113 protein-coding genes and 2 riboswitches (2 of these 115 only partly in view) are annotated in these 115343 nt (G+C 28.9%); of the genes, 101 read left to right on the top strand and 12 right to left on the bottom strand.

Annotated elements, in window-relative coordinates; genetic code table 11:
* The 3 genes from tnpC to tnpA form a co-directional block, all read right to left on the bottom strand.
* Window positions 1-576, bottom strand: the 5' portion of a protein-coding gene (gene tnpC / locus KEC93_RS21660) for an IS66 family transposase (RefSeq protein ID WP_420022551.1). 975 nt of this gene lie to the left of the window's left edge; only the first 576 of its 1551 coding nucleotides appear in the window; its start codon is at window positions 574-576; its stop codon lies off the left edge, out of view.
* 159 nt (window positions 577-735) lie between these two features.
* The gene (gene tnpB, locus KEC93_RS21655; RefSeq protein ID WP_077868943.1) at window positions 736-1086 is read right to left on the bottom strand and encodes an IS66 family insertion sequence element accessory protein TnpB; all 351 of its coding nucleotides are present in this window, start codon (window positions 1084-1086) and stop codon (window positions 736-738) included.
* Window positions 1073-1402: an IS66 family insertion sequence element accessory protein TnpA gene (tnpA, locus tag KEC93_RS21650; RefSeq protein WP_077868942.1), complete on the bottom strand. Its 330-nt coding sequence runs from the start codon at window positions 1400-1402 to the stop codon at window positions 1073-1075. The genes tnpB and tnpA overlap by 14 nt, the downstream gene beginning before the upstream one ends.
* A 406-nt stretch (window positions 1403-1808) precedes the next feature.
* Here tnpA and KEC93_RS21645 point away from each other — a divergent pair, with 406 nt between their 5' ends.
* From KEC93_RS21645 to KEC93_RS21500, 30 genes are all read left to right on the top strand, one after another.
* Window positions 1809-2645, top strand: a complete 837-nt coding sequence (locus tag KEC93_RS21645; RefSeq protein ID WP_077868941.1) for a flagellin — start codon at window positions 1809-1811, stop codon at window positions 2643-2645.
* Window positions 2646-2920: 275 nt separating this feature from the next.
* Window positions 2921-3010, top strand: a riboswitch (cyclic di-GMP riboswitch).
* Between the two features lie 722 nt (window positions 3011-3732).
* Window positions 3733-4137, top strand: coding sequence for a flagellar basal body rod protein FlgB (gene flgB / locus KEC93_RS21640; protein WP_077868940.1), 405 nt, complete (start codon window positions 3733-3735; stop codon window positions 4135-4137).
* Window positions 4138-4219: 82 nt separating this feature from the next.
* Window positions 4220-4627: a flagellar basal body rod protein FlgC gene (flgC, locus tag KEC93_RS21635; RefSeq protein WP_023973285.1), complete on the top strand. Its 408-nt coding sequence runs from the start codon at window positions 4220-4222 to the stop codon at window positions 4625-4627.
* Between the two features lie 11 nt (window positions 4628-4638).
* A complete protein-coding gene (gene fliE, locus KEC93_RS21630; protein ID WP_023973284.1) occupies window positions 4639-4956 on the top strand; it encodes a flagellar hook-basal body complex protein FliE in 318 nt (105 codons plus the stop codon).
* A gap of 21 nt (window positions 4957-4977) precedes the next feature.
* Window positions 4978-6549, top strand: a complete 1572-nt coding sequence (gene fliF / locus KEC93_RS21625; protein ID WP_077868938.1) for a flagellar basal-body MS-ring/collar protein FliF — start codon at window positions 4978-4980, stop codon at window positions 6547-6549.
* Window positions 6550-6554: 5 nt separating this feature from the next.
* On the top strand, window positions 6555-7571 hold the full coding sequence (fliG, locus tag KEC93_RS21620; protein WP_017211330.1) for a flagellar motor switch protein FliG: 1017 nt from the start codon (window positions 6555-6557) through the stop codon (window positions 7569-7571).
* The gene (locus KEC93_RS21615; RefSeq protein ID WP_023973282.1) at window positions 7555-8340 is read left to right on the top strand and encodes a FliH/SctL family protein; all 786 of its coding nucleotides are present in this window, start codon (window positions 7555-7557) and stop codon (window positions 8338-8340) included. The genes fliG and KEC93_RS21615 overlap by 17 nt, the downstream gene beginning before the upstream one ends.
* 144 nt (window positions 8341-8484) lie before the next feature.
* Entirely contained in the window at window positions 8485-9801 is a 1317-nt protein-coding gene (gene fliI, locus KEC93_RS21610) for a flagellar protein export ATPase FliI (protein WP_077868937.1), read from the top strand.
* A gap of 13 nt (window positions 9802-9814) precedes the next feature.
* Window positions 9815-10252 carry a flagellar export protein FliJ gene (gene fliJ, locus KEC93_RS21605; protein WP_039770235.1) on the top strand — a complete coding sequence of 146 codons (438 nt, stop codon included), beginning with the start codon at window positions 9815-9817 and terminating at the stop codon, window positions 10250-10252.
* 95 nt (window positions 10253-10347) lie between these two features.
* Window positions 10348-11694, top strand: a complete 1347-nt coding sequence (locus tag KEC93_RS21600; protein WP_077868936.1) for a flagellar hook-length control protein FliK — start codon at window positions 10348-10350, stop codon at window positions 11692-11694.
* An 11-nt stretch (window positions 11695-11705) separates the two neighbouring features.
* Window positions 11706-12683, top strand: coding sequence for a flagellar hook capping FlgD N-terminal domain-containing protein (locus tag KEC93_RS21595; RefSeq protein ID WP_039770239.1), 978 nt, complete (start codon window positions 11706-11708; stop codon window positions 12681-12683).
* Window positions 12684-13082 carry a flagellar biosynthesis protein gene (locus KEC93_RS21590; protein ID WP_023973277.1) on the top strand — a complete coding sequence of 133 codons (399 nt, stop codon included), beginning with the start codon at window positions 12684-12686 and terminating at the stop codon, window positions 13080-13082.
* Between the two features lie 159 nt (window positions 13083-13241).
* Window positions 13242-14333 (top strand): flagellar hook-basal body complex protein, encoded by a 1092-nt coding sequence (locus KEC93_RS21585; RefSeq protein ID WP_023973276.1) that lies wholly within the window; start codon window positions 13242-13244, stop codon window positions 14331-14333.
* Window positions 14334-14578: 245 nt separating this feature from the next.
* A complete protein-coding gene (locus tag KEC93_RS21580) occupies window positions 14579-14770 on the top strand; it encodes a flagellar FlbD family protein (RefSeq protein WP_017211338.1) in 192 nt (63 codons plus the stop codon).
* A gap of 80 nt (window positions 14771-14850) precedes the next feature.
* Window positions 14851-15342 carry a flagellar basal body-associated FliL family protein gene (locus KEC93_RS21575; RefSeq protein WP_017211339.1) on the top strand — a complete coding sequence of 164 codons (492 nt, stop codon included), beginning with the start codon at window positions 14851-14853 and terminating at the stop codon, window positions 15340-15342.
* Window positions 15343-15351: 9 nt separating this feature from the next.
* Complete coding sequence (locus KEC93_RS21570) at window positions 15352-15750, top strand: FliO/MopB family protein (RefSeq protein ID WP_023973274.1); 399 nt, start codon at window positions 15352-15354, stop codon at window positions 15748-15750.
* Window positions 15740-16519 carry a flagellar type III secretion system pore protein FliP gene (gene fliP / locus KEC93_RS21565; protein ID WP_017211341.1) on the top strand — a complete coding sequence of 260 codons (780 nt, stop codon included), beginning with the start codon at window positions 15740-15742 and terminating at the stop codon, window positions 16517-16519. The genes KEC93_RS21570 and fliP overlap by 11 nt, the downstream gene beginning before the upstream one ends.
* An 11-nt stretch (window positions 16520-16530) precedes the next feature.
* On the top strand, window positions 16531-16800 hold the full coding sequence (locus tag KEC93_RS21560) for a flagellar biosynthetic protein FliQ (protein ID WP_012060412.1): 270 nt from the start codon (window positions 16531-16533) through the stop codon (window positions 16798-16800).
* A gap of 13 nt (window positions 16801-16813) precedes the next feature.
* On the top strand, window positions 16814-18655 hold the full coding sequence (locus KEC93_RS21555; protein ID WP_023973273.1) for a fused FliR family export protein/FlhB family type III secretion system protein: 1842 nt from the start codon (window positions 16814-16816) through the stop codon (window positions 18653-18655).
* A gap of 175 nt (window positions 18656-18830) precedes the next feature.
* Window positions 18831-20897: a flagellar biosynthesis protein FlhA gene (flhA, locus tag KEC93_RS21550; protein ID WP_077868935.1), complete on the top strand. Its 2067-nt coding sequence runs from the start codon at window positions 18831-18833 to the stop codon at window positions 20895-20897.
* Entirely contained in the window at window positions 20898-22244 is a 1347-nt protein-coding gene (gene flhF / locus KEC93_RS21545; protein ID WP_077868934.1) for a flagellar biosynthesis GTPase FlhF, read from the top strand. It abuts the gene before it with no gap.
* Entirely contained in the window at window positions 22238-23098 is an 861-nt protein-coding gene (locus tag KEC93_RS21540) for a MinD/ParA family protein (protein ID WP_017211345.1), read from the top strand. Before flhF ends, KEC93_RS21540 begins: the two co-directional genes overlap by 7 nt.
* A 12-nt stretch (window positions 23099-23110) precedes the next feature.
* Entirely contained in the window at window positions 23111-23752 is a 642-nt protein-coding gene (locus tag KEC93_RS21535; RefSeq protein ID WP_065418894.1) for a flagellar brake protein, read from the top strand.
* Window positions 23753-23872: 120 nt separating this feature from the next.
* Window positions 23873-24601: a FliA/WhiG family RNA polymerase sigma factor gene (locus KEC93_RS21530; protein WP_017211347.1), complete on the top strand. Its 729-nt coding sequence runs from the start codon at window positions 23873-23875 to the stop codon at window positions 24599-24601.
* Between the two features lie 372 nt (window positions 24602-24973).
* Window positions 24974-25594 carry a hypothetical protein gene (locus KEC93_RS21525; protein ID WP_077868933.1) on the top strand — a complete coding sequence of 207 codons (621 nt, stop codon included), beginning with the start codon at window positions 24974-24976 and terminating at the stop codon, window positions 25592-25594.
* A gap of 38 nt (window positions 25595-25632) precedes the next feature.
* Window positions 25633-25788 carry a hypothetical protein gene (locus tag KEC93_RS21520; RefSeq protein WP_167514399.1) on the top strand — a complete coding sequence of 52 codons (156 nt, stop codon included), beginning with the start codon at window positions 25633-25635 and terminating at the stop codon, window positions 25786-25788.
* A 1-nt stretch (window position 25789) separates the two neighbouring features.
* Window positions 25790-26560: a flagellar basal-body rod protein FlgG gene (locus KEC93_RS21515; protein ID WP_023973267.1), complete on the top strand. Its 771-nt coding sequence runs from the start codon at window positions 25790-25792 to the stop codon at window positions 26558-26560.
* A gap of 86 nt (window positions 26561-26646) precedes the next feature.
* Window positions 26647-27414, top strand: coding sequence for a flagellar basal-body rod protein FlgG (locus tag KEC93_RS21510; protein WP_077868932.1), 768 nt, complete (start codon window positions 26647-26649; stop codon window positions 27412-27414).
* Between the two features lie 613 nt (window positions 27415-28027).
* Window positions 28028-29674, top strand: coding sequence for a putative manganese-dependent inorganic diphosphatase (locus KEC93_RS21505; protein WP_012060402.1), 1647 nt, complete (start codon window positions 28028-28030; stop codon window positions 29672-29674).
* Between the two features lie 681 nt (window positions 29675-30355).
* A complete protein-coding gene (locus KEC93_RS21500; protein ID WP_017211353.1) occupies window positions 30356-32941 on the top strand; it encodes a calcium-translocating P-type ATPase, SERCA-type in 2586 nt (861 codons plus the stop codon).
* A gap of 21 nt (window positions 32942-32962) precedes the next feature.
* Here KEC93_RS21500 and KEC93_RS21495 read toward each other — a convergent pair whose 3' ends face one another.
* On the bottom strand, window positions 32963-33394 hold the full coding sequence (locus tag KEC93_RS21495) for a hypothetical protein (RefSeq protein WP_012060399.1): 432 nt from the start codon (window positions 33392-33394) through the stop codon (window positions 32963-32965).
* An 838-nt stretch (window positions 33395-34232) separates the two neighbouring features.
* On the opposite strand from KEC93_RS21495, the gene KEC93_RS21490 reads away from it, so the two are divergent.
* Entirely contained in the window at window positions 34233-35279 is a 1047-nt protein-coding gene (locus tag KEC93_RS21490) for a DNA polymerase IV (RefSeq protein ID WP_077868931.1), read from the top strand.
* A 426-nt stretch (window positions 35280-35705) separates the two neighbouring features.
* Here KEC93_RS21490 and KEC93_RS21485 read toward each other — a convergent pair whose 3' ends face one another.
* Window positions 35706-36479: an HAD family hydrolase gene (locus KEC93_RS21485; protein ID WP_039769557.1), complete on the bottom strand. Its 774-nt coding sequence runs from the start codon at window positions 36477-36479 to the stop codon at window positions 35706-35708.
* 193 nt (window positions 36480-36672) lie between these two features.
* Between KEC93_RS21485 and wsfD the strand changes: the two genes are divergently transcribed.
* From wsfD to KEC93_RS21450, 7 genes are all read left to right on the top strand, one after another.
* On the top strand, window positions 36673-38151 hold the full coding sequence (wsfD, locus tag KEC93_RS21480; RefSeq protein WP_077868930.1) for a glycan biosynthesis hexose transferase WsfD: 1479 nt from the start codon (window positions 36673-36675) through the stop codon (window positions 38149-38151).
* 97 nt (window positions 38152-38248) lie between these two features.
* Complete coding sequence (locus tag KEC93_RS21475) at window positions 38249-39142, top strand: IS982 family transposase (protein ID WP_023977109.1); 894 nt, start codon at window positions 38249-38251, stop codon at window positions 39140-39142.
* 988 nt (window positions 39143-40130) lie between these two features.
* Complete coding sequence (locus tag KEC93_RS21470; protein ID WP_077868595.1) at window positions 40131-40985, top strand: diguanylate cyclase domain-containing protein; 855 nt, start codon at window positions 40131-40133, stop codon at window positions 40983-40985.
* Window positions 40986-41052: 67 nt separating this feature from the next.
* Window positions 41053-42249 carry a polysaccharide deacetylase family protein gene (locus tag KEC93_RS21465; RefSeq protein ID WP_241394839.1) on the top strand — a complete coding sequence of 399 codons (1197 nt, stop codon included), beginning with the start codon at window positions 41053-41055 and terminating at the stop codon, window positions 42247-42249.
* Between the two features lie 4 nt (window positions 42250-42253).
* Window positions 42254-43507: a glycosyltransferase family 2 protein gene (locus KEC93_RS21460; RefSeq protein WP_065418883.1), complete on the top strand. Its 1254-nt coding sequence runs from the start codon at window positions 42254-42256 to the stop codon at window positions 43505-43507.
* 11 nt (window positions 43508-43518) lie between these two features.
* Complete coding sequence (locus tag KEC93_RS21455; RefSeq protein WP_077868597.1) at window positions 43519-45720, top strand: cellulose biosynthesis cyclic di-GMP-binding regulatory protein BcsB; 2202 nt, start codon at window positions 43519-43521, stop codon at window positions 45718-45720.
* A gap of 321 nt (window positions 45721-46041) precedes the next feature.
* Window positions 46042-46776, top strand: a complete 735-nt coding sequence (locus KEC93_RS21450) for a phosphatase (RefSeq protein WP_077309119.1) — start codon at window positions 46042-46044, stop codon at window positions 46774-46776.
* Window positions 46777-47456: 680 nt separating this feature from the next.
* Here KEC93_RS21450 and KEC93_RS21445 read toward each other — a convergent pair.
* Window positions 47457-47729 (bottom strand): acylphosphatase, encoded by a 273-nt coding sequence (locus tag KEC93_RS21445; RefSeq protein WP_077868598.1) that lies wholly within the window; start codon window positions 47727-47729, stop codon window positions 47457-47459.
* A gap of 437 nt (window positions 47730-48166) precedes the next feature.
* Between KEC93_RS21445 and ndk the strand changes: the two genes are divergently transcribed.
* Both ndk and KEC93_RS21435 read left to right on the top strand, forming a co-directional pair.
* A complete protein-coding gene (gene ndk / locus KEC93_RS21440) occupies window positions 48167-48574 on the top strand; it encodes a nucleoside-diphosphate kinase (RefSeq protein ID WP_012060389.1) in 408 nt (135 codons plus the stop codon).
* A 362-nt stretch (window positions 48575-48936) separates the two neighbouring features.
* Window positions 48937-49797: a YcdB/YcdC domain-containing protein gene (locus KEC93_RS21435; protein WP_077841737.1), complete on the top strand. Its 861-nt coding sequence runs from the start codon at window positions 48937-48939 to the stop codon at window positions 49795-49797.
* Window positions 49798-49891: 94 nt separating this feature from the next.
* Here KEC93_RS21435 and KEC93_RS21430 read toward each other — a convergent pair whose 3' ends face one another.
* On the bottom strand, window positions 49892-52366 hold the full coding sequence (locus tag KEC93_RS21430; RefSeq protein WP_077868599.1) for a transglycosylase domain-containing protein: 2475 nt from the start codon (window positions 52364-52366) through the stop codon (window positions 49892-49894).
* A 106-nt stretch (window positions 52367-52472) separates the two neighbouring features.
* On the opposite strand from KEC93_RS21430, the gene yunB reads away from it, so the two are divergent.
* Window positions 52473-53129, top strand: a complete 657-nt coding sequence (yunB, locus tag KEC93_RS21425; protein WP_077868600.1) for a sporulation protein YunB — start codon at window positions 52473-52475, stop codon at window positions 53127-53129.
* A 68-nt stretch (window positions 53130-53197) separates the two neighbouring features.
* Here the strand turns inward: yunB and KEC93_RS21420 are convergent, their stop codons facing one another.
* Window positions 53198-53542 (bottom strand): four helix bundle protein, encoded by a 345-nt coding sequence (locus tag KEC93_RS21420; protein WP_077868601.1) that lies wholly within the window; start codon window positions 53540-53542, stop codon window positions 53198-53200.
* 411 nt (window positions 53543-53953) lie between these two features.
* The gene (gene hpt, locus KEC93_RS21415; RefSeq protein ID WP_012060385.1) at window positions 53954-54475 is read right to left on the bottom strand and encodes a hypoxanthine phosphoribosyltransferase; all 522 of its coding nucleotides are present in this window, start codon (window positions 54473-54475) and stop codon (window positions 53954-53956) included.
* Window positions 54476-55137: 662 nt separating this feature from the next.
* On the opposite strand from hpt, the gene hflX reads away from it, so the two are divergent.
* From hflX to KEC93_RS21365, 10 genes are all read left to right on the top strand, one after another.
* Window positions 55138-56928 carry a GTPase HflX gene (hflX, locus tag KEC93_RS21410; RefSeq protein WP_039769539.1) on the top strand — a complete coding sequence of 597 codons (1791 nt, stop codon included), beginning with the start codon at window positions 55138-55140 and terminating at the stop codon, window positions 56926-56928.
* A gap of 81 nt (window positions 56929-57009) precedes the next feature.
* Window positions 57010-57552, top strand: coding sequence for a hypothetical protein (locus KEC93_RS21405; protein WP_023973251.1), 543 nt, complete (start codon window positions 57010-57012; stop codon window positions 57550-57552).
* A 560-nt stretch (window positions 57553-58112) separates the two neighbouring features.
* On the top strand, window positions 58113-59033 hold the full coding sequence (locus KEC93_RS21400; RefSeq protein ID WP_077868602.1) for a nucleotidyltransferase domain-containing protein: 921 nt from the start codon (window positions 58113-58115) through the stop codon (window positions 59031-59033).
* A 27-nt stretch (window positions 59034-59060) separates the two neighbouring features.
* The gene (locus tag KEC93_RS21395) at window positions 59061-60503 is read left to right on the top strand and encodes an aminotransferase-like domain-containing protein (protein WP_077868603.1); all 1443 of its coding nucleotides are present in this window, start codon (window positions 59061-59063) and stop codon (window positions 60501-60503) included.
* Between the two features lie 376 nt (window positions 60504-60879).
* Entirely contained in the window at window positions 60880-61527 is a 648-nt protein-coding gene (locus KEC93_RS21390) for a YigZ family protein (protein ID WP_077868604.1), read from the top strand.
* An 888-nt stretch (window positions 61528-62415) separates the two neighbouring features.
* A complete protein-coding gene (locus tag KEC93_RS21385; protein WP_077841199.1) occupies window positions 62416-63153 on the top strand; it encodes a YebC/PmpR family DNA-binding transcriptional regulator in 738 nt (245 codons plus the stop codon).
* A 147-nt stretch (window positions 63154-63300) separates the two neighbouring features.
* On the top strand, window positions 63301-64218 hold the full coding sequence (locus tag KEC93_RS21380) for a tyrosine-type recombinase/integrase (RefSeq protein ID WP_077868605.1): 918 nt from the start codon (window positions 63301-63303) through the stop codon (window positions 64216-64218).
* Between the two features lie 8 nt (window positions 64219-64226).
* On the top strand, window positions 64227-64463 hold the full coding sequence (locus KEC93_RS21375) for a hypothetical protein (protein ID WP_077868606.1): 237 nt from the start codon (window positions 64227-64229) through the stop codon (window positions 64461-64463).
* Between the two features lie 15 nt (window positions 64464-64478).
* Complete coding sequence (locus tag KEC93_RS21370) at window positions 64479-64658, top strand: hypothetical protein (protein WP_077868607.1); 180 nt, start codon at window positions 64479-64481, stop codon at window positions 64656-64658.
* Window positions 64659-64811, top strand: a complete 153-nt coding sequence (locus KEC93_RS21365) for a hypothetical protein (protein ID WP_172462677.1) — start codon at window positions 64659-64661, stop codon at window positions 64809-64811.
* A 720-nt stretch (window positions 64812-65531) separates the two neighbouring features.
* Here the strand turns inward: KEC93_RS21365 and KEC93_RS21360 are convergent.
* Window positions 65532-66866: a hypothetical protein gene (locus tag KEC93_RS21360; protein ID WP_077868608.1), complete on the bottom strand. Its 1335-nt coding sequence runs from the start codon at window positions 66864-66866 to the stop codon at window positions 65532-65534.
* 120 nt (window positions 66867-66986) lie between these two features.
* Between KEC93_RS21360 and KEC93_RS21355 the strand changes: the two genes are divergently transcribed.
* On the top strand, window positions 66987-67136 hold the full coding sequence (locus KEC93_RS21355) for a hypothetical protein (protein WP_172462678.1): 150 nt from the start codon (window positions 66987-66989) through the stop codon (window positions 67134-67136).
* A 244-nt stretch (window positions 67137-67380) separates the two neighbouring features.
* Window positions 67381-68238: a hypothetical protein gene (locus KEC93_RS21350; protein WP_077868609.1), complete on the top strand. Its 858-nt coding sequence runs from the start codon at window positions 67381-67383 to the stop codon at window positions 68236-68238.
* Between the two features lie 50 nt (window positions 68239-68288).
* Here KEC93_RS21350 and KEC93_RS21345 read toward each other — a convergent pair whose 3' ends face one another.
* Window positions 68289-68495: a helix-turn-helix domain-containing protein gene (locus tag KEC93_RS21345; RefSeq protein WP_241394838.1), complete on the bottom strand. Its 207-nt coding sequence runs from the start codon at window positions 68493-68495 to the stop codon at window positions 68289-68291.
* Between the two features lie 170 nt (window positions 68496-68665).
* On the opposite strand from KEC93_RS21345, the gene KEC93_RS21340 reads away from it, so the two are divergent.
* The 15 genes from KEC93_RS21340 (at window position 68666) to KEC93_RS21270 (ending at window position 82225) form a co-directional block, all read left to right on the top strand.
* Window positions 68666-68803, top strand: coding sequence for a hypothetical protein (locus KEC93_RS21340; RefSeq protein ID WP_172462679.1), 138 nt, complete (start codon window positions 68666-68668; stop codon window positions 68801-68803).
* Between the two features lie 71 nt (window positions 68804-68874).
* The gene (locus KEC93_RS21335) at window positions 68875-69192 is read left to right on the top strand and encodes a hypothetical protein (protein ID WP_139357397.1); all 318 of its coding nucleotides are present in this window, start codon (window positions 68875-68877) and stop codon (window positions 69190-69192) included.
* Window positions 69193-69692: 500 nt separating this feature from the next.
* Window positions 69693-72962 carry a hypothetical protein gene (locus KEC93_RS21330; RefSeq protein ID WP_077868611.1) on the top strand — a complete coding sequence of 1090 codons (3270 nt, stop codon included), beginning with the start codon at window positions 69693-69695 and terminating at the stop codon, window positions 72960-72962.
* Between the two features lie 32 nt (window positions 72963-72994).
* Window positions 72995-73207: a hypothetical protein gene (locus tag KEC93_RS21325; RefSeq protein ID WP_077868612.1), complete on the top strand. Its 213-nt coding sequence runs from the start codon at window positions 72995-72997 to the stop codon at window positions 73205-73207.
* Between the two features lie 33 nt (window positions 73208-73240).
* Complete coding sequence (locus tag KEC93_RS21320; RefSeq protein WP_077868613.1) at window positions 73241-75424, top strand: hypothetical protein; 2184 nt, start codon at window positions 73241-73243, stop codon at window positions 75422-75424.
* A 634-nt stretch (window positions 75425-76058) separates the two neighbouring features.
* Complete coding sequence (locus KEC93_RS21315; protein WP_077868614.1) at window positions 76059-76760, top strand: hypothetical protein; 702 nt, start codon at window positions 76059-76061, stop codon at window positions 76758-76760.
* A gap of 2 nt (window positions 76761-76762) precedes the next feature.
* On the top strand, window positions 76763-77245 hold the full coding sequence (locus KEC93_RS21310; RefSeq protein WP_077868615.1) for a hypothetical protein: 483 nt from the start codon (window positions 76763-76765) through the stop codon (window positions 77243-77245).
* A 141-nt stretch (window positions 77246-77386) separates the two neighbouring features.
* On the top strand, window positions 77387-77860 hold the full coding sequence (locus KEC93_RS21305; RefSeq protein WP_077868616.1) for a helix-turn-helix domain-containing protein: 474 nt from the start codon (window positions 77387-77389) through the stop codon (window positions 77858-77860).
* Entirely contained in the window at window positions 77860-78117 is a 258-nt protein-coding gene (locus KEC93_RS21300; protein WP_077868617.1) for a hypothetical protein, read from the top strand. The genes KEC93_RS21305 and KEC93_RS21300 overlap by 1 nt, the downstream gene beginning before the upstream one ends.
* Complete coding sequence (locus tag KEC93_RS21295) at window positions 78117-78494, top strand: DUF1064 domain-containing protein (RefSeq protein WP_077868618.1); 378 nt, start codon at window positions 78117-78119, stop codon at window positions 78492-78494. The genes KEC93_RS21300 and KEC93_RS21295 overlap by 1 nt, the downstream gene beginning before the upstream one ends.
* 120 nt (window positions 78495-78614) lie before the next feature.
* Entirely contained in the window at window positions 78615-79175 is a 561-nt protein-coding gene (locus KEC93_RS21290; RefSeq protein WP_077868619.1) for a DUF4365 domain-containing protein, read from the top strand.
* Window positions 79175-80335 (top strand): hypothetical protein, encoded by a 1161-nt coding sequence (locus KEC93_RS21285; protein ID WP_077868620.1) that lies wholly within the window; start codon window positions 79175-79177, stop codon window positions 80333-80335. Before KEC93_RS21290 ends, KEC93_RS21285 begins: the two co-directional genes overlap by 1 nt.
* A gap of 33 nt (window positions 80336-80368) precedes the next feature.
* Complete coding sequence (locus KEC93_RS21280) at window positions 80369-80611, top strand: hypothetical protein (RefSeq protein WP_077868621.1); 243 nt, start codon at window positions 80369-80371, stop codon at window positions 80609-80611.
* A gap of 84 nt (window positions 80612-80695) precedes the next feature.
* Complete coding sequence (locus KEC93_RS21275; protein ID WP_077868622.1) at window positions 80696-81553, top strand: hypothetical protein; 858 nt, start codon at window positions 80696-80698, stop codon at window positions 81551-81553.
* Window positions 81554-81763: 210 nt separating this feature from the next.
* Entirely contained in the window at window positions 81764-82225 is a 462-nt protein-coding gene (locus KEC93_RS21270) for a phBC6A51 family helix-turn-helix protein (protein ID WP_077868623.1), read from the top strand.
* 384 nt (window positions 82226-82609) lie between these two features.
* On the opposite strand, the gene KEC93_RS21265 is transcribed toward KEC93_RS21270, so the two are convergent.
* Entirely contained in the window at window positions 82610-83203 is a 594-nt protein-coding gene (locus KEC93_RS21265; protein ID WP_077868624.1) for a hypothetical protein, read from the bottom strand.
* A 313-nt stretch (window positions 83204-83516) separates the two neighbouring features.
* Here KEC93_RS21265 and KEC93_RS21260 point away from each other — a divergent pair, with 313 nt between their 5' ends.
* The 33 genes from KEC93_RS21260 to KEC93_RS21100 all read left to right on the top strand — a co-directional run.
* Window positions 83517-84092: a recombinase family protein gene (locus tag KEC93_RS21260; protein WP_077868625.1), complete on the top strand. Its 576-nt coding sequence runs from the start codon at window positions 83517-83519 to the stop codon at window positions 84090-84092.
* Between the two features lie 714 nt (window positions 84093-84806).
* On the top strand, window positions 84807-86528 hold the full coding sequence (locus tag KEC93_RS21255) for a terminase (RefSeq protein ID WP_077868626.1): 1722 nt from the start codon (window positions 84807-84809) through the stop codon (window positions 86526-86528).
* A 31-nt stretch (window positions 86529-86559) separates the two neighbouring features.
* Complete coding sequence (locus KEC93_RS21250) at window positions 86560-87891, top strand: phage portal protein (RefSeq protein ID WP_077868627.1); 1332 nt, start codon at window positions 86560-86562, stop codon at window positions 87889-87891.
* Window positions 87875-88636 carry a structural protein gene (locus tag KEC93_RS21245; RefSeq protein ID WP_077868628.1) on the top strand — a complete coding sequence of 254 codons (762 nt, stop codon included), beginning with the start codon at window positions 87875-87877 and terminating at the stop codon, window positions 88634-88636. Before KEC93_RS21250 ends, KEC93_RS21245 begins: the two co-directional genes overlap by 17 nt.
* Before the next feature lie 99 nt (window positions 88637-88735).
* A complete protein-coding gene (locus KEC93_RS21240; protein WP_077868629.1) occupies window positions 88736-89365 on the top strand; it encodes a DUF4355 domain-containing protein in 630 nt (209 codons plus the stop codon).
* Between the two features lie 124 nt (window positions 89366-89489).
* On the top strand, window positions 89490-90302 hold the full coding sequence (locus tag KEC93_RS21235) for a hypothetical protein (RefSeq protein ID WP_077868630.1): 813 nt from the start codon (window positions 89490-89492) through the stop codon (window positions 90300-90302).
* A 69-nt stretch (window positions 90303-90371) separates the two neighbouring features.
* Window positions 90372-90641 carry a hypothetical protein gene (locus tag KEC93_RS21230; RefSeq protein ID WP_077868631.1) on the top strand — a complete coding sequence of 90 codons (270 nt, stop codon included), beginning with the start codon at window positions 90372-90374 and terminating at the stop codon, window positions 90639-90641.
* Window positions 90642-90671: 30 nt separating this feature from the next.
* Window positions 90672-92840 carry an Ig-like domain-containing protein gene (locus KEC93_RS21225; RefSeq protein WP_077868632.1) on the top strand — a complete coding sequence of 723 codons (2169 nt, stop codon included), beginning with the start codon at window positions 90672-90674 and terminating at the stop codon, window positions 92838-92840.
* A gap of 64 nt (window positions 92841-92904) precedes the next feature.
* Window positions 92905-93633: an N-acetylmuramoyl-L-alanine amidase gene (locus KEC93_RS21220; protein ID WP_172462680.1), complete on the top strand. Its 729-nt coding sequence runs from the start codon at window positions 92905-92907 to the stop codon at window positions 93631-93633.
* 12 nt (window positions 93634-93645) lie between these two features.
* Window positions 93646-93873 carry a hypothetical protein gene (locus KEC93_RS21215; RefSeq protein WP_077868634.1) on the top strand — a complete coding sequence of 76 codons (228 nt, stop codon included), beginning with the start codon at window positions 93646-93648 and terminating at the stop codon, window positions 93871-93873.
* A gap of 10 nt (window positions 93874-93883) precedes the next feature.
* Window positions 93884-94105, top strand: a complete 222-nt coding sequence (locus tag KEC93_RS21210) for a hemolysin XhlA family protein (protein ID WP_077868635.1) — start codon at window positions 93884-93886, stop codon at window positions 94103-94105.
* A gap of 218 nt (window positions 94106-94323) precedes the next feature.
* Complete coding sequence (locus tag KEC93_RS21205; protein ID WP_077870014.1) at window positions 94324-95235, top strand: hypothetical protein; 912 nt, start codon at window positions 94324-94326, stop codon at window positions 95233-95235.
* Window positions 95236-95275: 40 nt separating this feature from the next.
* Window positions 95276-95704 carry a hypothetical protein gene (locus tag KEC93_RS21200; RefSeq protein WP_077870015.1) on the top strand — a complete coding sequence of 143 codons (429 nt, stop codon included), beginning with the start codon at window positions 95276-95278 and terminating at the stop codon, window positions 95702-95704.
* A 91-nt stretch (window positions 95705-95795) separates the two neighbouring features.
* Window positions 95796-95954: a hypothetical protein gene (locus KEC93_RS21195; protein WP_172462681.1), complete on the top strand. Its 159-nt coding sequence runs from the start codon at window positions 95796-95798 to the stop codon at window positions 95952-95954.
* Window positions 95955-96052: 98 nt separating this feature from the next.
* The gene (locus KEC93_RS21190) at window positions 96053-96868 is read left to right on the top strand and encodes a ParM/StbA family protein (RefSeq protein ID WP_077870016.1); all 816 of its coding nucleotides are present in this window, start codon (window positions 96053-96055) and stop codon (window positions 96866-96868) included.
* Window positions 96868-97035, top strand: a complete 168-nt coding sequence (locus KEC93_RS21185; protein ID WP_172462683.1) for a hypothetical protein — start codon at window positions 96868-96870, stop codon at window positions 97033-97035. Before KEC93_RS21190 ends, KEC93_RS21185 begins: the two co-directional genes overlap by 1 nt.
* A gap of 11 nt (window positions 97036-97046) precedes the next feature.
* The gene (locus KEC93_RS21180) at window positions 97047-97208 is read left to right on the top strand and encodes a hypothetical protein (protein WP_172462684.1); all 162 of its coding nucleotides are present in this window, start codon (window positions 97047-97049) and stop codon (window positions 97206-97208) included.
* Window positions 97209-98483: an FtsK/SpoIIIE domain-containing protein gene (locus tag KEC93_RS21175; RefSeq protein ID WP_077870017.1), complete on the top strand. Its 1275-nt coding sequence runs from the start codon at window positions 97209-97211 to the stop codon at window positions 98481-98483.
* A complete protein-coding gene (locus tag KEC93_RS21170) occupies window positions 98461-99057 on the top strand; it encodes a hypothetical protein (RefSeq protein ID WP_077870018.1) in 597 nt (198 codons plus the stop codon). The genes KEC93_RS21175 and KEC93_RS21170 overlap by 23 nt, the downstream gene beginning before the upstream one ends.
* A gap of 208 nt (window positions 99058-99265) precedes the next feature.
* Window positions 99266-99643 carry a hypothetical protein gene (locus KEC93_RS21165; RefSeq protein ID WP_077870019.1) on the top strand — a complete coding sequence of 126 codons (378 nt, stop codon included), beginning with the start codon at window positions 99266-99268 and terminating at the stop codon, window positions 99641-99643.
* Window positions 99644-100245: 602 nt separating this feature from the next.
* Window positions 100246-101640 carry an IS5 family transposase gene (locus KEC93_RS21160; RefSeq protein ID WP_111944660.1) on the top strand — a complete coding sequence of 465 codons (1395 nt, stop codon included), beginning with the start codon at window positions 100246-100248 and terminating at the stop codon, window positions 101638-101640.
* A gap of 198 nt (window positions 101641-101838) precedes the next feature.
* Window positions 101839-102009, top strand: coding sequence for a hypothetical protein (locus KEC93_RS21155; protein WP_171787120.1), 171 nt, complete (start codon window positions 101839-101841; stop codon window positions 102007-102009).
* Between the two features lie 660 nt (window positions 102010-102669).
* Window positions 102670-102752: riboswitch (cyclic di-GMP riboswitch) on the top strand.
* Between the two features lie 238 nt (window positions 102753-102990).
* Entirely contained in the window at window positions 102991-103743 is a 753-nt protein-coding gene (locus tag KEC93_RS21150) for a prepilin peptidase (RefSeq protein WP_077869758.1), read from the top strand.
* Window positions 103744-103857: 114 nt separating this feature from the next.
* Window positions 103858-105552, top strand: coding sequence for a GspE/PulE family protein (locus tag KEC93_RS21145; RefSeq protein WP_077869757.1), 1695 nt, complete (start codon window positions 103858-103860; stop codon window positions 105550-105552).
* A 129-nt stretch (window positions 105553-105681) separates the two neighbouring features.
* The gene (locus KEC93_RS21140; protein WP_077869756.1) at window positions 105682-106884 is read left to right on the top strand and encodes a type II secretion system F family protein; all 1203 of its coding nucleotides are present in this window, start codon (window positions 105682-105684) and stop codon (window positions 106882-106884) included.
* 75 nt (window positions 106885-106959) lie between these two features.
* Window positions 106960-107376 (top strand): prepilin-type N-terminal cleavage/methylation domain-containing protein, encoded by a 417-nt coding sequence (locus tag KEC93_RS21135; RefSeq protein ID WP_077869755.1) that lies wholly within the window; start codon window positions 106960-106962, stop codon window positions 107374-107376.
* Between the two features lie 186 nt (window positions 107377-107562).
* Window positions 107563-108765, top strand: coding sequence for a pilus assembly protein PilM (gene pilM / locus KEC93_RS21130; RefSeq protein ID WP_077869759.1), 1203 nt, complete (start codon window positions 107563-107565; stop codon window positions 108763-108765).
* A 15-nt stretch (window positions 108766-108780) separates the two neighbouring features.
* The gene (locus KEC93_RS21125) at window positions 108781-109338 is read left to right on the top strand and encodes a PilN domain-containing protein (RefSeq protein ID WP_077869754.1); all 558 of its coding nucleotides are present in this window, start codon (window positions 108781-108783) and stop codon (window positions 109336-109338) included.
* 1 nt (window position 109339) lies between these two features.
* Window positions 109340-110638: a pilus assembly protein PilO gene (locus KEC93_RS21120; protein ID WP_077869753.1), complete on the top strand. Its 1299-nt coding sequence runs from the start codon at window positions 109340-109342 to the stop codon at window positions 110636-110638.
* A gap of 49 nt (window positions 110639-110687) precedes the next feature.
* A complete protein-coding gene (locus KEC93_RS21115; protein ID WP_172462685.1) occupies window positions 110688-111134 on the top strand; it encodes a type II secretion system protein in 447 nt (148 codons plus the stop codon).
* Window positions 111135-111150: 16 nt separating this feature from the next.
* Window positions 111151-113511, top strand: coding sequence for a hypothetical protein (locus KEC93_RS21110; protein WP_077869751.1), 2361 nt, complete (start codon window positions 111151-111153; stop codon window positions 113509-113511).
* Between the two features lie 15 nt (window positions 113512-113526).
* The gene (locus KEC93_RS21105; RefSeq protein WP_077869750.1) at window positions 113527-114138 is read left to right on the top strand and encodes a type II secretion system protein; all 612 of its coding nucleotides are present in this window, start codon (window positions 113527-113529) and stop codon (window positions 114136-114138) included.
* A 48-nt stretch (window positions 114139-114186) separates the two neighbouring features.
* On the top strand, window positions 114187-115343 hold the 5' portion of the coding sequence (locus KEC93_RS21100; RefSeq protein WP_172462686.1) for a vWA domain-containing protein. 1690 nt of this gene lie beyond the right edge of the window; 1157 of the gene's 2847 nt are visible here — the first part of the coding sequence; it begins with the start codon at window positions 114187-114189; the stop codon falls past the right edge of the window.

The following is a 115343-nucleotide window of genomic DNA, read 5'->3' as shown; positions in this document are numbered from 1 at the left end:
TGATTCCATTCTATATAATGGCATTGCATATTGATATTTCATACTCACAACGTGAGCTAACAATTCATTTGAAGCCATACTTTTATATAAGAAAGTATTTGGTATTTTTGCAGAAATTATATTGGTTTTATCAGCATCCGCTTCGCAATTTTTGCAAGCATATGTATATGAAATATGTTCTTCTATGTAAAGTTCTGCTGGCTTATATTTTAAAATTTCTTTTGATTTTTTGCCAATTACAACTAAATTATTTCCACATCTATCACAAACTGCTTCTGATTCATCAAGTTTATGCTCAATTGTAACTCTATCTAGGCCGGATAAATTATCTTTCTTTCCTAAATGAGAAGATGATTTTTTTCTTGTATATGTAATTTCTTCAATGAGAGGCTCATTTATTTTAAGATCACTGTTTTTTTCAGCATCATTAAAAAGTGAGATTTGTCTTGAATCAACTTGCTCACTAGATTGTCCAAAAATTTTTCTGTTTTTATTTAGAATTTGTCCTTTAAGAAAAGCTGATTCCTTTTTTAAATTATCAATTTCTTTATCCTTTGATTCAATTTGTTCTTCCATTTTATAAATCAATAATTTTGTTTTTTCATCAAGCTGATCTTCTAAATCTAAAATATCCATTTTCATACCTCACAACAAATGTAGGCATATATTACCACAAAACCCTTAATTCCGAAACTTGTAAAAGTTCAAAATTAAGGGCTTATAGCAATATTTACTTTAAAAGCTGTTTCTTACTTCAATTGGCTTAAATTTAGACTTAGTTCTAACTTCATATCCCATAAGGAGCCATTTCAATTCTTCTTTGTTAATTTTAAGAGCTTCGTCTGGAGTCATCGGCCATTTCAATATACTATTTTCAAGTCGAAAATAGTATAGCCAGAATCCTTCATCAAAGTGGAGAATCTTAATTCTATTCATTTGTCTATTACAAAAAACAAACAAGGCTTTTTCAAACGGATCCAGCTTTAGCTGCGTTTGCACAATCACTACTAGTCCATCAATGCTTTTTCTCAAATCTGTTATTCCACATGCAAGATAAACTGTATTAACTTTATTAAGATTGAACATTTGCAATCAGATCCTTAAGTAAATTACTCAAAACGGCTATTTCATTAGCCGGTACATATATTTTAGCTGTTCCTATTTCTATTATTATATTAGGTCTATCAGCTGGAACCACAGTGATTTCAGTTCTTACTCTTTCTTCTCTCATGGAAATTGCATGAAACTGTAAATTATTATTTTCATCCTTAAATTTCTTTTTATAGTAATAAAATTGACTTTTAGTAATGTGATTTGCATTGCAGAAATTTCCTAACGTTCCTTCGTAAGAAGAAAAGCCAGCAACAATTTCTCTCCACTTTATATTTTCATTATTATTCATATAAGTAAACCTCCATTGTTAAAATCTATGTTAATTTTAACAATGGAGGTTTACATTTATCTATCCGTTAATTTTTTTACGCTTACGTAAAGCTGAAAAAGATGACTGTAGATATTTTTTAATATAATTAGTTATATATAGTTAATAATAAGTTTTAATAAAAATTTTATAGAAGCTTATAAAACCTGTTTTAGTTATAATTAAGTAATGAATAAAAAACTTTAATATGATATGTTTTATGTTAAAACTAAAGATAGTTTTAATCCTTACGATAATAAATACAAGAAAAGAAATTTATATTAAAAATTTTTTCTATTATTTATTTAGTATTGCTGATGTGAATCGCAGTAGTTATATAAAATAATACAAAATGATACAAGTAAAATGAAAAAGGAGGTTATATAAATTGAGACTTTCTCATAATATGTTCTCATTAAGCATATATAAAACATATAAAAATAGAATTGAGGATAATGCTAAGGCGCTAAATAATGTGAGTACTGGAAGCAGGTTAAATTCTGCTAAAGATAATCCGGGAAAGGTAGGGAAAAATGAAACTTTAAAGATACAGGTACTGACTAACGATGCTGCAAGTAAGAATATTCAAGATACTAATTCTATGCTACAAACTTTTGATGGTTCTCTTCAAGAAATAAATGATAATTTATGTAGGTTGAAAGAATTAGCAGTTAGTGCTGGTTCAGATACTCTAACAGATTCAGATAAAAAAATTATTCAAAATGAAATTAACAGTATTAAAGCCGATATAAATGATTTAACGAATAATACAGAGTTTAATGGTATTAAATTATCTGAACCAAGTGCTTCAAGTTTAAATTTAAATCCAACAAAAATCATAAAGAGTGCTATAGGGAATATGGATGATGAAAATGTTGACATACCTATATTTGATGTAAGTGCATCAAATTTAGGGGTTAGTGATTTGGATATAAATAATATTGATGAATCACTTCGATCTATAGATAAAGCAACTCAAATGGTTGCAAAGATAAGAAGTAAATATGGTTCCATACAAAATAGATTGGAAGGAACGTCTGATTATTTAAGCAATAAAGATATTAATGTACAAACTGCTCAAAGTAGAATTGGTGATGCAGATATTGCAGAAGAAATGATGAAATATTCAAAGAGTCAGTTATTAGTTAATTCTTCAATTGGATTAATGGCACAGAGTAATAACTTTCCTAAGGATTGCTTAAATATTTTAGCTAATGTTAAATAATACAGAGATGAGGATTATTTTAAAATAAACTATAATAAATTCTGATTATCAGAGTTTACTATAGTTTATTTTTTTGAAACTAAAATAAATGATTTAAACAATTTTAATGGATAATTTTGTGAAATATTAGATTTATATTTATACAAAATTCTATTATCGAAAATTATTGGATAAATTATAATGAAATTTATAATTTATTAGATGATTTTATCGAAAATTAAAAATAACTGTGGTTAAATAAACCAAAATACATTATAATTTAAAAGGACAAATTATATTGATACTAGCACACTTATTGAAAAATAAGGCCGCAAAGCCATGAGTCTAAGGAGAATTTTATTTTCTAGGATTGTCAGGTTGCCAAAATATAAAGTGAAACTTAGTTCTTAGCTTCATGAAAAAATTTATATTGAAGACTAATTGGACTTATTTAATGTCGTGTTATTGTTATCTCGAATATTAATGAAGAATATTGGAAAGTAAGATCTTTCATTTTGTTTGATTTGTTTTATTATTTGTTAACATGCGAGTATTACAAAACTAGGCATAAGATAATTATATATATGTTGCCAAAATAATTCTTCATGATAATTCTAAAAATATTGCAAGAATTTTAGCTGTAATTATGAATTGAGAAATGTGTATTGTGAATTGCAACATATTAATAAAGTTTATATTTATTTTGCTTTAAATATTTTTGGTGCCTATAATTTATAGACACCTTTTATTTTTTAGATATATGGTAGGCCACAGTACGGATAAATACGGCAGAAAGTCTAAAAATGGCATTTAATTTATTTTAGAAGATTTATTATGTGGGGGAATATTACAATAAAACCAAAAAAAATCGGAATTAGTAAATAAATTGGAAAACATTTTTCAAAAAATTATAGATAAAATTGCATAGTTATTCTATAATTAAATTATTAATTGGTCAAAATAAATTGTAATATTTTACTCAGGTAAAAATTGTGAGGAAAAAAGCATTTTATTTTACATATTTCTAATAATGTGTAAAATAAAATATTTGTACTGAAAGTTTTAGATATTTATGCAAGTAGAAGGCGAAATGTAAGGATGTGAATTTATGGCAATACAATCTATTAGTTCAGATGCTACTTATGATTTGATTAAACAAGGCATTAAAGCATCAAATGTTAGAGCTAAAACAATTGCTAATAATATGGCAAATGTCAATACGAAAGATTATAAGAGATTTAATGTAGTATTTGAGGAAAATTTAAAGAATCAGGGAGATTTTTCAAAATTAGAGTTAAAACGCACTAATCCACGTCACTTTTCAAGTAGTGGTTCAAATAGCGGTGATAATATATCAATTGAACAGGATAAGAGTACTAGCATGAGAAGTGATGGAAATAATGTTGATTTAGATATAGAAAAGGTAAATCAAGCAGCAAATACTCTTAAATATAATGCGTTAATAACTGACATAAATAATAAATTTAATAATTTAAAAACTGTTATTAAATAGTGATAAACAATACATAATTAGGAATTATATTTAGACAAGCTATGAAATTTGGAATTATTGATTAGATAAAGGAGGATTATAAATGAATGCATTTACTTCCATGCAAATAAGTGCAACGGGTCTTTCAGCAGAAAGATTAAGAATGGATACTATAACTTCTAATATGGCGAATGCAAGTACAACAAGAAGTGCAGATGGCAAAGGCCCATATGTAAGAAAAGTAGCTGTATTTCAAGAGGCTCTTGATGCTAATAAGGATATGGCAGGAGTTAAAGCAGTTAAAATTGAAAATGATCCATCACCTTTAAGAAAGGTATATGACCCAACGCATCCAGATGCAGATAGCAATGGATACGTTACAATGCCAAATGTGAATGTATTAAATGAAATGGCAGATATGATGGTAGCAACTAGATCTTACGAGGCAAATGTTGATACTTTTAATGCTTTAAAGAGCATGTTTTCAAAGGCTTTAGAAATTGGTAAGTAGGGGGATGAAAAATGAGAATAGAAGATAAGTTTGCACAAAATGAAATTATATTTAATAATAAATTTAAAGATATCAATAGTGATAAGAGCAATAATGAAAGCAATAACTCAGTTAATTTTGGAGATGTCTTAAAAAAGGCAGTAGATGATACCAACGGTAAGATGACACAAGCTGATGAAACTGCAACAAAGTTTATTAAAGGTGATGATGTTAATATTGATGAAGTTATGGTTAAGAATCAGGAGGCTAGTTTGAGTCTTCAGTTTTTAGCACAAACTAGAGACAAGTTATTGGACGGATATAATCAATTATCGAGGTTGCAATTGTAGTAAGGTGAGGAGAGCTTAATAATGAAAAAACTTTTAGAAAAAGTTAAGGGGCTTTTGGAAAAGTTTAAATCCAAGAATAAGAAGATAAAAGCTGCTATAATAGTAGCAATCGTGGCAGTTATTATTGCAATTATAAGTGGGATTTTTTACTCATCTTCTAACAAATATCAAGTACTATTTTCTGATCTTGATGCAGCTGATGCTCAAACTGTCGTTAATAGTTTAAATGAAAAAAAAGTTGATACTAAAATAGATAGTAACACAAATACGATTTGGGTTCCTAAGGATCAAGTGGATAAATTAAGGTTGGAGCTAGCACCAACTTTGACATCTGGAAGTAAAGGCTATGAATTAATGGATAGTGGAAGTTCCTTTGGAATGACGGATGAAGAATTTAAAATAAAAAAAGTTAGAATGCAGCAAGGTGAGTTGGAAAAGACAATAAAAAGTTTTCCACAAGTAGAAGAAGCGAGAGTACATATAACTGAGGCTAAGGATTCTGTTTTTGTGAAGGATAAAGAACCTGGAAAGGCAGCAGTTTATCTGAAATTAAAAAAAGGGACAACTATTAGTGAGGATCAGGTTAAATCAATAGTAGCATTAGTATCTGGGGCAACTGAAAACATACCTAGAGAAAACATAGATGTTATAGATGATAATATGAATTTACTTACTAAGGATATAAATTCAGATCAAAATAATTCAGTAAGTTCTGAAACAATATCAAAGCAACAAGATGCTGAAAAGGCATATGAAGATAGGATGCAAAAGGCAATTGTTAGTTTATTAGAGCCAATCGTTGGTAAAGGGAAAGTTAAGGCTACTGTTAATGTAAACTTGGATTTTGATTCAAAACAAAAGACACAAACAGTAGTAGATCCGAATAAAGTAATTGTAAGTCAAGAAAATTCAAAGGAATCGAATAACTCAGGATCAACAACTACAAGTCAAAGTCCTGTTGATAATAATATGAGTAATACAACTACAGCTACAAATAATAACCCTTCGACTTCAAGTAAGGAAGATCAGAAGACAAATTATGAAGTGGGCAAAAGTGAATCTAAAGTTATTAGTGCACCAGGAGAAGTTAAAAGACTTACAGCATCAGTTGTGATTGATGGAAATTTAGATGCTGCGACGCAACAGACACTTGAAAATACAGTTGGAAATGCAATTGGATTGGATACACTTAGAGGAGATAAAGTTTCGGTGCTTGGAATGGCATTTGACACAACAGCTCAGGATCAAGCTAAGGCAGAAATTGATGCTATGAATGCAGAGACAGCTACAGCTAGCAAGAATAAGATGATGATTGTTGCAGGAATTTTGGGAGCATTGCTTTTAGGTATTATTATTTACTTCGTCGCAAAGAGAAGAAAGAAGAAGAAAGAAGAAAATGAACAATTATTAAATACTTTAATTGATGATACTATATTACCTAAAGAACCAACAGATGATGTTTTTGAACCAATAGAATTTGAGGCTAAAACTAAAAAATCACACTTAGAAGAAGAGATAAAGAAATATGCAACAGAAAAACCAGAGCAAGTAGTAGAAATAATCAAGTCATGGTTGACTGAAAATGAGAGGTGATGGCTATGTCAAAAGAACCAAATCAATTGACAGGGGTGCATAAGGCAGCAATATTATTTATAACTCTTGGACCTGAAGCCTCATCGGGGATATTGAAAAAACTACCAGAGGCAGATATACAAAAAATAACTTATGAAATTGCTAATATTACGTCTGTTACACCAGAACAAAGAGAAGAAATATTAAATGAGTTTTATCAGATGAATAAAGCCCGAGATTATATAATTGAGGGCGGTATGGATTATGCTAAAACATTATTATCAAAAGCGTTAGGAACTCAAAGAGCTAGTGAAATATTAGATAAGGTATCAGAAGCTACAGCTCAATATAGACCTTTTTCAATTGCAAGAAAGGCAGATTCTCATCAATTGTTAAATGTAATTATATCAGAGCAGCCTCAAACTATAGCTTTAATTTTATGTTACTTGCAGCCAGATAAAGCTGCACAAGTTATGGCTGAATTACCAGAAGAAACTCAAAGCGAGGTTGCTTATAGAATAGCAACTATGAGCAATACGTCACCAATGGTAATTAAAGAAATTGAAGCTGTACTTGAGAGCAAGTTGTCTTCTGTAGTAAGAACTGAAATGACGACTTTAGGTGGCGTAGAAACTTTAGTTAGCATATTAAATGCAGTTGATAGAACAACAGAAAAGAATATTACAGAAGGCCTAGAAAGAGAAGATGCAGAACTTGCAGATAAAGTTAAGAGTTCAATGTTTGTATTTGAAGATATTATATCTCTTGATGATGTATCTATCCAAAGAATTCTTCGAGAAGTGGAAGTTGGAGATCTTGCACTTGCACTTAAGGGATGTTCTGATGAAGTTGCAAATTCTATATACAGGAATCAATCTAAGAGAGCCGCTGCTTCATTAAAGGAAGATATGGAATTCTTAGGACCAGTAAGGCTTATGGATGTTGAAAAGGCACAACAAAAGATTGTTTCTGTTATTAGAAGGTTAGATGATGCTAATGAAATCATCATTGCAAGAGGTGGAGAAGATGCAATCATCGTATAGATTAATAAAAAAGGACTTTGCAAAGTCAGGAACAAGTAAAGTTATTTCAACAGAGTATGTTAGTAAAAAGGCAGCATCTGAAGAAATAGAAGAGGAAAAAGAGGAAGAAGAAATTGTAGTAAAAGCTCCACAGATTGATCCTGAAGAACTTTTAAAAAGGTATGAAGATATTGGACAAAGGATAATACAGGATGCTAAAAACGAAAAGCAGATTATTGTTTTGAGAGCACAAATGGATGCCAATGCTTCAGAGAAAAAAGCATATGAAAAAGGATATGCTCAAGGATTAGAAAATGGATATGATGATGGATATAGGAAAGCTTATGATGAAACAATTGAAAGTGCAAGAGCAGAGGCGGCAGAGATTGTTAATAAAGCAGAATTGATGCTGAAATCTGCGCATGAGAACTATGAAAGATATCTAGAAAGTAAGAAAAGCGAGATAGTACAATTAGCGTTAGAAATTGCGGAAAATATTACAAAGAAAACACTGAGTACCAATGAAGCGATGAATAATATTATTGAAGAAGCTTTTAAGATCTCAAAAGGAGAAGAAAATGTTATTTTAAAGGTGAATTCAGCCCATATTGAAGAATTAAAATCGCAGGTGGAAAGATGGAAGGTATCATACAATATAAAAAATGAAATTTTTGTGCTTGCAGATGATTTTATGGAACCGGGAAATGCAGTTTTGGAAAAAAACAGTGGCATAGTAAAAGTGGGCGTGGATATTGGAATGGAACAAATACGAAAAGCAATATTTGGATAAATAATTCACAATTCATAATTCACGATTCACAATTGAGAGCAAGTTTCTATAGAGTTTGAAAAATTTTTAAAAACAATTTCAGTGGGTTATCAATAATTGTGAATTGTGCACTGTGCATTGGAAACTGTAAAGGAGTAGTTATAAGTGCTGGATTTAGACTTGGATTTCGATAAACTTATTAAAAAAGCAAGTGATACTTCGACAATATATAGTGAAGGCGTTGTTAAGAAAGTAATAGGACTTACTATTGAAGTACAAGGTATTAAGGCTTTTGTAGGTGAACTTTGCATAATATATAATGAGAAAAATGTTCCTGTAAATTGTGAAGTTGTTGGCTTTAGAGATGAATTTGTAATATTAATGCCTCTTGATGAGCTTATAGGAATTTCACCTGGATGCAGAGTTGTACCGCAACGTAAGCCGCTGAGTGTAAAATGTTCAGATAAGCTACTTGGACATATAATAGATGGACTTGGAAATCCTTTAGACTGCGACAGTATATCTATGGATGGAGAAGAGTATCCATTAGAAAATGATGCACCAGATCCATTAAAGAGAAAAAGAATAAAAGAAATAATGCCTACTGGAGTTAGAGCAATAGATGGTTTCTTAACTTGTGGAGATGGGCAGAGAATTGGCATCTTTGCAGGTAGTGGAGTTGGAAAAAGTACTACACTAGGAATGATAGCGAGAGAGGCAAAAGCTGATGTTAATGTTATTTCACTAATAGGTGAAAGAGGTAGAGAGGTTCTAGAATTTATAGAAAAAGATCTAGGACCAGAAGGTATGAAAAAATCTGTTGTAGTGTGTGCTACATCAGATAAACCGGCATTAATAAGACTCAAAGGAGCATTAACAGCTACAGCTATTGCTGAATATTTCAGAGATAAAGGTAAAAAAGTAATTCTTATGATGGATTCAGTTACAAGATTTGCAATGGCACAAAGAGAAGTTGGACTTGCTATAGGGGAGCCACCAGCTACTAAAGGATATACGCCTTCAGTATTTGCTAAATTACCTAAACTTATGGAGAGATCTGGAACATCTATCGATGGTTCAATAACTGCCTTTTATACAGTGCTTGTTGATGGAGATGATTTTAATGAGCCTATAGCAGATGCTGTTAGAGGAATATTAGATGGTCATATAGTTTTATCAAGATCTTTAGCTCATAAAAATCATTACCCAGCCATTGATATTTTAAATAGTGTCAGCAGACTTATGAACACAATAGCACCTAAAGAACATAAAGAAGCTGCATCTATGGCAAGAGATCTTTTAGCAACTTATAAGGACTCTGAGGATTTAATAAATATAGGGGCTTATGTTAAAGGAAGCAATAAAAAGATTGATATGGCAATTAACTATAATGAATCATTAAATGATTTTCTATGTCAGGGAATTGATGAAAAAACTTCTTTTGAAGGTACACAAAATTCTTTAATATCAATGTTTAAATAAAGGAGGTTTTATTTTGGCTGAGAGATTTAAGTTTGGCTTAGAAAAGCTCCTTGAAATGAGAATGGAAAAAGAAGAAGAAAGTAAAAGATTATTTACTGAAAGTCAGAGAGAGAAAAAGAAGATTGAAGAAAAGTTAGAAGAACTTAAGGCAAATTATCAAAAATATAACGGTATATCTCCTAATGAGGATGTTGTATATCAGAAATTAAAAAGATATTACATTCAAGGTGTTCAAAGTGGAATAAAATCTACGGAGAAGGATTTAGCGGTCAAAAATCAAGAGATTGAAAATAGAAGAAAAGATTTAACGGCTAAACAGATGGAAAGAAAGACGGTTCAGACCTTAAAAGAAAAGAAGTATTCTGAATATGTAAAAGAGCAGGATAGAATAGAACAAATCAATATTGATGAGTTAGCTCTTTATGCATATGTAAGAAATCAAAAAAATTAAAAAATATTAATCTATGATTTGGAGGTTGAGATGCAGTTAATCTTAATTGAATTTCATCTAAATAGAATTAAACTGCTTGAAGGGAGGTGAAAATAATGGTTACAGCTACAAAAGATTCAAATAGTTCGTCAAACAGCTTAGATAGTATGGTGAAGTCATTTACTTCTAATACAAATTTTGCAAGCAAATCTACTTCAGAAGTTACTAAGACGCTGAATAATTCATACACTTCTAGGAAAGATGATTTTAAAAATGTATTAAAATCAAAAAGTGATTATAAGGATCATGAGGATAATGGATATGTATCTTCTGCAAATCAAAAACAAAATTCAACTGAAGTTAAAGATACTGATAAGGATACAAAAGAATTAAATGAAAAGCTTGAGGAACTAGAAAAGGAAAGTAAGACAGCATCTAAGGATAAACTGAAGGACATATTATCAGAATTGTTAAGCTTACTTGCTAAATTGGGAATAAAACAAGATAGCATAAATGCCAATGGAGCAATTAATTCTAAAGTTGGAATTGATGGAGCTAACAGTACACTATCTAATAGTAGTTTAAATGGTATTATGGAAAAAATAATGGAATTACTAAAAAATGATTCTGTAAAAAGTAAGTTAGATTCTAATTCACTAAACTTAATGGAAAAGCTTTTAGGAAATTTAAATGGTACTATTAAAGAAAATGCTACAGAATCTACTAAAAGTAGTTTAAAAGGAATAATGTCTGAAATATCTGATTTGCTAGAAAATAATCAGAATGCAGGTAATAAAGTTTTAACACTTGAAGATATGTTAAGTAAAAGTTATTCTCAAGATAATAGTGAAAGTGATAATTCTTCAGCATCAAAAAATAATACTCCGACAGCTTCAAAAGAGGAGAAGTTCTTAAATTCTTTAGTTGATGATAATAAAGATGACTCATTAAATAAAATCAATTTGTTTGCATCTAGAACTTCAACAATACAGAATCAAGGCGTAAATAATACTAGAGGACTTACAATCAATAAGGCTACTTTTGTTGATGATTTAATAAAAGACGTTAAGTTTATGAACACTAATTCACTTAAGGAATTAACAGTAAAAGTCAATCCTGGAAATTTAGGTGAGATAACTATAAAGCTGGTTCAAGAGGATGGAGTAATAAAAGCGAATTTAAAAGCTAATTCAAAAGATACAACTGCTTTAATTTCTCAAAATTTATCTGATATTAAAAAGCAGCTTGGAGAGCAAAATTTAAAAATAGCAGATGTAAATATTGAACTTTATCAAGATGATACTACATTTTTTAGTGAACAAAGTTTTGGCGGACAGCTTTCAGAAGAGCAAAGAAGAAACAATACTAGAAATAGTAATGCAGCAAATAATTTAGCATCTAGTGAAGAAGATTTAGTGGAGAATATTGAAGCTAATGATAATAATATAGAATTTTTTGCATAGGAGGTATAAGTATGAGTACTACATTAAGTCCATTAAATGATTCGACAGTAAATGTTGCAAGTTCAGGTACAACTGCGAATGGAACTAAGATCTTAAAGAAAAATGATAATACTATGGATAAAAATTCATTTTTAAAGATATTATCTGCTCAATTAAGTAATTTAGATCCAACCCAAAATCAAGATTCAAGTGCATATGTAAGTCAGATGGCTCAATTCGCATCAATGGAACAAATGCAGAATTTAAATACTACTATGTCAGACTCAGCATACCAGCAAATGATTGGTAGAACAGTAATAACCAATGAAAAAGACGACAATGGCTCTTATATACAGGGGTATGTAACTCAGGTATTGAAAGAATCTGGTGGAACATATTTAGGAATGTTAATTAATGGGAAAGAAGCAAAAATTGCAGTTGAAAATATAATTGGAACTGTACAAACAACTGATTCTAATACTAATGCAAATAGTAGAACTGCTCTTAATTCTGATTTCTTAGCCGCCTCAGCTTTAGCAGATAAACAAGAAAAAGTTGTGATTGCGACTTTAGATGATAAAAAGAAGACTGTTTTAATAAAAGGAAAGATTACTGGTGCTTATATTGATACTGTCAGTGGTGCTACTGTAAAGATAAAAGTTGATGTTTTGGATGATAACGGTAAGCCAACAGGAGAAAATAAGACTTACGATTATGGAGATATAGTAAGAGCTGGAGATCTGGCAGATGATGATATGAAAGTGAATTTAAATAACAATACTGCTAATGAAAGTACAAGTGAAACAGGTACAAATGGTTCAAGTAACAGTAATTCTAGTGGCAGCGGAACAACTTCTGATTCTGGTTCTACAGACACTAATACTAATACAGGAACAGCAGGTGATACTACGAATGCATCTTCAAATGGAACAATAAATACAATTTCAAGTGCAACTAATGATTCGACAGATGCAGAAAATGCAATTCTAGCTAAAATAGCAGGTGTATAAATGAGTTATAGAATTATTAATGGACAAGCTTATTCTGTAGGGAATATTGGGCAATTTGCAAATTCTCAAAAGGCTATAGGTGATAGTCCTAATAGCAAGCAGAAGGAAGCAAAATTTCAGGATGTACTAGATGGTGTTAAAAATAGAGATCAGAGTTTTACTGTATCAAAGCATGCTGCTTCAAGATTAAATGAGATTAATTTTACTAAAGAAGATATGGAACAAATACAAAAGGGTTTTAAAATAGCTCAGGATAAAAATTCTAAAAATACAGTTATGTTATATAAAGATATTGCATTAATTGCTAGTGTTGAAAACAAGACTCTAATAACAGCTGTAGAAAAGGATAGAGCGAAAGATAATATATTTACGAACGTAGATAGCGTAGTAATTTTATAGGCTGGACCTTTAGACAATGCATAATTCACAATGCACAATTCACAATGTACAATCATTGTGGATTAGGAATTGATAATTGTGAATTGGTTACGGAAGCCTGAACTTGTGGATCGACAGAAGCAAGTTATATAAATTGAAAAAAGATTGGGAGGTATGTTTATGTTAAGATGTATGTATTCTGGGATAAGCGGAATGAAGGTTAACCAAACTAAATTGGATGTTATAGGTAATAATATAGCAAACGTAGGAACAACAGCTTTTAAATCTTCAAGTGCAAGATTTAAGGATATGCTTTATCAAAATTCTTCTGAGGCAACAGCACCTACTTCAGTACTTGGAGGTACAAATGCTAAGCAGATAGGGTTAGGAGCACAACTTTCAAGTATTAACAAAGTTATGGGACAAGGTAATGCATTATCAACAGGTAGAAGCCTTGATGTATGTATTGATGGTGATGGATACCTAGTAGTATCTAAAGGCGATTTGAATTCTGGAATTGGTGCTGATCAAGCTACAGGTGCACCAAATGCGGCAGCCTCTGATGCCACTGGACAAATTTCAGAAACTTTGTTTACAAGGGATGGAAATCTTACATTGGATTATCAAGGAAATTTATTAACATCTGATGGGCATAGAATTATGGGATATTATTTAACTAGCGCTACAAATGATGGTGGAACTGCTAGTGCTAAAAGTTTAGCTTATGATTCAACAAATAATGTTATAGGTGCTAACTATGTAAATGCAGATTCTAAAGATTTAAAAGTATCTGATAATACAATGAGACCTTTAGTAATACCAGATAGTGTCACTATTTCAGGAACTCCAGGTGCATCAGGTGCTGTAACACAGCCTGTTAAGAAATTTGAAATCGGAAAAGATGGTATTATTACTGCTGTATTAGGAGATGGTAAGAGAGCTGCAATTGGTCAAATTGCTATGGCAAGTTTTAAAAATCCAGAAGGATTGACTGATCTTGGTGGTAATATGTGCATAAATTCTTCTAACTCAGGGCCTATAGTTTATAAAACTGGAAAGATAGATACTAGTACATCATCTTCAACAACTACTGCAACAGGGAATCAAGGCGGTTTCGGATCATTAATTCAAGGAGCTCTTGAAGGTTCAAATGTAGATTTAACAGAACAATTTACAGATATGATCACAGCAACTAGAAGTTTCCAAGCTGCATCAAAGATGGTAACTACAGGAGATGAAATTCTACAAACAATTACTGGGCTTATGAGATAACCTAGATAATAAAGATAGTTAATATTACATTAAAGCAGGTTGGGTGAAAGCCCAGCTTGCAACTAAATGCTATTAGGGGATTTTATTTATAAGTAATATTTTTCTATAGTGCACAATTCACAATGCACAATTGGTAAGTTATTGTATTATAAAAAACCTATATACTTTAAATAATATAGTGAATATAATAATAATTAAGTGTGTATTGTGAACTGTACAGTTTATTATTAAAGGGGGAGAATTTTATGATAGATGTAACTGGAATGAACCATGAGCACTTCATATTAAATGCAGATCATATAGAAAAGATAGAAGAAGTGCCTGAAACAATAATTACATTAACCAATGGAAGAAAATATATAGTACTTGAAAGCGTAGAAGAAGTTAGGCAGGCGGTTATAAAATACAAAAACAAAATTTTTACTTATAAAATATAATTATAGGGACTTTATTAAAATAAAGCTAATAATAAAAAGGTTAATACTTTAATTGTTGCAAGTGGTGAGGAGTGGTAATAGTGGCTTTAGGAAAAGGTAAGGACAAGGAAAAAGAAAAAGGTGAAAAGTCAGGTAAAAGTGGAAAAGGTCTTATGATAGTTTTATTTATTTTAGGATTATTAGTATTAGGATCAGCAGCTTTCGGTGGAGTGTATTTATTTATGAAAACTAAAAATACAGTAGATGCTCAAGAAGTTGTTGTTGAAAATGAGTATATGGATTTAGCTGAATTCACAGTAAATTTAGGTGATGAAGGTGGTAAAAGATTTTTTAAGGGAGAACTTGCTTTAGGCTATGATAAGACTAAGACTAAACTAAAGGAAGAATTGACAGCTAATCAAGTGGTTGTAAGAGATGATATTATATTTTTCTTTAAGAGCCAAAAGGCTGATTATTTAAATAATGTAGCGAATAGGGATGCTATAAAAAGACAATTAATTGATTCTATTAATAAGGATTTAACAAAAGGCAAGATTACTGATGTTAGATTTAAAAGTATGATAATTCAGTAGGTAAGAGATATGAATTTTGGATTTTTAGGAATGATTGTACAGCTTATTTTGGCCTTGGGAGTTACTTTAGGATTAATATTTTTAAGTTTTAAGTTAGCAAATTCAAAATTTAATGTTATTAATAATAATAAATATATTAAGGTTATTGAAAGAGTACAAGTAACAAAAGATAATTCTATATTAATAGTTAAAATCGGAGAAAAAGGATATATAATGACTAGTACTGCAGGGCATATGGAAAAATTATCAGAGTTATCAAGAGAAGAAATTGATAATATTGAAGAAGATAAGAAGAAAGCATCGCAGGAAATGGCAGAATATTATACTAATTTAGTATTAAAATCGAAAAAGAACTTTTCTAAGATTACAAAGAATATAAAATCAAAGGAAGAGAAGCATGAAAAATAATAAGAAGAGAATTGCATTTACCTTCATGATGGCTCTTGGAATTATGATGTTTTGCACTATAAGTGCATATGCAGCTCCAAGTAGTACAAGCGTGCCGCAACTAAATGTATCTTTTGGAGACGGAAATAGCACACCGCAGGATTATGTATCGAGTATTAAAATATTAATATTTTTTACGATTCTAGCATTATTGCCATCAATAGTGATAATGATGACATCTTTTACCAGAATAGTGGTGGTGTTTTCATTTCTTAAGAGTGCAATGGGAGTACAACAAGCTGTTCCAAATCAAATATTGACAGGACTTGCTATATTTTTAACTTTGTTTATTATGAATCCTGTTTATAATGAGGTAAATACTAAAGCAATACAGCCATATTTAGAAAATAAAATAACTCAGGATCAAGCTTTTGAAGAGGCATCTAAACCTCTAAAATCATTTATGCTCAAACAAACGAGGGAAAAGGATTTAGAGTTATTTGTTGAAATAGGTGGAGTAGATAAAGAGAATTTAACAAAAGAGAATGTTTCATTTACAACGTTAATCCCAGCCTTTGCGATAAGTGAATTAAAGACAGCCTTTCAAATAGGATTTTTAATATATTTACCATTTTTAGTTATAGACATGGTAGTATCTAGTGTTCTGATGTCTATGGGTATGTTCATGCTACCTCCTACAATGGTATCATTGCCTTTTAAATTGATATTATTTGTAATGGTAGATGGATGGTATTTACTGGTGAAATCTTTGATACAGAGTTTTATGTGAGGTGAAATAAGATGACGCAGACAATGCTTAATGCTGTAGTTAAGGATACAATAATAACAGCGGCGAAAGTATCAGCTCCTATATTAATAGTAGTTCTAGTATTGGGGTTAGCAATAAGTATTATACAAGCTACAACTCAAATACAAGAGCAGACATTAACTTTTGTTCCTAAATTAATAGCAGCAGCAATTGTTGGAATATTTTTGGGGAGTTGGATGCTTGAAACAATTATGTCTTTCACAAATAGGATTTTTGATTTGATTTCAAAAGTTATTACATAGGGGGGAGGACAGTATGGTGGATATATCCTACTTTCTTGCATTGTTTCTAATTTTTTTGAGGATAACCTCATATTTTATATCTGTTCAAATATTTTTTCCAACTGGAACACCACAAATTATGCAAGGAGTATTTTCACTTATATTATCATTTGGAATTGTAGCAGGGATAGATCATTCTACATTGAGTGCTTTAAATAGTGGCTACATGCTGGTGTTTTATGCCATAAGTGAGATAATGTCTGGCTTAATATTAGGATATATAACTAATTTAATTTTCCAAGTGGTAAAGCTTGCGGGAGAATGGATGGATATCCATGCAGGTTTCTCAATGGTATCAGTGCTAGATCCAACAACTCAGACTACATCGACTTTACTTGGAAATTTATCATATTTTGTTTCTTTAGCATTCTTTTTTATAGTTGATGGACATCATGTTGTTATAAATATGCTGGTGGAAAGCACAAAGATAGTACCTATTGGTAAAACTATAGTCTATCAAGAAACCTTAATGGGGGTTATGAAGACTATTTTTGACTATTTTGCTTTAGGTGTGAAAATAGCAATACCAATAGTTTTGATAATTGTTATAACTGACGTGTGTTTGGGATTGATTTCTAGAACAGTACCAACAATTCCAATCATGATTTTTGGAATGCCTATAAAAAATTTATTAGGACTTATTACATATATTATATTGCTTCCATTAATGTTGAAGTTAATTGGAACAGCTATATACAATCTACCAAGTATTTTCCGGGAAATAGTTAATTTGATACCTGCGGTACCTTTAGTTCTAATTTTTGCTGGTGATGATAAGACTGAAGAAGCAACACCTAAGAAAAAGTCAGAATCTAGAAATAAAGGACAAATAGCAAGAAGTAAGGATGTATCTGTAGCAATTACAATGGTTATTTGTACGTTATTAATATCATCTTTATGGGGGATGTTAACAAGTGGATTTAAAGATGTTTTAATCTATTTTTTGAATTTTCCCATGATAAAAGATTTTGATAATGCAACTATTTCTAATTTAGCAATTACTACTGTTATAAAGATAGGAAGTTATTTATTACCCTTTGCATTACCTATAATGGTTGGAGGAATTATTGCAAGTTTGCTGCAAACAGGTTTTATAATAACTGCTGAACCTTTAAAACCATCATTTGGAAAGTTAAATCCTTTAAATGGCCTAAAGAATATGATATCAAAAAGAAGCATGGTAGACTTATCTAAAAATTTAATTATAATAACTATAATATCAATTATTTGTTATAAATACATATCAGGAAATTACCAAAGTATACTGGGAATTTCAAATTTATATCTACCTTCCCTAAGCGACGAAGTTAAAAATTTAGTTGTGGGAATATTTAAGCAGATATGCATTGTATTGGTAATCATTGCAGCTATTGATTACTTTTTACAAGTTAGAATGCATAATAAAGAGATGAGAATGACTAAGCAGGAAATTAAAGATGAGTACAAACAATCTGAAGGAGATCCTAAGCTAAAAGGGAAAATTAAGCAAAGACAAAGAGAATTAGGAATGAAGAGAATGATGCAATCTGTTGCAGATGCTACGGTTGTAATAACAAATCCTACTCACTTAGCAATTGCTATAAAATATGAAGAAGGAAAAGATATGGAGGCACCTAAAATTGTAGCGAAGGGTGCTGATTATGTGGCATTTAAAATAAAAAGTATTGCGAAAGAAAATGAAGTCCCGGTTATCGAAAATAAGCCTCTTGCAAGGCTGATGTACGATAGGGTGGAAATAGATGAAGACATACCACAAGATTTATATCAAGCTGTAGCGGAAATATTGGTAGTAGTAATGAAGCTCAAGAAGAAATAAAATTTAAATACGCAATGCACAATGCACAATGTACAATTCACAATTTGAGTTGAAATTCTTACAGAATTTCTAATATATATTGGAAAAATAATTCTTCATAATATTTCTAAAAATATTGCAAGAATTTTAGTCGTAATTGTGCATTGTGAATTGATCAAAAAGGGAGGTTTGATTTTTGGAGTTTGGCAATAGAAAATTAAAGGTAAAAGATAATCTAGATGTATTAATTGCATTTGGTGTTATAGCGATAGTTCTTATGATAATAATACCTTTACCTAAACAGGTAATAGATTTACTTTTAGCTTTAAATATAACAATTTCAATAATCATAATTTTAATTACAATGTTCACAACTAATGTATTGCAGCTTTCAGTCTTCCCTACATTATTGCTGGTTACAACATTATTTAGATTGGCACTTAACATATCATCAACAAGACTAATACTTACAGAAGCAGATGCAGGAACTATTATAACGGCATTTGGAAACTTTGTTATACGTGGTAATTATGTAGTTGGTATTATAATATTTTTGATTATAGTAGTAATTCAATTTATGGTTATTACTAACGGTGCAGGAAGAGTTGCAGAAGTATCTGCAAGATTTACACTTGATGCAATGCCAGGTAAGCAAATGAGTATTGATGCTGATTTAAACTCTGGAATAATAGATGAAGCTATGGCAAAAAAGAAAAGAAAAGACTTGCAATCAGAAGCTGATTTTTATGGGGCTATGGATGGTGCATCTAAGTTCGTTAAAGGTGATGCAATAGCTGGTATTGTAATTACTATTATAAATATAATAGGTGGAATTATCATTGGAGTACTTCAAAAAAATATGACGGCTGCGACTGCCGCTCAAACATATACCATTTTATCTGTTGGAGACGGTCTTGTGAGCCAAGTTCCAGCGCTACTAGTATCTACGGCTTCAGGTATTTTGGTAACACGTTCAGGAAGTGAAGAGAATTTAGGAAATACATTGTCTGCTCAATTGACAGCTTTTCCAGTAGCTACAGGAATTGCCAGCGCTATAATGTTGTTTTTAGGCATTATACCTAGCATGCCTAAAATTCCATTTTTTACAGCATCTTTAGCAATGGGGACGTTAACATACCTACTTTATAAAGATGCAGCTGCCAAAGAGATACAAGAATTTGTATCGGAAGAAGAAGAAATCATCCAAGCAGAGCGTAAAGAGCCAGAAAATGTTATGAATTTAATTTCAGTAGAGCCAATGGAGGTTGAAATTGGATATGGACTTATACCACTTGCAGATGAGGCATCTGGCGGAGATTTACTTCAAAGAATTGCATCTGTTAGAAGACAATGTGCTATAGAAATGGGTATCGTTGTTCAACCTATAAGAATCAGAGATAATCTTCAATTAAAGACAAATGAGTACATAGTAAAAATTAGAGGAACCATGGTTGTTTCTTCAGAATTAATGCCGAGTATGCTTCTTTGCATGGATCCAACAGGAGAAAATTCAGAGATGCCAGGTATAAAAACAATTGAGCCGACTTTTGGACTTCCAGCAGTATGGATAAATAAAGATCAAAGGGAAGAGGCCGAAATTAAGGGATTAACTGTAGTTGATCCAACAACGGTAATGGTAACTCACTTAACTGAAACTATAAAGAGCCATTCATATGAATTGCTTGGAAGACAAGAGGTTAAACTTATTGTTGATAATGCGAAAGAAAAATATAGCGCAGTTGTTGAAGAACTTATTCCAGACCTACTAAGTATCGGAGAACTTCAAAAAGTACTACAAAATTTACTTAGAGAAAAAGTTCCAATTAAGGATATTGTTACGATAATGGAATCTCTAGCAGATAACGCTAAAAATACTAGAGATTTAGAGGTTCTAACAGAATATGTTAGATTCTCATTAGCTAGAACGATTTGTAATCAAGTGGTTGATGAAAATAGAACAATTACTGTAGTAACTTTGGATACAAGTATAGAAGAGATAATAGCAAATAATACTCAGAAATCAGTGCAAGGGTCATTCCCAACAGTAGATCCGGATACAACTACCAAAATACTTACAGGAATAAAGAATACTATAGAATCAGTTTATTTTTACAACAATCAACCTCTTATACTTGTTTCACCAAATATAAGACCTGTATTTAGAAAGTTAATCGAAATGGTATTTCCTCACATTATGGTAATTTCTTTAAATGAAGTACCTAATGATGTTCAAATTAATAGTGAAGGAGTCGTAAGAATATAGATGATTATAAAAAAATATCTTGTAGCAAATATGAACGAAGGTTTGACTCGGATTAGATATGAACTAGGAAAAGATGCTATTATAATAAGTCAGAGAAAGGTTAGAAAACCAGGACTAAAAGGCTTATTTTCTAAGAAAGTGATAGAGGTTACAGCTGCTATTGAAAATTCACAAAGTGATGACAATAGTAGTTCTAATAAGTACAGCAGTAAGTACAACAAAATGGATGAAGAGTTTCAAAATTCATTAGAAAGTATTAAAAAGTTAATGCAGGATGAAGTATCAGTTTCAAAAGATTTGAGAGAAATTCCTAAGGCTGATACCATAAGAGATAAGATATTAGAACATAATGCTAATCTTGAAAAGGAAGCGTCTAGTAATAATATATACGAAGAAAATATTAATAAACAGGAAATTAAAAGTAGTTCTACAAAAATGGAAAATAGCAGTAAAGAACAAAAGGGAATGGATTATATAGATAAGGCCATAAATAATGAGGCGAATATAGAATCAATACATAAAGAAGTTAATGAATTAAAGAGTTTATTAAGCAAGGTTATAAAAAATACGTCCAACGAAGATGTATCAGTAAGCTTTATAAAAGAAAGATTAAAAAGTTTGGATATTGATGAAGAATTGCAGGATGGAGTTATAGAGTCAGTAGAGAATATAAATTCTGGAGAGGCTTTAAATGAAGTAGAAGTTTTAAGAGAAGTTTTTGAGAGAGATATCTTAGTATCCACTAAGAGCTTGAATGGGCGCGTTGTATTAGTAGGGCCAACTGGTGTAGGGAAAACAACCACAATAGCAAAGCTTGCTGGAAGACTTGCACTTATCGAAAAAAAGAAGGTAGGATTAATTACAGTAGATACATATAGAATTGGAGCTATTGAGCAACTTAAAACATATGCAGAAATAATGAATATACCTTTTAAAGTTGTAATTACAATGAAGGAAATGGAAGATGCTATTGAAGCAATGAGTAACTGTGACGTTGTTCTTATAGATACTACAGGAAGAAGCAGCAAAAATGCGATGCAAATTTCAGAGCTTAGAGCATTTGTACAAAAAGCAAACCCTGACCATGTAAATATGGTAATAAGTGCAACTACTAAAAATAGTGATATAAAATCCATACTTACAGGCTATTCAGGGCTTGAATATGATAATATTATTATTACTAAACTTGATGAGACTACTGTGTATGGTTCTTTATATAATATTGCTAAAATTGCTAACAAGCCAGTTAGCTTTGTAACTATAGGGCAAAATGTTCCAGATGATATAATGGTACCTACAAAGGAAGAAATTGCTAATTTTATCCTAGGGGAGGAGATTCTATGCTAGATCAGGCTGAATCATTACGAAAATTGATTAACAATGAAGAACAAGAAATAAATAAGACAACTACAAAAATAATAACAGTAACGTCTGGAAAAGGCGGAGTTGGAAAAAGTAATTTTGTTGTGAACCTAGCAATATTACTTCAAAATAAAGGAAAGAAAGTTTTGATTTTTGATGCTGATTTGGGTATGGGAAATGATGATGTATTAATGGGATTATATCCCAAGCACAATATATTTGATATTATATTTACTGGATTGGAAATAAAAGATATAATTATAACAGGAACCAATGGCGTTGATTTAATTCCAGCAGGGTCTGCTTTAAGTAAAGCTCAAGAATTAGAAGAAGATCAAAAGAAATTATTTATAGAAAAACTCGAGACATTGGATGAGTATGATTATATATTAATGGATACAGGAGCTGGAGTTAATAAAGATGTCTTATCTTTTATAGCAGCTTCAGAAGAATTAATTATTGTAACTACTCCTGAGCCTACGTCGTTAACAGACGGATATAGTTTAATTAAAGCAACAGATCACTATAATCTTAAGACTAAGGCAAAAATAATTGTAAATAAAGCCTTTACTAAAGAAGAAGGTGAAGAAACTTATAATAAATTTAATAGGGCAGTTACTAAATTTTTAAAGATAGATGTTGAATATTTGGGATGCATATTAGAAGATAAAAAATTAGTGCAAAGTGTTAGGCAGCAAAAACCTTTTGTTATATTATATCCTAATTGTGATGCATCTAAAGATATAGAAAAAATAGCTTCGAAACTTTTGGGACAAGAAGTGGATTCATCAGATGGAGCAAAAGGAATGTTTAAGAGATTATTTAATATATTTTCATAGGAGGATTTTAAGGTGCTTAATTTTAACTTAAAAGTTAATGATAGAGTGGAAGTAATAATAGGAGAAAAAGCATATAAAGCTCTAATAATGGATGTAGAGGATGACTTTTTAAAAATGAATGTTCCTGTTTGTGATGGTGATTATTTAATGCTTCACGCAGGAGAAAAGATCGAAATGAATACTTACTTAAGTGAAAATGGATGTTTTAATTTTTCATGCGAAGTAATTTCAAGAGGTAAAGAAGGAAGCATAATATATTATAAAATCTCAACACCATTTAATATTGTAAAAATACAAAGAAGGAATTTTTTCAGAGTCGGGTTATTGAATCCAGTTCAATATAAAAAAATTACTGGGATCGATGAGGAAGATATTCCTAAGATACCTTATAAAGATGGATTAATGGTTGATTTGAGTGCTGGTGGATTAAAATTTAAAATAAATGAAGAAATTACTAAAGAAGATTTGATATTGGTTAGCTTAAAATTAAGCAAAATTGAAGTCGAAATTAAGTGTGATATTGTAAGAATTGAAAACACTCCAGATAAAGAAAAATTGTGTGGATTAAGATTTATTGATATTACTCCAGCTCAAAGTGAAAAAATGATTCAAGAGCTTTTCGAAATAATGAGAAGGCAAAGAGCTAATATGTAAATTTAGTGAATTAAATTTTGGATTTTTAAGGCGAGTTTTGCTCCAATAGCTTAAAAGTAAAAATTGAAAGAGTTTGTGAATATAAATTGAGAAATGAGTTTATGGGGAGGTAATAAGGATATGCACGCATTAAAAGACGTTGATGGAAAAGAGCAGATCATACAAGAATATATCCCGTTAGTAAAGTATATTGCCTCGAGGGTTATGTTTGGAAAGAACAAATATATGGAATATGAGGACTTAGTTAGTTATGGTATGGTTGGGCTTATGGATGCGTTAAATAAGTTTGACAATACGAAAGGAATGAAATTTTCATCATATGCGTCTATAAGAATAAAAGGTGCTATGATAGATGAGCTGAGGAAAAATAGACCTATATCTAAAGGGGCAATGGACAAACTAAATAGATACAATAAAGCTATAGACACATTGCAGCTAGAACTATTAAGGGAACCTACTAATGATGAGATTGCAAAATATCTTGGGATATCTATAAGTGAAGTAGGAGAAATTGAAAATTACATAAATTATATTTCAATGGTATCACTGGAAAATGTAATTTTTTCGGATGATGAAGATGTAAACCTTATTGGAATTATAGAAGATAAAAATAGTCCAAGTCCTGATGCTTACTTACAAGATAAGGAGCAATTAGAGATTTTAACAAAGGCAATTGATCTCCTTAAGGAAAAAGATAGAATAGTATTAAATCTTTATTATTATGAGGGATTAACTTTAAAAGAGATAGGAACAGTATTAAGCGTTTCCGAATCTAGAGTTTGCCAATTACATAGTAGAGCTATTAGTAGCTTGAGAGAGTGCATGAGAAAATTGCATTATATTGATTAATATATAATTCACAGTGTACAATTCACAATTCAAATTACATAATTAAGATTAGACAGAGATATATGTGTTGATTAGGTTAAAAGAGATTGTGAGTTGTAGATAATCGTTAAAAATTTAAGCACTGGAATATAAAAAGTTGGAATTACATTTTGCTATGGCTTAAAAAATTAAATATATTTTCGAAGTGTGAAAATATAACATGAAGTGTGGCATAATAAATTGTGGACTGAAAACTGCAAATGAATAAATGTGTATTATGCATTCAATAAATAACTATGCATTGTGAACTGAGCAGTGTGAATTTAACAAATAATTGTGCATTGTGAAATGTGAATTGAGCATTAAGCATTGTGCATTGAACAGAGGTGTTTTATGCCATTAATATTACTGATAATAGGATTCAGTTTAATAGTTTATAATTATCGTGTTATCAAGAGAGAAAATAATATAAATAAAGAAAATGATGCATTAAATATATCATTTCAAAGTGTGTTACAAGATAGTAAAGAGGAATTAAATGATTATAAAATGGAAATAGGACTTTTAAGAAGAGATATTGCAGAAAGTCTAACTGAATTACAGGAAGAAATTATTAAAATAAAAAGTGATTTAAAAGAGCTTAAGAATGGCGAAGAAGGATACGAAAATAAAGAAGATCTAGAAATTGAAGATTTTCTAGATAAATATGATATAGATGACAGTATAAATTATGGCGAAGATAGAGAAGATCATAAAAAATCTAAAAGACTGTACATTGTGGATGATAGTATAATGGATCTGGATGATGAATATACTGAATCTTTAACAGATACTGATATAGACGAAGAAATTGGAGTGATATCTGAAATTAATTTTTCAGAAAGTGCGGATAGTAACAAGACTCAGAGCATAAAAAGACTTTTAAATGCAGGGTTAACAGAAGATGAAATATGTCGCGAATTATCTGTGAGTAAGGGGGAAGTATTATTAGTAAAAGGCTTATTCAAAAAATAAAAAATAAATTTATATTTCTCATGGATAGGAAGATCTTATTGGGTATAGGAATAGGATTGGTTTTAGGAGTTATATTTATGTTTGGATATAAATATACTGCTAGTCTTTCGGATAGCCAGATAGAGGAAAAGGCTAGAGCTTTAGGTATGATTTATGAAAGCGAACGTAAATCTATTTTGAAAGGGGACAATTAAAGTGATAAGAGGATTCTATACTTCTGTTTCAGGATTAATAGCGCTTCAAAATGATCAGGAAGTAGTAACTAATAATATAGCTAATGTTAATAATACAGGATATAAAAAACGTGAGCTTACAAAAAGTAGCTTTGAAGACGTGATGATATCTAACAGACAAAAGCTTGTAGGAGATAAATACGTTAAAAATGACATTGGAAATTTAAATATGGGCGTAAAAGTTAATGATGTTGAAACAGTTTTTACACAAGGAGCATTTAAATCAACAGATAGTATGACGGATTTTGCTATAGATGGTAGAGGATTTTTTGTAGCTCAAAATGGAAATAAAGAAGTTTATACAAGAGACGGAAATTTCAAAATCAATAATGAAGGCTATCTAATAACAAATGATGGATCACAAGTATTGGGAATAAATAACTCTACAGGTGCAAGAGAACCAATATATGTTGGCGATTCAAAGTTTTCAATAGACGGTGACAACAATATTAATATAGATGGAGTTGGAGCTGCAGATAAGTTATTAACAGCAGATTTTCAAAACTATAATACTTTGGAACCAATTGGTGATAACTATAGTACTATGGACAATCCTATTTATAATGCAAAAGTAAATGTAAGACAGAACTTTCTTGAAAGCTCAAATGTTGATCCATCAACAGAACTAGTAAAACTTATGGAAATAAAAAGACAATTTGAAACAAACCAAAAATTTGTAAAAATGCAGGATGAAACAGTACAAAAGGCGGCAAGTGAATTAGGTCGAGTATAATAGTATAAGGCAAATTAGAGAAAATAAAATGTTTAAAGTGGTTAAGAGAAATTTATTGATTTTGCCTAATGTAAAGGAGGAAAATTATGTTTAATATTTTTGCTACAGCAAAGAGTGGAATGAATGCGTATCAAGAGAAGCTAGATTATCTTTCTAATGACCTAGTTAATATTTCAACAACAGGTTATAAGAGTACAGATGTTAACTTTAAAGATTTGTTAACTGAATCACTTGATAGAAGAGGAACACCACTTGTGGAAAAAAAGGCGATTACTGGAACTGGAGTTAAATTAGGAGTAAATTATGCTAATAACAAACAAGGGAATCTCTTAACAACAGGTCAAAAAACAGATCTTGCTATAGATGGAAAAGGATATTTTGCACTTTCAAAGGAAGATGGAAGCATAGTATATACTAGAGATGGTAATTTTAAAATAGATTCGAATGGAGCTTTAGTAGACTCAAATGGAACTAAAGTTTATGTTCAATATGAGAATGGATTTTCAGAGGGAAATCCAGCTTTAGATAGGGAGAAGATGTCTATAGATAAAGATGGAGGAATATCTATGGAAGTTGATGGACAAACAACTAAAATAGGTACAATTCCTGTCTTTACAGCTATAGGTGATAAGAGCTTTATACCTATTGGAAACAGTTATTTTGTTCCAAGCTCAGATGCACAGGTTGCACTAAGTAGTAACTATAATATAGAACAAGGTATGTTAGAAGGTTCAAATGTAGATGCAGGAGAAACATTTTCAGATATAGTACTTACACAAAGAGCTTTTCAACTTAGTTCAAAGGCTGTAACTACAGCGGATGATCTTTGGAGTATGATAAATAATATGAGATAATTAAAATAATAATAATATGAGTTTTAGATAAATTAGATATATGTTTGCTGAAGAGGAAGAGTATAATTTCCAATATATTCAACAAGTATATCTAATTTTTTTAATTTGCAGAAAGTTATTCACAGAGTATTTTTTTGTAAATAATATTGTAAATACAATTAACGCTTTACAATAATTAACTTTATAAGTAAAATAAATATGTGTGAATTAAGTAATATACTTGTTCTAATATGTCAATTTATATATAAGCCAATTATAAGTTAGATTTATACTATGAAATATATCCCAACTAGAAATGGGTAATATATTTTTGTGGAATGTTTCATTGGTAATTTTGATGGATGTGATTCTTTGGCTATAAGTTGTTCCAAATGTGCTAGTTCACAGCTTGTTCTTTGAGGCTAGCACTTTGAGTGCAACTTTATAGCCTTAGAATCACCCATCATAATTACCTAGAAACTGGAACAAAAGTATGTTATTCATTTCGGTGAGTTATATGCATAAGTTCAGGTCTTAGTTGGTTATCTATATATAAGGCACATGAAAATAGCAAATTCATTATTTTATGTGCCTAATGTACTAAAGTAAAACAAAAAATTTAGGAGGAATTATTTTGGAAAATGTAGTTTACGTAACTGGACATAAAAATCCTGATTCAGACTCTATTTGTGCTGCATATGGTTACGCAGAGTTTAAAAATAAGACTGGTAATATTCCGGCTATACCTGTGAGATTAGGAAATGTAAATGCAGAAACACAATTTATATTAGATCATTTTGGTGTTAAGGCTCCAAGACTTTTAGAAACAGTTAGATTAAAAGTAGAAGATTTAGATATTGATACAATTGGACCTATAACTTCTAATATTTCTTTAAAAGCAGCATGGAATATAATGAGAGACAATCATTTGAAATCACTACCTGTAGTTGGAAATGATAGTAGATTAGTGGGAATTCTTTCGATTTCAAACTTAACTTCATCATTTATGGATATATGGGATAATAATATATTAGGAAAAAGTAATACATCAATTGAAAATATATTAGATACGCTTTCTGCTACTAGTGTATATATAAATGAAAATTGCAAAACATTCCCTGGAAAAATTGCAGTTACAGCAATGCAGCCAGATAGTTTAAAAGAAATTGTAGATAAAGATGATATTGCTATTGTAGGAGATAGACCAGATGTACAAGAAGCTTTAATTGATATTAATACATCATTAATAATAATTACAGGAGCACATAAGCTTGCTGAGAATTTACTTTCTAAAGCTAGAGAAAAAGGAGTTACTATAATAAGTACACCTCATGATTCTTTCACAGCTTCAAGATTATTAATTCAAAGTATACCTGTAAGTCATGTTATGGCTACTAAAGATTTAATATCATTTTCTAAAGACGATTTAGTTGATGATATCAAAGATGTTATGGCTGAAACTAGATATCACAGTTATCCTGTAACTGATGAAGATGGAAGAGTAATAGGAACAGTCTCAAGATATCACCTTATTTCAAAGCATAAGAAAAAAGTTATTCAAGTAGATCATAATGAAAGAGGCCAATCAGTTGATGGATTAGAAGATGCTGAAGTACTTGAAATTATAGATCACCATAGAGTTGCTGATATACAAACAAGTAACCCTATATTCTTTAGAAATGAACCACTAGGAAGCTCTTCAACTATAGTTGGAAAAAGCTTTTTTGAACGTAATATAACACCACCTAAAGAAGTTGCTGGATTATTATGTGGTGCAATAATTTCAGATACTTTATTATTCAAGAGTCCAACTTGTACAGAACAAGATAAAGACATATGTCATAAGTTGGCTGAAATAGCTGGTATTTCAAGTTTAGAAGAATTTGCAAAAGAGATGTTTAAAGCTGGAACTTCCTTAAAAGGAAAGACTGTATCTCAAATATTTAATCAAGACTTTAAGCCTTTTAATATGGGAGAATCAAGAGTTGGAGTAGCTCAAGTAAACACAATGGACATCGATGGATTTATGCCATTAAAAGATGAAATGTTAAGTTACATGAAGAGCGAAGCAGATAGCAAAGGTTATGCTGTAGTAATGTTACTTTTAACAGATATATTAAAAGAAGGTTCACAAGTTCTAGTTGCTGGTGAAAGACATGATTATGTTGAAAAGACATTTAATATTCAATTAGTAGATTCAATGGCATTTTTACCAGGGGTTCTATCAAGAAAGAAACAGGTAATACCACCACTTACAAATGTAGTTAACTCAATGAAATAGATAATTTTTAAAAAGAAAAAATCCTTTAGGGGATTTTTTCTTTTTTTTAAACAATAAAGGTATTATGAGCTAGATACCTAAAGTAAGCTTAAAGTTACATATGTAAATACCGAAATGAAGGTCATGCATTTGTTCGCGTTACTGAGGATTTAGCTGTGAATTTCTAACAGTAGAAGTTGTACCCATTTCTGCATGTTCCCGAGGCAAGCTCGTGACAAGCAATAAACGGAACAACTTCTACTAAGGAAATATCTACAGCTAAATACTCAATGCAACACTTCCACAAAAGCAAGACCTTCCTTTCTGGTGAATACAATAATTAAAAATATATGTTTTACTTTTGATTCGGTATCTAGGTGTGAAATACTTAGGAATCAATATGGTGGATTGAGGTTCTGATATTTATTTGTATATTTAGTATGCTCCAGAATATTTTTATTTAATGTGAAAAGGATTAGTAAGAACCACAGTACTTTTCTTTTTTGTGTGGAAAGACTTTATAAGTGCTTACGCACTTTTTTTTTTTTAGGTGATAGGAATTTATAAGTGCATTAGCACTTTTATTTTTAAATGTGAAAAGAATTTATAAGTGCTTACGCACTTTTCTTTTTTTTAGGTGCATAACTTTTGTAATGGAAAATATATATATTATATAAAGTTCTATATTTAGGAGGAAAAGTTGTGGTACAGGAAAAAGAGTTGACATCTGGTCTTAGCACTAAGGAAGCGGAAAAGAGGATTAAGAACTTTGGACTTAATGAATTGAAGCACCATAATAAAGCATCAGCATTCAAAATATTTCTATCTCAATTTAATGACTTCATTGTTTGGGTGTTAATTGCATCTACTATAATTTCCGGGATAATTGGAGATAAGGCAGATGCCATTACAATACTTATAATAATAGTTATTAATGCAATACTAGGATTTGTCCAAGAATTTAAAACAGAGAAATCTTTAGAAGCGTTGAAAGAATTAGCGGCACCTACATGTAAAGTTTTGAGGGATTCAAGTATACAGATTATAAATTCTATCTACTTAACAATAGGGGATATTGTTATTTTGGAGGCTGGAGATAGGATACCTGCTGACGGATTCTTTATAGAAAGTTCATCAGTAGTCGTTGATGAATCACTATTAACAGGTGAGTCAGTTGGTGTAAACAAAGAAGCCAATCCATATAAAGCTGATGGTAAAAAGACAAAGAAGAATAACGAAGGATTTATGGGAACTACTGTAGTAAAAGGAAAAGGATTATTTAAAGTTGATTGTATAGGAATGAACACCGAAATGGGGAAGATTGCAGACCTAATTCAAAATATTGAAGAAGAAAAATCCCCTTTAAATAAAAGATTAGACTCTCTAGGGAAAGTACTAGTTGTAATTTGCCTTGTGATATGTGCAATTGTTACTGCAATGGGAATAATTAGAGGAAATGATATAACAGAGATGTTCTTACTTGGCGTTAGCTTAGCAGTTGCTGCAATTCCAGAAGGTTTAGCTGCTATTGTTACTGTTTCACTGGCTCTAGGTGTGTCTAGAATGCTTAAGAAAAATGCACTCGTAAGAAAACTTCCAGCTGTAGAGACACTTGGATGTACATCTGTAATATGTTCTGATAAGACAGGAACATTAACTCAAAATAAGATGACTGTAAAAGAGGTATATTTAAATGGCAGAATTCATGAACTTGAAAAAGAAAAGCTAAGTAATTATACAAAGTTCATGAAAGCTCTTGTATATTGTAATGACTGTAATTATGATTTTACAAAGAAAAAAATGAGTGAAGCACTTCATGGTGATCCAACAGAAACTGCACTAATAAATATGTTTTTCAATGATGTTAATGATTTAGAAGATTTTATAAATGATGCAAATAGGATATATGATATACCATTTGATTCAAATAGAAAGATGATGTCGGTTATAATCAAGGAAGGCGCTAAGGAGGGAGCAAATGAAACATGTTACGTTAAGGGAGCTCCTGAAAGAGTAATAGATAGATGTGAATTTATACTAGAGAATAACAAAATAAAACCATTCACATATCAAAAGAAAAAGCAAGTTAGTGATTTTATTACAGCAATGTCATCTAGAGCACTTAGATGTATAGCAGCAGCATATAAGGAAGATAATCTAACAAAAAGTGATAAGTTAGAGCAGAATTTAATTTTTATAGGTATAGCAGGAAGTATTGATCCACCAAGAGAAGAAGCTAGAGATGCAGTTTTAAAATGCAAACTTGCAGGAATAAAACCTATAATGATAACAGGAGATCATCAGAATACTGCACTTGCAATAGCAAAATCTTTGAATATATGTAATACAGCAGATCAGGTAATGACAGGTGATGAAATTGAGGCTATAAGTGATTTAGAATTAGAGGGAAGAATAAAAAAAGTAAGAGTTTTTGCGCGGGTTTCACCTAACCATAAGTTAAGAATTGTAAGGGCTTTTAAGAAAAAAGGAAATATCGTTGCAATGACAGGCGATGGTGTAAATGATGCACCTGCTATTAAGGAATCAGATATAGGAGTTGCAATGGGAATTTCGGGTACAGATGTAACGAAGGAAGCATCATCTATGATTCTTATGGATGATAATTTCTCAACTATAGTTGCAGCTGTAGAAGAAGGAAGAATAATATATGATAACATAAGAAAATTTATAAGATACTTACTATCTTGTAACCTTGGAGAAGTGTTAACAATGTTTTTGGCAACTTTATTCTATCTACCTAATCCATTAAGCCCAATACAAATATTACTTGTAAATCTAGCTACAGATGGTCTTCCAGCTATAGCACTTGGAGTTGATCCGCCAGAGCAAGATATAATGAGACAATCTCCAAGAGAAAAAAAGGAAAGTATATTTGCAAGAGGATTAGTTGAAAAAATAGTAATAAGAGGAACATTAATAGGATTGTGTACGTTGCTATCATTTATGGTAGGAAGATATTATAAAATGAATTTAGAAACATGCCGAACTTTAGCATTATGTACATTAGTTTTATCTCAATTGATACACGTATTTGAATGTAGATCAGAAAGATACTCCATATTCCAAATTAAATTATTTACAAATCCTTATTTAGTTGGAGCTGTTTTAATATCTATATCACTAATGTGCTCAGTTTTATATGTACCATTTTTACAAAATGTATTTCATACAGTAGCATTATCTCTTAATCAATGGCTTATAGTCTTATTCTTTTCAGGGATAATAGCATTTATTAACAGTGTATATTTATTAATAAAGACAAAATAAAAAAAGGGCTTAGCCCTTTTTTTATCTTCTCATCATATTGTTTGCTTGTTGACGTGATTTTTTTATTTGGCTATGATCTATTGGTACTAAGTCTTTCTTAGTTGTAAGATTTAATAGGTTAAATATTTGAACTTCTTGAGAATTTTCCTTCTTACTATCCTTATCACCTGTAACACCCATAACAATAACTTTGTTACCCTGCTTTACAGCAATAAATTCAGGTTTCTTAAACCATCTATTCTTTTTATACCAACACTTAACAACTTTTTTCCCAACTTCAGGCTTTATAACCATTTCAACCATTAATCTATTGAAGATAACATAACTTTTTTCAATAAGCTTTACAGATAAAACAGTTCCAGATATGCTTGTAATTCTGTCACCATACTTTTCCATATAAGCATTTTGGAAATAGTTACTGAATTTACTACCTATTTTTTCTTTAAGACCCATAATAATTACTCCTTTACATAAAAATATCGCTAATAACGCTATTATACTTAAAATACTTTATTATTATACCATATGTCAAATAAAATTAGGTAACTTTTTAATATGTATATGTTGCAATTCACAATGCACATTTCACAATTCACAATTACAGCTAAAATTCTTGTAACATTTCTAGAATTATGATGAAGTATTATTTTTGCAATATATATGTATAGCAATTAATATAAACGTAAGATTTATACCATATATTATTGTTTCATTAACTGATGATTTGTATGTTAAAATACTTATAGATTATTTTGTATAATAATATACAGATTTTTTTATAAGCTATATAAAGAAAACGAGTGCAATTTGTTTATAGATAAACTAGATTTAATACCATGAAATATTATCCCAACTGGAACAAAAGTATGTTATTCATTTCGGCGAGTTATATGTATAAGTTCAGGTCTCAGTCGGGTTATCTATATAGGTATCCAATTTAAGAATTCGACTTATTAGATGAACAGATTTACAAAATTGCTAGAATTTTAAGCTCATATCGTTACTAGAAATCATAAATATATTTGTGAAGAAAACATTTGAAAATGAGCTGTTAAAGGTTCTTAGCTTTAGGTTGTTCCAATTTAGCTTGTCAAACTGAAAGTTGGAGCATGCTAAATTGGATATAACCTGCTGCTTAGAACCTTCAGCGATATTTTCATAGCTTTTCGGAACAAAATATTTATGATTTCGGTAAGTTACCACATAAATCTAGTTTCAAATTTGGATATCTATATGCATGATCAATTAAATATTGAAAATTAGTTAATCATAAAGAGGTGATTTTATAAAAATGGATAATGTAATATTGCACGTAGATATGGATGCTTTTTTTGCATCTGTTGAGCAAAGAGACAATCCAGATATTAAAGGTAAGCCCGTTATAGTAGGCGGGATAAGTGAAAGGGGAGTAGTATCAACTTGCTCTTATGAAGCAAGAAAATACGGCGTTCATTCAGCTATGCCGATGTTCATGGCTAGAGAGAAATGTCCAAATGGAATCTTTGTATCTGGGAGATATGGAAAGTATGCTAAAGTATCTCAGGAGATATTTGAAATATTTAATGAAGTTACTCCACTAGTCGAACCTGTATCCATTGATGAAGGTTTCTTAGATTTGTCTCAAGGAAAAATAAAAGATGGAATCGAAGCAGCAAGGTATATTAAAAATAGAGTATTTAAGGAAGTTGGTTTAACTTTATCTATTGGTATATCTTATAATAAATTCTTAGCAAAGCTTGCTTCAGAATGGAATAAACCAAATGGAATTAAAGAAATAAGAAAGGAAATGATTCCTGATATATTATTTCCTCTTCCTATATCTAAGGTTCATGGTTTAGGTAAAGTATCAGTAGCAAAGCTAAATAATATGGGGATATATTATATTGAAGAATTATATAAGATGCCTAAAGAATTTTATATAGAGTATCTAGGCAAGAATGGTATTGAGATATACGATAGAATAAGAGGAATTGATGGTAGAAAAGTTGAGTTAATTCGTGAAAGGAAATCTATAGGAAAAGAAAGGACTTTAAAATTCGATACTAAAAATAAAGAAGAATTGAGAGAATACATTAAAGAATTTTCTTTTGAAATTGAAGAGATTTTAAATAGAAAAAATGTTAGTGGAAAAACTGTAACACTTAAATTTAAAACTAAGGATTTTGAAAATCATACAAGAAGTAAAACATTAAATTATTATATTGGTACTCAGATTGAAATATATAAAGTTGCAGAAGAACTATTAGATAGTGAGGAATTAAAAGAAGAAGTAAGGCTTATTGGAGTCAGCATATCTTCATTCAAAGAAACAGAAGTACAGCAAATGAGTTTGCTATAATGAAGTTCGCGCTAGATGCTATAGTTAGGTATATAAACAACGAAAGGAAGGTCATGCATTTGTTCCGGTTGCCAGAATATTTAACCGTGAATTTCCAATAGCAGAAGTTGTCCTATTTTTGCATGCTCCCGAGACAAGCTCGTGACAAGCAAAAATAATACAACTTCTACTAAGGAAATGTCTGCGGTTAAATATTCAATGCAACACTTCCACAAAAGCATGACCTTCCTTTCTGGCATATACTACAATATATAAGATAGTGTTTAACTTTACACTCGTTATCTAGGCGCGAAATAATCAAAGGTATATGTGAAATAACTTAAAGTGATAGCCAAACAAAGAAATAGAATACATATATGTATTCTATTTCGGGTGTTTATCGCTTCACTTTAAGTTCTGCACAATACTAATGCCTTACGATTGTGCTTAAAGAGCATATTCAAGAATTGCTCTTAAAACGCCATGTTCTACATTACTTGCAGCTATGTATTTACCATATTGCTTCATGTCTTCTGGAGCATTTTCCATGACAAAGCTATACTCAGCTTCAGCAAGCATTTCTATATCATTGTAATAATCTCCGAATACCATAGTTTCTTCTTTTGATATATTATCAGTATCCATAAGACTCTTTAAAGCAACGCCTTTGTTAACGCCTTTATTTGAAATGTCAGTCCAGATTGCTGCAGTTGAAACTATATTAAGATCATTGGTTAATTCACTGTCAGTTATATTATTAGTGCCTTCCAAATTACAAATACTAATTTTAATTATATCATCATCAATTTTACTTAAATCATCTACAATTTCTAATGTTGTATAATATTTCTTTATTTCAGTCAAATATTCTTCAGAATAATTTTCAATATATGCACAATTTGGAGAGCATACTACTAATGCATTTGCTTTGACTTTTTTAGCTTCACTGATTACATTTTGAACCATATCTTTAGCTAAAACACTTTTATAAATTATCTCATTATTATCAACAACTAAAGCTCCATTTTCACAAATAAAAGATAAATATCTTCCTACAGGGCCAAAGTTAGTTTGTAGCGTATAATAAGGTCTTCCGCTAGCAGCAACAAGTTTTATGTTTTTTGCTCTTAAACGGTCCAAGATATCAGTAAATCCATCTGGTAAGTGACCATTCTCGTCTAGTAAAGTTCCATCCATATCTGTTACAACTAATTTAATCATAAAATCTCCTTCCAATGCTTCGAATTTAAAATATATACATATAGAATGATAACATATATTTAAGAACTAATAAAGGTGATGATTCTACCATGGAAGATATGTACATATAGATTACATTTTAAAGAATAATTTATAACTTGTTTCACATCCTATAAGTAAAGGAAAATCAAATTATTATTTATGAAGGAGAAAGATGAAAAATATTTTGAATAGAAAAAACAGTATTTTTAAAAATATCAATTATCCATTAGCAGCTTTTTTCCTAGTAATAATAATAGGCATATTTACTTTATTTATTAAACCTATTATTGGCATGGCTGATAATGGGGATTTCTATAGAGTGATAAGTTCAAATGGTGTATATGAATTAAATCCCAATGATAGTGATTTATATAATGGATATTTTTATAGGCATTATGGAATTTATAAATACAATAATGATATAGAAAAAAACTTTATATCAACTCAGGGGATTTTTATTAAGATAGCAGTTTACATAAGCCAGATGATTAATAAAAATTTCATTTTAGATATAAGATTCATGTCATGGATGTTTTTATTTGTAGAGGCAATTGGAATTTATTTAATTGTAAAGGTATTAATAAATCAAGTTACTGAAGAAAAACATAAATTAATAATAACGTTAGTAACCATTTTTATATTTTGTGACACAACATATTTAGCTTATTATAATTCCTTTTATGGGGAAGCTATTAATATAAGTTTCTTTCTGCTCAGCATAGGAATTTTATTAAATATGGCAGAATTCAATAAGTTAAGCAAGCTAAATGTATTGCTGTTTGGAATCTCATCTTTTATATTTTTAGGTTCAAAACAGCAGCTTTCTCCAGTTGGTATTTTAATTGCAGTATTATGTCTTAGAATAGGATTTAAAAATAAGGAAAAATTATTTAAGGGGCTATCTATGGTTTTAGCTATTGGATTTGTGATAAGTTCAATATTGTTCTATAAGCAAATAACTGGGGATTTTCAATATATTAATGGATATCATGCAATGAATAGAGGGATTTTATTATATGAAGAAGACCCTGATGAAGTTATGAAATTTTTTAACTTAAATGAGCAGTATTCCTTATTAAAAGATACAACTTTCTATGATGATGTGACTTTAGTTAATTTATATGATAAACAGCTTATAGAGGATTATTATAAAAAATTTACTACAACAAAAATAATCTCTTATTATATTACAAATCCAAGGGCATTTTTTAAAATGTTAAAAATAGCTTTTGATAATGGATATTCCATAAGACCTAATGCAATGGGGAATTACGAGAAATCTGAAAACAAAGAATTTGGGGCTAAATCATATTTTTTTGCATTATATAGCACAGTAAAAGAAAAAGTATTTACAGGAAATATTGTACTATCAATTATTGTGATAATAGGGTATTTTTATTCTTCAGCTGTTAGATACATAAAGGCGAGAAAAATCAACTGTGATACTATGATTTTCAAAGAAGAGGCATATTTTTATATATTTTTAGTTGGAATATCTCAAATTATAATATCTGTTATAGGGGCAGGAGATGCAGACTTAGCTAAACATGTTTTCATGTATAATATGAGTTTTGATTTAATCTTAATATACTTTATATCTATAAAATTACAAAAGCATCAAGTTAAGATAAAACCAAAAATTAATAAATAACGTGAGTTCGATGGAAAAATTTAAGGGATAAAAAATCCCATCAAAATGTTTTATTATATAAGTGCGACCAAATAAATAAAACAAAGGATGGGATTTTATGCAAAACTTATTAGTAGAAATATTTTATGATGTAGACAATTTTTGTATTGGATTTGAAAATTACTGTAAAAGTCATTTCCTAACGGAAAATAGCGACCGCAAATTTGCAATGATTAAAAGTAAAACTTTATCATTAAGCGAAGTTATGACAATAACTATCTACTTTCATTTGTCAAATTACAGAACTTTTAAATCATACTATATTGAGCATGTGTCTACTGTTCTCAAACCGTATTTTCCTAAGCTTGTGAGCTACAATAGGTTTGTTGAATTAATGCAACAATCATTAGTTGCATTACTATTATACATGATGAAATTTAGAACTGGCAAGTGCACAGGAATTTCTTTTATCGATTCTACAACTTTGAATGTATGCCATAATAGAAGAATACACTCTCATAAGGTTTTTAAAGGAATTGCAGAACGTGGTAAAAGTTCAACAGGCTGGTTTTATGGTTTTAAGCTTCATCTTGTTGTTAACGATAAAGGGGATATTCTCTCTTTTTATCTAACTCCGGGAAATGTAGATGATAGAGAAATTAAGACTATAGAAATATTAGCAAAAGATTTATTTGGAAAACTTTTTGGTGACAAAGGTTATTTATCTAAAAAGATCTCCGATATTTTGTATTCCAAAGGTATTCAACTTATAACAAAGATAAAGAAAAACATGAAAAATAAATTAATGTTAATGGAGGATAAAATTCTTCTTAGGAAAAGAGCTATCATTGAAACAATAAATGACCAACTAAAAAATATATGTCAGATAGAGCATAATCGACATAGAAGTTTTACTAATTTTGCGGTTAATATAGTTTCAGGATTGATTTCGTATAGTTTTCTTCCTAAGAAACCTTCTCTTAAGTTGGACAAATATCTAACTATGGAATAATTGGAATATCGAGCCACAAGATTACAAGGATACTTTTTTGCTTTTTTTCATAACCATATTTACCCATAAAATATTCTAGCTTTTCGAACTCACGTTAAATAGATATATATGTTTCAATTTACAATGCACAATTGTAGCTGAAATTCCTGTAACATTTTTACAACATATATGTTTAAGTTATTAAGCTCATATCTTTACTAGAAATCATAAATATATTTGTAACCACAAGGGTCATAATATGGAGAAAACATTTGAAAATTAGCGTTTGATTTATACTTTGAAATATATTCTATACTAGAAAGTAGAAACATTTTTGCGCAGCAGGCATTTAAAAATGAGATGTTAAAAGTGCTTTATTGTAGGTTGTTCCACTTGTGCTTGTCACACTGAAAGTGGGAGCAAGCACGAGTGGCGACAACCTGCAATTTAGCACTTTCAGCGAAATTTTTATAGTCCTGCGAAGCAACAATGTCTTTACTTTCGGTTGGCTATATGTATAAGTCTAATCCATACTTGTGTTATCTATATAGATAAGTCAATTATAAGTTAGATTTATACTATGAAATATATCTCAACTAGAAATGAGTAATATACTTTTGTGGAATGTTTCATTGGTAATTTTGATGGATGTGATTCTTTGGCTATAAGTTGTTCCAAATGTGCTAGTTCAAAAAGTGAGAATCGAAAAGTGATGCTCCAAATTTTACATTTGGTAAGCAGAACTTTCCCTGTGGGCATTTTATATTCCGTTCTTCGAACTTTCTCTGTGAGCGCTTGTTCTTTGAGGCTAGCACTTTGGGTGCAACTTTATGGCCTTAGAATCACCCATCATAATTACCTAGAAACTGGAACAAAAGTATGTTATTCATTTCGGCGAGTTATATGCATAAGTTCAGGTCTTAGTTGAATTATCTATATATGAAAGAAACAATAAGTAAAATTTGATTTTGTATTCACTTTCAAGTGTTTTGAACTGGAGGAATGATATGTGGAACCAGTTAATGTAAGAAAAAAGGTTGATATCCTAATAACTATACTTATAGCATATTTCTTTGTTTTATGTTTAAGCTATAAAATCTTTGAATTAGAAAATTCTTTTGAAAATTATATTATGCTCGAAGTTGTAATGATAATAGCTCTTGTAAGTTATTATACTAATGTTACTCTGGCGTTGGTTGTTACTCTTGCAGTCGATTTTATTTATATGAGTTACAAATTATATTTAAATTTCTGGGGAAATATAAATATTGATTTTTATTCATATTACTGGATTTTTCTAATTCCAAGTACAGCTATTTTAATGTCATTAGTTTCAAGAAATATTTTTGCTCTTCAAACAGAAAATGAAAGTTTAATAAATGAAAATTCAGAATTAGTCATGATAGATGAAGAAACAAATATTAAAAATCAGAGAGCTCTTTTAATAGAGCTGCCAATATATATGAAGCTTAGCACAAGACATAAAATTCCTGTTACCTTACTTATTGTAAAGATTAAGTTTGCAGAAAAACTTAGAAGTATATTAGGAAAAGAAGGGTATAAGCTTTTGCTGATTCAGGCAAGTCAAGTTCTTGAAAAAAGTTTAAGAGAGGAAGATATTAAATATATAATAGATGATAAGACTTTTGGGTTTTTGACAATTACTGATATGGGGGGAGCTAAAGTTGTAAAGGAGAGATTTAGAGAGAATATTAATAAATATGATTTTACTAAAGGATCTCATTATAAAAAAGTAAAGCTAGATATTCAAATTGGTAGTTATACCTTTGATAATTCTATAAAAGATCCGTTGGAGCTCATTAGACTGGCAGAGAAGGAATTGGAATATGATATACATGAATAAATGCTTTATTTATAAAGTCATAACAATTTTGATTTGCTTTATAGGCGCTGAGTATTTTATTACCCCCATGAAATGTTATGGAGAAAACAACAAAGTACTTATTTTGTATGATAAAAGTAAGGAGTATGGTAGTGAAAAAAATTTATTGAGTGCTTTAGTTAAAAGTCAGTTATCAGAGGAAAAGGAAATTAGCATATCTAAAATAAATATCGATAATCCAAAAGATTTTCAGCAGTATAATGAAATATTCATTTTAAATATAGGAGAAGAAAATCATAGTATAGAGGCATTAAAAGAGAAATTAAAATCATATAACGGAAAGATTAACTGGATAAAAAAAGCTTCGGAACTTTTAGATAAAAAGGATTTGAAATTAAAAGCTGAGACTTATTTATATCTTGATAATGTAACTCCATTTAATGATTTAAACAATTTAATCGACGAAGTAGATTATTTAAAAGATAAGGGGATTAAATTTTTTATAGAAGCGGCACCGGTATTTGTAAATGAAAACTTGAAAGCCATGGGCAGATTTTCAGAAGCCTTAAGATATGCACAGGATAATGGAGGAAAAGTAATACTTAAGTTTCCTATAATTAATTCTAAAGGAGTAAATGGCACAGATACAGGGGGGAAAATAATTGGAGATAAACTTAAAGAGGCCTTTAAGAATTATACTAATTATTGGATTTATCCAGTTGGAATAAATGCTGATGAAGAATTTATCTATAGAGAAGATTTGAAAAATATTTTAGAAAGCACTAATACTTTATTTCTAAATTACAATGAAGATATTAACATTGATATAGATAATTATGAAATCAAAGCTTATACCAATTTTATTCAAAAAGTTGATTTAAACGACTATATTAATAATGAAAAAATAAGCGGTAAAAATGCAATAAAAATAGAAAGTAACTGCAATTTAGAAGAATTTAAAAATAATATTGATAAAGTTTTAAGTAAAGAAATTAATCTTATTCCAAGTAATAAAATGAGCACTTATATAAAGTTTGAAAGTGAAATTAAGAATGATAATGGAAGAGTTTTCTTTAACAATCAAGAGGTAACTCAGGATAGATTTATTAATGCAGAAGAATATGAAAATGCTGTTAACAAAACAATTAATAAAGAAAATCCAATTAAAGAGGATTTAACTATTACTAATAGAAGATTGGAAATATTCAGTGGAGCAGCTTTAATAATATTTATAGGAATACTTATAATAAGCAGAAATATAGAAAGAAAAAGGTTTTTTAAATAATGGTATGAATATTTTAGATTATTTAGTTATATATTCACTCATAGTAATATGGATAACAATTTTTATGAATGTGATATTAGTAATAGCTGGATATATGTATTATTCAAAAGTAAACAAGGAATATATGTATGAAGAGCTTGAAAGCTATCCATTTGTATCAATATTAGTTCCAGCTCATAATGAAGCTGTAGTAATAAAAAAGACAGTAATTTCTTTATTAGAATTGGATTATCCAAATGATAAATATGAAATTATAGTAATAAATGATAATTCAAGTGACAATTCTAAAGATGTACTTGAAAATGTCCAAAAAACTTATTATGGTAGAAATCTTATAGTGATTAATACTGACAATATAATAGGGGGAAAAGGAAAATCAAATGCTTTAAACATAGGTCTTCAAAAAAGTAAGGGAGAAATTTTGGCGGTTTATGATGCAGATAATACTCCTGATAAAAATGCTCTTAAGTATTTGGTGCAGACTTTGATAAAAGATAAGAAATTGGGAGCAGTTATTGGAAAGTTTAGATGCAGAAATAAGGATGTAAATTTACTTACAAACTTTGTTAATATAGAAACTCTTACATATCAATGGATGGCGCAGGCAGGAAGATGGTATATGCTTAAACTTTGCACTATTCCAGGAACTAATTTTGTAGTTAGAAGAGAAGTGATGGAAGAAATGGGAGGTTGGGATACGAAGGCTATAACAGAAGACACAGAAGTCAGCTTTAGAATTTATAGAATGGGATATAAAATAAAATTTATGCCTCTTGCAGTAACTTATGAACAAGAACCTCAGACTATTAAAGTATGGTTTAAGCAGAGAAACAGATGGGCAAAAGGAAATATATATGTAGTAATAAAAAATCTGAAATATTTATTTGGACTAGAAGCAGGAGTAACAAAATTTGATATTCTATATTATACTTTGGTTTATTTCTTTTTTTTATCTGCAAGCGTAATATCAGACTGTTTATTTTTGCTTGGAGGAGCAAATTTAATTGAACTTCATATTGGAGGGTATGAGATTATTTTATGGTTTATGGCATTATTAGTATTTGTCTTATCAGTAATGGTAGCAATTTCAACAGAAAAAGGAGAATTGAATGTAAAAAATGTATTGATTATATTTTTAAGCTATTTTACTTATTGCAAAATGTGGGCTATAGTTTCGGTGGCTGGTTTTTACAATTATATAAGGGATGTTGTATTGAAAAAGGAAGCAAAGTGGTATAAGACAGAAAGATTTTCTTAAGGAGGAGCAGCATGAAAGGATATATTTCAAATAAAGTAATGAGGAACAATGAAAAGCACATCTTTGGAGTATTATTTTTTTTCGTGTGTTTTATTTTTTCTACAGCGATTTTGATATTTAATACAGGTGCTGAAGTATTTGCTGCATCTGAAGGAAATAATATAGAAACAACTGAAAGTATAAAAACTTATAGTTTAAGTAATGACATATCCTTTAATGGAACTTTTTCAAGTCATAGTATATATTTCAATGTAGATAAATGGTGGGAAAATACTAAAGCTGAAGTTCAAGTGAATTTTTCTATAAATCAATTAATTGATAATAGTAAAAATTCCTATATAAAATTATCCGTTAATGGAACGCCTTTTTATTCTCAAAAAGTTTATTACAGAGCAGATTCAGAGGTTCAGCAGTTAACGGTATATATACCAAAGGAGCTAATAAAAACTGGATCTAGTGAATTAAAAATAGAAGCTTACTTAAGATTATCTGAGGACCCATGTGTAGATGATGTTAATTCAGCTAATTGGTTTGTAATAAAAGATGGTACTAACATAAAAACAACCTTTAACAATATTATTTCCAATAATAAAATATCTGATTTTCCATATCCATTTTTAAAAAATCATGATAATGATAGTGATTTAGAGGATTTATTAATTATAATTCCAGATGATTACACTGATTCAGAGCTTAGTGCTGCATACATCTTAAATTCATATTTACAAAAACTAAATGATAAATATGAAAATAAAATAAGTATAACTAAGTATGGAGATTTTCAAAAAGGAGAAAATACCAATAATATATTTATTGGAAAATTTAATAGTTTTCCTAATGAGTATACAGAAGAAAATGATCAAAGTGATGAATGTCTTATAAAAATATCAAATTCATTGTATTCAAAAAATACAAATATTAAAAACATGATGATTTTGTGTAATGATGATGACAACTTAATAAGAGGAGTTAAAGCACTGGGAAACCAAGAGTTAATATCTCAGTTAAGTGGTGATACTTATAAAGTAAATAAAGATTTAAAGGTAGATACAGTTCCAGATACTAAAAGTGGAAAAATCACTTTTGATAGTATGGGAATTGGAGAAATACAGTTAAAAGGTGCTTTTAGAAGAGAAGCTGGAATAAGCTATAGTATTCCTAAAAATAAGGTTTTTTCTGAAAGCGATAAGCTTAAAATTTTTATGAGATATTCAGACAATCTTGATTTTGATAAATCTTTAGTTACAGTGTACGTTAATAATACACCTATAGGAAGTAAAAAACTTGATAAGAGTAAGGCTTTAAATGATGAATTGGAGCTTAGTTTACCAAGTGATATAAGTTATACAAACTATTTAGACATAAAGATTGGTTTTGATTTAATTTTAAAAGATACATATTGTGAAAAAAGAGAAGAGAATATGCCTTGGGCCCTTGTTACAAGAGATTCGTATTTATATATTGGTGATAACGATACGGAAGGATATTATTTTTCAAGTTACAGTGCACCATTTGTAAAAGATGAAATGTTTAATGATACTGCAATGATTGTTCCAGATAGTCTAAGTTCTAAAGAAATGAATTCATTAGGAAAAGTCATTGGCTTTTTAGGAAAAGATGTTGCCTACAACAATGGAGATTTTAAAGTTATCAGTAATTCAAATGTGACAGCTGATGATAAAAAGAAAAATATAATAGTCTATGGAACACCAAAAACTAATAAATTGATTTCAGAGATAAATGATAAATTATGGTTTAAGTATGATGAAAGCTATTCAAAATTTTTATCAAATGAAAAGCTTCAATTAACAGAACCTTTTAGCTATAAGATTGCAAACTTCCAATTTGATATATCAAAATATAACAACCAAAAGGCAATGCTTGTATTAACCTCGCCAGATAATAAAGTATTAGAGGACTCACTAAATTATTTAAGTGTAACGGAGATGTTTCAAAAACTTAATGGAGACTGCGCAATAATAGATGAAGAGGGTAATATTAAAACATATAAAATGAAAAAAGAAACTACAAAGCCAGTTTATGAAAAGGTAGAGGAATTAGGCGGCAATGCCAAGATAATGCTTATAATAATAGGTTTGTTTATAATATTTGCAGTAATTGCTATAGTTCTATATTTATATAAAAACAAAAGCAAAGACAAGAGCGATAAAGGTAAAATAGGAAGTAGAAGAAGACGATACAATAAAAAATAATGAATTATATATTAAGTCAAGTTTTTATTATATAAGTAGAGTGGAGCAGTAGATCCTACTATATGAGACCAATATAATTATTTTTAAGTAAATGTTTTCGGGGACCTGATCGTATTTGAATAAAAATTTAAATATGATAACATAGTAATTGAGAAAAATAATAATTAAATACTTTATAAACTATATTTGTTGTAATGTACAATTCACATTTCACAATGCACAATTACAGCTAAAGTTCTTACAATATTTTTAGAATTACGATGAAGAATTATTTTTGCAACATATATAGTTTTACCAAAAATAGATAAATGGGGTGATATAATGAAATATGCATTAGATGTGCATACTCATACTATAGCAAGCGGCCATGCTTACTCAACCTTAATGGAAAATGCAAAAGCTGCTTCGGAGAAAGGAATAAAGGTGCTTGGTACTACAGAGCACGGAATTACTATGCCACATTCTCCGCATATATGGTATTTCAATAATTATAAGGTGCTGCCAAGAGAACTTTTTGGAGTTACAATGCTTTATGGAACTGAGGCTAACATAATTGATTATGATGGAAGCTTAGACATGGATGATTTAACATTAGAAAAATTGGACATTGTAATTGGAAGTATACATGATGAAGTTTACAAAGTTGGAAATATTGCAGAAAATACACAAGCTTTTATAAACGTAATAAAGAGTGGAAAAGTTGATATAATTGGTCATCTTGGAAATCCAGGAGTTCCAGTTGACTTTGAAGAAGTAATAAAGTGTGCTAAGGAAAATGATGTTTTAATAGAAATTAACAATAGCTCATTTACAACATCTAGAATTGGAAGTTTAGGTAATTGTACAAAAATAGCATCGTTATGTAAGGAACATGAGACTAAGCTAATAATAAATAGTGATGCGCACTTTTGTACTCGTATTGGGGAATTTACAGAAGCTATTAATATGCTAGAATCAATAGAATTCCCGGAAGAACTTATAATAAATAATGATCCAAAGGAATTATTATTGAGATTAAAGAAAAAAGGTAGAATAAAAGATTTAGAAGTAGAATAATTGCAATAGAAATTAAACAATAGAATGTATGATAAGCTAAATTCTTATAGATATCCAAATTTAAAATTATATTTATGTGTGGGAAAACCGAAATTAGATACAAATTTGTTCCAGCGGACTAGTGAAATTTTCGCTGGATAGTTCTAAGTGGAAGGTTGAACTCATTTCTGCATGGTCCAAAAACAAGTTTAGGACAAGCAGAAAATGGAACAACCTTCAACTAAGAACTATCACAACTCAATTTCAAATGCCGCTTTCTCAAACATGTATCTAATTTCTAGTATAATTCACAAAGATTAAAGTATAGGTATATCTTTTGGGTTGGATATCTATAGTATGGATACCCAATCATAAACTATGAAATATCCTCCAGATAGAAATGAGTAATATACTTTTGTGGAATGTTTCATTGGTAATTATGATTGATGTGATTCTTTGGCTATAAGTTGTTCCAAATGTGCTAGTTCAAAAAGTGAGAATCGAAATTTTATATTTCGTTCTTCGAACTTTCTCTGTGAGCGCTTATTCTTTGAGGCTAGCACTTTGGATGCAACTTTATAGACTTAGAATCACCCATCAGAATTACCTAGAAACTGGAACAAAAGTATGTTATTCATTTCGGAGAGTTATCTGCAGAAGTTCAGCTATTAGTTGGGTTATGTATACATTCTATTTTTTGACTAATATTTAATTGAAAACTTTTTTTCGCTATCTAATACTGGAACTATATTTAAATCTATATCGGAAACTTTAGCAAATCCATTTCCTTTTTTTATTTCGGAAACGAAAGATAAGACATTAGTTTCTAGTCCTTGAACCTCAATTTCTACATTTCCGTTCATAAGATTCCTACACCAACCAGTTAAATTTAGTTTGCAAGCTGTAAGTTGAATAAAATATCTAAAACCAACACCTTGTACTCTTCCTTGTACTATTGCTGAATATCTAATCATGTGTTTATCCTCCAATTCCTTTATAAATCGATACTTTTGATAAAATATGTTTTTCTCATATCAGGCCTATTAGGTCAATTTGCTGATGAGCAGAGAAACCAAATCTATGATTTGGTGTGAATTAGTTAAGCAGACATTCAAATCTGTGATTTGATGATGGCCGCTTACTCTGTGAATACTCAGTGAGCGCATGTGAGTCGAGCTTCCAATGATGTAAAATAGGATGGCAAATATACTTGTTATTTATTTGATTGTTCCTAGCCATAGTGATTCATATAACTTAACATATATTTCATTATTTATTTTTTTATTATATCATAATACATCTAAAAATTAGATGATAATCACAAAAGTATTTAAAATTTTCAGAATCTTTAGTATAATGTATATGTATTAGGGAATAATATGAATTAATTACACTATATGGAGGTCTTCGTATGATTGAAAGAAGCGTAGTATTAGTTAAACCAGATGGAGTAGAAAGAAATATAATAGGAAATATTTTAAGTTGTTATGAAGATAATGGTTTAAAAATAGTAGCCCTAAAGCTTATGAGAGCTACAAGAGAAATTGCTGAAAAGCATTATAGTCAACATAAAGGAAAAGACTTTTATGAGGAACTTATAACGTTTATAACAAGGAGCCCACTATGTGCATTAATATTGCAAGGTGAAGATGCTGTAGCAAGAATAAGAAAGATTAATGGAGCAACTAGTCCAACAGATGCAGAAGAAGGAACAATAAGACATAGATATGCTAGAAGTAAGACAGAAAATTGTGTTCATGCATCAGACACTGTAGAAAGTGCTAAAGAAGAAATTGCTTTATGGTTTCCAGAAATATAAAATACGGACTTTAAATGAATGAATAATTGAATATTAGATTTAAAAAGGCCTACTTAGAATACAATTAGTATTTAAAGTAGGCCTTTTTGTGTGTGGAGAATATATAGATAAAACGAATATAATCTATACTTATGCGTATGCATCACCAAAATGAATAATATACTTTTGTTCCAGTTTCTAGGTAATTCTGATGGGTGATTCTAAGTCTATAAAGTTGCACCCAAGGTGCTAGCCTCAAAGAATAAGCTTTGAACTAGCACATTTGGAACAGATGGAATTGTTATTTTTTTGAATGTGACTAGTATAAAAATATGGTATAATAAAATAGAATAGCAATGTTAAGTCTGCAAGGGAGGTAATTAATGAAGTTAAGGAAAGCGAGTATTATAGGGGGAATAATTTTAGTTTGTCTCATCATAATAATAGTCATAATACTGTATAATCTGATTGGTCCAGGTGCAAAAGATATTAGGGCATCTAAGGATTTTATGGCTAGGTTATATTCAATTAATGCAATAAATACTGAACAAAATTTAGAATCTATAAAATATGAAAGAAGAAGGACGCTAAATAGTCAGAATGAATTAGTTCATAGAAGTATAGTAACTCAAGGTTTTGGTATAGATTTAGATAAAGATAATAATGTAATAGGTTTTGCAAAAAAAGAAATTCCAGCAAATGCAACAAAAATTAATTTACAAGATGCTAGAACTTTAGCAGAAGGGTACTTAAAGAACATATATGATGGAGAAGTGGTCTTAAAGACAATTAATAGCAATGAGGATGCTAAAAAGCTGCCATATTACTCATTCATATATACAAAGCAAAAGAATGGATATCCGTTTTATTTCGATGAAATAAAATTAAATATTGATAAAGAAAGTGGATTTCTAGATGGGTATTCCAACTCTACAATGCAAAGGGAATGTAAAGATCCTGTAATAAATATTTCTAGTGGAGAAGCAAAAAAAATATCCGTTGACTCTTTTGAAAAATATAATAAAGAAACTGTAGTTAAAGATGAAACTGATTTAGTTTATGCAGATAATAGAATGGAAAAAGAAAAAAGCCAAATATATGAAGTGTGTTACATTGTAACTATAGATGGTAAGAATGATAAAGGTGCAAATATTAGTTGGAAGTTTTTTATTAGCGCTGAGAGCGGTGATGTTTTAAATATATTAAAAGATGGCGCTGAAAAAGAAGTTATTACAAACAAATAGAAAGATAGAGGATAATCTGTAATTTGATTATCCTCTATCTTTTTCATTTTATATAAATTTAAAATTTAGCAAATTTATAATATATTTGAGCTATTTAATTCGTTGTTGGTGGATGCTGAGTGTTACTACCAGGTCCGTAAGAATTATGAGTAGTATTCCTGTTACCACCAGTGCTGGCATTATTAGAATTTGAATTATTATTCTCATTATTATTTTCAGTTTTCTGTGAAGGTTCCGTACTACCAACGACAGGTGGAGCTAGTGCGTCATTATTAGTTGCAGGAGGAGTCTCGGAATCTGCTGGGGCATTACCCGAATTTGAATTATTATCTGCAGGGTTTAAATTAGCCGAAGATCCGTTATTAAAATTATATCGATTAGTGCCAGAGTGTATTGTGCAATTTGAAGTTGGTTGTGTTCCATCGATGAATAATTCTTCATAAACCCTGCTTCCTCTAAGGTCAAAATTACAGAAAAGGGTTGAAAGTTCACCAGAATCCTTACAAACACTAGCTTTTACTATTCCGCTAGGCTCTTCTATATCTTTTACCTCTAACTTTGCATGAGCTTTAGCCATTAATTTTCCCCAAACAACAGCGCACCCACTTGAACTACCATGGAGTTCTTTAGGATTATCATATCCAATCCAAACAGAAGCTGATAAGTAAGGTGAAAGTCCTGCAAACCATAAATCTGTGGAATTAGAAGTAGTACCAGTTTTACCAGCAACAGGCATATTGCCCCACTTTGCACCAGTAGCATTGTATTCATTTACTGGTCCTTTTAACATATCATATAGAATATATGCAGCTTGTGGTGAAAAAACTTTTGCTTGTTTTGGCGAAGTATTATCAAGTAAAACTTTACCTGTAGAATCAACTACTTTTGTATATAGCATAGGCTCTGTATATATACCGTTGTTACCAAAGCTGCCATATGCAGCAGCTAAGATAGATGTATTACCACCGTCCCTATCACTTGGAGAGTTATTGAATTGTCCTAAAGCAACAGCTGCCATTGATGACTTAGAAGCAGCATTATACTTTAGACCAAGCTTTTCACCGTATTCAATACCAGTTTTCATACCGATCTTATCTTCTGTTAAAACTGCACCAGTATTCTTTGAATGCGTAAGAGCATCTCTTGAGGTCATAAGTCCTGAATATTCATTAGGGGAATTTAGAGGATTATAAGGACCATCTTTTGCTGGAGAATACTTCTTTCCGATTTCAGGAGGTATTGGTGCATCATTTATAGGTGTTGCAGCAGTTATAATTTTTTGATCTATGCCAGGACCATATACCGTTAATGGTTTTGTAGACGATCCGATAGGACGCAAATCATTATAAGCTCTATTTATTGATTGCGGACCTTGTTTACCACGTCCCCCAACCATTGCAAGAACATGACCATTTCTGTAATCCATTATTGTTGCGGACGCTTGTAATAAAGGAACACCATCTTTATCGTAGCTTTCCTTGTTATTAATTCCTAAGTTTTTATAATTATCTAAAGTAGATTGGGTAAAATCTTGAAGATCTTTATCCATGGTTGTATAGATTTTAAGACCACCATTAACCATTAATTTAGATACTTCTTCATCTGAATATTTATATTTTTCCTTTAAGTCTTCTTTTACCTGAGACACAGCAGGATATACAAACCATTCATAATTTAATCTATAATCCTTTTTAATTGATTTAAATACTAGACCACCATTTTTAACATCGTTAGCGGCCTTATCATATTGAGCGTCATCAATATATTGAAGCTTGTGCATCTGACTTAAAACGGTAAGTGTTCTGTTAATATAAGGACTTGGATCCTTTTGATTGTTATAAGCGCTATATGAACTTGGAGCTTGAGTAATTCCGGCTAGATATGCACATTCAATCAAAGATAAATCAGGTGTGCTTTTACCAAAATATAATAAAGATGCAGCCTCCACTCCATACACATGACCACCTAGGGGAATTGTGTTCAAATAAGCTGTTAAAATTTGATCCTTTGTTAATGCTTTTTCTAAATTAATAGCTAAATAAGCTTCCTTTATCTTTCTTTCAATAGAAACATCATTAGTTAAAATTGTGTTTTTAAGTAATTGTTGAGTTAGTGTAGATGCTCCATGTAGTCCTTTTTGTCCAGTAACAAATCTCTTTGCATCTAAAAAAGCTGCACCTACAATTCTCTGAATGTCTATTCCATTATGTTGGTAGAATCTTTCATCCTCGATGGATACAAAAGCATTTTTTAAGTTAGATGGTATTTTGCTTGAATCTATAACGTAACGTTCCTCATCAGTCTGCATATTATCCATAAAGTCCCCAGCACTATCATATATACTGGAAGGTTGGTTTAAAGTTAATACAGCATCGACATTTAGAGGAGGCGTAGTTTTTATAATAGCAAAAGCATAACCTGCGCATACTACTAACATTGCAAGAAAACAAAATATAAAACCAAAACATATGCCCTTAAAAATTTTTTTTGATTTCTTTTTCTTCTTTTTAGATGGCTTTTTTTTTCGTGGGGCATTGTTTGGTTTTTTCACGTTATCATTAATTGCCATTTTATCCTCCTAAAATTACAAGGTATATAATTTAATAATATTCTATATCATTATAGCATAATTATAGTATGATTAAATAAATAACTCAATAATAAAGGTGTTGACAATGCAATATTATACAAGACGAAAAACGCATAAATACATATCATTTATAGTACTTATTATAGTTATTATTGTCATTTTAAACATAACTGTAATGTTTTTTGATCAAAGGGTCATGCCCTCTGTGACAGAAATAGCGACAATAATGGCAAAGTCCCAAACATTAGATATAATAAATAAAAAAAGTGTAGATATTTTATCAAAAGATTTTAAGTATGATGAGATGGTAAAAATTGAAAAAGACAACCAAGGCAATATAATTTTAATTCAAGCGGATACTGGAAAATTGAATTATATAGCAGCTGAATTGTCTACAGAATGTAATAAAGAATTAAGTGATATGAAGAACAATGCAATAAAAGTTCCTTTAGGCTGGATGAGTGATAAAAGTGCCTTTTATAATGTTGGCCCTAAGATAAGTGTTGAGATAGAGCCTATAGGAAATATAAGTACAAGTTATGAATCTAAATTTGAAAGTGCTGGAATTAATCAAACTAGGCATAAGATATACTTAAATGTTACAGCTAAAATCAGGCTTAGACTTCCACTAAGGAATCAAGATGCTGAGGTGAGCACACAAGTTCCGGTTTCAGACACAATCATAGTTGGAAAAATACCAAATACAACTCTTGGATTTCCTACAAATGAACAAAATAATTAGCAATTCACAATTTACAATTCACAATGTAAGAAGAAATAAGACAAGGCTTCACCTTATCTTATTTCTTTTTAAATTGAATTCTTAACTATGCTATTTAGAATTTTACATAATTCTCTACATTTTAATAATATGGGGTTTCCAACAATTTGCTCAATAATATTCGATTTAATAAGTAATTCTATCCAATACTCGGTTTCATTTGCTTCTTTTAAAGCTATATTCATTTTAAATTTAAAATCAGACTTACTAAAACCACGAATACCCTCTTTTACATTAGCTCCAATGCTTGTTCCAGATCTTAATAATTGTTTAGATAAAATATACTCTTGTTTATCACGAATCAAGAACTTGTATAAATTTATGATATCAAGAGCAAAATCAAAAGATTTAGTGACGATAATATTAGAGTCTATTTAAATCACCATCCTAATTTTTTTAGATATCATAATTATTGACAAGTTAAAAAGATTTAAACAATTTGCAATTAAATAATAAAGTTTTTTGGGAAATTTAAGAACAGAAAATTAAAAAAATCCCGAAGGGATTTTTTTAATTGTGAATTGTGAATTGTGAATTGTGAATTGTGAATTGTGAATTGTGAATTGTGAATTGTGAATTGTGAATTGTGAATTGTGAATTGTGAATTGTGAATTGTGAATTGTGAATTGTGAATTGTGAATTGTGAATTGTGAATTGTGAATTGTGAATTGTGAATTGTGAATTGTGAATTGTGAATTGTGAATTGTGAATTGTGAATTGTGAATTGTGAATTGTGAATTGTGAATTGTGAATTGGAATAAAAAAAGAACCGTGAGGTTCTTTTTTTATTCCCAATTAAATACGTAAGGAACATTTCTATAATAATCACCGTAGTTTAATCCGTATCCAACTACAAATACATCTTCAATTTCAAAACAGCAGTAATCAGGTTGTATATGTACTTTTCTACGAGAAGGTTTATCAAGAAGAACACAAGTCTTTACAGAAGCTGGGTTCAAACCTTTTATGTAATTATAAACGAAATCCATTGTAATTCCAGTATCAACTATATCATCAACTATAAGAACGTCCCATCCTTCAATATTATCAGAGATATCATTAACTACTTTAACAGACCCAGAAGATGTTTCGCTATGTCCGTAGCTTGATGTAGTCATAAATCCTATTTTAGCATCTAAATCTATAGCTCTAGCTAAATCAGCAGCATAGATAAAACTTCCACGAAGTAAAGATAAAATGTAAAGTTTTTTACCTTTATAATCTTCAGCAATAGTTTTTCCTAATTCCTTTATTCTTGTATTAATTTGTTCTTCAGAAAAAAGAATGTTACGTTTCTTATCTTCCATGTTTAAAAAACTCCTTTTATATTTATTTTTCAAATGTACACATTTCCTTAAAAATACACAGCTTATTATTAACATATAAGTTCTAAAATAATATAATTCATTCTATTTGGTTTACAATAACTGATAGTTTGAATTTATTTTTGATGAATTTAATTTTTTAGAATACATAATATATTATGTTGCAATTCACAATGCACATTTCACAATTCACAATTACGGCTAAAATTCTTGCAATATTTTTAGAATTATGATGAAGAATTATTTTTGCAATATATATGATTACAGATAAAATACTCATAGGTATTTATAAATTGTTGCATATTTTTCAAGTTATGTGATAATTTACTCTAAATTTATAAAATGTATATTGTCAAGTGTAGATTATTAAAGTTATAATTAATGAATTAATAGTATAAAATTATATGAAAGTTGTCAAGATAGGGATATGAGGAAAATAGCGAGTTAAAGATGTAATGAAAAGTTCTTATGTGCAACATACAGGCTCTTTTCTAATATGTATATTTTGCGTCAGGAAAGTAGGAAGGTTTAACGCATAGAGAACTATCAAGGTAAACCTAACGATGCAGTATGACACGAGATAGATAAACATACTGTTTTGTTATTTTCTTAAATATCCCTTGGCTAATGTGAGGTGTTTATTAATGATATATGGAAATATTGAAGGAATTAGAAAATCTTTAATAGAAGAGTTAGAGAATATTTATTCTATAAGAAATTTAAAGGATGAAATATGTAATGAAGAAATTTTAAATATTATTTCTAGAGTTTCTAGTTTTATTGAAAGAGAAATCAGTGTAGCTATAAATAGAAAAGGTAATGTCACATCTGTTGCAATTGGAGATTCTACATCTGTTGAGGTTCCAATAATAGATATAGATGAAAAGAGATTATCAGGTGTTAGAGTTATACATACTCATCCAAATGGTTATTGTAATCTTTCAGCGCTAGATTTAACAGCTCTATTAAAATTAAAGCTAGATGCAATTATATCAGTGGCTATAACAGATGGTAATATAATAGATTTTTCTTTGGGAATGCTTAGTTTATATAACAATAAATTAGAAACAGAAGAAAAAAGTAATCTTTCTTTAAATGAAATTATGTCTATAAATATTTTAGATAGGATAAGATTTATAGAAAATTTAATTAAGAACAATGATGTCATAGAGGAAACAGAAGAAAAAGCAATATTAGTTGGTTCTGATACAAAAGAAAGTCTAGAGGAATTAGCAGAGCTTACAGAAGCCTGCAACATACCTGTTTTAAAAACTGTATTCCAAAGCAGAAGTAAAATTGATGCAGCATACTTTATTGGACGAGGTAAAGTGTTGGAAATTGCTTCTATGAGGCAGGTAGAAAGAGCTAATGTAATAATATTTGATGATGAGCTTTCAGGATCTCAAGTTAGAAATTTAGAAGCTGCATTAGGAGCCAAAGTAATAGATAGAACAACATTAATATTAGAAATATTTGCAACAAGGGCTAAAACTAAAGAATCAAAAATTCAAGTAGAGCTAGCTCAGTTGAAATATAGATTAGGTAGATTACAGGGACTCGGAACTATATTATCTAGAACAGGTGGTGGTATAGGAACTAGAGGACCTGGAGAAAAGAAGCTTGAAACAGATAGAAGACATATAATGGAAACAATATATGATTTAAAAGATGAGCTTAAGAAAATAAAAAGAACTAGAGAAGTACAAAGAGAAAAGAGAAGAAAAGAAAATATTCCTAAAGTATCTTTAGTTGGATATACTAATGCAGGAAAATCAACTTTAAGAAATACACTTTGTGATTTGGCAGCAAAAAATGAAAATAAAACTAAGGAAAAAGTATTTGAAGCAAATATGCTTTTTGCAACATTAGATACTACAACAAGAGCTGTAACTCTAAGTAAAAAAGGAGTGATAACTCTTACAGACACAGTTGGTTTTGTAAGGAAATTACCACATGATTTGGTGGAAGCATTTAAATCAACTTTAGAAGAAGTTATATTTTCAGATCTTCTATGCCATGTAATAGATGTATCTTCAGATAGTGCAATAGATCAATATAATGCTGTAAATGAGGTTTTAAGTGAGCTTGGGGCTATAGATAAAGAAACAATATTAGTTTTAAATAAAATAGATAAAGCTACTGAAGAACAAAAAGCGCGAATTAAAGAATTTGCAGTAGGAAATTTTGATGTAATAGAAATTTCGGCTAAAGAAAAAATAAATTTAGATAAATTGCTAAGTTTAATTGAGGAAAAATTGCCATATAATTATAGAAAAGTAGAGTATTTAATACCTTATGAGAAAGGCGATATTCAATCTTTCTTACATAGAAATGCTAGAATACTTGAAGAAGAATATAAAGATAATGGAACATATATGGTAGCAGAAGTAGATGATGAAGTTTTTAATAAAACTCAGGAATACGCTAAGATATAAGGTTAACTGATTAAATATAATAATAAATATAGTTCTTCCGTAATATACTTAAATAAGAATTGTTATAGGAGACTATAGTTTATGGAAACAAGTGGACCATTAAATCAATTAGATCCTAGAAGCGCAAGATCCCTAAGAACTGCTCAGAGGGCATTGAATCAGGGAAGTACAGGTGCTAATGCGACTGATGCCGCTGGTAATGAAAATGTATCATCGGATTTAAATAATGAACTAAGAGATATGCAGAATCAAGTATTAACGCAATTATCAAATATGAGTACAGCAATAGCACAAATAAGTGCAGCTCAAACTAATGTTGCTTCAATTAGAGTCGAGCAGATAAGTTTAACTTATTTTACTAGAGAGGTACGTCCTTTACTTGATGCATTATACTTTATCTCTATATCATCTTTAAATATAGCAGGAGTTGCACAGGTAATACAAAGTAATACTTTTGGTGAGAGAAAAGAACTAAGGGAATCATTGGAGCTTGTTTATGAAATGAATCACGAACTTAATCAGATATTAGAGTCATTAAGCAGGCGTTTGAAGATTTACATACATCAGATAAAGAAAATGGATAAAGATTGTCCGCCATTTGTGAATAGAACAGAAGATTCTTAGATATTATATTTAAGAATCTTTTTTTATTCTTTAGGAATTTATATTCCAATAAAATCTGTGGATAATTTAAAAAAGGTTGATTGACTAGTTTTTGTATTTTAAAAAGAATAAAAAAGAAATCTTATTCGCCTGCATAAAATGTTCTTATATGCAGCAGAGCTGCTATTTCTGATGTGCAGATTTTTCTCACATGCGTTCGAAAAGGCAGATGCGTGAAAAAATCTACACATATGAAAAGAGTGCGAAGCACAATACGGAACTTAACCACAGTCGCCTGCGATTTTGTTCTTCGAATATTATGGATTTGAGTAGTACTGTAAAGTAGTACCTTTAAATAAATATTTCTTTACGTTATAATGTTAGTAAGTTTGTTATAAAGTAAAACTTTGATTCAGATGTGATTAAGCTTTATCTAGAATTTAATTGTACTTATGCCTTAAAAGGCAAGATCTCAAGAAGCTTGCAACTGTTATTTTTTAATTAAAATGAATAAATGCTTTAGGTGATAGCCATCTGATAAACAAAGTATACAATGTCTTAGTAAAAGAAGGTGAAATTAAGTGTCAAAATCCATATTAGAATATCAGAAATCCTCTGAAAAGTTAATAAATGTATTGAAGATTAATAAAAAAGTGTTAGCTATATTTGCATTTGGAAGCATAATTAGCGGTGATCTTTGGGAGGAATCTGACATAGATTTATTCATTGTATATAAGGAAATATTTGATAATGTTAGAGACATATATTCTGAAATACTAGGGGTACCGGTACATATAAAGGTCCTAAATAAAGAAAGCTTTTTAGAACTATACGAAAGTAATGGGAATAAGGGAGTTATAAGGAACTTACTAATATCTTCTAAAATAATATTTTCAAGAGATGATGAAATTGAGAGCATTTTTAATAAAGCCAAATATAGTTTAGATAAATACAGAGAAACTTGGAACTTGGTGTATTTAGGTAATGTTATAAAAGATATTAGAGTAACTAAAAAGTATTTGCAAAACAATAGTGTTTTTACATCTTATGAAGTTTTAATAAGAGCTCTAGATAGTTTTGCTAAGTTATATTTAAATTTAAATGGATACACTGTAAGTAAAGACGCAGTAAAAATGGCTATAAACTTAAATAATAAATTTAATGTTATAGTTGATAATTTGTTTAATGATAAATGCGCAAAGGAAAATATACAAAACGCTGTAGATTATATCGAGAATTTTCTAGATGAAAATATAAATGAGGCCGCTAAGTCTTTACTGGATTATTTATATGAAAAAAATGCATTTTTAAGCTCCTTTGAAATAAAAAACAGTGATGAGTTCAAGGAATTTAATATAAAAATAGAAGATATACTAAAGGAATTATACAAGAGAAAATTAATAATGAAAGATACTAAAAATTTGGATTTGCCTTCTAATGAAAAGTTAGTCAGAGAGAATGTGTATTCATACAAGAGTTATGAGGCACAATCAAAAAAATAGTCTTACAATCAATTAAAGGAGAGTTTTATGGATATTTATAAAGATTTTACGTTTAAAGATAATGATATCCCTAAGTATATTCAAGTAGCTAATTATATAAAAAGTTTAATTGATAAAAGAAAGATAAAAGAAGGAGACAAACTTCCAACTATAAGAGAGCTGTCAAAAAAATTAGGCGTAAACAATGTCACTATAGTTAGTGCATACAATAAGCTTAAATCAGAAGGTTATGCCTATCAAAAGGTAGGAAGCGGTAGTTATGCAAAAAGAAAAGAAGTTGCTTCAAATTTTAGAAAAGAATATTCAAATGCATTAAAAAAGATATCCATGGGAGATTTAACTGATGTAATAGATTTTACTGGGGAGACTACAGGGGAAGTGTTATTCCCTATTGATGATTTAAAAGGAATTATAAATGAAGTTTTAGAAAGAGATGGAGCAAATGCGTTACTTTCAGACAACAGAAATGGATATACTAATCTTATTTATACTATAAATAAAGTATTTTGGAATAATAAATTAAACGATGAAGACATAATAATTATATCAGGTGCTCAACAAGGAATTGATATAGCATCTAAAGGAATATTAAATATAAATGATAATATAATAGTTGAAAAGCCAACATATGTAGGAGCATTATCAGTATTTAAATGGAGAAAAGTTAATTTGTTTGAAGTGCCAATTGATGAAGATGGAATAAACTTAAATAAATTTGAAAAGATATTACAGAAAAACGAAATAAAATGTTTTTATACAATGAGTTATTTTCAAAATCCAACAGGAGTAAGTTATAGTATAGAAAAGAAGAAGAGAATTTTAGACCTTGCAGAAATTTATGATTTTTACATAATTGAAGATGATTATTTATCGGAACTTATATATGAAAATTCATTAGAATATGTGCCGTTTAAATGGCTTGATAAAAATGATAGGGTAATTTATATAAAAAGTTTTTCGAAAATATTTCTTCCAGGAATAAGATTAGGATACTTAGTTGCACCAGAAGTATTCAGTGAAACTCTTCAAAATTCAAAGCACAATACAGATATAACTACTTCAAGTTTAATGCAGAGAGCCTTGGAATTATATATTTCGAGTAATAAGTGGAAAAAGAATATTAAAAATCTAAATGATGAATATATAAAAAGGTATACGCATTTAAAAACAATTCTAGATAGTGAATTTAAAGATATGTTAACCTACAATGATCCAAAAGGTGGATTGAATTTTTATATAACTTTAAAAGATGAGTTTAAGATTAATACTAAAGAACTTTTTATAAAACTTAGAAAGAAAAATGTATATATTACTCCAGGGGCTATGTTCTTTACATCACAAAATGATGGACAAGATTCTTTTAGGATAGCCTTTTATCAAACCGATAAGGAAAAGATTGAGAAAGGTATGAAAATACTTAAGGAAGAATTAATTTTGGCTAAGGAACTTAGATATGACAAGTTAAATTAACTAGTGAGAGATTTTATCGGATATCTAGTAGCTGTAATATTCCCATATTCTATTAAAGTGGGAGATAACAGTGGCACGCGACACTAGATAAGTTCAACTAACCTTCAGTGGGAGAGTTACCATCAAGGGGCACCTAAAAACTCCCTCTGAGGCTAAGTTTCACTTCATGTTAATATTCTTAAGAATTTTAGAATATATATTTTAAACAATATTAGAATATATATTCTGTACAATATATATTCTTCAGAATATGCAGTAAAAATGCAGCATAGGAAGGTATCGTAATATTCTAATTATTTAAGTATGTATAAAATTGTTTTAAATCAATATGCGTACTATATATTCTGATTTGAGATTGAAAAGGAGCTAGATTGATATGTCGTACATTACAGTAAAAGACTTTGGTGAAGATAGATTTGAAGAAAAGAAGTCAGAGTTTATTGGTTATGCAAGAAGAGTGGAAAATGAAGAGGAAGCTAAAGCTTTTATAAATGAGATAAAGAATATGCACAAACAGGCAAGGCATAATTGCTCAGCATATATAATCGGAAAAGACATGAATATTCAAAGGTACTCAGATGATGGCGAACCACAAGGAACAGCAGGAATACCAATTCTTGAAGTGATGAAAAAAAGTAGAGTGACAGATTGTGCAGTAGTTGTTACGAGATATTTTGGCGGAATACTTTTAGGGGCAGGTGGCTTAACTAGAGCCTATACAAAAGGTGCCAGCATCGCAATAAAATCAGCTGGAGTTGTAGAAAAGGTTGAAGGCTTAAAATTAAGTTTTGAAATGGAATATGATCTATTTGGAAAAGTTCAATATACATGCGGTCAAAATTCTTGGCATATAGAAGGTACTGAATACAGCGATAAAGTAGTTGTCAATATATTAGCAGAAAAGCTAATGGCTGAAGATATAGAAAACGAGATTGTAGAAGTTACTAACGGAAAAGTGATAGTTAGAAAAAGTGAAGAGGACATATATTTTAAAGAGGGAACTAGATTATATTTGAAAATATAAATAGTATTTTAGAATTATGGTTCGTTGCTTATAGATATCCAACTTTAAAACTAGACTTATGTGGTAACTTGCCGAAATCATAAATATTTTGATTCCGAAAAGCTATGAAAATATCGCTGAAGGTTCTAAGCAGCAGGTTGTATCCACTTTAGCATGCTCCAACTTTCAGTTTGACAAGCTAAAATGGAACAACCTACAGCTAAGAACCTTTAACAGCTCATTTTCAAATGTTTTCTCCACAAATATATTTATGATTTCTAGCTAAAGATAATCATTTATATACAGTAAATATGGAAATATGTTCACAGAATAAGTCTAATTAATAATTGGAATGTCTATAGTTACGTATTTGAAGCTCAGCGAGATACTTCGTAAAAGAATGAGAATACAAGCTAATTATAAAATTTATTATTCATAATTAACTACTACTGGAGATTTTTATTTCAAAGTGAAAATATAGTTTTAGCAATAAATTTTTTATAACATGCAACTTAGGTTTATATATGCCATAATGATAAATTTGCATTTAAATTCTAATGGATTAGATCCAAAATTGTGTTAAAAAGCTAGAAACTTGGCTGTAATATAATGTTATATTTTAATAAAGCTTATAGAGAATTATTTGGTGATAGGATAATTGTGAACTTATGTAAAATGTGGTATAATAGCTGTTGGATTTTGTATTTTAAAGAAAAAATCATTAATTAAATGAATAACTTGTAATAAGAATCGTTACAAATAGATATTATATATATTGTTGACATGAAGCTATATTTAAAACTTTAGTAAGTTAAGTGCTAAAATAAGATCAAGATGTAGGGGCTTAATTGCAATATATATTTATAGAAATATAGATAATTATTACGAATAAAGTAAGGAGGAAAACATATGTCAGGACACTCAAAGTGGCATAACATTCAAGCAAAAAAGGGCAAGACAGATGCAAAAAGAGGTAAGATTTTTACTAAGATAGGTAAAGAAATTGTGATGGCTGTTAAGAATGGTGGAGCTAATCAAGATACAAATGCAAAATTAAGAGATGTAGTTGCAAAAGCCAAGGCAGCAAACATGCCTAATGATACTATTTCAAAAGCAATTAAGAAAGCATCTGGTGAATTATCAGCAGTTAATTATGAAAATATAGTTTATGAAGGTTATGGACCTAGTGGAGTAGCTGTAATAGTTGAAACTCTTACTGATAATAAAAATAGATCTGCTGGAAATGTAAGAAGTGCATTTACAAAAGGCGGCGGAAACATGGGTACATCAGGTTGTGTATCATTTATGTTCCAAGAAAAAGGTGAAATTGTCATTGAAAAAGAAGATAAAGACGAAGATGAATTAATGATGATTGCATTAGATGCTGGTGCTGAAGATTTCGCATCAGAAGATGAAGTATTTGTAGTAACAACTGCACCGGAAGAGTTCGGAACAGTTAGAGAAGCATTAGAAGCACAAGGCATTGAATTCTTAGAAGCTTCAGTTAAGATGATTCCAGATACATACACAGCAATAGATGAAGCTGATGCTAAGAAGTTCCAAAAGATGTTAGATTTACTTGATGACGATGATGACGTTCAAGAAGTGTACCACAACGCTGAATTCCCTGAAGGATGGGATGAATAGGCTCTGAAAGCATTGGTATTGCTAGGATTGAACTGATAAGAACATTGACTCTAAAAACTAAATAATTAAGGTATACATCCATTATGGTTTATGTTTAATGGTGTATGTTATGTTAAACACTTTCTGTTATTAACAGGGGGTGTTTTTTTGTTATTAAGAGATTTGCTAAAAGAATTTATTCTTGAACTAGAGATAAGAAATTACTCTAAAAGAACTTTAAAAGGTTATAAAAACAATAATTCGTTAATGTTTACCTATTTAGAGAAAGAATTTAATATTACTGATGTGGAGGATGTTAAGCCAGCACATATAAAATCCTATGTTAAATTTTTACAAAGACAAGGTAGAAAAACAACATATATAAATGGAATTATTAAATGTTTTAGAGCTTTCTTTAAATATATAACAGATGAAGAAATAATTGAAAATAATCCAATGTTGAAAGTGAACTGGTTAAGGGAAGGAAAAGTAATAATAAATTCATTTGATGATGATGAAGTTAATAGAATGATGAAAGTCTATACAGGTAGCGATTATATGAATATTAGAAATAAATGTATTTTAGCAATATTATTTGATACTGGTATCAGAAACTTAGAATTATGTTCCATAAAGAATGATGATGTAAAAGAAACTTATTTAACAGTAAAGCAAGGTAAGGGAAGAAAAGATAGAAGAGTAGCTTTAAGCCCTTATGTAAGACGTATAATCATTAGATATGTGAGATGCAGGGATAGCTATTTTGCCAATAGAAATGTTGATGAAGCTACGCCATTTTTCTTAAGCTATAGATTTAAACCATTAACAATTGAATCAGTTGAAAGAGTGATGAAAATAGCAGGGGAGAAAGCAGAAATAAGAAAAGATATACGTTGTAGTCCTCATACTGCAAGACATTTTTATGCTATTAGTCAGCTTCGTAATGGGCTTGATGTATATTCTTTAAGCCGTTGTCTCGGTCATGAAAATATTTCAATAACTAAACGTTATTTGCAAGGTTTAAAAGATGAACAAATAGTTGAAATGTCGGTTAAAACTAGTCCACTTATGAATCTAAGAAAGTAGGTGTAAAGATGCAGGTAGATATTATATGGGATAGAGTTGTAAATGGTTATGCAACAAGAGATATTACCAATATTGAAGTAGATGAATACTCGGAAATTATCCTTTGTCTTAAAATTCGATTAGAACAACTTGAAGAAAAACTTATAGAATATAAACAATCTGAAGATAAAAGATTAAAAGTATTTATACCTAAGAGAGAAAAAGAACTTTTGAGATTAAAGAATCTTATTAAATTAATGGAATAAAACGAGGTGTTATTTATGTTAGAGATAGAAACTCAATTTGGCTGTTTTGCTCATTTCAAAGATTTGCTTTTATTCATGCAAGAAGAACACTTACAAGAGATGAAAATAATGGAACTTAGATATTGTTTCAGTGAAATATTTGGAAAAGGTATTTATACATTAAAGCAAATAAAAGAGATAGTGGAGGGTGATTAAATGTTAAATCTAGTTATACCAACAAATAAAACAACATTACAACGTCAAATTAAAGCGTTAAAATATGCCTTGAAAACCGATACGAGTGATAAAGATAAACAAATACACCTTGAAGCTTTGAAATGCTTAGAAGAACTATTAAAGACATTTTAGATAATAAAAAACAACTAGGTACTTTGGCGAGCATCTAGTTGCCTAAAACTTAATATGTTTTATAATTCATACCTCCAAAAAGGTACTTAATCCTGATAAATTAAGTCTACCACAATTTTGAAAAAAATAAAAGAGGGTATGGCTTATTAAGTTTACCCAATTTTAGGTAAGCTTTACTTGTTATGCACTAAGGCAAGTATAAAATATCTTAGGGGTGATATGAAGCCGATAGCAATGAAAATTCATAGGGATTAAAATACCTTAGGAGCAATGCCGAAATCTCCTTAATCATACGGTGGTGGAATAACAATAGAGCTACCTTATATTGGACAGGGTTGTTAGTGTCTAGTAGCAAATATAAGGCTTGTTGATGAAACTCGTAAACAGACTCAACAATGAAAAAAGTCGTGAAAAATCGGCTTTCTTATATCCAAAATCTGAAAAACTCCTCAACAATATTACTTAATTAGCCTAAAGTCAAGTGTAGTATTGATTAAAATATGCTTTAGAAGTCAATAATCAATCATATATATTATGCAGAGAGGTGAGCGTATTGATAGGATTGATTTTAGGAAAACTAATAGTAGAATTTATAGTAGTTGTATGTATGCTAGTTATAGTATCTCAATTGTTGAGGTTGTGGGCGAATAGATAATATTTAGGATAAACAAAAGGATAACTTATTGATGTATAATAAGTTATCCTTAATTAAGATGTTGGTTAATTTTTGCTATCAAATTTCTCTAGTGAATCTAAGGAATTTAAAACAAATTTTAATCTACTCTCTGAATAATCTTGTATCCTAGAATTAATTTCATTAATAAGTTCATCTCTATAACTAGGATTTTGAGATTTATGAGTAGAGAGGTTGATAAAATACGGATTTATATATAGACTATCTTCATAAAGATAGTCTTTAAGCCTTTCACAATTTGTTTTAGACGATATATGAAAATAACTCGAAGATTTGTTGATAATACTTAGGTTAAAATTAATAGATATATCATTTCTGCTATTATTAATATTTAAATATTTAAAAAAATCACCATTAAAAATGGTACTGGAAATCTTTTGGAACATTTCTTCGCAATTATTCTGATTCTTAGTATGTAGTAAGTAACTAATAAAAAGTTCTTTATACTTAATAGGTTTCTTTTTCTTAGAGTGATAAACAATACCATGATTTTCTAGTTTTGATAATAATGTTTCATAATCATAATTATTATAATTAGAATTTGAAATATTGTTTAATATATTTTTAAATTGTTCTAATGAAGTTGGATTGTATTTCAAAATCTCATCGATTTGCTCATTAGTATTACTCATATAAATGTCATAAGCATTTTGCATGGCGAAATTGCTAGGTAAATCAATATACTGATTACTATCTTCAATTAAATTGATACAAGTATCTTTTAATTCATTAAATTTATTAATCGTTTTACTATTTATATTGCTTGTTATAGTACTACAAGTATGACAATTACACTTGGTATATTGAACATCTCTATAACCACCAGCTTTTGATTTATCTGATAAATTAATTTTGTAGGAATGTCCACATGTATTACATTTAAATTCCAATTTACTTTGATCATAATCAAAAATAGCAACTGTTGCATAACCTTTACAAAGATAACAATTAGTAGTACAAGCTATAGGAGTTATATGCTCTTTAAAACTATCTTTTATTTTAAAGATTTTTTTTATAATCATCATATTAACATTGTGTTTTAATTTACTATTAGGATTCATATACTTCCAATATATATAGGTAATTAATAAGTTAGTCAATTTTGAATTACAGTTTATTTTTAAGGATAGCTCATGAGCTGTTTGATTATTTATATTTTGAAAGTTATTTTCGATTAATTCAAGCTTATTAAGACCATTCATTGAAATTATTAATTGCTTTTGTTTATTTAAAAAATCTTCTAAAACTAAGTTGATGTAGTCAATACATGATATAGATTCGTTAGTAATAGGGTTTTTAAATAATTTGTGTAGGCTAAATTTAGTTTTTTCAATATCTTTTAATAAATCTTCTATCCACATTAAAATCACCTCAGAAGTAAGTATAACATCATTTTAAAGATGAAGAAATTATTACTTTAATTCTTATAAAAAAGCTTGTATACTATCAGTAAAAACTAATGAAAAGAGGATAAAATAACAATGGATAATGAATTATTAGAGAAATTATTAAAGCTTAGTGAAGAAAATGGAGCATTGAAAAAAGAAAATGAAATACTAAAAAAAGAAATTGAAAAATTGAATAAGAAATATGAAAAGTATAGAGTTGGAGAAAGGTTATTTGGGAAATAATAATCAAGACTACCTAGTATAATAGGTGGTCTTTTTTTGTCTGAAACGTTGGATAATGAGTTGGTGAATACCCAGTGCCTAACAAAGGTACAAAATTGTACTCATGTAAAATCCCACAAAGCCAATTTTGGAGAGGTCGAACGTAAAAATTATTTGAATATTTCCGTAGAAAATAAAGGGATTAAATACTTTTTGTAGAAATATACAATAATTGAGTAATATTTCGGTAAAAGGTGTTTTAAGTATGAAAATTAATAAAGCGTTATACAAGAATGGAAATATTTCAAAAGAAATACAAGCTATAAAGCTTACTAAGAATGAATATTATAAGAATTATAGAGGGAATTTGTTTTGCACGGAAGAGAAGTGCAAAGCAAAATTAAGTTTTGTTGAAAGAAAAGGTAATATTAAGTTTTTTAGGACATTTCCTAGTACTCCACATATAAATGGCTGTTTGAATGAGGTTATATATGAAGAGATAGGAGAAAAATTAAGAGAAAAGCAATTTGTAAGTAAAATAAATTTATCAAACAAACATATTATAAATAAGTTAGAAAGTGCATTTACCAGATTTAATAAAAAAGATAATGAAACAGGAACAATAAATGTTAGTGATGGTAGTAAAAAATATATTAACAATAATAGTTCTAAAACCAAAGGTAATGAAGCAGAATTATTTGATGAGGGAACAGAAAGCAAAGATGGAAAAGAGCCATATATCATAACAAGAATGTATAATGAGATAGAAAAAGATGATGATACCCGAATAAGATGCATTATTGGTTATGTACACAACATGCAATTAATGGATAAGCATGGATATATTAATTTGACTCCTAAAAAAGTCGATAGTGTTAAAGTTCATTTTGCAGAGTATTTTGTTGTTAATAATGAAACTGAATTTAATAATATGAAAATTATTGAATCGTACATTAAACATATGAAACTAAATAAGAAACAAATAATTTGTTGTTGTATTGGTAGGATAAAATACGTTGAATCAGGTATAAATATAATTCTTGATCGATATCAAGGGTTTACATTAAATGGGTTAAAATACTATGAAATTGTAGGGTATATGAATGATTTAAAAAGTAAATAATTAATTAAAGGACTCGTCATAATTGGTGAGTCCTTTTTTAGTGTGATAAATTATTCTTCCATATATTCAACTATATCTTCAACTTTGCACTTGAAAAATTTACAAAGAATATCTAAATGCTCCTTAGTTATATGTTTATATGTGTCATTCATGTAAGCACCAAGGGTATTGGGTCTTATTCCTGTTGCTTCAGAAAGTTCTTTTTGACTTATATTTATTTCTGCCATTTTAATTCTAAGTTTCATTTTTATACTCATTAATTTTCACCTCAATAGCATTATATCATAAATAGTTATGAAATATAATAAAAAGTTAAAAAATAACTAAAATAGTTATTGACAATAACGAATTTCGATATTATACTATAAACATAAGGTAAATAAAGTTATTAAAAGAAAAAAATGACTTAAGGAAAGGAGAAAAGCAAATGGCAAAAATAATTGATATTCTTACTGATTTATTATTAAAAATCAGAAATAACTTCATAGATAAGCAAGTATGCCAAGAAGGTGAATTTGATTATATGGATGCGATGGCTAAAGAATATGAAAACTATAGTTTATAGAAAGTGATCTAATAAAACTTTGAAGATGTAAAAATGATTAAAAAATTAGAGGAAGAGAATAGGTGTTAAACATGGAAAATGTAAAAGTTAATAGTGTTAATAGTGAAGTTGGTATGAGTTTAAGGAATAGGATTTCTAAAGAAGATAAGTTTTTAGATTTTACTTGTTTCTTAATGAATATGATTGAAATGGACGAGGATGCAGGATATTCAAGTTTAGAAAATTATAAGCTTGGGGAAGATTGCTTTGAAAGAGAATTAGTAAAATATGCTTTTAACGAGAATAGCATTTGGGAACAATGTTTCGAAGTAGCAGGAGTTAAAAATTTAAATGAGTTTGAAATTCAATTTAAGAATGTACATTTCTGTGAGGGGGTAATACAGCAGTAGTTGAGTTAAATGATTGTAATAAATTTGTTGCATTAAGATTATAAGGAGTTTTTTATTTGTATATTGTATATCAATTTTTGGATATCTAAAAGGTGTCCAAGCGTAGGTACGCAATATATAACATTAAAAAGGTGGACATGCGTTCGCCTTACAGTTGTCTAATATTCTTTTAAATCATAAATTTTATGTGGAAGTTAATTTTGCATAATGGGTAGTTCAAACAGACCACCACAATATATAGTGGTATCGAAGTTGTGGAACTAATAGTTCTATTTTAGGAAGGTGCACAGGGTATCAATTTTTTAAAGGATCATGGGTTATGTAAATGCATTGTGCCTACACATTTTTTTACATTTAAAGAAAAACGAAGTATATTTTTATTAGAAGGGTTTTTATGAACGAAGAACAATTAATAGAAGAATAAGAGGATTCGGTGTTCCACACCTCACCTCACTTTTTATGGAAACAAAATAAATGATTAAGGAAGGATGATAGAGTTTATGGGACAAATTAAATTATTAAAAATTGGACAAGAAAACTTAAATGCAGTAAATCAAATGATAAGCAAAACTATTAAAGAGGCAAATTATATAAAGCAAGACAAATACACATTTTTATTTAAAGCATTAGAAACATATAAAGACAAAGAACTTGAAGAAAATGAAATTATATTAGATGTTATTAAAGTAACATTATCTAATGATGAAAAAACAGCAAAATCACAATGGTTTGAAGGAATAGAACTAGAAGATATGAGATATTTTGGTTGGTTTGCAACTCCAGGTGGAATGAAACAAGAAAACGAAAAAGAAGATGAAAAGTGTGAAGCTTTCTTTATTAGAGAAGATATAAAAGAGTTTACAACTTGGTTTGAAAATATAATATCATTAAACCAGTTTAAGTTGCTAAATGATAAAGAAATATATGTGAACAAGCAAGTTTTAAGTAGAATTGCACTTACAACAAGTATATTAATAACTGAGATTAACATGCCTAATATAATAATACTACCTAAAGCAACTATTGATTTCAGTAGAATATATAAAACTGTTGTTCCAAACGAAGTTGAAGTAGAAGTTGTAAATGAAAAAACAGATGAAATAACATTAGAGAAACAAATTGAATACTCATTAGAAGATTATGATTTTGAAGGTGAAATTGATGTATTTGATGGAGGTGGGATAGCAACACCTGAAGTATTTGAACAGATTGGACAAACTTTAAAAAGAAATGATATTGATTTTGCTGTAATTAGAGGATATGGAATAGGAATAAAAGGACTTATAACAAGATTTGATATTATAAAATTCTTAGATGTGTTCTATAAAGAAGATATGGAGTTTTGTAAAAAAGAGAATGGAAAATATTATTTGATGGATATGTTTGGAGCATGGAGAGAAGTAGCTGATAATACATTACTCTTAAACGAGTCAATGGTTAAATTAGCAGATTTATTTGCAGAAGAAATAAAAGATGCACATAAAAATATAATAGCAACTCAAGAAACTTATGGAATGGACTTAATAAATGAAAAACTAGAAAAATACAACAATAAGACAGATATAAATACATATGAACTTTTAAACAAATTATACATAACTAAGGTTAATAAGTTTGAGTCTGAACTAACCGATTATAGAACTCTATGCTATCAGTTATTTAACGCTTTAGCATTAACAGATAAAGAATATCACCAAATAGCAGACCAAGATTATCAACTATATAAAAAATTAGTTAGACCTTATGAAATAAAGGATAAGGATTCAGATATAAAAGAATTTGAAATAAATTCAGATTATATCAATCTATATTTTAGAAATATTACAAAAGCTACTGAGATTGAATATGACGAAGAAAACCTTGCTGAATATGATATAGAGGAATTTGAAGAAAATGCTCTTAATCATACAGATAAGACTGCTATGTTAATTCAATTGAATAAAGATAATGTTGAACTTAAAACAACAAAAATGCAAATTTCAAATATGATTGAGAAGAAAGTTAGGCAATTAGCATGTGGAAAAATAACTACTAAGGCTCAGTATTGTTATATTGCTATAGACCCAATTTCATACATGAACTTTGCTATGACTAGAGAACAAGGAGACAATGGATTGAAAGATGGTCAATTCTATAATAGAAAATGTAATAATGGAGATATTAGAACAATTTATAGAAATCCATTAATGGCATTTTCGGAAATACACAATGTTGAATTTGTAAGAGATAATTTCTTTGATAACTATTTTTGCAAATCGTCAGAATTAATCTACTTTAATCAAAAATCTGATATATATTCTCAAATTGGAAGTGGGGATTCAGATGGAGATGCAGTAACGGTAATAGATAGCGAGATAATTAGACATGGAGTTGTTGAAACTGATAAGCCATTTTTCTTCTCGGCTGATGGTAAGAAAATACCATACATTTATAATGATGAAGCAAAATTTGAATGTAGTTGGAAACCATCGGGTAACTTAATAGGTTCAGTATCTATACTTGCAACAGTTGTGAATACATATAGTCAAACATTGCCAAAGTACTATAGTCCTGATAGTAATAAATTCTATTACTATGATGAAGTATTAGAAATACTAGCAGAACATAATTTTGAAGGAATTACTAAGGATTCTGATTATGATAAAGTTGTTGAGCCAGCTATTAACAAATTAATTGAAGCAGGTCATTTGATGTATTCTAATTCAAAGAACATGGACGATGAAATAGTTAGAGAACAAATAAAGAAACAATTTTTAGAAGATAGTAAAGATATTTACTCACTATTATACACATCAAGCTTGGTTATAGATACACCCAAAACAATGAATATTATTGATAGAGATATGTATATTAAACCTATAGAAGACAACTATAAAAAATCTAAAGGTAGCAATATTAAACCATATTTCTTACAATACAAAAAATATAAATGGGAAATTGGAAAGATGGAAACATATTATTCTAGTCCACAAACATTTATGGATAGAGCAGCAAAAATAATACAAAAGAAAATATTAAATACATTGGAAAATAATAAAAAATCATTTTCAGATAAAGCAAAACAATTGCAAAAACAACTTGTAAATAATAAATATGATGAAGATAAACTTCAAGAATGTAAAGAAAAAATGGAGAGATTTTATGAGGAATACTCAAAAGAATCATCTGAAATTAGAGAAAAGCACAAGTTTAATAGAGCAGAAAAATCTAAACAATTAAGAGAATTAGATGCTTATTCTATTTTAGTAGCTGATGATGCTAGAAAACAATATGACACTTATACAATTGCACAAACTTTAGCTGAATTAGATAAATGTTCAGAAGCATTTCTAATTAATTTATTCTTTAGTCACTTTTTAGATATAGACAAGCTTAAGCCTAGTATGAAAATTCAATTTGTACCAGATGAAAACGGAGATATTGAGTATTTATATAAGAAGTATAGAAAGCTTGAAAAGTTAGTTAATTTTAATGATAACACTGCTCAAAATGTGCATCTAAAAGAATTAGAAAGACTAAAGGTAATTAAAGAAGTGCGTTTTGATTGTAGAGAAAATCCTGATATGGTTAAAGAAATTACAGATAAAATAAAAGCAGGTTTGAATGAAAATGGCTATTATGAATTAGAGTTAAATGGACTAAAGGTATTTGAGGATTTTGCTGAATTAATTGAAGGAAAAGATAAATTAAGAATTGATGGTTTCATGTTAAATAAGAATAATAATGTAGCAATTACAGCTAAAAGTTTTGGAATTTATTATTATGTATAGGGTTCGTGGCTTCTAGCCACTTCCCACTTTTAATGGAAATTGAAATTAAGGAAGGAATGATAATTATTATGGAACAAAAAGTTAAATTCGATAAAGAGTATGCTACTCAGTGGCTTAAGGAAGTAGATTATTTAAAAACAGTTGGAATTGAGCCAACTTTTGATAAAGAGATAAATGGAGTAAAGACATATAAGTACACAAAAAATAAAAAGTTGTTTGAAGCTTTAGCAAAGTTTCATAATTAATAAAATATTAAAGATGAAGGAGGGCGATTGAGAATGGGAAAAAAACTGTTAAACTTAATTAATGATTTAGAATATGATACTAAATATTTACAACAAAAACAATCCAATGGAGACACTTGGCTAGATGCTGACAATTATAGGTGTAAAGTCTTTAATCTAGAAAGAGTTACATATACAGCAGACGAAATTGTTTCAGTAACAGATGAATTAGAGGAAATAGCAAACAAAGTAACTGAATCATTCAAAAATACATTTATAGATAGAGGTAAACAAGCTACTGAAGAACAAATATATTTTGCCAATGAAACTGCAAAGATTGTGCTAGGAAAATTTAAAGAGAATATAATTTGTATTGATCCTGCTCCATGTGGTTTTGGTAAATCAACAATCAAGCTTGAGCTTATGAAATATATGACTAAGTTATATGAAGATGGGTTATCAACTACAGGTGTAATAATTGGTGGAGACAGATTAGATGATTTAAGACAACTTCAAAAGGATTTAGGAGAATATTCAAAATACACATATCTTTTAGAAGGTTGGAACGAAAAAGTTTGCTTAGATAAAACCATTAAAACAGTTGAAACTGGAATGTGTAAGAAATGTACTTTTTGGAATTGTAAAGTAAAAAAACAAATGAGTGACCAAAAGGAAAAACCAATACTATTAGTAACTAATACTAGATTAAAAGAACTTGGTGCTGATTTTTGTTCAACTTATATGAAATATGATAAAGGTGAAAGAAAAATATTATTAATAGATGAAAAACCACAAATGTTCAATACAGTTGAAATTAATAAAATATTATTAAATAACATTGATTCTGCAATTTCAAAAGCAGAATACCAAGATAATGAAATGGATGAAAAAACTCAACTATCAAAGTACTGGAAAGAAATTTCTGAATTGGTTGAAAGTAAAATGATTCCACTAAGAGGAAAGTATAAGAGATTTATAATATCAAATAGTTGCAATATTCCAGTATGTATGAATAATCATGAATTTATGAAGCTTTGGAACAAGTACATAAAACACAATTTTAAAAGAGAATTGCAACATATTCATGAAGTATTAACTAAAGGTGGCTTTTATGTATGCGAATCTAATACAGAATTTATAAGTACAATAGGCTATAACAATCTAAGGGAAATGTATAAATCATTTGAAAAAGTGGTTATATTTGATGGTTCAGCACTTTATGATCCAGAATATCTAGGACTATATGATTATGATAAAGAAAAAGATATTGATAATAGTGATATACGTTTTTTATATATTCCAAATACAAGAACATATAATAATTTATATATAACTATAAATACTGCTCATAAATTAACTAAAACTGAATTTAAAAATAAAAAATATTTGCCTTATGCAATATCAAATTATATTAAAAATAAAGTTAAAGTAGGATTTCATGGTAGAAGTTATGTAGTTACATATCAGGAACAAGCAACAATTTTAAGTCAATTACTTGGAACAGATACTTTAAAGAGACAGATACCGAGAGCAAATAATAAATGCTATTACTATGGAAATACTAAAGGTTCTAATGAAATGGACGAGTGCACAAGAATGTTTAATATTGGATGGGATACACTTCCAGATTATCAAATTGCTATAAAGTACTTGAGTTGTGATATTAAACAATGGGAACATATATTGGAATTATGCAAGGATACAGAAAAAGCTCAATTTATATCTGATATATTTTTAAAGAAAGATAGAAGGGTTGATGAAGTTGGAAATAGAACATACACTGGTGAATATAATCAATATTGCTTTGGCTTAACTTCAATTGATGAATTTCAATACTTAGATATGGTAAGCAAATTTTATCAAGAAGTACATAGAACAAAGTTAAGAGACTACAACTATGATAAAGAAATAAAAGTATATTTATTTCAAACTAAACCATTGATTTATAGTATGCTTAAAGCTTTATTACCTGAATGTACGATTGAAAAACATGTAGATAAATTAAGTGAATTTCAAAAGGCTAAAGATGATACTAGAGAAAATAAATGTAAAGGCTATGATAAATTCTTTGAATGGTTTAATTCTTGGGATGGATCAATTATAAAGTCAAAGAAACTCAAAGAAATACTTGAAGTAGATAATGAGCAATTTAAAACTTTAATAAAGAATAAGACAATAAATGAAACATTTTCTGAATTTGATATACCGAAAAAAGGATTCTATAGTATGATTAAATAATTTTAGGGGTATTTCCTATATATAGTATATATATAAGATTTACCCCTAAAAAGCAAAAAAGTATATTATTCTAGTAAGAGTTAATAAAATAAAATGGTTAGTTAAAAATAAATAAAAACAATTTTCAATTAAGATTAGTTTTGGCGACGTAAGGAGACAAAAATCATCTTAGTTGAATCCCCTTGATAGGGGGGAGGGGCGTAGAATTATGAATAAGAAGTCCTGAAAAATAAATCACGATTCTATAAATTATATCAGAACTATGGACAAGGAAAAGAAAATATTAACTTTGACTTATTCTCTATTTGATTTGTTATAGGTCGTGTCCGCCCTGCGTCCACTTCCCCTTTTTGTGGAAAATGATAAATAAAATATATTATATGTGAAATTTACAGAAGAAAAAAATATATCATTATTTTATTATTTTCTAATTGGATAATTTAATAGGCAGTATGGCTGTCTAATTCCTTTCTTTTATATAATTTATTTTGTTTAAAGACAGATTACTTTTTGTAGTCTGTCTATTTAATTATCCAAAACCAAGTGATGATACTTGGAAAGTCTTTGTACGGAATTACTCAAAAAATATTATTATGGTTATGCCTGAACCCAAAGGCGAGAAGGAGAATGTAAAATGAGTAAAAAAGTATTAACAAACAAAGAAATATTAGGAGCTATTCAATCTACCTTAAATGATAGAGAGGAATGGGAACTTGAGAATGGCTGCTATATGTACAATCTAAAGAAACAAAAAGATAAAATTGTATTACAGATTTTTGAAGAAGAAATTGATGGTGTATATGATAGTTTATATGCAGAGTTTATTACAGATGTATCAGATGATTCAGTTCAAATTATTAAAGGATTAATTACTGATATTTATGAGAGCACCTTGAATTATAAACAACAATTTGCTAGACAGACACCAAGTTTCTATAAGAGGAAAATCAAGAGTATTGCAAACTGGACTAATAAAAATAAAATGGACAAAGTTCAGGAACTCACAAAGCAGCTAACTGAAAGATTTGTTGAAGATAGAATAGTTTTAGATGATATTACTAATCTAAAAGATATTGTTAGAGATTTATATAATTGCTTATCTCAAATCGACAGTTCATGGAAACAAAAAGAAATTAGAGATAAATTACTTAAAAGATGTAAAGAACTCAATATACAAAATGTTGGGTGTTCATATATTGAAAATGAAATAATAGCTTATAGACATGCAGATGATAGTACAATTATTTCTAAAGCTAGAATTGTTATAGATACAGCTTATTGCAACATTAATAATTCTATAAATGAACTTATAAACCAATTAAGAAAGGTGGCTTAATTATGTTAGAAGATTTAGTAGCAGTTACAGGAACTTTAAATAGAGTACATAGAATTAGTGGTGTTGGTAAAAGAAAGATACTTAGAGAATCTTTTGGATTAAGGGATAAAGAAAAATGTTGGGAATTTTATAACAATGTACACAATATGATGGTTGGAGTTAAAATACAAGATTTTTTAAATGTATATCCAATGAAGAAAATCTTTGATGGAGATAAATATGGGGAGAAAGATTACTATAGTAGTAAACAATACGTAGATACTTTATTATCTGTTACAGATACATTTAATGAAGATAATGTAGCAGAGTTTTTAATGGAAACTTTGTTAGATGAAGTTCTATTTGAACAAGCAGCAATAAGTATGATGATGGGAGTTAGTTATAAATTAGAAGAAAAAACAGGTGTTGGTGCTTTTGATATGTTCTTTAACTATGGAGCTAGAAGCACTAATAAAGAAACAAATTATTTAAAAGTAGTTAGATAAGGTGGTCATAATTTTGGCTACCTTATATTATACTTTTTTAAAAATAAAAATCTATAAGTATTCACTTAATTATAACACTTGAAACAAAATAAGGCAATATAAAAATAAAATAAATTATAAATTGAATGGGGGATTTTAATTATGGTAAATAAAAATATTGATAAAAATAAACAATTAGTATATGCAGTTTGGGTTAATGATGGAGATATAAGTTATGTGTATTTGGGAAGTGGTAAACATGAAAGACTTAGTGGGAATGGTAGTAAATTAAGGAGAAATGTACACGATAATAAGACACTACAAGAAGCATACAATATAGTTAATAAATTTCATGTTGAAACATTAGAATTCAATATAGAAGATGATGAGAAAGCTAGAGATATTGAAGAAATGTATATCGAGCATTTTAAAAGAATTGATAATGTAATTGTGTGCAATAAATATCCAACATATGCAAGTGAATATAAAAGAAAATTGGATGAAGATGATGTTAAATTTATTAGGGAATTAATAGCTAAAGGTAAAACTAATAAGGAAATTGCAGAAAGATTTAATGTTGATCCATCTACTATAAGTAGAATTAAGACAAAGAAAAGATGGGGAGGTGTTTGCTAATGATAGATTTAATACTCATTTTAGGATTAGGTATAATAGCTTTATTTCTTAGTGCAAGGATTGACATATTACAACAGGAGAATAAAGGATTAAGGGATACTATAAAAAGAGATAGAGAATGGTTTGAAGTTGATAAACGAACATCTGTAGAATTAGCTAAAGTAAATGAACGATTTAAAATATCACGAGAAGAATATGTAAGAAAGTGTGAAGAATTTGAAAGACAATGCAAAGAATATACTAAAGGTATAAAATAATGAAAAGAATTAAAAAGTACATAGATGATAATGGTGAGAGTTGGGATTCAAAATCAGAGTTCCAATTCTTTTGTTATCTTCAAGAAAATAGAGATAAATTAAATATCAAAAAAATTGATAGGCAAGTAAAGTATATATTGCAAGAGCCTTTTATGTTGGGTTCTAAAAAGATACAAGCCATTACATATAAAAGTGATTTTACATTAGAAATGAATGATAAAAAAATAGTAATTATAGATATAAAGCCACCAGTAAAGTCGATTTGGGATGCTAAGTTTAATTTGAAATGGAAAATGATGATGAATTTACATAGGGACTATATTTTCAAGATATATGCTTGGAAGAATAGAGATATTGGTTGGATAGAAATAAAATAAAAGTGGTTTTTTGTTAATTTTATATACTGTATGGAATCATATAGGTTATATGTAAAAAAAGTTTCTATTTGATATATTTTTACAATCCTCATATAATTATGTTATATAGGGGGAGTTAAAATGGAGGCGACTGTAAATAAAATTCAGGAAAACTTAGATAATAATTTAACAGAAGAACACACAAAAGAAGGAATAAGTGCAGCTTATGTAAAAGCAATAGCCAACTATGCTGGTTTTAATTTTGAGCAACCAGTAAATGATTATGGGATAGATGGAACTTTTTCTGGAATTAAAGTGAGAAAAAAAGGTGGGGAAAAAAGACTACTATCAGATGGTTGTAAATTAGATTTTCAATTAAAAGCTTCAATTAATGTAAAAATGGAAAAAGATTTGATTAAATATAGTTTGGAATCAAAAAATTATAATGATTTAGTAGATGATGAAATATGTACTCCGAGAATACTTATAGTATATAAGCTTCCAAGAAATAAAGACGAATGGATTAAAGTTACTGAGAATGGAACAATGTTTAAGGATTGTGCATGGTGGTGCTACTTGTCAGGTCTGCAAGAGACAAATAATAAGGAAACAATAACAATTGAAATACCAAGAAATCAAATATTTGATGATAAATCTTTGAAGGAACTAATGGGGAAAGTTAAGAAAGGGGAAATAGTTTGATGTTTAATTTAAATCAAATTAATGATACAACTATAGAAACCTTTGAAAAATACTTGATTAAAAATTTATGGGTAGAAGATATAGAATTTCCAAATAAAAAAATTAAACTATTCAGAAAAATAATTGATGATGAAGAATATAGCTTGTCCTTACCAGCAAAAAGTAATTTTAAAGATTCACATAGGAAAATTAATGAGGCAATAGAGATATTAGCTGAATTAAAAGAATTATCAAATCAAAAATTAATCTCTGAAGTATGGAAAGAAAGTAATAATAATGTTTTTATCTTAAATAAAGAAATTGAGACTAATAAATCACAAAAAGATATTTTAAGCTTTAGAATTATTTCTAAATTATCAGATGAAGGAATAATTCCTTTAGAGTATGGATCAAATATTGTTGAGGGATTAAAAAAATTAATTTTATCCGCTATTTTTAATGAGGAACATCCACAACCACACTTTTTTAGAACAAATAAAAATTCGCACGAAAAATTATCAAGGTATAAATTAGGTCAAACAGCTTTTGGAAGCTATGTGTTTAATGTAGAAATTGATAATTATATGCATGAGCAACTACAAATAAATGAAAACGAGATAATTGAAACTTTGCCAGAAGAAAGAAAAATAATTAAAAGAATTCAAAATGGTATTTATAATATTAGAGAAAAAGATATGGATACTTTATTTGAAAATGGATATAAAAAAGGACTAAATGCAAATATGTGTGATGCTTTGTTAAACTTTAATCTAGAGAATTATGATGTGAAAATTGAATCAAAGGTTACATGGTCAGATTTATTACCTAGACCTGATGATATTAAAGAAAAAGTTATATTAGAAAATAAAGATTTTTACAAGGTTAAGATATTATCAGAGAAATATAAAGAAGTGAAAAGTATTGAACAAGGAATAAGAGGCAGAATCATTAAATTAATTAATAGGAAAGATTCTCAAGGCAATTCAGTTGAGAGAAACATAGTTATGCAGACAGAGGTTGAAGGAAAATCTAAAAATGTAAAAATAGAACTAAGTGATGTGGATTATAAAAGGGCGTGTGAGGCTCATAAACAAGATCAAGAAATAACAATAAGCGGTGAATTACTAAAGGAAGGAAAAACGTGGATGTTAGTGAATTATAAAGATTTAAAAATTATATAATTATTTTTTAGTATTAAATAAGGAGTAGATATTATGGTAAAGGAAGTTGATGTAAGAAAGAAATATTCTCATGAATTAAATGAAATGTATTATATTTTAAAAAATTTAGAAAATGACAGATATTATGAAAAAAGTGGTGCTATGTCTGATGGATTTTTAGCAACTAATATTCAAAAATTCAGAAAGCAGTTTGATGAATTAATTAATAAAATCGAATATGATAAAGATTCTGTTGATGAAGAAATATTTAAAGCTATTGATAAAGCAGGAATTTAAAAGTTAAGAACTCTATTTATTTAGGGTTCTTTTTATGTAATAAATTGCATAAATATGGTATGATTATCGTGGGGGGATAATTATATGTTTAAGAATAATACAATTATAAAACACATCAAAAATGAAGGAGTTAAAATAGATAATGATATTCAAAATATTAATACAAAGCTAATTACAGCAATAAAATCACATTATGAAAATGAAAAAAAAGAGGATTTAAAATTAAAAAGAATTTCTTTGGAAAGTAAAAAAGAGCATTGTAAAGAATTTAATTGGATAGCAGCTATAAGTTTAGCATTTTCAATAGTAGCTATTATTGGTACATTATCACTAAACTTGAATAATAAAATAGGTCAGTCATATGGAATAGCACAAAATTTTATTGAAAAACACGATGAACTTAGTAAAGAGATAGATAGTAGCAGTGAAATATTATTTAAATATACGGAAAAATATGAAAATGCCGAAAAAGTAAATGACGCAGCTGAAATTGAAAGATTAGATAACATTCCAGAAGTAAAAAATGCTAATAGAATAATAAGACAAGATACAGAAAAGGAAGGAATTTTATTTGATAATTCAAGAAAACAGTTAGAGGATATTAAGGGAACATGGATAAAATCAGTATATATAGTTACTATTTTTAGTATCTTTATTATTGTAATAGTTGTGACCAGTATAGCAAAAATTATATTAAATAAAAATAAAGAAAACAAGAATAAAGCAATAGATATATTGATAAATGTTATAAATGAAAGGCTAGAAGAAATTAAAAAAGAAGAAGAAGCCAAAAAAGAAAAAGAATCAGAAGAATTAAAAATAAAAAATAATAACTTATTGATTGAGCAATTAAAGGGAATTCAAAATGTTATAAAAGAAAATAAGAGTAATAATGATATTATACAAAAAGCATGCAATAAAATAATAAGAGATATATTTTAGGTGGGAATTAATTCTCGCCTTTTATTATGCAAAAATAACATTATTAATTTATAAAGACGGGAGTAATATACAAAGTTTTCGTGTTAATTTGGATTCTGCATTAGGTGCTAGAACTATGTTAGAGCATATAAAATATTAATATTGTAAGTTTAGCAAGTTATGATCTTCTATAGATTGTAAGTTTGTAACAGAAAAGTGAGGTGATAATAAATGTCAAAGAAGACTTTAACAGACCAACAAATGGAAGCTATAAATCTATTAGTTGTAGGAACTATGAGTAAATTGCAGATAGCAAGTTCAATTGGAGTTAGTGAAAAAACCATCTATAATTGGTTGAATAATAATGAGGTTTTTAAGGAGCAGCTTCAAAAATCTTCAGACCTTTTTACAGAATCTAAAATTTTAGACGCAAAAAATAAGCTATCTACACATTTAGATATGGCAATAGCTAACATAGCTAAAATAGCACAAGATGAATCGAATTCTAAGAGTTTTGAAGCCAATAAGTACATAATTGACAGGAATCTTGGGGCTGTGACAAGTAAAGTCGAAACAAGTCTAATAGATAATAAGCTAAATAATTCCAATGATGATGAAAAACAATCTTATCTTGCTACATTGGAACAGGATTTTGAATCTAATAATGTAATTGAATTAGACAAAGCTAATTAGTATATTATATGATTTCAGTTCTTAAATGTCACATCTATAAAAGTATATGATTAGGATAGAACAGTATATATAAATTTTATCTAGTTACTTGGAGATTAATTATACTATAAAACTATCCTAATCATGTATCAATTCTTTTGGTACTTTTAGAGAAATTAATAGAAGAACAAATGTTTACAATAAATAGGTAAAGCTATCATATTAATTAAAGTTGTCCATCATGTACCAACAATATAATAATTAGTGCAATAGTTAGTGTACCAATGTGCACCAGTAATAATGTATATAGAGTATGTAGTATAAGATCGTTATATATTGTATAAACATTATTGTACTGGTTGGAGAGTTAAATAAGTATACCCTCGAACTGAGGGTATTTATAAACTAGCTGTGGTCTTTTAATGTATCTAATATAGGTTGTATATTGGAAAATTGACCACTCATACCTGAATAATGACTATCTAAATCAAAAATAAATGTTATTAACTTGATATCCTTTATTTTGTTTTTTATGGAATTAATGTTATTTTCCAATGCTTTAATCTGTTCCTCAGCAAATTGTAAAGTGCTGTTTTCTTGGATTTCATCAACAATTAACTGCTTATATTTACTATAAAATTCTTTTGCCATATCTATACTAAATACTTTGCAATCTTGCAGAGTTTGTCCAACATAAAAGTGTATTCCATAACCAAAATCACCATTAATACTGAATATTATTTTGCCATCTCCATATACAGCACTAATATCACCACTATTTACTGATATATTAAAATTTTTTTCTTTAAAGTAATTTTTAAAATCTGCAATTGCTTGATTTTCCATAGTAATTTTAGTACTATAAGTTAATTTATCAAATTCCTTATATAGATCTGTACATTGTTGATTAAGTAAAACCCATTTATCTTTAAGTTCTTTTATTTTTTGTTCTTCGTTTACCTTTGAATCCTGAGCATCTTTAAACTTATCCCAATCCATATTATCACTCCTTAAAATTATTGTTATTGTAAGAATAGTCTACCATTAAACATAATTCGTGTAAATATATGTAATTAATGTTAGTGTAGTATTAATTCAACATTATATTTAAATCTAGATCTGTCAAAAGTTTACAAACGCTGAGTTTTTTAGTTCATTTAGGGTATACTACAAACAATAACAAACTTATATCCTTTAAAGTGGCATTTCTTGGTTGAAAAATACTTAAAAATAGTTCGTAAAACAAATTGACTTCAAACGAACTGAATGATATAATTAACTCATAAGATAAATAATCTATGAGGTGGTAAATATGAACAAAACATATTTCTATATACGTGTGAGTTCCAAAGATCAGAACCCTATTCGCCAAGAAGTAAAGGCTAAAGAATATAATATACCAAAAGAACAGGTATTCATTGAGAAGGTTAGTGGTAAGAACGTAACAGATAGACCAGTATTAAATAACCTTATGGGTGCATTAGAAGAAGGTGATAAGTTAATAGTAGATAGTATTAGTAGATTTGCACGTAATACCAAAGATCTTATAGGATTAGTTGAACAGTTAAATCATAAAGGTGTTATATTTAAATCTATAAAAGAGGAAATAGACACAACAACTCCAACTGGTATGTTTATGCTAACAATCTTTGGAGCAGTAGCACAATTGGAAAGAGATTATATTAAGGATAGACAAATGGAAGGAATAGCAATAGCAGTTCAAGAGGGTAAATATAAAGGTAGAAAAGCCATAGAATATCCTAAACAATGGGATAAGTATTATAAGATGATGAAAGAGGGAACTATTAAGGGTGTTGATGTAATGAGAATATTAGACTTAAAGAAAACAACATTCTACAAGTTAGTTAAGCAGTATGAAGCTAAATAATGTAGAGGATTATATTAATATATAGTCCTTTTATTATGTAATTGATTATATATAGGGTAGGATAAAATTGTCCAAGGGGATTAATTATAATAGTGCCTTTATTATCTATACGTTATCATTGTAACTTGTATATATAACTAACCTGTAGAGGGACTTAGTAGCAAAGAACATTAACTATTATGAGTAATAGAAGAATGAAGAAGGACAATAGCAATTATATATTATTATCTTACTGTAGAGGGACGTAATGAATAACACATGAAGTATAAATGATATGATACTTAAATAGATCAATTACATTCATTATATAATATATCCAATGAAGAGGGACATAATAAGAGATTGTTTGTTATTAATCAATTAGTTAGTATTATATTTATAAAGAAATGACATTGATTGACAATGAATAAGAATAACACTCAACATAAATAAATATTTTTTTATAAAAGTTTTCATTTAGCTTTATAAATCAACAAAAAATATAAAAATATACCCACCACGATTCTAAGTTTTTTTCTCGGAGGTCGCTCCATCTACCAACATAAAATTTCTTAGCAATTTCTAAAAAATGACCTTTCAAATGGCTATATATCAATATTTCCTACATCAAGAGATTCACCAAAATGTAAAAAAATAAATATGAAAATTATTAAGGCATTACTGATATGTAATGTCTATTTTTATACCCCAAATTAAATAAAAAGGAGAGATGACATGATTTATTATGATAACAAAGAATTTGAACAAGAATTTCAATATGAATTATATATAACACACAAGTTCTTAAGTAAATATTATGGCAGCAAGAAAGCTATGAAGTTTATGAAAGAAGGAGATATAAACAAAATAGCTTACGATTTAGCTGAAAGGGACATAACGTATTTTTGTTTGTACTATCTTTCAGATATGTTTGTAGTTAAAGATAATAATGTAGCTAGACAATTATCTCCATCACATTATGATATGTGGAAACTATTAAATGATACTTTTGTTGAAGATAAATTTGACAAGATAAATATAGTAGTTTCAAGGGGATTTGCTAAGACAACTGTGTGTGATACAGCTTGTGCTATATGGTTACATTGCTATAGAAAATCAATATTCACATTATTAATAGGTAAAAAAGAAGATGATGCTGTGGCTTTTATGGACACAATAAAGAAAGTATTCACTGAGAATGAAAAGATAGTTACTAACTTTGGGTTAATGATTGATAAAAGACTTAAATTAAATGCAACAGAGATTGAATTTACTAACCATTCATATATAAGAGCAATAGGAAGTGGTACTTCATGTAGAGGACTTAAATATGGTAAATATAGACCATCAGTAGTAATTGCAGATGATGCACAGAGTGAAACTGACGTAATAACTGAATCAGCTAGGGAAAATAAGTATGACAAATGGTGTAAAGAAGTAGAAGAGGTGGGAGATAAGGCAGTATTCAGAAATGGAAAGAAAATTCAGTCTGCTACTAAGATTATATCAATTGGTACTGTATTACATATGGATTGTTTAATTAGTAGACTTGCTAGAAACAATGATTATTATACTTTCTTAAGAAGGGCAATATTACTTGAAGATGGACAAACTGTAGATAGTATTTTTGAATCACCTTTATGGGCAGAATGCAGGAAACTATATTTCAATGATAGAGATGCAGATTCAAAGAATACAGCAAAACAGTTTTATGAAACATTTAAAAAGGATATGAAATTTCCTACTCTATGGGATGAAAAGTGGGATTGTTTTACAGACTTAGCAGTTAAGTATTGGGAAAATAGAATGTCCTTTATGTCAGAGCTTATGAACGATGCTAGTAATATAGGAGTTAAATGGTTTAAAACCATTATTGATGAATCAGCAGAGTATCTTAGTGGTTTATCATACAGCAAAACTATGTTATGTGTTGATCCAGCTTCAACTACTACAAAAACATCAGATTATACAGCTATGGTTGTGGGTTCTCAATGTGATACTGATAGATTTACTTACATAAGAGATATTGTAATGAGGAAATTAGAATTTAAAGATTATTGTAAGACGGTTTGTGACTTATTAGAAAAGTATCCTGAAATTGAATTTGTGTACATAGAAAAAAATACATTTCAATCGGCTGATGTAACAGCAATACAAGAATTAATTTCTAAGAATCCAGTATTGAAGAATAGAAGAATTATTTTTATAAATGAAATGCAAAGAAAGAACAAGGATGAAAAGATAGGGACTATTATTGATAAGGTTAATAATGGTCAAATTAGATTTAATCGTGAATGTAAAGATAGTGCAGAAGCATTCAAACAAATGAAAGAATTTCAAGGCTGTTCACTATCAAAACATGACGACTTCTGTGATATTGTCAGCGAGTGCGATATTCGATTAAAGAATTTAAAAACAGGTATGGTAACTCTATTAAATAGAAGTTGCCTTTTTTAATGCAAAAAATTAAAGAAAGAGAGGTAATGCAATGATTTATGATAGGCAAATTGCCATGTTATTATATGAAAAGTATAGCAAGGATAAAGGTGATTATACAGATGCAAATTCTTATTATGATGGTGATTCAGTAGCACAGAGTAAATATCCAGTAAATGAAGAAAGATGCAATAGAAAATTTGGAACAAATCATGTTAAATTTATGATTGATGAGGAAGTTTCCTATATGACAGGAAATAAATTATCGTACATTAGCAAGAGTGGAAATAGTCAAGTTGTAAAAGATATTGAATATACTTTAGATAATATAAATTCATGTCTTGATACAGAGCTGACAACACAATTTTTAATTAATTCAGTAGTATATGAATTATATTATATGTATGAAGGAGAATTTAAAATAAAAGTATGTTCTCCACTTGAAAGTATAGGATATATTGATTTAGAAAATAATGTTCAATTATTCCTATATATGTATAAGAAAATGCTTGACGATAAAACTTATATTGATGTTTTTGACGACAAGTATATTTATCATATGGATGAATCTTTTAATGAAATAGCACCTAGGCAAGAACATTATTTTGGAAGGTGTCCAGTAGGTATTGCTATTATGAATAATGGTACAAAAGATACTATTTATAATGCAATTCACGGATTACAGGATGCATATGAATATACGTTGATGGATTGGTCTAATGAAATAGGGGATACACGTTTAAGTTATTTAACTATGACAGGTTGCCAAATGTCAGAGGAACAAGCAAAAATAATGAAAGAAATGGGAATAATATCTACAACAGATGCTAATAGTAAAATTGGTTTCTTGATAAAAGATATTAAGCCAGAGTTTTTGAAATCATATAGAGATATTATTGAAGAAGAGATGTATAAGGTAACACATCATTTAAAAAATCAAATCGCTGTCCAGTCAAATACCAGTGGTTCAATGTTAGCCACAAGGCTGAACTGTCTTAGAATTAAGCTAACTACACAATATCAATGTCTAAAGAATTGTATTAGAACTAGATTACAATGTCTATTTACTTATCTAAATTTAGTAGAAAATAAGAATTATGATTATAGAGATATTGATGTTAAGTTTACTCTTAATTTGCCAAACAATGATCTTGAAATGGCTCAAATCTTATCACAACTTACTGGTAAATTATCAATAAAAACTGGTTTGTCTCAATTAAGCTTTGTAACTAATGCTGATGAAGAATATAAGCAAATGCTAGCAGAGCAAAAGGAAATTCAAGAAAATTCAGCACCACCAAAATTAAATTATGATAATGATAAAAACAGTAATACAGATAATTTAGATAATGTAAGTGAGGATAACAATGGAAACGAAGGTTAATTTCACACAACAAGAAGAAATTGAGTTTATCAGAGGTTTATATACTAAATGTAATGAAGATTTAGATAAAGTTTTTATGTTACATAAGGAAAATAAAGACAAGCTATTGCAAGAGTTAGCCTTAATTCTCCTTTTATATAAAATTAATAATAATGTTATGAACTTAAGCTATTCGGAGAAATCTGAAATAAAGGAGAAGTTTGAAAAGCTAATAGTTAAATTTACTGGTCGACAAGTGAAATTAACTGATAGTGTTATAACATCTATTTTAATTCTTACTGTAAAGAATACTTTTAAATTCTATGGTTATAAGTATACCTTAGAAGAGGTCAAGGATATTGTAAATAGGAAATACAAAGGAAAATTTTATAATGAAAGAATTATAAGGAATGAAAATAAAGTAGCTGCTTATCTTAATGATAAAGTTCAAAGGTTTATTAATGGAAATATTGATGTTAATACTATCAAAGATAATATTGAAAAAACCTATAAACAAAATAAAGATAATGTAATAACTTTAGCAGAAACAGAACTATCACGTTCAGAAAATCTAGCATTTTTATTATTTGCTAAAAGCATTGGAATAGTAGAAATTATTCGTAATGAAGTGCTTGATAGTAGAACGTGCGATGAGTGTGAATCCATACATAATGAAGTATTTAATATAGAGGACGCTCCAGATGAAATACATCCATGTTGTCGTGGATTTAATACTATATTATATTCGGACAGGGTTGAAGACTAGCCTAATTAGTCTTATTTTTTATGTTCAAAATTAAAATTAAATTTTAAGGCACTTACTTGGGGCGTTAGCAACTCGTTTGGGCGAAAGGGGTTTTTGTAAATGTTAAAAAAAGAATTTTTAGAATTAGTTAAGGATATTGAAGAGGATGGAGAAATAGATGAAACTATATTATCCAATGGTTTTTCAAAACAAATTAAGGATTTAGATGGTTTGAAAAATTTACTTGATACTAATGAGTTAGTAAAAGGAATTTATCAAAAAGAATTGGATAGTGGCGTTGGAAAAGGAGTTACTAAGTATAAAGAAAATTTCAATAAGAATGAATTACCTAAGCTAGTTGAGGAAGGTATAAAAGCTAAATCCAATGAGGGGAAATCACCACTTGAAATTAAAGTTGAGGAACAGCAAAGAGAAATTGAACAAATGAAAGCTGAAAAAGTTAAAGCAGAAATGTCTAGCAAATATACTAAGGACTTATCAACTAAGGGACTTCCTACTGATTTAATTGATTTTGTATTAGGTGCTGATGAAGATACAACTAATGCAAACATTGAAAAAATCAGCAACATATTAAGTTCTGTAACTGATACAAAAGTTAAAGAAAAATTGAATAATTCAAACTATGTTCCACCTAAAAATGATTCTAAGACATTTGGGAAACCAACTTGGGATGATGTTATGAAGGGAAAAGCAAGTTACGAAGATTTTAAAAAATCACAAGAAAGCTAATTAATGAAGGTCTTGAAATGATATAGAGCCTATTAATTAGCTTTTTTATTATGTCTTTTTATAAGGCTGAATTAGACGTTAAAGAAAAATGCCTACTATAAAAAAATAAGTGAGGTAATTATATATGAGTATTGCAAGTTTTAAAAAATCAGTTTGGGAAGAAGCTTTAATAACAGAATTTAGAGGGGTATCTGTAGCTAATTTAATTACTACTGCTCCAACAAAAGTTGAAGGTAACAAGGTTATATTCAATATCATTAGTGGTGGTACTATAAAGGACTACACAGGAACAGTTGAATATGATGATGTTACAACAGCACCTATCGAATTAAACTTAGACATTAAGAAATATTTTGCAATAAGTTTAGATGATGTTGACGCTGTTCAAGCTGTAGCACCAGTATTAATGCAAACAGCAAATGAAAAAGCTTTAGATTTAAAGGAAGTTCAAGATGGTGTTGTATTCAAAGAAATAAGTACAAGTATTCCTTCAACTAATGCTATAGGTTCTGCAACTACAAAGAAGCCTATTACTACACCTACTGACGCTTATAATTATTTAGTAGATTTATCAACTAAGTTATCTAAAAAGAAAGTACCAATGGTTAATAGATTTGCTTTAGCTAGTGCTGAATATATCAATTTAATGGCTAAAGATACTAGATTCGCTGATAACTTCAACGTATTACCAAATGGTATTGTACAAGGTGCTACTGTTGCAGGATTTACATTAATCCAAACAGAAGATGTACCTGCTGGAATGGTTTTAGCTTTACATAAATCAGGTGTAGGATATGCTACTCAATTAGATAAAGTTCAAGCTATTACTAGAGAGGGTTCATTCTCTGAAGCTGTAAGAGGATTACAAGTTTCAGGTGTTAAAGCTTTAAGAACTGACGCTTTAGCAGGTCTTTATTATGATATAGCAACAGTATAGTTTAATCGGAGAGGTTTTTAATCTCTCCTTTTCTGAATTAATTATTATAAAAAAAGAAGGTGAATATTAATGACAGATGATGAGTATGAATTAACTGCAATTTGTTATATTAGACGTTATTTAAACAAGGATGATATTACTGATGAAGAAATTAAAACAAAATATTCAATAGTAGTAAAAAGAATAGTAATGAAATTAAAAGAAATAGATGATTTACCAGTAGGTGTTTTATCAACCAAATCTAATGATGTTAGTACAACTTATATGGAAAATAATAATAATGTAATGACTAAGGATATAACAATGTTGTTACCAGTTCCTTATATAAGATTATTTTAATTATAAATTAAATGAATAGGAGGTGAGAAGATGTCAAATCCAATTGATAAAATGTATAAAATATTGATTAAGCAAAATGGAGTTTCAGGAAAAGTTAATGGAGTTGAGTGTAAGTTTTTATTAACTGAATGTCAAGATTCAAATACAAATGGTACTGACCTAATGACAATATCTACGGATAAACCTTTAGAACAAGGATACTTTGTTAATATTGGAACTGATACTTATTTAGTTATTGATAAAAAACATGAAACAATTGCTTATCAAAGCTATAATATAGGAACTATTCAAAAGACCAATCATCTTAATAAATTTGTTAGTAATGAAGTAATATATCAAATTCCTAGTATTTGCACTAACATTACTAAGGGAAAATTAGGCATGATTTACGAATCAGCAGGTATTACAGAAGCAAATGGTGTTTGGTGTTTCATAACTCAATTAAATGATATATCTAAAAAGATTAAGACAGGAACAAGATTTATTATAAATGGTGAAGCTTGGGGTTGTACTTCTTTAGATTTTACGACAGATCAAGGAATATTATATGTAATATTAAGAAAAGGTGCTATAAACGTAGAAACAGACGATATGATTAATGAAGTGGCTGATGGACTTAGTTTGCCGACATATGCTATTACATTAAATAGTACATCACAAAACTTATACGGAACATATACATTCCAAATATTGCCTACTTGTACTAGAAATAACGTGGCTGATACGTCAGCAGTAGTTACTTATACATCAAGTGATAGTTCAATTGCTACCGTTACTAATAGTGGTTTTGTAACTGCTCAAAGTAAATTAGGAAGTGCAACTATATCAGCAGAATATAAAGGTAAAATAGTAACTATGACTATAAATGTTGTTGCAGATGTATATAGTATTGATTTATCAAGTAATTCAGCTAGTATATTTGTTGATGAAACATATCAAATAAATTCCGTTTGTAAGAAAAATAATGTTGTGGTTTCAAGTCCTCAATTGACATATGTGTCAAATGATACTTCAATTGCTACTATAGATGATAATGGAATGATTTCAGCAATAGGACAAGGTTCTTGTAATATTATATGTGGATATGCAAATGTAACAGCTACCTTTAATTTAACATCTAATGCTAATGTTTATACAATAGATTTATCTGAAACAAGTAAATCTATAATTCAAGATGGAACATATCAAATTGAAGCTACTTGTAAGAAAAATAGTGCTATAGTAAGTAATCCAGTTATTACATATAGTTCAAGTAATACAAATATAGCTAGTGTTTCAGCAACAGGAGAAGTAACAACTTTAGCAGTAGGAAACGTTGATATAACTTGCAGTTACCAAGGAGTAAATACGGTTATTAGTATAATAGTTGAAGCAAAACCAATTGTTCATACTTATACTATAAACTTAGAGCCTACAGATAGTGTTTATCAAGGCTCAACTTATCAAGTTAATGCAATTTGTAAGGATAATGATGTTACAGTAGAAAATCCAATAGTAAGCTATTTAAGTGATAATACAAGTATTGCTACTATAGATGCAACAGGATTAGTTACAACAGTTAATATTGGTACTTGTAATATAACAGCTACATTTGAGGGGGTTAGTGATACCTTAAGCTTTGAAGTTAAAAAGATACCACACACTTATACAATAGCTTTAGATTCAAGTTCTCAATCATTATTTACTGGAAATACACATCAAATTATTGCAACTTGTACTGATAATGGAAGTGCAGTAAGTTCACCAGTAGTAAGTTTCGTTTCAAGTGATACAAGTATAGCTACAGTAAGTTCAACAGGATTAGTTACAACTATAGCAAGTGGAACAGCCACAATTACAGCCACATATGAGAATGTAAGTGCAACATTATCATTAACTGTTACAGTTGAGCCAGTAGCAGTTTATACAGAAAATTGGAGTCAAACTACAACAATTAAACAATACGTTACATCAACTTATACTGTTTATTATAGTACCGATAATGGTGTAACTAAGACATATCCTGCTATAGATTATGTGCTTGATAGTGCAGGGGTTGCACTTGGTACAAAAATTACGGTAACACGCAAATCAGACAATTCTTTCTCTGTGAAGAATAATACAATAACAACATTAACTACTTGCCATGTTTCTATAACAGAACGTGCAACAGGTAAGTTATTATCAAATACATTATTAACATTCAAATCAGGAATTTAATTATAGGGTTAGTCAATTTTGACTAGCCCTATAATTTTTATAGAGAAAGAGAGTGATGTATAAAATGGTCATAGGAATTGATATGGGGCATCCATTTAATTGTGGTGCTTTTGGCATTATGTCAGAAACAGATGGCAATAGGGCAGTAGGAAAATTATTAATAGAAAAATTAGAATCATTGAGACATACGGTTGTAAATTGTACCTATGATATTAATGTAAATGAATTAGCAAACAGAGTAGCTTTAGCAAATGCACAATCATTAAATTATTTTATATCCTTACATATGGATAGTTTTGATAATGCAAGTGCTAATGGTGTAACAATCTATACAACTGAAAATTCAAGTGCTAAAAATAAAGCTAATGAAATTGTAAATGTAGTAGCAAATTCATGTGGATATAATAACAGAGGATGGAAAAGTGCTAATTTCTATGTATTGAAAAATACTAATGCACCAGCAATGCTGCTAGAAATGGGATTTGTGACTAATCAAGATGATTGTAATAGATTTAATGCAGAAGATATAGCTAATGCAATAATAAAAGGATTGACTGGCGAAAGTTCTACTGAAGATGAAAATGGTTATATAGTAACAAATTATTTACCTCATTCATCAGGAGATTATGATGGAGTAGATATTAACTATGTATTAAGTTACTTTCAGAATGTAAAATGTTATGTCAGAGGTAATGAAAAGGGTATTTGGATAGAAACTCAGTATCTGAGTATGGACAAATGTAATGAATTAAAGAGTACTCTAGGATCATGGTTTTATGAGATTAAATATTAGGAGATGATATAAATGTTAAATTATTTAGAAAAATTCAAAAATACTGGGACTATACTTTCACTAGTGGGCTTGATTGGATTATTATTAATTCAATTTGGAGTTGCTGTAGATATGGAATGGTTAAAGAATACTGCTAATATTGTATGTTCAATTTTAGTTATTTTAGGTATTTGCAATAATCCTCATACAGATGGATTAGATTTACCTCAAATTAGGTCAAATGATAATAAAATAGAGTAGGGGGAGTAATATGGATGAAAGTACAGTACAATCTATTTTGCAACGCTTAACTAAAATAGAAACTCTATTAGAAGTAGACGTTAAAAATTTAGAAGATAGAGTAGATAAAGACTATAAAAATATGGATGTTAGGATTAGTAAAATTGAAAGTAATAATACATGGCTTTGGAGAACGATAGTAGGTGCAATAATAGGAGTAGTAATTGGAGCAGTGACAATAACATTTAAGTAAGTACATATGGGGTAATAAAGAATATTTCTATTCTTTATTACCTAATTTTTTTCTATTTAGTATATTTCAACAGTTTTTTTTCATTTATCTCAGGAAACTTATCATTAGAAAAAACATTGTGGAAAATTTTATGATATTTTTAGAAAAAATAACATCAAAATATGTTATAATTAAATCAAAAACGCAATTATAAAGCAGAGGTATTAAAGGTAATCTTAATGAAAAAAATTATTTATCTAGATCAAAATAAGTGGATTGAACTTTCGCAGTGTTTTTATGGGAAATCAGACAAGCATAGAGATGTATTGGGTGTTATTATCGAAAAAACTAATAGTGGTGAATGGATATTTCCTATTTCAATAATTCATCATATTGAGACAGAAATAAGGGAACAGGATGTACAACGTCAGAAGCTTGCTAAATTTATGGGAGTGATATCAAAAAATTGGACAATAAAACCCAACTTAATAGATAGAAATAATGAATTGGAATGTAATTTTAATAATAAATGTTATAACCCAATTAAACAAGACTATTTAAATGTAATAGGACAAAATTTAGATGATGTTAAGATAACATTAAATAATAGAGTTTTAGATACTAATATAATGGAAAATTTGAAACAAAGTTCATTAGATTATAATGTATTTGAGGAGTTTATAGAAATACAACATAATACAGGAGATAGAGAAGAACAATTTGCTGATAACGAATTTCACAAAGAGACATTAGAGTATTTTAGAAAAGAAAGTGAAAAAAATAGTGATAAAAGCATAGAAGATCAATTTATATATTTTTATATGGACTGCTTTAAAGGAGAATATTCACAGATATTAAGAAAAATTTTGCCAGAGAATCAAAATAAAATTGCTTATAAAATGTATAAACAAAAATTACCTAAATCTTTTTATGTTAAAATGAAACTAATATTTGAAAGTGTAATAAAAAATAAAGAACGTAAAATAGATAAAAATGATTTTAAAGATATTATGTTTTTATCGATGGCTATTCCTTATTGCGATGTAGTAATAACAGAACGGTTTTGGACAGGTTTGATTACTGAAAATGGTCTAGACAAAATGTATGATACCGTAATATCTAAAAATATTGATAAGTTGATTCAATTATAATGTAATTCTAAAAATATTATTTTAGTAAGGTTGTGTTAATATGGATGACAAAAATGGTACTCTTAATTTGTTATATTTTTCAATGATTTTTAGCATTATTTCTTTAATTGCAAAAATTATATATCCTATACCTACATTGGGTGGGATATTGACCAATATACTTAATCATACCAATTTATTGGAAACTATATCGTATTGGTTTATATTAATAACTATTTTAATTGATTTTATTGCAATAGTATGCATTGCTTTGTATTCTGCAAATAAAGTGAAAAGTATTATTAATAATTTTCTAGGTAAATATGATTATAATTATGACGATGATGAACTATCTTCAAGAGAAATATTAACGTTAATTGGTGGAGGTATATTTTCAATTATAACTTTATGTGTAATAGTAAAGTACTCTATATTTTTAATTATTGGTCTTTTCATTCTGTGTACATTATTTGGTGGAAATAAAAAATAGGATTAATATGTGGGAAGTTTATATTTTTATGGTAACTGATGTGAATTTAACATATAATTAAACATATATAGAATAGTTTGTGGGTGAATATATGGCTAAAAAAGTGGGGATTAGTTTTAAAGATAATAATGAATTAGAACAAAAGCTATATGATTTTTTAAAGAAGAAATCTATACTAATTGGTGAAAGCAACTATATAAAGCAATTATTATTAGAAAAAATGCAAAGTGAAGAGGACTGTAAAAAATAGTCTTCTTTTTTTATATATTTTTTTCTTCCATGTGGAAACTTTTTATTCTTTCAAGCATAAAATATATCAAAAGATATGAAACAGGAAGAAGGATTCAAATGATTTTAGGTGTAGATATCGGGAATTATTATACTAAAAGTAGTAAAGGTATCAATTTTCTATCAAAGGTATCCAATAGATGTGGATTAGTAGAAAATGAAGCTATTATCTTAGACGGGAAAACTATGTATTTAGGAGAAGGTGAATTTGATAGTGAATATCGAAAGGCATATAAAGAAAATTTATTGTATTTATTGCAAGGAGCAATACAAAAAAGCACTATTGATAAGCATAATAAAGTAGTTACTGGATTACCATTAAGCCAGTATAAACAAGACAAAGATTATCTAAGTAATAGAATAATTCAAAGTGGAATTGTGGATGATGTTGAGGTAGTTCCAGAAGGAGTTATAGTATTACCAATAGACTTTGAGGGGATTGCAATTGATATTGGAGGACGTACAACAGATATAGCACTAATAATAAAAGAGGACAATGTCCGTAAAATTAAGCAGCCATTTAGTTTACCAAAAGGCATGTTGAATTTAGAAAATGAGTTCATTAATTGTATAAATAATAAATATGGTTTGGATTTATTACAAAGAGATGCAAATAGAATCCTAACAAATGGTCTGTTTATATATGGTGAAAAAAAAGAATTTAGTATTGATATGTATAAAGATTTTGTAGGGAGCATTATTAAAATAATTCAAGTAGATTATTCTTTGAAAACCAATAACTTAATGTTAATTGGAGGAGGGGCTGAAATACTATTTAATCCATTTAAAAAGCGTATTCCACAAGCTCAACTCATTGAAAATAGTTTTTTTGCTAATGCGTTAGCATATGAACAAGTTGGAAGGGGGATTTGGTAATGAAAAAGGTAGGGATAAGTTTTAAAGAGAAGGAAAAAGACTTATACAATTTCCTCATTAATCAAATATCTCCAAGTGTCTACATCAAACAGTTGCTAAAAGAACAAATAGAAAAAGAAGAAAAGCCTAAAGAAAACAATAGTATTAAAAATAATTTTAATTTCTAAGGGGTGGATATATGTTTGATTTAGATTTAAAAGTATTTTATTTCTTTTATTCTCATTGTAAAGTTTTAGGTTCAATTTTTGGATTTGGAGCATTTGAAGGTGCAATAATGTACATTAGTGTTATTGCATTAGCAATAGTTAAAGTTAATGAAGCTAAGAAGGTGAAGAAATAATTGTTTGTAGAATTAGGAATTTCAGTTGGCTTAGTTTCTTTATATAATTACTTTAATTCAGCAGATAAACGGAAATTTAAAAACAGTTTTAATGAAGTAATGCTGAAGACTGGAATAAAAAACAAAGATGATGAAACCTTTAAAATATATAAAATAATCCCAACAAGTTATGGTTACATTTGTTATTTAAGAAATACTAAAGGATTGAGTATAGAACATTTAGACAGCAAAATAAATATACTTGAAGGTAATTTAAATAGCATTGTACAGCTAGAAAAGGATAGATTCAAGGATTATATAAAAATGTATGTTGTAAATAAAGATATAGATAAATTCAAATTTGAGCCTGTTAAATGTCTAAATCATTTACTATGGATTGGTAAAGATTTTAAAGGACAAAACTATTTCATTGATGTAAACAAAGACCCACATTTACTGCTCGGAGGTGCAACAGGTACAGGAAAGAGTTTCTTATTAGCTTCAATATTAGCAAATTTAATTTATAGCTCCAGTAAATATATTGATTTATATCTATTACAAATTTGTAAATCCGAAATAAGTGCCTTTGAATGTTGTGATTGTGTTAAATATAGTGCCTATAGTGAAGAAATGTGCAAGGTTGCATTATTGAAATTATTAAAAGAATTGGACAGACGTAGTGAACAATTTAAGAAATTTGGAATCCGTAATATTACGCAATGGAATAATCATAGAAAAGACAAATACATGAAAAGAATATATGTTGTAATAGAAGAATTATCATTTTTCATGGAAACAGAATTATTTGAATATGTTATGAAAATAGCAAAGGCAGGAAGGTCAGTTGGAATACATTTGATAAGTTGTATTCAAAGAAGCACAGCCACAAATCTGCCACCAGACTTAAAGAGCCAAATGACACGTATTACATTTAGGCAAAAATCAAGTATAGATTCAGTTAATATCATAAATACAGCTGATGCAACCAAACTAAAAGAACGTGAATGTATTGTTGACGGAAATAGTGATTATCAGCTTATTAAAACACCTTGGTTAGATGAGGATTTTATATTGCTGCATAAGTATGTTGAACAAATTAAAGTACCTACGCAAGATGAAAAACAGGAAATTTTAAATGTTAAAAAGATTAATAATAAAATCTATTCTATAGAGCAACCACAAATCGTTGACATTGAAGAATCTGAAATAAAAGAAGAAAAGCCAAAGAATAATAAAACTAGAAAAGGAGTAGTTTCTATGGAGGACTTTAAAAATGGCTTTAACAGAAAGAGATAGAGAAATTTTAACATGGATTCAAGATTATAAATCAATAACTTTAAGTCAATGCACTTATCTATTCTTTAATGGTAATTATGAGGGGTGTAGGAGAAGACTAAAACAATTAGAATCCTTTGGATTATTAAAAAGTATTCCTAATGTATTACTTAAAACTAGAGTATATTATCAAGAACGATTAATAAGTGACCATGATTTATTTATATATGAGTTCTTAAAGGTTATAAAAATAAATGGTGGAGAAATAATTCAATTTAAAATCAAACCACAATATCTTGATAAAAAGATTGTACCTGATTGTTTTATAATATTCAGCTACAATGGAAATGTATTCTTTATATTATTAGAAGTAGATTTAACTCACTATACTTCAAATTCAAAAATGAAGAGATATGAGGAACTTTATAAGACAGGAGAACTTCAAAATATATGTTGCGAAACATTTCCTATCGTGGTGATAGCAAGACCAACACAAGGTATTAGATACAACAGTAACAACTTCCATGTATTGTATTTAGACTTATTTTATAATAATTTTTATAATCTTTTATTACACAATTCTTCCATTATATAATACTTCCTATTTTATTGCGTAAGCCAAATAAGGCTATGACTAAATTGAAAAGGATAGATTGTATTTTATATACTACAAACTATCCTACAGTACATACAACAACACTTCCTACAAAAATACATATTACTTTTGATAAAATTTAAACCAAACCAAAGAAAAAATTTTATACAAAACAGTAATATGAAAAAATAATAGGAGGTCGATGTATATGAATTACATCATTGCATTATTAGCTTTACCAGTTGTGATAAAAATATTCACTCACTTTGGATTACAAAAGCTAAGATTAATACCCAAAAGCGTAATTACTGCCGAAATGGTTATTAATCAAATGAACAAACAAAAAATTAGACCCTTGAAAGTTGAATTACTTTATAACGATGTTTATAAAGATTTTCACGACAAATTCAAGGAAAAAGAACTAGATAGACAACAAATAGTTGCTATTAGAAAATACCTAAGTCAACACGTAGAGCAGTACCCACATAAGAAATTTAAAAATGATATACACGCAATTTACACAATGCTATCAGCCAAGGATATTAAACGAAGACACCTTGAAATAGTACAAAAAATAATAGCTTAATTAATTACCTTGAAGACTATACAAATTTATTTTTGTTTTAGTCTTCTTTTTAAACACATATACAATGTAGGATTTCTTATTTATAGTTTATATAAAATAATTATTGTAAAGTTGGTAAAAAAGGTATAGTATTATATCAAGGTATACATTGATTTGATATAAGTATTTGTATAAATTTGTATTAAGGTGTATATTGATAATATAATAATAACAGAAATTGCTATAAACTTAGTTATATAGCCATTTTAGAGTCATGATGACGATGACGTTCAAGAAGTTTACCACAACGCTGAATTCCCTGAAGGATGGGATGAATAGAGAGATTACAAGCTCTGAAAAGTGTGAAAATCTCTGGGTTAAGACATACTTATAAAATAATGACACTTTCGATATCAATATACATAGTTAATTGATATTGGAGGTGTTTTTTGTTACTTGTAGATTTTCTAAATTACTTACATACTAAAGCAGGTTTATTTAGGGGCTGCTCCAAATTGGCTTAAGTGTTTGGAATAGTATTATGTATGATATTTTATGGAATACTAAGTGCATAGATATTTTAAATATAGGGTAAAAACCCTTGCACTTAGGAGTGAATTTATATGTATTCAATTGATAACCAATTAAAAATAGAAGATTTTATATTTCCATACGGAGAATTAGATAAAAATAATAGGTGGGTTAAATTAGCGTCAATAATACCATGGCATGAATTTGAAGAAACATATGCTAAACAATTCATTAATAATGGTCGTCCATCAAAACCATTTCGAATTGTATTAGGAAGCTTAATAATAAAGCAAAAACTTAATTGTTCCGATCGTGAAACGGTATCTGCTATCGCCGAAAATCCTTACCTTCAATATTTTATTGGTTTGAAAGAATTCCAAAATTCCGCACCATTTGGAGCGTCTTCAATGGTTGAATTTCGAAAAAGAATTGATGATGATATGATTATTGAAATGAATAATACTATTCTTAAAGATACTACTAAAAATAATGATGATAAAGATAAGCATGACGATAATGATGATGGAAATGATTCAGATCAATCTAATCAAGGCACTATCATTATTGATGCAACATGTACTCCAGCCGATATAACTTATCCACAAGATTTAAATCTTTTAAATTCTGCAAGAGAAAAACTTGAAGGATATATTGATCAATTGCATAATCCTTCTGAATCTAAAAAGCCTAGAACTTATAGGAAAATTGCGCGTAAGGATTTTCTAAATGTTTCAAAGGCCAGAAAGAAAAATTCTAAAAAGATGCGCAAAGCTATAAGGAAACAATTAAATTATATTGCTAGAGATATTGGATATGTAGTAAATTTTATTGCGAATGGAAAAAAGCTTAATAGTCGACAATCAGAAGAATATGAAGTGATTTTACAGTTATATCATCAACAAAAATATATGTTTGATAATAGAAAACATACAGTAGAAAATAGGATTGTTAGTATCAGTCAACCACATGTTAGACCAATTGTTAGAGGAAAAACTAAAGCTCCTACGGAATTCGGGGCAAAAGTTGAAATAAGTGTTGCTAATGGTTATGTTAGAATGGAAAAGTTGAGTTGGGATGCTTACAACGAATGCGAAAGCTTAATACCTATAACAGAGAGTTATAAAGCAAGAAATGGCTTTTATCCTGAAAGAATATTGGCTGATAAAATTTATAGAAATAGAAAAAACTTAAACTATTGCAAAGAAAATGGAATTAGCATTACCGGCCCTGCTTTAGGCAGACCTAAAAAGAATAAAACTAAAGCTGAAAAAAATCAAGAGTATGTTGATACATGCGAAAGAAATGAAGTTGAGGGAAAGTTTGGTACTGGTAAAACTAGATATGGTTTAGCCAGAATATTTGCAGATTTAAAAGAAACTGCTGAGTGCGTTATTAATATGGCATTTTTTGTAATGAACCTTGATAAAAAATTGAGGGTCATTCTAGGCCATTTTACAAATTACTATATTTTGGAATACTACATATAAATATAGGGGGTTTTAAAGCACCCCCTATTTAAGGGATAAAGACCTCAGACTGAAGTCATTGTTCTAGTAAATAATTATTTTAATCCTAATACAATAATGCTATAATAATCCTATATTCCGTAAAGATGGGTTACGGTGGTTGTGCGTTTTCCGCCTTGGGCTGTTAGAAATAATGGTCTAAGGGGGTGGTATTAGATTGTGATAATTGGATTGTTAATAATATCAATATTGATACTATTAGTTATACTGATTAATAGAGCTTTAAGAAGTAATTCTAAAAATTGTGAGTTTAATCTCGATGTTAACATAAAAGGTTTTAAAATAAATTTTAAGACAACAGAAAAGAACGCCCCATCAGACCAAGATTAAGCGTTCTTTTTCTAACCAAATAAAAATCTAATAGCCCTAAACTTAAAAACGTTCTAGGGAAAGTTAGTGTTTGCAGCACTAACTTTTCTTATTTATATTATATCACGTTTTCGTGAATTAAAACATTAAAATTAATAAATTATAAGCTATAGGATAGATGAAGAAAAAAGATTATCGCTAAGCGACATTTAGGAGCTTAGTAAAGAACTACAAGATAACGATAAATATATGATAGAAATTTAAAAAGATATGCATCTATAGTAGAAAGCATTTAAACTATAATAGATGAAATTTAGAAGGGATATTTAAAGCATATTTGTTGTTTATTAATATAAATCAATATTTATTAAAGATACAAGTAGAAACTAAGATCCTCTGGTATATATGTAAAACGCGATTAACAATGTTATTCAATAGTTGTAAAATTTTTGTAAACATGGTATTATGGAATAGAAATATATATGGCAATTATTCCAAATTATATATGAAAGATTACAAAAAATGTAGGTCTGTACAGTAAATAATTGTTAATAATATTTTAGAAGAAAAAGTTTTAAACAAGATAGACCCAATAATGATCATTATGGTATAATTACTATGGCATATATTGGCTGTATTTAATATGTTATGTAAGAAATAAAAGAAAAAACAAGTATATTTTGTTATAAGGAAACTTTGATCCATATATTTTAATTGGGCACTTTATATATGGTGAGTTAGTAGTGCAACCGACCTTTATATTTTATAAAGGCCGGTTTTTATATTTTTTTAAAGAATTTGTAATATACTTACAAATATAGTGGAGATATATTGAAGATGTACTTTTTCTAACTATGATTAAAATAAGAGAATGAATCTTTATTATCTTAATGTAATTTTAATTAAATATTTTGAAAAAATGAGAATAAAATACAAATTTATATACAACAACGTTTACAAAAAAGTTAAATAATATTAAAATGTACAATGAGAGGTGATTTTTTGGATTATACATTAATATGTATTTTAGGACTAGTTATAGGAAGTTTTTTAAATGTTTGTATTTATAGAATTCCTATAGAAAAATCAATTGCATTCCCACCATCCCATTGTACAACCTGTAAACATAACTTAAATCCACTAGATCTAGTGCCTGTATTTAGCTATATATTTCTTAGAGGAAGATGTAGGTATTGTGGTGAGAAAATCTCTATAAGATACCCTTTTATAGAAATTTTAAATGGATTGATGTATTTAATTGTATATGTAAAGTTTGGATTAGATCTAATCACTATAAAATATTGTATTTTGGTATCTCTTTTAATCGTAATTAGTGCTATAGATTTTGATACGCAGTTCGTATTTACAAGCACCACGATTTTTGGAGGAATAGTTGGCATTTTATTTATATTATTACAATATGTTTTATATAAGAATAATGTTCTGGATTTAATTCTAGGAGGAATACTAGGAGCAATAATTATAGGATTAATAGTGTTTTTAACAAGGGGAATGGGTGAAGGTGATATTGAAATTGCCGCTGTGTGTGGAGTGTTCTTAGGAGTTAAAGGGATTTTATTAGGCTTATTTCTAGCAATTGTGCTGGGTGGAATAATAGGAATAATTGTTTTAGCGCTAAAATTAAAGAAGGCAAAAGAAAAGATAGCATTTGGCCCTTTTATAGCAATAGGAAGTTTGATTTCAATGCTCTATGGAGCAGAAATATTAAAAATCTATTGGAATGTGTTAATGTGAAGATACACTTTTTTACAATAACTTTACTTGTGTAAATTAAATAGCAAACTTATACTGATTATAAGGTGTTATACCGCATTTTATTTATAAATCATAGGAAAGGTGAGACACAGAATGGCAACTGAGAAAAGAAGACTAGGTAACATTCTTGTAAATGCGGGGAAAATTACAGGATATCAATTGCAAGAAGCATTAAAGTCTCAAAGGACACTAGGGAAGAAACTAGGAGAAATACTACTCGATAGTAAAATTATAACTGAAGAAGATATAATAGAAGCAATAGAACAACAGACAGGAATTAAAAAAGTAGATTTAAACACAATAAATTTTGATAGAAAAGCAATTACATTAATTCCTCAAAATTTGTGTGATAAATACTTATTGATCCCATTTGGATTTGATAACAATAAGATTAAAGTGGCCCTCGCAGACCCACTTAATATCTTTGCTATTGATGATGTTGCAATATCAACAGGATTTGACATAGAGTCGTTTATATCTAGAAAAGCGGATATAAAGAAATTTATAGGAATATATTATAGTAGTCAGCAGGTTAACAATGCTGCTATTCAACTGGCAAAAGAAAGTACTAAAGCAGTCAAAAATAGTAAACAAGCCATAGATGAAATGAGCGAAGTTAATAGTGCACCAGTAGTTAAAATGGTGGATTACCTGTTTAAAAATTCAGTAGAAATGAAAACTTCCGATATTCATATAGAACCATTTGAAAATGAAATAAGAATAAGGTATAGAATAGATGGAAAGCTTCAGACCGTTAATACACTTGGGATAGAAAGTTTAGGACCTTTAGTTACAAGAATAAAAATACTTGCGGGTCTTAATATAGCAGAAAAAAGAATACCTCAAGATGGAAGGATAATGTTCGAGGTTGATGGAGCTCAAGTGGACCTTAGAGTATCCATACTTCCAGTGGTTAATGGCGAAAAGATTGTAATAAGAATTTTAAACACCAATGGAGCGATATTAAATAAAAAGCAGCTTGGAATGAGTGAAGAAAATATTCATAGATTAAATAGAATAATAGGAAATCCTCACGGAATTATATTAGTTACAGGACCTACAGGAAGCGGTAAATCTACAACTCTGTATTCAATATTAAATGAATTGAACTCTAATAGTGTAAACATAATTACAGTAGAAGATCCAGTAGAATATACCATGAATGGAATCAACCAAGTAAGCGTAAATGAAAAAGCAGGGTTAACTTTTGCAAGTGGGCTAAGAAGTATATTAAGGCAAGATCCAGATATTATAATGATTGGAGAAATTAGAGATGAGGAAACAGCTGAAATAGCTACTAGAGCAGCTATAACAGGGCATTTGGTTTTAAGTACTCTTCATACAAATGATGCGCCCTCATCAATAATAAGGCTTGTAGATATGGGAATTAAGCCTTATTTGGTTTCAACTTCTGTTGTTGGAGTTATTGCGCAAAGATTAGTAAGAAAAATATGCAATAACTGTAAGGAAGCGTATGAAGCTAGTAAATATGAGAAAGAGGTTTTAGAAAGAAATATAAGCGAGACTTTAACTCTATATAAAGGTACAGGCTGTGGATATTGTAATAATACCGGGTATTCAGGAAGAATTGGTATTTACGAAATTATGGAAGTGACAAGAAAACATAGAGAAGCTATAAATTCAGGTGAAAATTCAGATATTATAAGAGATATTTCAATAGAAAATGGCATGAAAACTTTAGAAAGTGAATGTAAGGATCTGGTGCTAAATGGAATGACAACAATAGAAGAACTAGCAACAATAGTAACGCTATCCAATGACAATTAACAATGAATTATTTTCGATGAAGGGCAGGTTCTTAATGGACTTAAAAATATATTAAGAAATTCTAACGAAATTTCATTATTAATTCTGCATTGTTAATTGTAAACTGTGCATTGAAAGGAAGGTGATTATATGGCAAAATTTAAATACAGAGCGATGAACCCAGATGGAGAAAAAATAGAAGGAAGCTATGAAGCGGATTCTAGAGATGAAGTTATTGATTTTATTTCAGGTAATGGATACTATCCGTTAAAGGTAGAAGAGGTAGTAGAAAGTACAAATATTACCTTGAATTTCAATAAGAAAGTAAAACTTAAAGACCTGGCAGTATTCTGTAGACAGTTTTATACAATGCTTAATGCAGGAGTTCCAATTCTAACATGTTTGGATATATTAAGTTCACAAGTTGAAAATCAAAAATTAAGACAAGCCACTAAAGAAATAAATGATGATGTGGCAAAAGGTGAAGTTTTATCAGAATCCATGAGAAAGCATAAAGATGTATTTCCAGATCTTTTAGTATCTTTAGTGGCTTCAGGAGAAGCGAGTGGTAATTTAGAAGACATAATGCTTAGAATGGCATCAAATTATGAAAAAGAAAATAAAATTTCAAATAAAGTAAGAAGTGCATTAATATATCCCACAGTATTAGGAATGGTTTCTATTGGAGCAGTGGTATTTATTTTAACTTATGTAATGCCTACTTTTACCGAAATATTTGAACAGAGTGGCACTGTATTGCCATGGTCAACAAAACTGTTATTAGCCCTTAGTAGTGGAATTAAAAATTATTGGTATATTATTATAATAGTAATAGGGTTGGCTGTATTTTTAATTAATATATTCTTAAAAAGTGAAGAAGGTATACATTTTTCGAGTAATCTGAAGTTAAAGCTACCAGTACTTAAAAAACTTAATCAGATGATTATAGTATCAAGATTTACAAGAACTATGTCAACTTTAATAGCAAGTGGACTGTCACTTGTAGAAGCATTAAGAATAGTATCAGAAGTTTCGGGTAATAAAATTGCTGAAATTGAGCTTTTAAAAATAAGAGATAAAGTTGTAAGAGGAGAAAGTTTATACGGATCTATGAGAGAAAGTGGAATATTTCCAGAAATGCTTTATTCCATGGTGAAAATAGGAGAAGAAACAGGATCTTTAGAAGATATATTAAATAAAACGGCAGACTTTTATGATGAAGAGTTAGACTCAATAATTCAAACTTCAGTAGCACTTATGGAACCACTTTTAATAGTTATAATGGGACTTATAATTGGATTTATGGTGGCTTCTATAATGTTACCAATGTTTGATAGCTACAATCAGATTTAATAAAAAGCAATTAATGCATATGCTAATTTACAGGGTGCATTAAGATATATAATATGAAATCAGGAGGGATTTAAAATGAACCAATTATTGGCGAAGAAAATGAATCAAACAACAAAGAAAAAAAAGAAAGGATTTACATTAGTTGAATTAATTATAGTTATAGCGATAATTGCAATTTTAGCTGCAATTGCTATTCCTAAATTTGGGCAAATAAGAGAAAATTCAAATGTAAAGGCAGACATAGCAACAGCAAAGAACATTCAAACTGCAGTTACAGCAGCAGTTGCAAATGGCGATATAGACTTAGACACTGATTCAGTTACTCTCACAGATGTGCTTGATACTACTACAGTTCCAACAGCAAAAGCAAAAACGGAAAAAGGCAATGCGTTTTCAGCTAGCGTTAGTGCTGACGGAGAAGTCACTGTAAAGGCAGGAGACACTGAAATACTGCCTACACCTGGTGGGGATTATGAGGATACAATATCATAATTTTAATTAATTATATCAATATTAACTTAATTTTTATGTGTAGGAATTACAAGTATAACCTACACATAAAAGTATATATAAATTTTATAGCAATATACTTGTATAAAATCAAATTATATAAGCAAAAAGTTATTAGTTTTGAAAACAAATAATAAAAATGAAAAAATGGGGGGAAAGTTGAGAATGATGAAGAAAAAGGATAAGTCTGAAATCAAGAAAAACACTAGGGGCGCAAGTTTTAAAGAAAATAGAGAGTCAATTAATATTAAAGCTTTAATGAATATGGACTTAGGAACTTTAAAGGTCAAATTCTCAAAAAGCTTTAAAAGAATAAATAAAATAAGCACCCCAGAAAAAAAGAGAAAAGTCATTGCCTTTGATATGGGAAGTTCTATGATAAAGATAGTTGAAGGAATATATTATAAAGAAGATTTAACTATAGATAGATATATTACTATAAAAACACCTAAAGGTGCCATTGTAGATGGAGAAATAAAAAAATCGGAAGAGTTATTCATTAAATTAGGACAAGTATTAAAAGAAAATGGAATAAAAGCAAAACATGCTATATGTACTAATAATTCTACATTAATTATAAATAGAGAAATTTTAATTCCAAAAGTAGAAGAGGAAGAAATGGATACTGTGGTAAGATATGAAATACAACAATACTTACCTATAAATTTAGAAGATTATATATTACAAGTACAACTTTTAAATGAAGAAGAAATAAATGGATCAGAAAAGCTTAATGTAAGAGTAATTGCATATCCAGAGAAAATAGTTAGAGGATATTATGATTTTTTTATAAAATTAAATTTAAAGCCACATGCTTTAGATGTAAACTATAATGCAATAAATAAGTTTATTAATTGCATAGATAATAATAGTGAATATGAATATAATCCAAAAGATTCAGTTGCTTTTATTGATATGGGAGCAAGCTTTATCGATGTTAACATATATAAAAATAGGAATTTAGATTTTACTAGAATGATAAAAGCTGGTGGAAATGATATAGACGAAATATTATTAGAAAGAAACGGAATTAAGGCTGATGAGATAGAAAATTTCAAATTTAAAAACATAGATTTAGAAGAACCATTTGAACCAATTAACATATATGTAAGAGAAATTGTGGATGATTGGATAGAAAAAATAGAAAAGATAATTCAATTTTATAAGAATAAAAATATGGGGGATGAGGTAACTAATATAGTTATTTTTGGAGGAAGTTCCAAACTAAAAGGAATAGAAGAATATATGACAACAAAGCTTGGAATAAAAACAAGAAGAAAAGTACTTTCTAAAATTGCCTTTAAGTCAAATGACGATAGTAAACCTATTGATGACTTTATAAATGTCATAGGTTCAGTCATAAGACTTTAATAAGGAGGCGATGAAATGAAAGATATAAACTTTTTTAAACCTTACCAAGGGAAAAGTAAAGAAAAAATAAATTTTAAGCGTTATATATATGGAACAATAATAATAGTGGCAATTTTAATAACTGGAACTTTTGCAGTTAATACTGTTAAAATAATTATGCTAAATAGAAGTATAGAAGATTATAATAATAAATTATCTGCATCAGAAATTCAAGAGCAATTAAAAGAAGCAGAAGATGTAAATAAACAGATAACTGTATTAAAGCAATATGACAGTGCCCTTACTGATGTTGCGATATCTGTTAAGAATAGAGATAATGTTTCAGATATATTATTAATGGATATAAGTTCAACAGTACCAAGTGAACTTTCATTTAAGAACTTAGACATAGTAGATAACACAATAACTATAAAAGGTGTAGCAACAAATAGAAGTGCAGTTGCAGAATTAAAGCATAATTTAAGTTCGCTATCAAAAATGCAAAGTGTTTATGTAAATTCAATAGATAGTTCAGGTGCAGTAGAGGGAGAATACTCCTTTGATATAAAATGTGTGTTAAAGGATGTTGAATAATATGAAGATAAGTAATAAAGAAAAAATAATGTTATATATCTTAGGAATTATAATAGTAGGTTTTGCATACTACCAATTCGTATATTCTTATCAAATAAAGTCTATTCAAGAAAAGACTAAGCGAGAAATTGAACTTGAAAAGAGATATACTACTACTATGAGCACAATAAATTCAATTGAAGATAGGAAAAGTGATATAAAAATATTAAAAGCAAAAATAAGCGATGAATCACTACCTTTTTATCCTTCAATAAGTGAAGAACACATAATATTAGAATTGGATACTTTATTGAAAGATAGTGGATTAGATGGAGGAATTAAATTTGACCGTATAGTTTCTGATAGTGTAGAAACTGTAGATAAGAAGAGTGAAACCTTGCCGGAAAGTTCACTACAAGGAATAGTTGATGAATATAATAATATAACTGAAGGTGCAAAAGAAAATAGCAATACAAATCGGAATTATGTAAGTTCAAATAATTCTAATCAAAGTCAAACCAGCAGTAATGCTAAGGATTCCAATAGCAATAATAAGACAAGTACTAAAAATTATTCAAACGCAAGAGGCTCCAAAGATAAAAAGAATACAGTACAATACATGAAATGTGAAGTAGACTTTGAGGGAAGTTATGATGGACTAAATAAATTATTAAATACAATTGGACAAAATGAAAAGAAAATTGTAGTAAATTCATTAAAAATAAGTGAAGACACAATAGATACTATAAAAGGAACAATTAATCTTGAAATCTATTCAGTTCCAAAGATTGATAATGAGCTAGAAAGTTATTTAAAATGGGATTTAAATAACACTTATGGGAAAAGTGTACCGTTTAATACAGGAGCAGCGAGCGGGAATATAGATGACAATAAGGACACTAGTGATTTTGTAGCCTCAGTCAAATCTGTAAATTCTGACTTGCCTACAATAATGCTAGGAAAAACAAATGATGATTTAAGAACAACTTATGTTTATGCGGACAGTAATTCAACAGAAAATGTAGAAATGATATTAACTCAAGAAGGAGATAAATATTATTATAAATATAAAACCTCAAAAGGAACATTTCCAGCAAATTATGATGGGCATGGAGCGGAATTTATTCCAACATCAGATAATATAGTATTAAATGTACTGAGTGAAAATAGGATTACTTCAAATGATAAATCAGAACTTAAGTTAAAGATAATAAATCAGACGGATAGGCTAGTAAATGTAGATATAAGTGGAGATGATTCAGCAGATCCACGGGTAACAGTTGAAGGCGATGGAAGTAATATAAGCGTTAATCAGAAGTAGGTGAGGACTTATTAAGAGAAATTATCGAAAATATGAAGGATTTACTTTGGTGGAAGTAGTAATAACTATGGCTATAATAGCAATACTTTCCGTAGGTGTATATGAATCTTATATATCAATTATAAAAACTACAAAAGCAAGTGAAAAAAAGCAAGTAGCCTTACATGCTGGAAATAAGATAATAGAACAAATAAAGGAAATCTCAGATAGTGGAAGTATTAACCCTTCTGACACGACAATTGAATTAGATGATAATTTTAATTTACAAGGAAATACTGAAAGATATTCTGGAACAGAAAAATTGGATGTATATGGAAACTACTATAATAGAAGTGATTATAAATATATAGCAGAAGTTATCTTGACTAAAAATCAATTGAGTCTAAACACTGCTTCTAAGATAGGATATTTATATGACGTTACTGTGACCATAAAAGATGAAGAAGATAAAGAATTATTTAGTGAAAAATATAACCAGACTATAAATATTAATTGATACTGGTGGTGATTAAATGAAAAGAAAGAAGGAAGGAGCTACCTTAATTGTTAGTGTTATAATTTTTGCATTTGTAATAACAGTAATGACCGCTAGTTTATCTATGGTAGCTGGTGAATATAAGATCAGAGTGGTAGAAAGTCAAAGGGTAGAAAATCTATATAGCGCAGAGTCTGGGTTAGATGTTGCCTATAATATAATAGGGCGAACTTTTAATGCAGCAGTTGAATATGGAAATACTCAAGTAACCAATCTAATGAGTGGAGTTCAAAATGATAACAGTACTAATGATGAAAAATATGCAAAATTAAAAGAGGATATAAATTATTGGAAAGACCTTGAAGTTCCTGATGACTTAACTAGTGATGCAAAAAGGGAATTAAGGGAGGAAAAAAGAACTAATATAATAGAAGACAATGATAATATAGAATTATTAAAAAATGAAGAATTTAAAAGAGCTTTTAATGAATTTTTGTATAGAAGTGGTAATAATTTAGAAGATACTAAAGACATTAATAATGCTGATGAATTAGCTAAATCTATATTAGGTAAAAAATACGTTAAAAACATAAACAAAGATTCTGAAGATGATAGATATGAACATGTAGTTTTTAATAATAATGATGGACAAGAAGAACCAGGACTTTTTGTTTATGATGATAAAAATCCAACTCCAGATGTGGATGTTGAGAAGGATAAAAGTGGAATTAGCTATAACGAGGGAGAGAAAAATGAACTAAAGAGTATAAGCAGAACTTTAGATGGGATAGAGGAGAATAATGATTTAAATATTGATGTTTATGATAAGCAAGAATATATAATAAAAGTAACTTCAAATTTTGAAACAACAAATTTAAGACAAGTCCAGGCAGTGTATACAATAAAGGTTCCTGATTACATGCAGTCTATAAAGAAGTATGCAGTTTTAGATAACAAATCTTTAGTTGTTGGTAAAAACATGAATTTAATTAATGTTAATAATATTGAAGTGAATGGTCAGATATTTGTACAAGGAGATGCATCAGAAGTAACTGGTACTGGTGAGATAGCGTATGATAAGTATTTAGGTGGAATAAAAATAGATAAAAGTAAAGGTATTACTTTTGATGATAATGTTATTACGAGAAGTACATTTAATATTATAGATCAGGTCAGTGTTAATATAAAAGGCAGTCTATATGCTAGAAATGTATATGTGGGAAAGGGAAAAGATTTTGCTAGTGGGCTAGCTGTTGATAAATCTAAATTAGATATATTAAATGATTTAGTAGTGGACAATGATTTAACATTAAAAGCTCACAATACAGATATTACAATTAATAATTTTTATGGAATTAATGATATTACTGATAATGATTCAGATGATACAAAGAAGAGAAATTCTAGTAGTATTATAGTTAATAAGGATAAAAGTGACGATAGTAATCCATTTACATCGAGTATAAATATTACAAATGAAGCCTGGATTATGGGGGCGGCTTATATTAATACAGATGGTAAATATGAAACAGGTGAATCAATAGGTATCAAAGGAAATTATGAAGCTTATTCCTCAAGTGTAGGTAGTGATGCAAGTAAAAATTTACATTTTGAATATGATAATCCTCTTTATTTAATTAATGGAACTGTCATTGAGAAAGGTGAGCACTTTGTTGATTATTGGGATGCTCTTGATAATATAAATAATCTCGATGTAGGAGAAATTAAATTATCTGCTGATTTAAGTAAAATTCATTCAATAGGAGCAATAGTATTTAAGGATAAGGATGGAAATAAGCAACTAAAAGGTCCAACTTACCATATGGATAATGAAACTGCTATAGGAGCAAAACAAATTGAATATGCAGAAAAAGTATATAAGCTTGGAGAAACCGCAACAGAAGATGATTATAGAGATGGAGAAGATGGTGCAATTAATGTATCAGAATTAATAGATTTATCCAATATAGAAGATTTGGATTATAACTTAGAAGATGAAGAAAATAAATCAGAAAAAGCTATATTTAACAATGAAGATAGAATCATAATAATAGAAAATACTACAGGAGAAGATTCAATAGAGGTTCCAGATGATTCAAGTTCACCTATAGTTATAAAAGCAAAAAATGGGGTGCTAAATGGAGTTATAGTTACAAACGGTGATGTGGAGATTCAAGGAGGTATCACTTTTAGAGGAAGTATTATTACAAATGGAACATTAGATATTACAGGAAATGATACAAAACTATTCAAAGATGATAATGTAGTAAAGAATGTTCAAGCACAAAATCTAGATATTTTTGAAGAAGTATTTAAAAATGGACATTATTATAATACTGATGCTGATTATGACCTATCCAAGTATTTAGACGAAAAGCTTTGGAAGCTTATAAAATAGGATGTGAATTTGTAAATGAAAAAATCGGGCTTTACATTAATAGAGATGATAATTGTAATTGGATTAACTACTATTATTCTGGGAATTCTATATTCTATATTCTATACTGGGAATAAAGTATTTTCAGATGCCGATGTTAGATTCGCTCTACAAATGGAAGCAAGGAATATCCAAGAAGAGTTAACGACAATTGGTATGCAGGGGACAGGTGTAACGGATATAAAAATTGATGGAGATTATGAAGATGAAGATGGTAGATATGTAAATAAAAAATATACAGATTTGGCTTCAACATCTATAGGTGAGATAAAACTAGAGTCCTATGGCAAGGATAGTGAATATTCTAAAGATGTAAGTGGACATGAGAATGTAAGCAATTTACAGCCGTATAATATTATATTTGATAATGGAAGTCTACGGGTAGAGTGGACTGATTCTTCTAATCATTCTAAAACACTTTCAACCCATGTAAAAAGCTTTACTGTGGTGCCAGCAGCTCCAGGAGATAGGTTTGCAAATACATCTTCGATTGAATTTAATATTGTATTAAGTAGTCAAAAGGTATTTAGTAGGGTACCTGATTATCCTATTAAAGTGAAGGTTACTTTTAGAAATAAGGATAATTAGTTAGATATGACCGTTAAGTATTTATATTTACGAATAGGGGGTGATATTATGAGTCTAATTAAAAAGAAAAAATTATATAATCTGCTGATTATAGTTTTAACACTTGCTATAACAATAGTTACTAATGTCAGCTCTGTTAACGCAACAGGAGAAAAACCAAATTTAACAATAACATATGAAAAAACAAATAAAACTACAAGTACAGATGTTAGTGGTAAAGTTAATGAGGAGATAGAAGTAACGTATAAAGTAACACCAGATCCTCTTGCTTTAGGAGATATTAATGTAATAACTGATAAGGAAATAGTTCTTGTTTTGGATACGTCAGGAAGTATGAGTCAGGCCATTTCTGGAAGTACTTCTAGGATTGCAGCATTAAGGACAGCAGCTAATAATTTTATAGATAAGTTTAAAAATGAAACAAATGTAAAAATAGGGATAGCAACCTATTCCACTAAAGCAAATTATGATAACAATAGTATCGGATTGACTTCATCAACCCAAGTGACCACATTAAAGAATAAAATAAATAATCTTAGGGCAGATGGTGGAACTAATATAGGAGATGGAATAAGATATGGATTAAATATGCTTAACAGTGGAAATAGTACTGCTAAGAAGTATATTATATTAATGTCTGATGGAGAGCCTACTTTTTATATGTATAAAAATAAGTACAAAATAGTACAAGAATGGACATGGAGTTTGAGTAGAGGGTGGTATTTAGAAGATAAGAAAGTTTCTGATGGATGGGAGTACTACACTGATTTACAAGATGATGGAAGTCAGCAAGTGGGAGGACCAGGAAATTCTGATGATTCTCAAGAGAACTGCTTTAATTATGCATCAATTATGGCTACAAAAATTAAAGAGAATAACTATTCTAGTTATCAAATAGCTTATAGTTCAGGAAGTTCGGCTAACAAAATGCTTGCGTTATCTCAAAGTGCTGGTGGAAAATACTTTAGTGCACTAGATGCAACTGCCATTGATCAAGTTTATAGTCAAATTGCGGACCAAATTAAATCAGCGTACGTAGTTGAAGGTGTAAAATTTAATTTTACGCTACCTTCTAACATAGAATACACAGGATCTACAGCAGAATTGACTATTGATGGAAAGAATTACACTCGGCAATTACCCAATATATCATATAGATTAGATACTAGTACAACTCCAAACAGATATATTGCAGACCCATTTTA

Source organism: Clostridium beijerinckii, assembly GCF_018223745.1.
GTDB lineage: Bacteria > Bacillota > Clostridia > Clostridiales > Clostridiaceae > Clostridium > Clostridium beijerinckii.
The sequence above is the reverse complement of the archived record's forward strand: the minus strand, read 5'-3'. Positions and strand labels throughout refer to the sequence as shown.

What these genes read in the sequence shown, in the direction of transcription:
- fliE (WP_023973284.1), top strand. Translation starts at nt 4,639, where the DNA reads ATGAGAATAGAAGATAAGTTTGCACAAAATGAAATTATATTTAATAAT.
- KEC93_RS21365 (WP_172462677.1), top strand. Translation starts at nt 64,659, where the DNA reads ATGTTAAATCTAGTTATACCAACAAATAAAACAACATTACAACGTCAA.
- KEC93_RS21450 (WP_077309119.1), top strand. Translation starts at nt 46,042, where the DNA reads ATGAAATATGCATTAGATGTGCATACTCATACTATAGCAAGCGGCCAT.
- KEC93_RS21340 (WP_172462679.1), top strand. Translation starts at nt 68,666, where the DNA reads ATGGCAAAAATAATTGATATTCTTACTGATTTATTATTAAAAATCAGA.
- hpt (WP_012060385.1), bottom strand. Translation starts at nt 54,475, where the DNA reads ATGGAAGATAAGAAACGTAACATTCTTTTTTCTGAAGAACAAATTAAT.
- KEC93_RS21465 (WP_241394839.1), top strand. Translation starts at nt 41,053, where the DNA reads ATGAAATGTTATGGAGAAAACAACAAAGTACTTATTTTGTATGATAAA.
- KEC93_RS21125 (WP_077869754.1), top strand. Translation starts at nt 108,781, where the DNA reads ATGAAAGATATAAACTTTTTTAAACCTTACCAAGGGAAAAGTAAAGAA.
- KEC93_RS21235 (WP_077868630.1), top strand. Translation starts at nt 89,490, where the DNA reads ATGAGTATTGCAAGTTTTAAAAAATCAGTTTGGGAAGAAGCTTTAATA.
- KEC93_RS21285 (WP_077868620.1), top strand. Translation starts at nt 79,175, where the DNA reads ATGTTTAATTTAAATCAAATTAATGATACAACTATAGAAACCTTTGAA.
- KEC93_RS21275 (WP_077868622.1), top strand. Translation starts at nt 80,696, where the DNA reads ATGTTTAAGAATAATACAATTATAAAACACATCAAAAATGAAGGAGTT.
- KEC93_RS21525 (WP_077868933.1), top strand. Translation starts at nt 24,974, where the DNA reads ATGCCATTAATATTACTGATAATAGGATTCAGTTTAATAGTTTATAAT.
- KEC93_RS21370 (WP_077868607.1), top strand. Translation starts at nt 64,479, where the DNA reads ATGTTAGAGATAGAAACTCAATTTGGCTGTTTTGCTCATTTCAAAGAT.
- flgB (WP_077868940.1), top strand. Translation starts at nt 3,733, where the DNA reads ATGGCAATACAATCTATTAGTTCAGATGCTACTTATGATTTGATTAAA.
- KEC93_RS21120 (WP_077869753.1), top strand. Translation starts at nt 109,340, where the DNA reads ATGAAGATAAGTAATAAAGAAAAAATAATGTTATATATCTTAGGAATT.
- KEC93_RS21205 (WP_077870014.1), top strand. Translation starts at nt 94,324, where the DNA reads ATGAAAAAAATTATTTATCTAGATCAAAATAAGTGGATTGAACTTTCG.
- KEC93_RS21510 (WP_077868932.1), top strand. Translation starts at nt 26,647, where the DNA reads ATGTTTAATATTTTTGCTACAGCAAAGAGTGGAATGAATGCGTATCAA.
- KEC93_RS21405 (WP_023973251.1), top strand. Translation starts at nt 57,010, where the DNA reads ATGGAAACAAGTGGACCATTAAATCAATTAGATCCTAGAAGCGCAAGA.
- KEC93_RS21255 (WP_077868626.1), top strand. Translation starts at nt 84,807, where the DNA reads ATGATTTATTATGATAACAAAGAATTTGAACAAGAATTTCAATATGAA.
- KEC93_RS21225 (WP_077868632.1), top strand. Translation starts at nt 90,672, where the DNA reads ATGTCAAATCCAATTGATAAAATGTATAAAATATTGATTAAGCAAAAT.
- KEC93_RS21300 (WP_077868617.1), top strand. Translation starts at nt 77,860, where the DNA reads ATGATAGATTTAATACTCATTTTAGGATTAGGTATAATAGCTTTATTT.
- KEC93_RS21310 (WP_077868615.1), top strand. Translation starts at nt 76,763, where the DNA reads ATGTTAGAAGATTTAGTAGCAGTTACAGGAACTTTAAATAGAGTACAT.
- flhF (WP_077868934.1), top strand. Translation starts at nt 20,898, where the DNA reads ATGATTATAAAAAAATATCTTGTAGCAAATATGAACGAAGGTTTGACT.
- KEC93_RS21320 (WP_077868613.1), top strand. Translation starts at nt 73,241, where the DNA reads ATGGGAAAAAAACTGTTAAACTTAATTAATGATTTAGAATATGATACT.
- KEC93_RS21560 (WP_012060412.1), top strand. Translation starts at nt 16,531, where the DNA reads ATGACGCAGACAATGCTTAATGCTGTAGTTAAGGATACAATAATAACA.
- KEC93_RS21250 (WP_077868627.1), top strand. Translation starts at nt 86,560, where the DNA reads ATGATTTATGATAGGCAAATTGCCATGTTATTATATGAAAAGTATAGC.
- KEC93_RS21485 (WP_039769557.1), bottom strand. Translation starts at nt 36,479, where the DNA reads ATGATTAAATTAGTTGTAACAGATATGGATGGAACTTTACTAGACGAG.
- KEC93_RS21215 (WP_077868634.1), top strand. Translation starts at nt 93,646, where the DNA reads ATGTTAAATTATTTAGAAAAATTCAAAAATACTGGGACTATACTTTCA.
- KEC93_RS21600 (WP_077868936.1), top strand. Translation starts at nt 10,348, where the DNA reads ATGGTTACAGCTACAAAAGATTCAAATAGTTCGTCAAACAGCTTAGAT.
- KEC93_RS21105 (WP_077869750.1), top strand. Translation starts at nt 113,527, where the DNA reads ATGAAAAAATCGGGCTTTACATTAATAGAGATGATAATTGTAATTGGA.
- KEC93_RS21135 (WP_077869755.1), top strand. Translation starts at nt 106,960, where the DNA reads ATGAACCAATTATTGGCGAAGAAAATGAATCAAACAACAAAGAAAAAA.
- fliF (WP_077868938.1), top strand. Translation starts at nt 4,978, where the DNA reads ATGAAAAAACTTTTAGAAAAAGTTAAGGGGCTTTTGGAAAAGTTTAAA.
- KEC93_RS21185 (WP_172462683.1), top strand. Translation starts at nt 96,868, where the DNA reads ATGAAAAAGGTAGGGATAAGTTTTAAAGAGAAGGAAAAAGACTTATAC.
- KEC93_RS21585 (WP_023973276.1), top strand. Translation starts at nt 13,242, where the DNA reads ATGTTAAGATGTATGTATTCTGGGATAAGCGGAATGAAGGTTAACCAA.
- wsfD (WP_077868930.1), top strand. Translation starts at nt 36,673, where the DNA reads ATGAAAAATATTTTGAATAGAAAAAACAGTATTTTTAAAAATATCAAT.
- KEC93_RS21615 (WP_023973282.1), top strand. Translation starts at nt 7,555, where the DNA reads ATGCAATCATCGTATAGATTAATAAAAAAGGACTTTGCAAAGTCAGGA.
- KEC93_RS21555 (WP_023973273.1), top strand. Translation starts at nt 16,814, where the DNA reads ATGGTGGATATATCCTACTTTCTTGCATTGTTTCTAATTTTTTTGAGG.
- KEC93_RS21190 (WP_077870016.1), top strand. Translation starts at nt 96,053, where the DNA reads ATGATTTTAGGTGTAGATATCGGGAATTATTATACTAAAAGTAGTAAA.
- KEC93_RS21110 (WP_077869751.1), top strand. Translation starts at nt 111,151, where the DNA reads ATGAAAAGAAAGAAGGAAGGAGCTACCTTAATTGTTAGTGTTATAATT.
- KEC93_RS21160 (WP_111944660.1), top strand. Translation starts at nt 100,246, where the DNA reads ATGTATTCAATTGATAACCAATTAAAAATAGAAGATTTTATATTTCCA.
- KEC93_RS21330 (WP_077868611.1), top strand. Translation starts at nt 69,693, where the DNA reads ATGGGACAAATTAAATTATTAAAAATTGGACAAGAAAACTTAAATGCA.
- KEC93_RS21230 (WP_077868631.1), top strand. Translation starts at nt 90,372, where the DNA reads ATGACAGATGATGAGTATGAATTAACTGCAATTTGTTATATTAGACGT.
- KEC93_RS21435 (WP_077841737.1), top strand. Translation starts at nt 48,937, where the DNA reads ATGAAGTTAAGGAAAGCGAGTATTATAGGGGGAATAATTTTAGTTTGT.
- tnpA (WP_077868942.1), bottom strand. Translation starts at nt 1,402, where the DNA reads ATGAATAATAATGAAAATATAAAGTGGAGAGAAATTGTTGCTGGCTTT.
- KEC93_RS21455 (WP_077868597.1), top strand. Translation starts at nt 43,519, where the DNA reads ATGAAAGGATATATTTCAAATAAAGTAATGAGGAACAATGAAAAGCAC.
- KEC93_RS21245 (WP_077868628.1), top strand. Translation starts at nt 87,875, where the DNA reads ATGGAAACGAAGGTTAATTTCACACAACAAGAAGAAATTGAGTTTATC.
- KEC93_RS21355 (WP_172462678.1), top strand. Translation starts at nt 66,987, where the DNA reads ATGGATAATGAATTATTAGAGAAATTATTAAAGCTTAGTGAAGAAAAT.
- KEC93_RS21195 (WP_172462681.1), top strand. Translation starts at nt 95,796, where the DNA reads ATGGCTAAAAAAGTGGGGATTAGTTTTAAAGATAATAATGAATTAGAA.
- KEC93_RS21530 (WP_017211347.1), top strand. Translation starts at nt 23,873, where the DNA reads ATGCACGCATTAAAAGACGTTGATGGAAAAGAGCAGATCATACAAGAA.
- ndk (WP_012060389.1), top strand. Translation starts at nt 48,167, where the DNA reads ATGATTGAAAGAAGCGTAGTATTAGTTAAACCAGATGGAGTAGAAAGA.
- KEC93_RS21305 (WP_077868616.1), top strand. Translation starts at nt 77,387, where the DNA reads ATGGTAAATAAAAATATTGATAAAAATAAACAATTAGTATATGCAGTT.
- pilM (WP_077869759.1), top strand. Translation starts at nt 107,563, where the DNA reads ATGAAGAAAAAGGATAAGTCTGAAATCAAGAAAAACACTAGGGGCGCA.
- KEC93_RS21180 (WP_172462684.1), top strand. Translation starts at nt 97,047, where the DNA reads ATGTTTGATTTAGATTTAAAAGTATTTTATTTCTTTTATTCTCATTGT.
- KEC93_RS21375 (WP_077868606.1), top strand. Translation starts at nt 64,227, where the DNA reads ATGCAGGTAGATATTATATGGGATAGAGTTGTAAATGGTTATGCAACA.
- flgC (WP_023973285.1), top strand. Translation starts at nt 4,220, where the DNA reads ATGAATGCATTTACTTCCATGCAAATAAGTGCAACGGGTCTTTCAGCA.
- KEC93_RS21385 (WP_077841199.1), top strand. Translation starts at nt 62,416, where the DNA reads ATGTCAGGACACTCAAAGTGGCATAACATTCAAGCAAAAAAGGGCAAG.
- tnpB (WP_077868943.1), bottom strand. Translation starts at nt 1,086, where the DNA reads ATGTTCAATCTTAATAAAGTTAATACAGTTTATCTTGCATGTGGAATA.
- KEC93_RS21580 (WP_017211338.1), top strand. Translation starts at nt 14,579, where the DNA reads ATGATAGATGTAACTGGAATGAACCATGAGCACTTCATATTAAATGCA.
- KEC93_RS21495 (WP_012060399.1), bottom strand. Translation starts at nt 33,394, where the DNA reads ATGGGTCTTAAAGAAAAAATAGGTAGTAAATTCAGTAACTATTTCCAA.
- KEC93_RS21325 (WP_077868612.1), top strand. Translation starts at nt 72,995, where the DNA reads ATGGAAATTGAAATTAAGGAAGGAATGATAATTATTATGGAACAAAAA.
- KEC93_RS21170 (WP_077870018.1), top strand. Translation starts at nt 98,461, where the DNA reads ATGGCTTTAACAGAAAGAGATAGAGAAATTTTAACATGGATTCAAGAT.
- KEC93_RS21390 (WP_077868604.1), top strand. Translation starts at nt 60,880, where the DNA reads ATGTCGTACATTACAGTAAAAGACTTTGGTGAAGATAGATTTGAAGAA.
- KEC93_RS21240 (WP_077868629.1), top strand. Translation starts at nt 88,736, where the DNA reads ATGTTAAAAAAAGAATTTTTAGAATTAGTTAAGGATATTGAAGAGGAT.
- KEC93_RS21295 (WP_077868618.1), top strand. Translation starts at nt 78,117, where the DNA reads ATGAAAAGAATTAAAAAGTACATAGATGATAATGGTGAGAGTTGGGAT.
- KEC93_RS21315 (WP_077868614.1), top strand. Translation starts at nt 76,059, where the DNA reads ATGAGTAAAAAAGTATTAACAAACAAAGAAATATTAGGAGCTATTCAA.
- KEC93_RS21140 (WP_077869756.1), top strand. Translation starts at nt 105,682, where the DNA reads ATGGCAAAATTTAAATACAGAGCGATGAACCCAGATGGAGAAAAAATA.
- KEC93_RS21350 (WP_077868609.1), top strand. Translation starts at nt 67,381, where the DNA reads ATGAAAATTAATAAAGCGTTATACAAGAATGGAAATATTTCAAAAGAA.
- KEC93_RS21210 (WP_077868635.1), top strand. Translation starts at nt 93,884, where the DNA reads ATGGATGAAAGTACAGTACAATCTATTTTGCAACGCTTAACTAAAATA.
- KEC93_RS21430 (WP_077868599.1), bottom strand. Translation starts at nt 52,366, where the DNA reads ATGGCAATTAATGATAACGTGAAAAAACCAAACAATGCCCCACGAAAA.
- fliG (WP_017211330.1), top strand. Translation starts at nt 6,555, where the DNA reads ATGTCAAAAGAACCAAATCAATTGACAGGGGTGCATAAGGCAGCAATA.
- KEC93_RS21165 (WP_077870019.1), top strand. Translation starts at nt 99,266, where the DNA reads ATGAATTACATCATTGCATTATTAGCTTTACCAGTTGTGATAAAAATA.
- KEC93_RS21595 (WP_039770239.1), top strand. Translation starts at nt 11,706, where the DNA reads ATGAGTACTACATTAAGTCCATTAAATGATTCGACAGTAAATGTTGCA.
- KEC93_RS21395 (WP_077868603.1), top strand. Translation starts at nt 59,061, where the DNA reads ATGGATATTTATAAAGATTTTACGTTTAAAGATAATGATATCCCTAAG.
- KEC93_RS21220 (WP_172462680.1), top strand. Translation starts at nt 92,905, where the DNA reads ATGGTCATAGGAATTGATATGGGGCATCCATTTAATTGTGGTGCTTTT.
- KEC93_RS21200 (WP_077870015.1), top strand. Translation starts at nt 95,276, where the DNA reads ATGGATGACAAAAATGGTACTCTTAATTTGTTATATTTTTCAATGATT.
- KEC93_RS21270 (WP_077868623.1), top strand. Translation starts at nt 81,764, where the DNA reads ATGTCAAAGAAGACTTTAACAGACCAACAAATGGAAGCTATAAATCTA.
- KEC93_RS21335 (WP_139357397.1), top strand. Translation starts at nt 68,875, where the DNA reads ATGGAAAATGTAAAAGTTAATAGTGTTAATAGTGAAGTTGGTATGAGT.
- KEC93_RS21570 (WP_023973274.1), top strand. Translation starts at nt 15,352, where the DNA reads ATGAATTTTGGATTTTTAGGAATGATTGTACAGCTTATTTTGGCCTTG.
- hflX (WP_039769539.1), top strand. Translation starts at nt 55,138, where the DNA reads ATGATATATGGAAATATTGAAGGAATTAGAAAATCTTTAATAGAAGAG.
- KEC93_RS21290 (WP_077868619.1), top strand. Translation starts at nt 78,615, where the DNA reads ATGGAGGCGACTGTAAATAAAATTCAGGAAAACTTAGATAATAATTTA.
- KEC93_RS21360 (WP_077868608.1), bottom strand. Translation starts at nt 66,866, where the DNA reads ATGTGGATAGAAGATTTATTAAAAGATATTGAAAAAACTAAATTTAGC.
- KEC93_RS21345 (WP_241394838.1), bottom strand. Translation starts at nt 68,495, where the DNA reads ATGAGTATAAAAATGAAACTTAGAATTAAAATGGCAGAAATAAATATA.
- KEC93_RS21590 (WP_023973277.1), top strand. Translation starts at nt 12,684, where the DNA reads ATGAGTTATAGAATTATTAATGGACAAGCTTATTCTGTAGGGAATATT.
- KEC93_RS21540 (WP_017211345.1), top strand. Translation starts at nt 22,238, where the DNA reads ATGCTAGATCAGGCTGAATCATTACGAAAATTGATTAACAATGAAGAA.
- KEC93_RS21475 (WP_023977109.1), top strand. Translation starts at nt 38,249, where the DNA reads ATGCAAAACTTATTAGTAGAAATATTTTATGATGTAGACAATTTTTGT.
- KEC93_RS21260 (WP_077868625.1), top strand. Translation starts at nt 83,517, where the DNA reads ATGAACAAAACATATTTCTATATACGTGTGAGTTCCAAAGATCAGAAC.
- KEC93_RS21490 (WP_077868931.1), top strand. Translation starts at nt 34,233, where the DNA reads ATGGATAATGTAATATTGCACGTAGATATGGATGCTTTTTTTGCATCT.
- KEC93_RS21445 (WP_077868598.1), bottom strand. Translation starts at nt 47,729, where the DNA reads ATGATTAGATATTCAGCAATAGTACAAGGAAGAGTACAAGGTGTTGGT.
- KEC93_RS21145 (WP_077869757.1), top strand. Translation starts at nt 103,858, where the DNA reads ATGGCAACTGAGAAAAGAAGACTAGGTAACATTCTTGTAAATGCGGGG.
- fliP (WP_017211341.1), top strand. Translation starts at nt 15,740, where the DNA reads ATGAAAAATAATAAGAAGAGAATTGCATTTACCTTCATGATGGCTCTT.
- KEC93_RS21460 (WP_065418883.1), top strand. Translation starts at nt 42,254, where the DNA reads ATGAATATTTTAGATTATTTAGTTATATATTCACTCATAGTAATATGG.
- yunB (WP_077868600.1), top strand. Translation starts at nt 52,473, where the DNA reads ATGCAATATTATACAAGACGAAAAACGCATAAATACATATCATTTATA.
- KEC93_RS21280 (WP_077868621.1), top strand. Translation starts at nt 80,369, where the DNA reads ATGGTAAAGGAAGTTGATGTAAGAAAGAAATATTCTCATGAATTAAAT.
- KEC93_RS21265 (WP_077868624.1), bottom strand. Translation starts at nt 83,203, where the DNA reads ATGGATTGGGATAAGTTTAAAGATGCTCAGGATTCAAAGGTAAACGAA.